The organism is Falsiroseomonas selenitidurans, assembly GCF_012103215.1.
GTDB classification, from domain to species: Bacteria; Pseudomonadota; Alphaproteobacteria; order Acetobacterales; family Acetobacteraceae; genus Falsiroseomonas; species Falsiroseomonas selenitidurans.
Window position 1 is genome coordinate 1 of sequence record NZ_JAAVNE010000007.1, and the last position, 110,397, is coordinate 110,397.

At 72.4% G+C, this 110,397-nt stretch carries 104 protein-coding genes (1 of these 104 only partly in view); 60 read left to right on the forward strand and 44 right to left on the reverse strand.

Annotation, left to right across the window (positions count from 1 at the left end; all coding sequences use genetic code 11):
- The 3 genes from HEQ75_RS06140 to HEQ75_RS06150 all read right to left on the reverse strand — a co-directional run.
- A partial coding sequence (locus HEQ75_RS06140; protein WP_168028259.1) for a transposase occupies positions 1–770 on the reverse strand: 770 nt, incomplete at its 3' end.
- A 153-nt stretch (positions 771–923) separates the two neighbouring features.
- Complete coding sequence (locus tag HEQ75_RS06145) at positions 924–1,646, reverse strand: DUF1194 domain-containing protein (protein WP_168028261.1); 723 nt, start codon at positions 1,644–1,646, stop codon at positions 924–926.
- Between the two features lie 113 nt (positions 1,647–1,759).
- On the reverse strand, positions 1,760–2,914 hold the full coding sequence (locus HEQ75_RS06150; protein WP_168028263.1) for a DegT/DnrJ/EryC1/StrS family aminotransferase: 1,155 nt from the start codon (positions 2,912–2,914) through the stop codon (positions 1,760–1,762).
- Positions 2,915–3,133: 219 nt separating this feature from the next.
- Here HEQ75_RS06150 and HEQ75_RS06155 point away from each other — a divergent pair, with 219 nt between their 5' ends.
- A complete protein-coding gene (locus HEQ75_RS06155; protein ID WP_168028265.1) occupies positions 3,134–5,197 on the forward strand; it encodes a methyl-accepting chemotaxis protein in 2,064 nt (687 codons plus the stop codon).
- Between the two features lie 272 nt (positions 5,198–5,469).
- On the opposite strand, the gene HEQ75_RS06160 is transcribed toward HEQ75_RS06155, so the two are convergent.
- The 5 genes from HEQ75_RS06160 to HEQ75_RS06180 all read right to left on the reverse strand — a co-directional run bounded on the left by HEQ75_RS06160 (position 5,470) and on the right by HEQ75_RS06180 (position 10,614).
- Positions 5,470–6,456: a hemolysin family protein gene (locus HEQ75_RS06160; protein ID WP_168028268.1), complete on the reverse strand. Its 987-nt coding sequence runs from the start codon at positions 6,454–6,456 to the stop codon at positions 5,470–5,472.
- Complete coding sequence (gene ybeY, locus HEQ75_RS06165) at positions 6,453–6,929, reverse strand: rRNA maturation RNase YbeY (protein WP_168028279.1); 477 nt, start codon at positions 6,927–6,929, stop codon at positions 6,453–6,455. Before ybeY ends, HEQ75_RS06160 begins: the two co-directional genes overlap by 4 nt.
- A gap of 176 nt (positions 6,930–7,105) precedes the next feature.
- Complete coding sequence (locus tag HEQ75_RS06170) at positions 7,106–8,092, reverse strand: PhoH family protein (protein WP_168028557.1); 987 nt, start codon at positions 8,090–8,092, stop codon at positions 7,106–7,108.
- A gap of 50 nt (positions 8,093–8,142) precedes the next feature.
- On the reverse strand, positions 8,143–9,561 hold the full coding sequence (gene miaB / locus HEQ75_RS06175; protein ID WP_168028281.1) for a tRNA (N6-isopentenyl adenosine(37)-C2)-methylthiotransferase MiaB: 1,419 nt from the start codon (positions 9,559–9,561) through the stop codon (positions 8,143–8,145).
- Positions 9,562–9,714: 153 nt separating this feature from the next.
- Positions 9,715–10,614 carry a lysophospholipid acyltransferase family protein gene (locus HEQ75_RS06180; protein ID WP_235961338.1) on the reverse strand — a complete coding sequence of 300 codons (900 nt, stop codon included), beginning with the start codon at positions 10,612–10,614 and terminating at the stop codon, positions 9,715–9,717.
- A 289-nt stretch (positions 10,615–10,903) separates the two neighbouring features.
- Here HEQ75_RS06180 and HEQ75_RS06185 point away from each other — a divergent pair, with 289 nt between their 5' ends.
- Positions 10,904–11,953, forward strand: coding sequence for an NAD/NADP octopine/nopaline dehydrogenase family protein (locus HEQ75_RS06185; RefSeq protein ID WP_168028285.1), 1,050 nt, complete (start codon positions 10,904–10,906; stop codon positions 11,951–11,953).
- Positions 11,950–13,446, forward strand: coding sequence for a sulfotransferase family protein (locus HEQ75_RS06190; RefSeq protein ID WP_168028287.1), 1,497 nt, complete (start codon positions 11,950–11,952; stop codon positions 13,444–13,446). Before HEQ75_RS06185 ends, HEQ75_RS06190 begins: the two co-directional genes overlap by 4 nt.
- A gap of 675 nt (positions 13,447–14,121) precedes the next feature.
- Here the strand turns inward: HEQ75_RS06190 and HEQ75_RS06200 are convergent.
- The 6 genes from HEQ75_RS06200 to hrcA form a co-directional block, all read right to left on the reverse strand.
- Entirely contained in the window at positions 14,122–14,520 is a 399-nt protein-coding gene (locus HEQ75_RS06200; RefSeq protein WP_168028289.1) for a helix-turn-helix domain-containing protein, read from the reverse strand.
- Positions 14,517–15,089, reverse strand: coding sequence for a Smr/MutS family protein (locus tag HEQ75_RS06205; RefSeq protein ID WP_168028291.1), 573 nt, complete (start codon positions 15,087–15,089; stop codon positions 14,517–14,519). The genes HEQ75_RS06200 and HEQ75_RS06205 overlap by 4 nt, the downstream gene beginning before the upstream one ends.
- 9 nt (positions 15,090–15,098) lie before the next feature.
- Positions 15,099–15,866, reverse strand: coding sequence for a LutC/YkgG family protein (locus HEQ75_RS06210; protein ID WP_168028303.1), 768 nt, complete (start codon positions 15,864–15,866; stop codon positions 15,099–15,101).
- Positions 15,863–16,090 (reverse strand): hypothetical protein, encoded by a 228-nt coding sequence (locus HEQ75_RS06215; RefSeq protein ID WP_168028305.1) that lies wholly within the window; start codon positions 16,088–16,090, stop codon positions 15,863–15,865. Before HEQ75_RS06215 ends, HEQ75_RS06210 begins: the two co-directional genes overlap by 4 nt.
- Positions 16,087–17,529: a lactate utilization protein B gene (locus tag HEQ75_RS06220; RefSeq protein ID WP_168028307.1), complete on the reverse strand. Its 1,443-nt coding sequence runs from the start codon at positions 17,527–17,529 to the stop codon at positions 16,087–16,089. The genes HEQ75_RS06215 and HEQ75_RS06220 overlap by 4 nt, the downstream gene beginning before the upstream one ends.
- 66 nt (positions 17,530–17,595) lie before the next feature.
- Positions 17,596–18,690, reverse strand: coding sequence for a heat-inducible transcriptional repressor HrcA (gene hrcA, locus HEQ75_RS06225; protein ID WP_407925886.1), 1,095 nt, complete (start codon positions 18,688–18,690; stop codon positions 17,596–17,598).
- Positions 18,691–18,952: 262 nt separating this feature from the next.
- On the opposite strand from hrcA, the gene HEQ75_RS06230 reads away from it, so the two are divergent.
- The 3 genes from HEQ75_RS06230 to HEQ75_RS06240 all read left to right on the forward strand — a co-directional run bounded on the left by HEQ75_RS06230 (position 18,953) and on the right by HEQ75_RS06240 (position 20,160).
- The gene (locus HEQ75_RS06230; protein ID WP_168028309.1) at positions 18,953–19,159 is read left to right on the forward strand and encodes a hypothetical protein; all 207 of its coding nucleotides are present in this window, start codon (positions 18,953–18,955) and stop codon (positions 19,157–19,159) included.
- A gap of 42 nt (positions 19,160–19,201) precedes the next feature.
- Complete coding sequence (locus HEQ75_RS06235) at positions 19,202–19,840, forward strand: lytic transglycosylase domain-containing protein (RefSeq protein WP_168028311.1); 639 nt, start codon at positions 19,202–19,204, stop codon at positions 19,838–19,840.
- A 68-nt stretch (positions 19,841–19,908) separates the two neighbouring features.
- Positions 19,909–20,160 (forward strand): GlsB/YeaQ/YmgE family stress response membrane protein, encoded by a 252-nt coding sequence (locus HEQ75_RS06240; protein ID WP_168028313.1) that lies wholly within the window; start codon positions 19,909–19,911, stop codon positions 20,158–20,160.
- 7 nt (positions 20,161–20,167) lie between these two features.
- Here the strand turns inward: HEQ75_RS06240 and HEQ75_RS06245 are convergent, their stop codons facing one another.
- Both HEQ75_RS06245 and gshB read right to left on the reverse strand, forming a co-directional pair.
- Complete coding sequence (locus tag HEQ75_RS06245) at positions 20,168–20,755, reverse strand: D-Ala-D-Ala carboxypeptidase family metallohydrolase (protein WP_168028315.1); 588 nt, start codon at positions 20,753–20,755, stop codon at positions 20,168–20,170.
- An 89-nt stretch (positions 20,756–20,844) separates the two neighbouring features.
- Positions 20,845–21,798: a glutathione synthase gene (gshB, locus tag HEQ75_RS06250; protein WP_168028317.1), complete on the reverse strand. Its 954-nt coding sequence runs from the start codon at positions 21,796–21,798 to the stop codon at positions 20,845–20,847.
- A 105-nt stretch (positions 21,799–21,903) separates the two neighbouring features.
- Between gshB and HEQ75_RS06255 the strand changes: the two genes are divergently transcribed.
- From HEQ75_RS06255 to HEQ75_RS06270, 4 genes are read left to right on the forward strand one after another with little or no spacing between them, the layout of a single operon-like run.
- On the forward strand, positions 21,904–22,743 hold the full coding sequence (locus tag HEQ75_RS06255) for a shikimate dehydrogenase (protein WP_209318376.1): 840 nt from the start codon (positions 21,904–21,906) through the stop codon (positions 22,741–22,743).
- The gene (coaE, locus tag HEQ75_RS06260; protein ID WP_168028319.1) at positions 22,740–23,321 is read left to right on the forward strand and encodes a dephospho-CoA kinase; all 582 of its coding nucleotides are present in this window, start codon (positions 22,740–22,742) and stop codon (positions 23,319–23,321) included. The genes HEQ75_RS06255 and coaE overlap by 4 nt, the downstream gene beginning before the upstream one ends.
- Before the next feature lie 3 nt (positions 23,322–23,324).
- Positions 23,325–24,023 carry a DNA polymerase III subunit epsilon gene (dnaQ, locus tag HEQ75_RS06265; RefSeq protein ID WP_168028321.1) on the forward strand — a complete coding sequence of 233 codons (699 nt, stop codon included), beginning with the start codon at positions 23,325–23,327 and terminating at the stop codon, positions 24,021–24,023.
- Positions 24,024–24,033: 10 nt separating this feature from the next.
- Complete coding sequence (locus tag HEQ75_RS06270; RefSeq protein ID WP_168028323.1) at positions 24,034–24,822, forward strand: (Fe-S)-binding protein; 789 nt, start codon at positions 24,034–24,036, stop codon at positions 24,820–24,822.
- A 7-nt stretch (positions 24,823–24,829) separates the two neighbouring features.
- Here HEQ75_RS06270 and HEQ75_RS06275 read toward each other — a convergent pair whose 3' ends face one another.
- Genes HEQ75_RS06275 through mutS form a run of 3 tightly spaced genes read right to left on the reverse strand, consistent with a single transcriptional unit; the run spans position 24,830 to position 31,083 of the window.
- Positions 24,830–25,525, reverse strand: a complete 696-nt coding sequence (locus HEQ75_RS06275) for a DUF4410 domain-containing protein (protein WP_168028325.1) — start codon at positions 25,523–25,525, stop codon at positions 24,830–24,832.
- A 60-nt stretch (positions 25,526–25,585) separates the two neighbouring features.
- Entirely contained in the window at positions 25,586–28,372 is a 2,787-nt protein-coding gene (locus tag HEQ75_RS06280) for a [protein-PII] uridylyltransferase (protein WP_168028337.1), read from the reverse strand.
- A 5-nt stretch (positions 28,373–28,377) separates the two neighbouring features.
- On the reverse strand, positions 28,378–31,083 hold the full coding sequence (gene mutS / locus HEQ75_RS06285; RefSeq protein WP_168028563.1) for a DNA mismatch repair protein MutS: 2,706 nt from the start codon (positions 31,081–31,083) through the stop codon (positions 28,378–28,380).
- Positions 31,084–31,299: 216 nt separating this feature from the next.
- On the opposite strand from mutS, the gene HEQ75_RS06290 reads away from it, so the two are divergent.
- On the forward strand, positions 31,300–33,621 hold the full coding sequence (locus tag HEQ75_RS06290) for an NADP-dependent malic enzyme (protein ID WP_209318377.1): 2,322 nt from the start codon (positions 31,300–31,302) through the stop codon (positions 33,619–33,621).
- 2 nt (positions 33,622–33,623) lie between these two features.
- Positions 33,624–34,094 (forward strand): DUF488 domain-containing protein, encoded by a 471-nt coding sequence (locus HEQ75_RS06295; RefSeq protein WP_168028339.1) that lies wholly within the window; start codon positions 33,624–33,626, stop codon positions 34,092–34,094.
- Here the strand turns inward: HEQ75_RS06295 and HEQ75_RS06300 are convergent.
- Positions 34,064–34,210, reverse strand: a complete 147-nt coding sequence (locus tag HEQ75_RS06300) for a hypothetical protein (RefSeq protein WP_168028341.1) — start codon at positions 34,208–34,210, stop codon at positions 34,064–34,066. The two genes, HEQ75_RS06295 and HEQ75_RS06300, sit on opposite strands and share 31 nt — an antisense overlap.
- A gap of 167 nt (positions 34,211–34,377) precedes the next feature.
- Between HEQ75_RS06300 and HEQ75_RS06305 the strand changes: the two genes are divergently transcribed.
- Positions 34,378–35,205, forward strand: coding sequence for an FkbM family methyltransferase (locus HEQ75_RS06305; RefSeq protein ID WP_168028343.1), 828 nt, complete (start codon positions 34,378–34,380; stop codon positions 35,203–35,205).
- 61 nt (positions 35,206–35,266) lie between these two features.
- Here the strand turns inward: HEQ75_RS06305 and HEQ75_RS06310 are convergent, their stop codons facing one another.
- Complete coding sequence (locus HEQ75_RS06310) at positions 35,267–36,235, reverse strand: Bug family tripartite tricarboxylate transporter substrate binding protein (protein ID WP_235961340.1); 969 nt, start codon at positions 36,233–36,235, stop codon at positions 35,267–35,269.
- A 218-nt stretch (positions 36,236–36,453) separates the two neighbouring features.
- Between HEQ75_RS06310 and HEQ75_RS06315 the strand changes: the two genes are divergently transcribed.
- The 8 genes from HEQ75_RS06315 (at position 36,454) to HEQ75_RS06350 (ending at position 46,934) form a co-directional block, all read left to right on the forward strand.
- Positions 36,454–37,260 (forward strand): gamma-glutamyl-gamma-aminobutyrate hydrolase family protein, encoded by an 807-nt coding sequence (locus HEQ75_RS06315; protein WP_168028345.1) that lies wholly within the window; start codon positions 36,454–36,456, stop codon positions 37,258–37,260.
- Between the two features lie 196 nt (positions 37,261–37,456).
- Positions 37,457–38,512: an arginase family protein gene (locus HEQ75_RS06320; protein ID WP_168028347.1), complete on the forward strand. Its 1,056-nt coding sequence runs from the start codon at positions 37,457–37,459 to the stop codon at positions 38,510–38,512.
- Positions 38,513–38,625: 113 nt separating this feature from the next.
- Positions 38,626–39,753 carry a DNA polymerase III subunit beta gene (gene dnaN, locus HEQ75_RS06325; protein ID WP_168028349.1) on the forward strand — a complete coding sequence of 376 codons (1,128 nt, stop codon included), beginning with the start codon at positions 38,626–38,628 and terminating at the stop codon, positions 39,751–39,753.
- Positions 39,754–39,796: 43 nt separating this feature from the next.
- Positions 39,797–40,348 (forward strand): demethoxyubiquinone hydroxylase family protein, encoded by a 552-nt coding sequence (locus HEQ75_RS06330; protein WP_168028351.1) that lies wholly within the window; start codon positions 39,797–39,799, stop codon positions 40,346–40,348.
- A gap of 51 nt (positions 40,349–40,399) precedes the next feature.
- On the forward strand, positions 40,400–42,010 hold the full coding sequence (locus tag HEQ75_RS06335; protein ID WP_168028353.1) for an FAD-dependent oxidoreductase: 1,611 nt from the start codon (positions 40,400–40,402) through the stop codon (positions 42,008–42,010).
- A gap of 112 nt (positions 42,011–42,122) precedes the next feature.
- Positions 42,123–44,216, forward strand: a complete 2,094-nt coding sequence (locus HEQ75_RS06340; protein WP_168028355.1) for a hydantoinase/oxoprolinase family protein — start codon at positions 42,123–42,125, stop codon at positions 44,214–44,216.
- Positions 44,209–45,957, forward strand: coding sequence for a hydantoinase B/oxoprolinase family protein (locus HEQ75_RS06345; protein WP_168028357.1), 1,749 nt, complete (start codon positions 44,209–44,211; stop codon positions 45,955–45,957). The genes HEQ75_RS06340 and HEQ75_RS06345 overlap by 8 nt, the downstream gene beginning before the upstream one ends.
- Positions 45,954–46,934: a Bug family tripartite tricarboxylate transporter substrate binding protein gene (locus HEQ75_RS06350; RefSeq protein WP_168028359.1), complete on the forward strand. Its 981-nt coding sequence runs from the start codon at positions 45,954–45,956 to the stop codon at positions 46,932–46,934. The genes HEQ75_RS06345 and HEQ75_RS06350 overlap by 4 nt, the downstream gene beginning before the upstream one ends.
- Here the strand turns inward: HEQ75_RS06350 and HEQ75_RS06355 are convergent.
- On the reverse strand, positions 46,921–47,568 hold the full coding sequence (locus HEQ75_RS06355; RefSeq protein ID WP_209318378.1) for a fumarate hydratase C-terminal domain-containing protein: 648 nt from the start codon (positions 47,566–47,568) through the stop codon (positions 46,921–46,923). The two genes, HEQ75_RS06350 and HEQ75_RS06355, sit on opposite strands and share 14 nt — an antisense overlap.
- On the reverse strand, positions 47,565–48,434 hold the full coding sequence (locus HEQ75_RS06360; protein WP_168028361.1) for a fumarate hydratase: 870 nt from the start codon (positions 48,432–48,434) through the stop codon (positions 47,565–47,567). Before HEQ75_RS06360 ends, HEQ75_RS06355 begins: the two co-directional genes overlap by 4 nt.
- 76 nt (positions 48,435–48,510) lie before the next feature.
- Here HEQ75_RS06360 and HEQ75_RS06365 point away from each other — a divergent pair, with 76 nt between their 5' ends.
- The 9 genes from HEQ75_RS06365 (at position 48,511) to HEQ75_RS06405 (ending at position 56,676) form a co-directional block, all read left to right on the forward strand.
- Positions 48,511–49,449 (forward strand): NAD(P)-dependent oxidoreductase, encoded by a 939-nt coding sequence (locus HEQ75_RS06365; protein ID WP_168028363.1) that lies wholly within the window; start codon positions 48,511–48,513, stop codon positions 49,447–49,449.
- Between the two features lie 78 nt (positions 49,450–49,527).
- A complete protein-coding gene (locus HEQ75_RS06370; RefSeq protein WP_168028571.1) occupies positions 49,528–50,127 on the forward strand; it encodes a glutathione S-transferase family protein in 600 nt (199 codons plus the stop codon).
- A 1-nt stretch (position 50,128) separates the two neighbouring features.
- Complete coding sequence (locus HEQ75_RS06375) at positions 50,129–51,349, forward strand: CaiB/BaiF CoA transferase family protein (protein ID WP_168028365.1); 1,221 nt, start codon at positions 50,129–50,131, stop codon at positions 51,347–51,349.
- Positions 51,346–51,939, forward strand: a complete 594-nt coding sequence (locus HEQ75_RS06380; RefSeq protein ID WP_168028367.1) for a carboxymuconolactone decarboxylase family protein — start codon at positions 51,346–51,348, stop codon at positions 51,937–51,939. Before HEQ75_RS06375 ends, HEQ75_RS06380 begins: the two co-directional genes overlap by 4 nt.
- Before the next feature lie 74 nt (positions 51,940–52,013).
- A complete protein-coding gene (locus HEQ75_RS06385) occupies positions 52,014–52,994 on the forward strand; it encodes a Bug family tripartite tricarboxylate transporter substrate binding protein (RefSeq protein ID WP_168028369.1) in 981 nt (326 codons plus the stop codon).
- A gap of 4 nt (positions 52,995–52,998) precedes the next feature.
- Entirely contained in the window at positions 52,999–53,964 is a 966-nt protein-coding gene (locus tag HEQ75_RS06390; protein WP_168028371.1) for a Bug family tripartite tricarboxylate transporter substrate binding protein, read from the forward strand.
- Entirely contained in the window at positions 53,961–54,926 is a 966-nt protein-coding gene (locus HEQ75_RS06395; RefSeq protein ID WP_168028374.1) for a Bug family tripartite tricarboxylate transporter substrate binding protein, read from the forward strand. Before HEQ75_RS06390 ends, HEQ75_RS06395 begins: the two co-directional genes overlap by 4 nt.
- Positions 54,923–55,693 carry an enoyl-CoA hydratase/isomerase family protein gene (locus HEQ75_RS06400; RefSeq protein ID WP_168028376.1) on the forward strand — a complete coding sequence of 257 codons (771 nt, stop codon included), beginning with the start codon at positions 54,923–54,925 and terminating at the stop codon, positions 55,691–55,693. The genes HEQ75_RS06395 and HEQ75_RS06400 overlap by 4 nt, the downstream gene beginning before the upstream one ends.
- A gap of 14 nt (positions 55,694–55,707) precedes the next feature.
- Positions 55,708–56,676, forward strand: a complete 969-nt coding sequence (locus tag HEQ75_RS06405) for a Bug family tripartite tricarboxylate transporter substrate binding protein (protein WP_168028378.1) — start codon at positions 55,708–55,710, stop codon at positions 56,674–56,676.
- A 268-nt stretch (positions 56,677–56,944) separates the two neighbouring features.
- Here the strand turns inward: HEQ75_RS06405 and HEQ75_RS06410 are convergent, their stop codons facing one another.
- Positions 56,945–57,403, reverse strand: coding sequence for a PaaI family thioesterase (locus HEQ75_RS06410; RefSeq protein WP_168028380.1), 459 nt, complete (start codon positions 57,401–57,403; stop codon positions 56,945–56,947).
- Positions 57,391–58,128 carry a class I SAM-dependent methyltransferase gene (locus HEQ75_RS06415; RefSeq protein ID WP_168028382.1) on the reverse strand — a complete coding sequence of 246 codons (738 nt, stop codon included), beginning with the start codon at positions 58,126–58,128 and terminating at the stop codon, positions 57,391–57,393. Before HEQ75_RS06415 ends, HEQ75_RS06410 begins: the two co-directional genes overlap by 13 nt.
- Positions 58,129–58,254: 126 nt before the next feature.
- On the opposite strand from HEQ75_RS06415, the gene mutM reads away from it, so the two are divergent.
- Positions 58,255–59,172 carry a bifunctional DNA-formamidopyrimidine glycosylase/DNA-(apurinic or apyrimidinic site) lyase gene (gene mutM, locus HEQ75_RS06420; RefSeq protein WP_168028573.1) on the forward strand — a complete coding sequence of 306 codons (918 nt, stop codon included), beginning with the start codon at positions 58,255–58,257 and terminating at the stop codon, positions 59,170–59,172.
- A gap of 7 nt (positions 59,173–59,179) precedes the next feature.
- On the opposite strand, the gene dnaA is transcribed toward mutM, so the two are convergent.
- From dnaA to HEQ75_RS06450, 6 genes are all read right to left on the reverse strand, one after another.
- A complete protein-coding gene (dnaA, locus tag HEQ75_RS06425) occupies positions 59,180–60,727 on the reverse strand; it encodes a chromosomal replication initiator protein DnaA (protein ID WP_168028575.1) in 1,548 nt (515 codons plus the stop codon).
- A 368-nt stretch (positions 60,728–61,095) separates the two neighbouring features.
- Positions 61,096–61,374: a 30S ribosomal protein S20 gene (gene rpsT / locus HEQ75_RS06430; protein WP_168028384.1), complete on the reverse strand. Its 279-nt coding sequence runs from the start codon at positions 61,372–61,374 to the stop codon at positions 61,096–61,098.
- Positions 61,375–61,501: 127 nt separating this feature from the next.
- Positions 61,502–62,278 carry an enoyl-CoA hydratase gene (locus HEQ75_RS06435; protein ID WP_168028386.1) on the reverse strand — a complete coding sequence of 259 codons (777 nt, stop codon included), beginning with the start codon at positions 62,276–62,278 and terminating at the stop codon, positions 61,502–61,504.
- Positions 62,279–62,329: 51 nt separating this feature from the next.
- On the reverse strand, positions 62,330–63,823 hold the full coding sequence (locus HEQ75_RS06440) for a tripartite tricarboxylate transporter permease (protein ID WP_168028388.1): 1,494 nt from the start codon (positions 63,821–63,823) through the stop codon (positions 62,330–62,332).
- 145 nt (positions 63,824–63,968) lie between these two features.
- Positions 63,969–64,463: a tripartite tricarboxylate transporter TctB family protein gene (locus tag HEQ75_RS06445; protein WP_168028390.1), complete on the reverse strand. Its 495-nt coding sequence runs from the start codon at positions 64,461–64,463 to the stop codon at positions 63,969–63,971.
- 66 nt (positions 64,464–64,529) lie between these two features.
- The gene (locus HEQ75_RS06450) at positions 64,530–65,534 is read right to left on the reverse strand and encodes a Bug family tripartite tricarboxylate transporter substrate binding protein (RefSeq protein ID WP_235961342.1); all 1,005 of its coding nucleotides are present in this window, start codon (positions 65,532–65,534) and stop codon (positions 64,530–64,532) included.
- Positions 65,535–65,716: 182 nt separating this feature from the next.
- Here HEQ75_RS06450 and HEQ75_RS06455 point away from each other — a divergent pair, with 182 nt between their 5' ends.
- The gene (locus tag HEQ75_RS06455) at positions 65,717–67,423 is read left to right on the forward strand and encodes an FAD-dependent oxidoreductase (protein ID WP_168028394.1); all 1,707 of its coding nucleotides are present in this window, start codon (positions 65,717–65,719) and stop codon (positions 67,421–67,423) included.
- Here the strand turns inward: HEQ75_RS06455 and HEQ75_RS06460 are convergent.
- A complete protein-coding gene (locus HEQ75_RS06460) occupies positions 67,414–68,208 on the reverse strand; it encodes a shikimate dehydrogenase family protein (RefSeq protein WP_168028396.1) in 795 nt (264 codons plus the stop codon). The two genes, HEQ75_RS06455 and HEQ75_RS06460, sit on opposite strands and share 10 nt — an antisense overlap.
- 44 nt (positions 68,209–68,252) lie before the next feature.
- On the opposite strand from HEQ75_RS06460, the gene HEQ75_RS06465 reads away from it, so the two are divergent.
- From HEQ75_RS06465 to HEQ75_RS27810, 4 genes are read left to right on the forward strand one after another with little or no spacing between them, the layout of a single operon-like run.
- Complete coding sequence (locus HEQ75_RS06465; protein ID WP_168028398.1) at positions 68,253–69,038, forward strand: IclR family transcriptional regulator; 786 nt, start codon at positions 68,253–68,255, stop codon at positions 69,036–69,038.
- Positions 69,035–70,708, forward strand: coding sequence for an FAD-dependent oxidoreductase (locus HEQ75_RS06470; protein WP_168028400.1), 1,674 nt, complete (start codon positions 69,035–69,037; stop codon positions 70,706–70,708). Before HEQ75_RS06465 ends, HEQ75_RS06470 begins: the two co-directional genes overlap by 4 nt.
- Entirely contained in the window at positions 70,705–71,517 is an 813-nt protein-coding gene (locus tag HEQ75_RS06475) for a sugar phosphate isomerase/epimerase family protein (RefSeq protein WP_168028402.1), read from the forward strand. Before HEQ75_RS06470 ends, HEQ75_RS06475 begins: the two co-directional genes overlap by 4 nt.
- The gene (locus HEQ75_RS27810) at positions 71,495–71,830 is read left to right on the forward strand and encodes a SemiSWEET transporter (RefSeq protein ID WP_168028577.1); all 336 of its coding nucleotides are present in this window, start codon (positions 71,495–71,497) and stop codon (positions 71,828–71,830) included. Before HEQ75_RS06475 ends, HEQ75_RS27810 begins: the two co-directional genes overlap by 23 nt.
- Here HEQ75_RS27810 and HEQ75_RS06485 read toward each other — a convergent pair.
- The 8 genes from HEQ75_RS06485 to HEQ75_RS06520 form a co-directional block, all read right to left on the reverse strand.
- On the reverse strand, positions 71,811–72,671 hold the full coding sequence (locus HEQ75_RS06485; protein ID WP_168028404.1) for a sugar phosphate isomerase/epimerase family protein: 861 nt from the start codon (positions 72,669–72,671) through the stop codon (positions 71,811–71,813). The genes HEQ75_RS27810 and HEQ75_RS06485 overlap by 20 nt on opposite strands.
- Before the next feature lie 27 nt (positions 72,672–72,698).
- Positions 72,699–73,517, reverse strand: a complete 819-nt coding sequence (locus HEQ75_RS06490; RefSeq protein ID WP_168028406.1) for an exodeoxyribonuclease III — start codon at positions 73,515–73,517, stop codon at positions 72,699–72,701.
- A 102-nt stretch (positions 73,518–73,619) separates the two neighbouring features.
- Entirely contained in the window at positions 73,620–74,303 is a 684-nt protein-coding gene (locus HEQ75_RS06495; RefSeq protein ID WP_168028408.1) for a fumarylacetoacetate hydrolase family protein, read from the reverse strand.
- Between the two features lie 83 nt (positions 74,304–74,386).
- The gene (locus tag HEQ75_RS06500; RefSeq protein WP_168028410.1) at positions 74,387–75,256 is read right to left on the reverse strand and encodes an aldose 1-epimerase family protein; all 870 of its coding nucleotides are present in this window, start codon (positions 75,254–75,256) and stop codon (positions 74,387–74,389) included.
- A 13-nt stretch (positions 75,257–75,269) separates the two neighbouring features.
- A complete protein-coding gene (locus HEQ75_RS06505; protein WP_168028412.1) occupies positions 75,270–76,196 on the reverse strand; it encodes a 2-dehydropantoate 2-reductase in 927 nt (308 codons plus the stop codon).
- Between the two features lie 136 nt (positions 76,197–76,332).
- Complete coding sequence (locus HEQ75_RS06510; protein WP_168028414.1) at positions 76,333–77,163, reverse strand: DUF4394 domain-containing protein; 831 nt, start codon at positions 77,161–77,163, stop codon at positions 76,333–76,335.
- A 97-nt stretch (positions 77,164–77,260) separates the two neighbouring features.
- Positions 77,261–77,962: an anti-sigma factor gene (locus HEQ75_RS06515; RefSeq protein WP_168028416.1), complete on the reverse strand. Its 702-nt coding sequence runs from the start codon at positions 77,960–77,962 to the stop codon at positions 77,261–77,263.
- Positions 77,959–78,498, reverse strand: coding sequence for a sigma-70 family RNA polymerase sigma factor (locus HEQ75_RS06520; RefSeq protein ID WP_168028418.1), 540 nt, complete (start codon positions 78,496–78,498; stop codon positions 77,959–77,961). The genes HEQ75_RS06515 and HEQ75_RS06520 overlap by 4 nt, the downstream gene beginning before the upstream one ends.
- 448 nt (positions 78,499–78,946) lie before the next feature.
- Between HEQ75_RS06520 and HEQ75_RS06525 the strand changes: the two genes are divergently transcribed.
- From HEQ75_RS06525 to HEQ75_RS06580, 12 genes are read left to right on the forward strand one after another with little or no spacing between them, the layout of a single operon-like run.
- Entirely contained in the window at positions 78,947–80,389 is a 1,443-nt protein-coding gene (locus HEQ75_RS06525) for an FAD/NAD(P)-binding protein (protein WP_168028420.1), read from the forward strand.
- Positions 80,386–80,862, forward strand: coding sequence for an ureidoglycolate lyase (locus HEQ75_RS06530; protein ID WP_168028422.1), 477 nt, complete (start codon positions 80,386–80,388; stop codon positions 80,860–80,862). The genes HEQ75_RS06525 and HEQ75_RS06530 overlap by 4 nt, the downstream gene beginning before the upstream one ends.
- Positions 80,862–81,731, forward strand: a complete 870-nt coding sequence (locus tag HEQ75_RS06535; protein ID WP_168028424.1) for a polysaccharide deacetylase family protein — start codon at positions 80,862–80,864, stop codon at positions 81,729–81,731. Before HEQ75_RS06530 ends, HEQ75_RS06535 begins: the two co-directional genes overlap by 1 nt.
- A gap of 2 nt (positions 81,732–81,733) precedes the next feature.
- Complete coding sequence (locus tag HEQ75_RS06540) at positions 81,734–82,387, forward strand: amino acid ABC transporter permease (protein ID WP_168028426.1); 654 nt, start codon at positions 81,734–81,736, stop codon at positions 82,385–82,387.
- The gene (locus HEQ75_RS06545; RefSeq protein ID WP_168028435.1) at positions 82,384–83,643 is read left to right on the forward strand and encodes an amidohydrolase family protein; all 1,260 of its coding nucleotides are present in this window, start codon (positions 82,384–82,386) and stop codon (positions 83,641–83,643) included. Before HEQ75_RS06540 ends, HEQ75_RS06545 begins: the two co-directional genes overlap by 4 nt.
- Positions 83,640–84,422, forward strand: coding sequence for an amino acid ABC transporter ATP-binding protein (locus tag HEQ75_RS06550; RefSeq protein ID WP_168028437.1), 783 nt, complete (start codon positions 83,640–83,642; stop codon positions 84,420–84,422). The genes HEQ75_RS06545 and HEQ75_RS06550 overlap by 4 nt, the downstream gene beginning before the upstream one ends.
- Positions 84,423–84,435: 13 nt before the next feature.
- Positions 84,436–85,206, forward strand: coding sequence for an ABC transporter substrate-binding protein (locus HEQ75_RS06555; protein ID WP_168028439.1), 771 nt, complete (start codon positions 84,436–84,438; stop codon positions 85,204–85,206).
- Between the two features lie 2 nt (positions 85,207–85,208).
- On the forward strand, positions 85,209–86,648 hold the full coding sequence (locus HEQ75_RS06560) for an FAD-dependent oxidoreductase (RefSeq protein ID WP_168028441.1): 1,440 nt from the start codon (positions 85,209–85,211) through the stop codon (positions 86,646–86,648).
- On the forward strand, positions 86,648–88,108 hold the full coding sequence (locus HEQ75_RS06565) for a 4-hydroxyphenylacetate 3-hydroxylase family protein (RefSeq protein WP_168028443.1): 1,461 nt from the start codon (positions 86,648–86,650) through the stop codon (positions 88,106–88,108). The genes HEQ75_RS06560 and HEQ75_RS06565 overlap by 1 nt, the downstream gene beginning before the upstream one ends.
- A complete protein-coding gene (locus tag HEQ75_RS06570; protein WP_168028445.1) occupies positions 88,105–89,274 on the forward strand; it encodes an amidase in 1,170 nt (389 codons plus the stop codon). The genes HEQ75_RS06565 and HEQ75_RS06570 overlap by 4 nt, the downstream gene beginning before the upstream one ends.
- Positions 89,271–90,254 carry a substrate-binding domain-containing protein gene (locus HEQ75_RS06575; protein WP_168028447.1) on the forward strand — a complete coding sequence of 328 codons (984 nt, stop codon included), beginning with the start codon at positions 89,271–89,273 and terminating at the stop codon, positions 90,252–90,254. The genes HEQ75_RS06570 and HEQ75_RS06575 overlap by 4 nt, the downstream gene beginning before the upstream one ends.
- 3 nt (positions 90,255–90,257) lie before the next feature.
- The gene (locus HEQ75_RS06580) at positions 90,258–91,286 is read left to right on the forward strand and encodes a hypothetical protein (RefSeq protein ID WP_168028449.1); all 1,029 of its coding nucleotides are present in this window, start codon (positions 90,258–90,260) and stop codon (positions 91,284–91,286) included.
- A gap of 1 nt (position 91,287) precedes the next feature.
- On the opposite strand, the gene HEQ75_RS06585 is transcribed toward HEQ75_RS06580, so the two are convergent.
- Positions 91,288–91,875, reverse strand: coding sequence for an HdeD family acid-resistance protein (locus HEQ75_RS06585; protein WP_168028451.1), 588 nt, complete (start codon positions 91,873–91,875; stop codon positions 91,288–91,290).
- Positions 91,876–92,022: 147 nt separating this feature from the next.
- On the reverse strand, positions 92,023–92,487 hold the full coding sequence (locus HEQ75_RS06590; RefSeq protein WP_168028453.1) for an Lrp/AsnC ligand binding domain-containing protein: 465 nt from the start codon (positions 92,485–92,487) through the stop codon (positions 92,023–92,025).
- An 83-nt stretch (positions 92,488–92,570) separates the two neighbouring features.
- Here HEQ75_RS06590 and HEQ75_RS06595 point away from each other — a divergent pair, with 83 nt between their 5' ends.
- From HEQ75_RS06595 to HEQ75_RS06620, 6 genes are all read left to right on the forward strand, one after another.
- Positions 92,571–95,516: an L-glutamate gamma-semialdehyde dehydrogenase gene (locus HEQ75_RS06595; protein ID WP_209318379.1), complete on the forward strand. Its 2,946-nt coding sequence runs from the start codon at positions 92,571–92,573 to the stop codon at positions 95,514–95,516.
- Between the two features lie 69 nt (positions 95,517–95,585).
- Positions 95,586–96,836, forward strand: a complete 1,251-nt coding sequence (locus HEQ75_RS06600) for a sarcosine oxidase subunit beta family protein (RefSeq protein WP_168028458.1) — start codon at positions 95,586–95,588, stop codon at positions 96,834–96,836.
- Complete coding sequence (locus HEQ75_RS06605; protein WP_168028460.1) at positions 96,836–97,087, forward strand: sarcosine oxidase subunit delta; 252 nt, start codon at positions 96,836–96,838, stop codon at positions 97,085–97,087. Before HEQ75_RS06600 ends, HEQ75_RS06605 begins: the two co-directional genes overlap by 1 nt.
- A complete protein-coding gene (locus tag HEQ75_RS06610; protein ID WP_168028462.1) occupies positions 97,084–100,005 on the forward strand; it encodes a sarcosine oxidase subunit alpha family protein in 2,922 nt (973 codons plus the stop codon). The genes HEQ75_RS06605 and HEQ75_RS06610 overlap by 4 nt, the downstream gene beginning before the upstream one ends.
- The gene (locus tag HEQ75_RS06615; RefSeq protein WP_168028464.1) at positions 99,998–100,543 is read left to right on the forward strand and encodes an aminomethyltransferase family protein; all 546 of its coding nucleotides are present in this window, start codon (positions 99,998–100,000) and stop codon (positions 100,541–100,543) included. Before HEQ75_RS06610 ends, HEQ75_RS06615 begins: the two co-directional genes overlap by 8 nt.
- Positions 100,533–101,213 (forward strand): 4'-phosphopantetheinyl transferase family protein, encoded by a 681-nt coding sequence (locus tag HEQ75_RS06620; RefSeq protein WP_168028466.1) that lies wholly within the window; start codon positions 100,533–100,535, stop codon positions 101,211–101,213. The genes HEQ75_RS06615 and HEQ75_RS06620 overlap by 11 nt, the downstream gene beginning before the upstream one ends.
- Here the strand turns inward: HEQ75_RS06620 and HEQ75_RS06625 are convergent.
- Both HEQ75_RS06625 and HEQ75_RS06630 read right to left on the reverse strand, forming a co-directional pair.
- The gene (locus tag HEQ75_RS06625) at positions 101,208–102,731 is read right to left on the reverse strand and encodes a phospholipase D family protein (protein WP_168028468.1); all 1,524 of its coding nucleotides are present in this window, start codon (positions 102,729–102,731) and stop codon (positions 101,208–101,210) included. The two genes, HEQ75_RS06620 and HEQ75_RS06625, sit on opposite strands and share 6 nt — an antisense overlap.
- 135 nt (positions 102,732–102,866) lie before the next feature.
- Complete coding sequence (locus HEQ75_RS06630) at positions 102,867–103,796, reverse strand: endonuclease/exonuclease/phosphatase family protein (RefSeq protein WP_235961344.1); 930 nt, start codon at positions 103,794–103,796, stop codon at positions 102,867–102,869.
- A 246-nt stretch (positions 103,797–104,042) separates the two neighbouring features.
- Here HEQ75_RS06630 and HEQ75_RS06635 point away from each other — a divergent pair, with 246 nt between their 5' ends.
- The 6 genes in view from HEQ75_RS06635 to HEQ75_RS06660 are tightly spaced (at most 5 nt apart) and all read left to right on the forward strand, a layout consistent with a single transcriptional unit that may run on beyond the window.
- On the forward strand, positions 104,043–104,984 hold the full coding sequence (locus tag HEQ75_RS06635) for an MDR/zinc-dependent alcohol dehydrogenase-like family protein (protein ID WP_168028470.1): 942 nt from the start codon (positions 104,043–104,045) through the stop codon (positions 104,982–104,984).
- The gene (locus tag HEQ75_RS06640) at positions 104,981–105,985 is read left to right on the forward strand and encodes a Gfo/Idh/MocA family protein (protein WP_168028472.1); all 1,005 of its coding nucleotides are present in this window, start codon (positions 104,981–104,983) and stop codon (positions 105,983–105,985) included. Before HEQ75_RS06635 ends, HEQ75_RS06640 begins: the two co-directional genes overlap by 4 nt.
- Positions 105,986–105,990: 5 nt before the next feature.
- Entirely contained in the window at positions 105,991–107,097 is a 1,107-nt protein-coding gene (locus HEQ75_RS06645) for an NAD-dependent epimerase/dehydratase family protein (RefSeq protein ID WP_168028474.1), read from the forward strand.
- On the forward strand, positions 107,094–109,094 hold the full coding sequence (locus tag HEQ75_RS06650) for an NAD-dependent epimerase/dehydratase family protein (protein WP_168028476.1): 2,001 nt from the start codon (positions 107,094–107,096) through the stop codon (positions 109,092–109,094). Before HEQ75_RS06645 ends, HEQ75_RS06650 begins: the two co-directional genes overlap by 4 nt.
- On the forward strand, positions 109,091–110,176 hold the full coding sequence (locus tag HEQ75_RS06655; RefSeq protein ID WP_209318380.1) for a glycosyltransferase: 1,086 nt from the start codon (positions 109,091–109,093) through the stop codon (positions 110,174–110,176). The genes HEQ75_RS06650 and HEQ75_RS06655 overlap by 4 nt, the downstream gene beginning before the upstream one ends.
- Before the next feature lie 2 nt (positions 110,177–110,178).
- Positions 110,179–110,397, forward strand: the 5' end (the start) of a protein-coding gene (locus HEQ75_RS06660) for a CgeB family protein (RefSeq protein ID WP_168028478.1). It continues 885 nt past the right edge of the window; the window shows 219 of its 1,104 coding nt (coding positions 1–219); its start codon is at positions 110,179–110,181; the stop codon falls past the right edge of the window.

Sequence of the window (110,397 nt, forward strand, 5' to 3'; positions counted from 1 at the left end):
CGGGTCGGCGGCGGGTCGTCCTCGGGTGGCTTGGGTGGGCGGCCGCGCCGGCGGCCGGCCTTCGCCTCGTAGGCGGCGCGCCTGGCCTCGTAGTCCGGCCGGGCGGCTTCGGCCTCGGCGCGGGCCTGCTCCTCGAGCCGGGCGCAGGCGGCATCCAGCTTGGCCTTCAGCGCCTCGCGCCTGGCGATCTCGGCGGGCAGCGCCTGCGGGTCGGGCACGGCTTCGGCGTCCGCCGCCTCGGCGCGGGCGGTCAGTTCCGCGATGTCGGCAGCAAGCCTGGCGCGCAACTCCTTCGCCCGGTCGTCGTAGCGCACCGAGCGGATCTTGGAGGCGTTGGCGTCGAGCTTGGTTCCGTCGATCGCCACCGTCCCGAGACGCAGCAGGCCGCTCTCGCGCGCCAGCAGCAGCACCTGCAGGAAGGCCGCCTCGAAGGCGGCGCGGTTGGCGCGGCGGAAGGCGGCGATGGTGTCGTGGTCGGGATGCAGGTTCGCCGCCACGTAGCGCACGCCGATGTCGCGATGGGTCGCCCGCTCGATCCGCCGCGACGAGAAGATGCCATTGGCGTAGCAGTAGATCAGCAGCGCCAGCAGCAGCCGCGGGTGGTACTGCGCCTTGCCGCCAGGAACCGGCCGCATCGCGAAGGCGCCGAGCGGCACTCGATCCACCGCCGCCACCACGAAATGCGCCACGTCATCCGCCGGAAGCCAATCCTTCGCATCCGGCGGCAGCAGAAACGCCTGGTCGCGGCTGAACGGAATGAACTGCGTCATGACCAGCAGATTCGCCGATTTCAGGCCGCACGGGAATCCGACAGGCTGTTAGAGCGTTTTCAAGCCTTGCGGCTTCGCAAGGCGCCTTAAAAAAGTGCGTCGGAACATTGATCTAGGGCCGCTTCACCGTCCTCGCTTTTGGTGACATGGCTCCTAGCCGAAGACAGGCCCGGGCAGCCCGGCGATCTCGCGGATCAGCTTGCGGCGCACCGCCAGGCCGAAGGCCTCGAAATCCTCGGCCGCCACCAGGAAGGCGCCGGGCCCGCCGATCACGCTCTCCCGGTAGTAGATATCCAGCGGGATGGGCGGGCGGCGGCCAAAGGTGGGGCGGTCGTTCAGGATCGGCAGGCCGTTGATCGTGATGCCCGCCGCCACGGCGCGGTCCCGCGCTTCCTCCGCCGGCCCGCCGCTGTTGTTCACGCCGTCGCCGGAGACGTCGATCACCTGGCGCGTCGCCTCGAAGGGGCAGGTCTCCAGCAGCCGGCGGCTGAAATCCAGCGCGCCGGAGATGGAGGTCCAGGACAGGGAAGCGCGTGGCGCCTCGTCCAGCGCCGTGGCCCAGATGTCCGCCTGCTCCTGGCTGCCGATGCGGGTCCAGGGCAGCACCAGCCGCTGATACTCGGACCCGGCCCATTCGACATAGGCGATGGCGACCCCGCCCAGCATGCCGCCGCGGATCGCCTCCACCAGCCGCGGGTCGGTCATCGCGCTGCGATAGCCTTCCCGTTGCAGCCGGGCCTCGTCCGGATCGACGGAGCGGCTGACATCGACGGCCAGCACCAGCGCCACATCCACCGGTTCATCGGCCCGCGCCGGATCCGGCGGCCGAAAGCCGGCCGCGGCACCCGCGGCGGCGAGAAGGGTTCTGCGACGCATCGGCCGGCTCCCGCTTCCATGACGCGGTCATGCAACCGCAACGCGCGGCGCCGGTTCAAGCATCAAGAAAGATTTGAGCGCCGCCGCCTGCTGGGCCGGAGCGGCGCCACGGGTCAAACGGCAGCGGCCACGGCGGCCACCACGCGGGCCACCTCCGCCTCGCTCAGATAGGGGTGCATCGGCAGGGACAGGATCCGCTGGCACAGATCCTCCGCCACCGGCAGTTCGGGCGCGCCGGCGGCGATGCCGCCCGCATGGGCCGCGGCATAGGCGGGCTGCCGGTGCAGCGACTTCGGATAGTAGATGGCGGTGGGCACGCCGGCGGCCTTGCAGGCTTCCTGCACCCGGGCGCGGGCGGGGGCATCGGCCAGCAGGATGGAATAGAGGCCCCAGGCATGGCCGGCGACCGCCGGCGGCACCTGCACCTTGCCGGCCAGGCCGGCATTGTAGGCCAGTGCCGTGCGGGTGCGGGCGGCCAGCTCCCCCTCCAGCAGCGGCAGCTTGGCCAGCAGGATGGTGGCCTGGATGGTGTCCAGCCGGCCGTTCATGCCGGTGCGCTCCACCTCGTAGCGGGTGCGACCTTCGCCATGCGTGCGCAGGCTGCGCCACAGCTCCGCGCGGTCGGCATCCTCGGTCAGCAGGGCGCCGCCATCGCCATAGCAGCCCAGAGTCTTGGTCGGGTAGAAGCTCAACGCCGTGGCATGGCCGAAGCGGCCCAGCCGCTTGCCGCCCAGCGCCGCGCCGAAGGCCTGGGCCGCGTCGTCCAGCGCGAACATCCCCTTCTCGGCGCACAGCACCTCGATCGCCGGCCACTCCGCCGGCAGGCCGAACAGGTCCACGCCCACCACCGCCGCCGGCCGCAGCCGGCCCTCGGCTTCCACCAGCGCGATCCGGCGCTTGAGGTCAGCCAGGTCGATGTTGAAGGTGACGGGATCGACATCGACGAAGATCGGCGTCGCGCCCAGCACCAGCGGCACCTCCGCCGTCGCGGTGTAGGTGAAGGCGGGCAGGAACACCGCGTCACCCCGGCCGATGCCCTCCCCCATCATCGCGATCTGCAGGGCATCGGTGCCGGAGGAGACGCCGACGGCATGGGCGCAGCCGGCGAAGCCGGCCAGCTTCTGCTCCAGCTCCGCCACCTCCGGCCCGTTGATGAAGCGGCCACCATCCAGCACGGCGGCCAGGCGCTGGTCCAACTCGGCGCGGATCAGCGCCTGCTGCGCCTTCATGTCGAACAGGGCGATCGGGGGGAGGCTGGTCATCGTCATCCGTCGTTCGTTGCCGGGCGCATGCTTAGACCCGCGCGCCCGCGCCGGCCAAATCACCCGGCATTTCACCGCTTTGCGCGGCCGGTCGGCGGCCCCGCCGGCGCGCCGCGCCCGGGTTTGTCCCAGCTGGCGGCTTCGCGCGTGCGTGCCGCTTAAAAAAGCGGCAATACCTTGCATGCGAGAAGCGCCTGAAATTTTCAGGCAAAGTGAAGCAGCCCCATGCGCATCCGCACCGTCTTCCTGCTCGGCTTCGGCGTCATCGGCCTGCCCGGGCTCCTGATGTCCGGCTGGATCGCGGCCACCGCCCTGCAGGATGCCAGGCGTGCCGACCAGGCCGTGCTGGCCACCCGCGCCATGGCGGAGGTGTTGCGGGGCCAGGCCGCCTATGCGGTGCAGTCCGGCCGTTTGACCGGCGCCTTCGGCGCAGCGCAGCCGAATCTGGAGGAGATGCGTACGGGCCATGAGGCGGCGGCCCGGGTGCTGGGCGCGGGCGAGGCGGCGGTGCGCGCCATGGGCCTCGACCCCACCCCGCTGCGCGAGACGGCGGAGACCAGTGCCACGCTGCTGCGCCGGATGACGGAGGCGGCGGCGAGGCCGCCGGCCGAGCGTGACATGGCCCTGATCCGCGACGTCGCCGCCGCCCGGTCGCGCATCGGCAACCAGCTGACGGCGCTGAGCCTGAAGGTCGGCCAGGACCTGGCGGTTCTGTCGCCCGGCCTGGCGCTGCGCGCCGATATCGCCGTGCACAGCGCCTCGCTCCGCGACATGGCGGGGCGTCGATCGCTGTTCCTCACCGGCTGGATCGGCGGGCAGGCGGTGGCGGCGGCGCCGCTGACGAATGCCCAGGTGCTGACCGGCCGCATGGAGGAAGCCTTCGCCAATATTGCCCGGCTGGTCGAGGCCGATCGCGCGCCGCGGCTGATGACGGCGCTCGCCGAACAGCGCCAGAGCTTCCTCGAAGGCTCCGAGAAGACCTGGCGCAGCCTGTTCGATCTGGCCGGCCGCAAGCTGGCCGGCGCGACCGAGGCGTGGCCGGTGGACCTCGCCACCTATCGCCGCTTCTCGGTTGACTCCCTTGCCGCGCTGCTTTCCATGCGCGACGCCGCGCTGGAGGAGGCGCTGGTCGTCGGCGCGGCCGAAAGCGCCGAGAACTGGCGGGCGGTGGGCTTCAGCCTCGCCGCGGTGCTGATGACGCTGGGGCTGGTCGCCGCCGCGCTGGTGGTCCTGCTGCGGCGGGTGGTGGCGCCGCTCGGGCAATTGACCGGGGTGGTCGGCCGTATCGGCCAGGGCGAGTTGACGCTGGCGGTGCCGGGCCGCGGCCGTTCCGACGAGCTGGGCCAGATGGCCGGTGCGGTGGAACAGCTGCGCCAGGCATCGCTGGAGCGCCTGCGGCTGGAGGCGGCACAGGCAGCGGAACAGCAGGCAAGGCTGGCCCGCGCCGCGCATGTCGAGACGCTGCTGCACGGCTTCGAGGCGGAGACGGCGGGCGTGCTGCGCGCCGTGGCCTCGGCCGCGACGGAGCTGGACGCGACCGCCGCCGGCATGGCGGAAACCGCGGAGGCCGGGGCGACGCGCGCCACCGCAGTGGCCGAAGCCGCTGCCGAGGCCAGCACCAATGTCGGCAGCGTGGCCGCGGCGACCGAGGAACTCTCCGCCTCGATCTCCGAGGTGGTGCGCCAGATCGAGGCCAGTGCGCGCGCCGCCCGGGAGGCGACGGAGGCTGCGGAGGCCACCGATGCCACCGTGCGCGGCCTGTCGGAGGCGGCGTCGCGCATCGGCGACGTGGTGCGGCTGATCGGCGACATCGCCGGCCAGACCAACCTCCTGGCGCTGAACGCGACGATCGAGGCGGCGCGCGCCGGCGAAGCCGGCAAGGGCTTCGCGGTGGTGGCAAGCGAGGTGAAGGCGCTGGCGGCGCAGACGGCCAAGGCGACGGAGGAGATCGGCGCGCAGATCGGCTCCATGCAGAGCGAGACGACGCGCACCGTGGATGTGGTGCGCGCCATCGCCCGGACCATCGAGACGCTGAACGCGACCACCGCCCAGGTGGCGGAGACGGCGGCGCAGCAGGCGCAGGCGACGCAGGAGATCGGCGAGGCGGTGGCCAAGGCGGCCAACGGCACGCAGCAGGCTTCCCACCACGCCAGCGGCGTCAGCGAGGATGCGGCGCGGACCGGGGCGGCGGCCGGCGATGTGCGCGGCGCCTCCGCGGAACTGGCCCGCCAGGCGGAGGGCCTGCGCGGCCAGGTGGACGCCTTCCTCGGCGCCATCCGCGCCGCCTGAAGGCGCCCGGCGTCTGAGGGCGCGGGATACGCAACCTGCGGCCGGCTTCAGGCCGGCCGAGGCCGCGAAGGCGGCCCGCCGCCTGTGCGGCGAAGCCAAGCCGGCGGAGCCGGCGCCCGGCGTCTGAGGGCGCGGGATACGCAACCTGCGGCCGGCTTCAGGCCGGCCGAGGCCGCGAAGGCGGCCCGCCGCCTGTGCGGCGAAGCCAAGCCGACGCCCGGCGTCTGAGGGACCGAACATACATCAACGGCCGCCGAAGGCAGCCGTTGAACCTACTCGGCGGCCTGCCGCGCCGGCTCCCCGGCAGCGCCGGGGCGGCGCACGCGCAGCCTGCGGATGCGGCGGGGATCGGCCTCCAGCACCCGGAACTCCAGGCCGGAGGGGTGGGAGATCAGCTCGCCGCGGGCCGGCACGCGCCCGGCCAGGGTGAAGATCAGCCCGCCCACCGTGTCGATATCCGCCTCGCGCTCATCATCGGTCAGCACCTGGCCGAACTTCGCCTCGAAGGCCTCCACCGTGGTGCGCGCATCCAGCTCCACCGTGCCGTCCGGGCGGTCCTGGATGGTGACGGCGACGGGCTCGTCATGCTCGTCGGAGATGTCGCCGACGATGGTCTCCACCAGATCCTCGATGGTCACCAGCCCGTCGATGCCGCCATATTCATCCACCACCAGCGCCATGTGGATCCGCGCTGCGCGCATCTGCAGCAGCAGGTCCAGCACCGGCACGGTGGGCACCACGAAAAGCGGGCGACGCAGGATGGCCTTCAGCGAGAAGGTCGCCGGGTCCCGCCCCACCGCGGCGAAGACGTCCTTGATGTGGACCATGCCGACCACGTCATCCAGATTCTCCCGGTAGACGGGGAACCGGCTGTGACCCTCGCGCTGGATCAGCCGGATCGCCTGGTCCAGCGTCAGGTTCTCCGGCATCGCCAGGATATCGGCGCGCGGCACCATCACGTCATAGGCCGCCTTGTCGCGCAGCCGCAGCACATTGCCCAGCAGCGCGCGCTCGTTCAGGTCCAGCCCGCCATTGGGGCCGTCCGTCGTGCGCGGGGTGCCTTCCTCCGGCCGGCCTTCCAGCAGTTCCTCAACCTGGTCGCGCACCGTATCCGCGGTGCGCCGGCGCATCAGCCCCTGGATGCGCCAGAGCAGGCTGTTGCGGCGTTCCACGGCATTGCCGCCGGTGTGGCCGCCATTGCCGTTCCCATTGCCGCTTCCCGGGGCGTTGCCGTTGCCGGCCGCGTCATTGCCGCTCATGTCGCTGGCCGTCCCCGGCCCTCCTTCCAGGGGTTGGGGCGGCCGAGCCGGCGCATCACGCGCGCTTCCGCCTGTTCCATGCGCCGCGCCTCGCCGGCCAGCAGGTGGTCGTGGCCTGCCAGGTGCAGCGTGCCATGCGCCAGCAGATGCGCGAGATGATCCGAGGCGCGCCGCCCGGCTTCCCGCGCTTCCCGCCGCACCACGCCCAGCGCCAGGGCGATGTCACCCAGATGCCCGGGCATGCCGGCGGGAAAGGACAGCACATTGGTGGGCTTGGCCTTGTCGCGGTGCCCGGTGTTCAGCCGCTTGATCGCGGCATCATCGGTCAGCAGCACGGTGACGGCGCCATCGGCGCCGCAATCCCGCATCGCCGCGGCCACGGCGCGGCGCGCCAGCGCTTCCGCCCGCGGCACGGCGGCGCGCCACTTCTGCGTGGCCAGGACGATGGTGATGTCCATCCCCTGGTCCGGCATCCCGGCCCCGGCATCCCTGCCCGGTCCGGGACGTCTACTTAACGGTTCCATCGCTCTCCAACTGCCTCCGGCGCCGTCGCACCACCTGGGGTGGCGTGGCGCCGTCCTTCAACCCTCGGCCGGGAAGCCCCGGCCTTCAACCCCGGCCTTCAACCCCGGCCGGGAAGCCCTGACCTTCAACGCTGGGCGCGGGACTGGTCCAGCCGCCCATAGGCCGCCACGATACGGGCGACCAGGGGATGCCTTACCACATCCGCTTCCGCAAATCGCGCGACCGTTATGCCATCCACGCCTTCCAGAATCGAAAGCGCTTCCGCCAGGCCGGATTTCTGGCCCGGCGGCAGATCCACCTGGGTGGGGTCGCCGGTGATGACCATGCGGCTGCCCTCACCCATGCGGGTCAGGAACATCTTCATCTGCGCCGCGGTGGTGTTCTGCGCCTCGTCCAGGATGGCGTAGCAATGCGCCAGGGTGCGGCCGCGCATGAAGGCCAGCGGCGCCACCTCGATCTCGCCGGCCGTCATGCGGCGGGTGAGTTGTTCGGCCGGCATCATGTCGTGCAGGGCGTCGTACAGCGGGCGGAGATAGGGATCGACCTTCTCCTTCAGGTCGCCGGGCAGGTAGCCCAGCTTCTCTCCCGCCTCCACCGCGGGGCGCGACAGCACGATGCGGTCGACGCGCCCCGCCTGCAGCAGGGCAACGCCCTGTGCCACGGCCAGGTAGGTCTTGCCGGTGCCGGCCGGGCCGACGCCGAACACCATTTCGTTGCGCGCCAGCGCGTCGATATAGGCGGCCTGGGCCGGGGTGCGGGGCGTGATGGCGCCCTTGCGGGTGCGGATGGCCGGCAGATCCTGCAGCGGCAGGCGCGGGTCGGCTTCCTGCACGCCCTCCGCCATGCGCATCGCCGCTTCCACCTCGGCGCTGCCCACCGGCTCCCCCTTCTGCAATCGTCGCCACAGCGCCATCAACGCCGCTTCCGCCACATCGGTCCGTTCCGGCGCGCCGGTGATGGTCAACCGGTTGCCCCGGCTGCCAAGGCGGACGCCCAATCGGACCTCCATCCGGGCCAGGTTGCGGTCATGCTCGCCGTAGAGCAGCGGCAGCAGGGCGTTGTCGTCGAATTGCATGCTGACGACACGCTGCGTCGGCTGGTCCCGCAGCATCGGCTGCGGACGGGCGGGCGGGCGGAGGCTGATCGCGGCGGGGGGTGTGTTCAAGCGGCGGCCTTCTCCTGACGGGGCGTTTGCGCGGGCGGGCCGAGCGCCTCATTCCCCTCGAGGCGGACGGAAAGCGAGTTGGGCAAGGCGGCGGTCACCACCGCCGTCACCATCTGGCCCGTGAGGCCGGTGAGTCCAAGGTCGGGCGAGACCAGCCCATGAACCGGCTGCAGCCAGGGCGAACGGCCGGCGAACTGGCCCGCATGCCGCCCGGCGCCGGTGATCAGCACGGCGCAGCTGCGGCCCACGCAGGCGCGGTTGAAGGCGTCCTGCTGGTCCCGCAGCAGCGCCTGGATCTCCTGCAACCGGCGGTCCTTCACCGTCTCCTCCACCTGTGCCACCGCGGTGGCGGCGGGCGTGCCGGGCCGGGGGGAGTATTTGAAGGAATAGGCCAGGGCGAAGCGGACATCCTCGATCAGCTTCAGCGTCGCCTGGTGGTCGGCCTCACTCTCCCCTGGATGGCCAGCGATGAAATCCGACGACAGGGCGATGTCCGGCCGCACGGCGTAGAGCTTCTCCGCGATCCGCCGGTAGTCGTCCGCCCTGTGGCCGCGGTTCATCGCCGCCAGGATCCGGTCGGACCCCGATTGCACCGGCAGGTGCAGGAAGGGCATCAGCTGCGGGATGGCGCCATGGGCGGCGATCAGCGCCTCGTCCATGTCCCGCGGGTGGCTGGTGGTGTAGCGCAGCCGGGCCAGGCCCGGGATTTCCGCCAGTTCCAGCAGCAGGCGCGCCAGCGTCCAGGGCCGGCCTTCCGGCCCCTCGCCATGCCAGGCATTCACGTTCTGGCCCAGCAGCGCGATCTCGCGGGCGCCCTGGGCCACCAGGTGCCGCGCCTCCTTCACCACGGCCGCGGCACTGCGGGAAAACTCGCTGCCGCGGGTGTAGGGGACGACGCAGAAGGAACAGAATTTGTCGCAGCCTTCCTGGATCGTCAGGAAGGCGGTCACGCCCTGCGGCGTGGTGGAATCCGGCAGGAAATCGAATTTCTGCTCCACCGGGAAATCGGTCTCGATCACCGCGCCGCTGGCCCGGCTGATGCGCGCCACCATCTCCGGCAGCCGGTGGTAGCTCTGCGGGCCCAGCACCAGGTCCACATAGGGCGCGCGGGCGGTGATCTCCGCCCCTTCGGCCTGGGCGACGCAGCCGGCGACGGCCAGCACCAGCCGGCCGCCCGCCTGTTCCTTCGCCAGCTTCAGCACGCGCAGCCGGCCGAGTTCGGAAAACAGCTTCTCGCTGGCCTTTTCCCGGATGTGGCAGGTGTTCAGCACGATCATGTCGGCGTCTTCCGGCCCCTCCGCCGGGCCGTAGCCGAGCGGCGCCAGGACATCCGCCATGCGGCCGCTGTCATAGACATTCATCTGGCAGCCCCAGCTGCGGATGAACAGGCGCTTGCGGGGGGTGGAGGCAGTCATTCCGGGCCATGCTCCGCCGCCCCGCCCGGAAAGGGGCGGGGGAAAGCGGGGGATTTGCGCAGGCCGCGCGCCCGGGTCAAGCGAAGCGCGGCGGCCCGGCGGGCCGGGCATGTCTCACCACGCGGACAGGCTGCGGGATGGCGCCGCGCCGGGTCAAGCAGGAAGCAGTGCCGGAGGCGCGGGGGGAGCCGGAATGCGCGCCTGCAGGGGCCGCGCCGGGCGGTTCTGCCGCATGGTGGCGCAGGCATCGGCCACCACATCGGCGCAGGCCGCGGTCAACATCTTGCGGTCGGGGAAGGCGGCGGGGTCAAGCGGCGGATGCAGCACGATGGTGGCCCGGCTGTTGGAGCGCCGGGCGATGCGCCAGAAATGCGTCAGGATGTCCGTGTCGCCATACCAGGCGAAGAGGGGCCGGTCGCGGCGGCAGGCCGGCAGGCCACCCAGCCGGTCGAACACGATGGAGACCGGCTGCACCACGCGCGCCGCATCCGCGACCGACATGAAGGCGCTGCGGAAGGGCAGGACCCGGCCGCCATCGCTGGTGGTGCCTTCCGGGAACAGGATCAGGCTGTCGCCTTCCGCCAGCCGGGCGCGGATCGCATCCGCCTCCCCCTTCGTGCCGCTGCGGCGGCGGCTGACGAAGACGGTACGGCCGAGCCGGGCCACGGTACGGATCAGCGGCCAGCCTTCGATGTCGGACTTGCCGACGAAGCCGGCTTCCAGCGTCGCGCCCAGCGCCAGGATATCGAGCCAGGAGGAATGGTTGGAGACGAACAGCACCGGCATCTGCCGCGCCTGTTCCCCCACAACCTGGATGCGCAGGCCCATCAGGCGGCACAGGGTCCGGTGATAGACCTTGGCGAAGCCGATATGCGCCCGCCCCGGCAGGGCCAGAAGCAGCGCCTGAACCGGAATCGCGATCAGCGTCCACAGCACCAGCATGACCATGCGGCGCACGGCGCGGAAGCGCCCGCCCATCGGTCGCAGCCCCAGCACATCGCCCCACAGACCGTTGGGGTCAGAGGCCGAGAATTGAATCGGTTTGCGCCGCAACAGCTTGCGGGGGCGCAACGCGTCCGGTGCGTTCATTCGTGCGGAGGCCTGCATGGACGCCCATTAATACTCGGATTCAAGGCAGAGCAATGAATCCCTGAAGACGATCTTGTGAACTCCGCCGATCGGCGCCGATTCGGCCCGCGCGTGGCACCCGCGTTGTGCGCGGCGGACGGCCACGGCAGGGTGCGGGGGAGGCGTTTCGCCTGTAAGGTTGGCCGATGACCCATGCTCCCTGCCCCATCCGCCCTCAGCGAACGCCCCCCCTGGCCATGTGGGCCTGACAGGAATGCGGCTGGCGGTCCTCGGGGCGGGTTCTGTCGGGCCGGGCGCCGCGGCGCTCGCGGTCAGCCGCGGGCATGAGGTGGCGCTGTGGTCACCGCGTGGCGGCGGCACGCATGGCATCGGCAGCTTCCTGTCGGTGCAAGGGGTGCTGGCGGGCACGGCGCGGGTGACCGTGGCGGTGGATGTGGCCCGTGCCCTGGCAGGGGCGGAGGCCGTGCTGGTCTGCGTGCCGCCGCATGCGCTGGGGCCGGTGCTGCGCCGCATCGCGCCGATGCTGGCCGAGGGCGTGCCGGTGCTGCTGGCGCCCAGCCAGTCGCTGGCGCCGCTGCTGCTGGACCGGCTGCTGGCCCGGCAGGGCCGCCACGCCCCGGTCGGCGCCCTGGCCGCCCCGCCGGTGGTGGCGGAACGCCTGGCCGGCGATGTCGTGCGCATCCTGGCGCTGCCGGAGCTGGTGGAAGTGGCCGCCGTGCCCGCCGCGCAGGGCCAGCACCTGGCGGCGCTGTGCGCCGGGCTGTTCGGCATGCCCTTCCAGCCGCTGGCCGATGTGCTGGGCGCGGCGCTGGCGGCGCATGAGCCGGTGCTGCACGCCGCCCTGGTGCTGGGCAACGTCACCCGGATCGAAGCCGGGGAGGAGTGGGACCAGCATGCCCGCATGACGCCGGCGATCTGCCGCCTGGCGGAGCGGCTGGATGCGGAGCGGCTGGAACTCGCCGCCGCCTATGGCCATGCCGTGCCCAGCCTGGCCGCCGGGCTGCACCGGCAGGGCGGCGTGCCGCAGGGACCGCTGCCGGTGATGGCCCGTGCCCTGGCCGCTTCCCGGCCCGCCCCCGGCCTGCGCGGGCTGGACGCGGCGCATCTGGCCGTCAGCGTCACCTACGGCCTGGCGCTGTGGCTGCGCCTGGCGGTGCCGCGCCAGGTGCCGATGCCGCTGACCGCCGCCGCCGTGGCGGTGCTGGAGGCGATGTGGGGCAGCAGCCTGAGCGGTGACGACCTGCTGGAGGGGCTCGACTTCGCCGCGCTGCCGCGGCTGCTGCAGGAAGGGCACGACCGATGACGGATCCCACACCGATGCTGTTTGGCCGCCCGCAAATGGCGTTTGGGCCGAGGCGGGCGGTCGTGGTGAAGCGGCTGACCGGCCATACCTTCATCTCGCGCAGCCATCGCATCCTGGCCACAACAGTGCCGAAGGCCGCCTGCACCACGGTCAAGACGGCCCTGAGCGCGCTGACTGAGCGCGACCGACTCGACGAGCCTCCCCATGGGCGGGCGATACGGCAGGAAATGCGGATTCACTTGCCCGGCGCCGTCGGGCTTCCTTCGCTTCCCAGCCTGCCGGCCGCCGAAGCCGCGGCGCTGCTCGACGACCCGGGCTTCTTCTGTTTCACCTTCGTGCGCAACCCCTTCGCGCGGCTGCATTCGGCCTGGGCCGACAAGATCCGCCTGGGTCATGAGCCACTCTTCCAGCCGCACATCGCCCGGATGCGGGCGCGCAGCGGCGGCATGCCGAGCGCGGAGGCCCCGACGGGCGTGGGCTTCGCCTGCTTCCTCCGCTGCGTGGCGGAGGAGGATCCGGCGGAGCGTGATGTCCACTGGGCAAGTCAGGTGGACATCGCCTTCCCACAGGTCATCCCCTACAGTTTCATCGGCCGGGTCGAGGATTTCGCCACCGGCATGGCCGTGGTGGCGGCGGAAGTCGGCCGGCGCGGCGGGCCGGCCGAGGCCTTCCAGCCGACCCGGCTGAACGTGACCGAGGCCGGGCATTGGCGCCTGGCCTATGATGCCGAGCTCGCCGCGCTGGTGCGCCGGGCCTTCGCCGCCGATTTCGAAGCCTTCGGCTACGACCCCGAGGATTGGCGGCCGCGCGCCGATACGCCGCACCCCGACCCGGTGCGGATGCTGGCAGCGCGGGAGCGCATGATCGTCGCACTCGGCGCGGCCTACGCGGAGGAGGAGGAACGGCGGCTCGACGCCGAACGGCGCCTCGGCCGTGCAGCCGACCCGCGATCCGTGCTGCGGCCAGCGCCGACCCTGGCGGAGGCGGCGCCGCGCCAGTCGGATTTCGCCGGCCCGGTACCGCAGCCGGTGGCGGAAGCGGTGTTCGACCTGGCCCGCGCCGACAGGCCGGGCATTGCGGTGGCGGCGCGCTGCGCCCTGCCCGGGTTGCTGCTGGCACTGGCCGCCGGCGCGCTCTCCCGCCCCCGGGCACGGCCCTGCCTGGCGGTGGAGTTGGAAGGCCGCTGGGTGGCGGCGGGCCTGCACCGGCAGGCGCTTCTGGCCATCGCGCTGGGCGGCGCGGCGCAGGCGCTGCGCGTCATCGACATGCCGGTGGCCGACTTCGCCACCGTGAACCGCCTGCCCGTGGGCGTGCTGCTGCTGGACGGAAGCCAGGGCGCGGCACGGCTGGAGGCCAGCCTGGCGGCGTTCGCGCCCAGGCTGGCCAAGCCGGCCTATCTGGCGGTCTGGAGACCGCCGGCGGATTTCGCGCCGGACGGCTTCGTGCCGGAGCCCGCGCCCGAGCCCCTCCTGGTGCTGCGCCGCGCCGGCTGAGGGTTTGTGGATCAATGCCCGAGAGCGCCAGGGTGGCAGGAAGGATCGCAACGACATCGTCGAGCCCTGGGGCACAACCTCGGTTCTTTCACGCGCCCTGAGAGCCCTTGTGTGGACGGCCCCTCCCATGCAGGGGCGATGTAGCGTTCTGGCGCCGCGGTCGAGTGCGGTCACGTGTCCGGCCTGTTGATGCGGCGCATGACCGCTGGCCCTGATGCAATTCGCGGCTTGGCGCCCAAGCAGTTTGTCGCGTTCAGTTTGTCGCGTTCAAAGACGCGGGACTCTCAACGGGTTCTGCCAGGCCTCGGGTTCGACCGATGTGCCATCACGCCACCTTCGCCCTCACATGCCCGCCGGCCGCGGCGACCCCCGGCGGGAAGCTCTTGCGGTGCTCAGGCTGCGGCGGTCTGCGCAGGGCTGCGTTGCGGGTCGTAGCGGCCGCCACGCGCCAGCAGCGCCCAGGCGATCCGCGCCGCCTTGTTGGCCTGCGCGACGGCGGCGACCATGCCCGGGCGTCGCCCGATCAGGCTCGCCAGCCATCCCTCGCCGGCCTTGGTGCGGATGCTGGCTGCATCGGCAAGACCGGCAGCGCAGCAGGGGCGGAAAGGCACCGCCGGACCGACCCGCTGGTGTTCTCAAACCGACTCTGGGCACGTGCCTCCCTTGGCGCGCCCGCTACCGCCCCGCCGCGCGGCGCAGCCGGGGCTTCTCCCCGGCCGGCACCTCCCGGTCCAGCAGCCCATGCATGGCGGCGACGGTCTGTGGGCTCAGCCGGTGGATCGCCTCAGCCAGGCGGTTGGCCAGCGCGGTGGCCTCCGGCGTCAGGCCGCCAGTGTCCAGCGTCACCTTGGGCTGCGACAGCCGGGCGAGGTCCGAAAGCGCCTCCGCCTCGTCCCAGATCAGGCCGAAGAACTCATTCACCTGATGCACCAACCCGGCGGAGGGCCGGCCGCGATGGCCATGTTCCAGGGCGGAGAGATAGGCGGAGGAGACCTGGAGATGTGCGGCCAGGTCCTTCAGCGTCACCCGCCGCTGCCGCCGCAGCATGCGCAGCCGGGCGCCGAAGGGGGTCATCGCCGGGTTTCGGGCCGGTTCTGCGGCCGGCCCTGCGCGTTGCTGCGGCGGCGGCGCAGCAGCAGGTTCACCGCGCCGGAATTGGTCGGGTGCGGATGCGCCGCGCCCAGCACCAGGGGGCGCAGCTCCGGGTCGTTCAGCCAATGCGGCAATTCGCGCTTCAGAATGCCGCCTTCCGGCTGCGGCCCCTTGCCGGTGACGATGGTGACGGTGCGCACCCCTTCCGCATGGGCGCGGTGCAGGAAGGCACGGAACACCAGATGCGCCTCCTGCACCCGGCGCCCATGCAGGTCCAGCGTGCGCTCCGCCCGCATGTCGCCGCGCCGCAGCGCTGCCCAGCGTTTGCGGTCCAGCCCGCCCGGCACCTCCCCCACCCGGATCTCCGGCGGCGGGGCGGGGCGGGGCGGCGGCGGGGCGACGGCGAGTTGCGGCGGCGCTGCCGCGGCGGTGGGCGGCGGCACCGCCTCGGCCGGGGCCGCCGGCGGCTGGTGGCCGAACAGCGGCCGGATTTCCGCGGTGAAGGCGCGCCATAGCGCGAGGTCGGCCGAATTCAGCCGCTTTTCGCGCATGGCGGGGGTTCAGTCGCCCGGCGCGGCGGGGCTGCCGGGCTGCGCGGCGGCATCCGCCCGCGCTTCACCGGGGCTCTCCGCCCGCGGCGCCGGTTCATCCTCCACCAGTAGGATGTGCAGCCGGCGCGGGCCATGCGCGCCGAGTTCCAGCGTCTGCTCGATATCGGCGGAGCGCGAGGGGCCGGTGACCAGCATGATGTTGCGCGGCATGAAGCCGCCGGTCAGCCCGTCCTGCCGTTCCGCGCGCAGCCGATCCCAGGCTTCCTCATAGGCGCCGACGATGGCGGAGGCGCGCAGCACCGCGATTTCCGTATCCGGCAGCAGGTTCAGCGTGGTCGGCCGCACGGCGTCGGAGGGCAGCATCAGCGTCCCGGTCTCCGCGATGCCGGCCCAGGCGTGCTGGAGGGAGACGGCATCGCCATCCTCCGCCCGCCGCGCCACCGTCTCCAGCATCGGGCGGCTGGCCCAGTCGATGCCCTGCAATTCCGGATGCGGCGCCATCACCAGGCGGGAGGGCAGGTTCTGCGCCGCCAGGTAATCCGCCACCGCGGCGGGGATGGCGGCCAGGTCCGGCACGCGCTCCACCGTGGCGAATTCCTTCTCCGCATTGCGGATGAACAGCGCGATCTGCGCTGGCCGCGGCAGGCGGGAGCGGGCGGGGATCAGGTGGCGCGGATGGGTGGCGATGCGGCCGGCCAGCATGGCCTGCTGGTCCGCCGGCAGGGGCCCGCGCTTCAGGCCGCGGCGGATCGCGCCCAGGATGGCGTCGCGGCTCATCGGCCTTCCTCCTGCATCGCGTCGCGCACCGCCTGTTCCAGCTTGGCCAGCGCGCCCTCGATCCGGTCGAGGTCCTGGTTCAGCCGCGCCGCGGGCGTCTCCGCGTCGATCCGCGCATAGATCTGCTCCAGCGTCCCGGTGGGGCGCGGCGCGGTCCGCACCGCGGCGCCGGAATCGGGGAAGTGGTAGCCGTGAATGCGCTCGGCCTCGTCCCCCCCGCTCATCGGCCGGCCCGCTGCTGCTGGCGCTGCCGGGCGCGGTAGCGGTCCATGAAGGTGCCGCCCGGCTCCGGCGCCGGCAGGTTGCGCCCGGCGGTCCAGCCGCCGGCGAAGGGCAGCCAGGCGAAGGCGCCGCGCCGGGCCCCCAGCCGCGCCAACGCCCCCATGCCAAGCCGCGTCGCCAGGCGATAGGCGCCCGGGCGCCGCGCGAACCAGGCCCAGAAGCCGAGGCCGCTGCGCATCGTGGCCGGGGTCAGATGGCGTTCGAACTCCCGCTCCCGCCAATGGCGCATCAGCTTGGGCAGCGGGATCTTCACCGGGCAGACGCTTTCGCATTTGCCGCAGAAGGTGCTGGCATTGGGCAGGTGGCCGGCCTTCTCCACGCCGATCAGCGTCGGCGTCAGCACGGAGCCCATCGGGCCGGGATAGACCCAGCCATAGGCGTGCCCGCCGGTCACGCCATAGACCGGGCAGTGGTTCATGCAGGCGGCGCAGCGGATGCAGCGCAGCATTTCCTGGAAATCGGTGCCGATCATGTTGGACCGGCCATTGTCGATCAGGACCACATGGTAGTCCTCCGGCCCATCCAGGTCGCCGTCGCGGCGGATGCCGGTGGAGAAGGTGGTATAGACCGAGAAATCCTGCCCGGTGGCGGAACGGGCCAGCAGCCGCAGCAGGCTGGTCGCGTCTTCCAGCGTCGGCACCACCTTTTCGATCGACGCCAGCACGATGTGGGTCTTCGGCAGGGTCTGCGTCAGGTCGCCATTGCCCTCATTCGTCACGATGACGGAGGAGCCGGTCTCGGCGATCAGGAAATTCGCGCCGGTGATGCCGACATCGGCGGCCAGGAAGCGCGACCGCAGTTTCGTGCGTGCCTCCGCCATGATGTCACTGCGCTCATGGAACACGCGGTCCCGGGGCAGTTCCGTGTGCATCTCCCGGAAGGTGCTCTCCCAGTCCTCGCGGTTGAGGTGGAAGGCCGGGCCGATGATGTGGCTCGGCGGCTCCTTGCGAATCTGCAGGATGTATTCGCCGAGATCGGTCTCCACCGGCTCGATGCCATGGGCTTCCAGGTGCTCGTTGATCCCGAGTTCCTCGGAGATCATCGACTTGCCCTTGGTGACCGTGCGCGCGCCCTTCTCCCGGCAGATCTTCAGCACGGTGGCGCGGGCGTCATCCGCGGTGGAGCACCAATGCACGGTGCCGCCGGCGCGCTCCACCTGCGCCGCATAGGCTTCCAGGTAGAAGTCGAGATGCGCCAGGGTGTGGTTCTTGATGTCCCGCCCGATGTCCCGCAGCCGCTCGAACTCCGGCAGCGCGGCGACGGCGGCGGCGCGCTTGGCGTGGGACGTGCCCTTGCTGCGGTCGAGCGCCTTCTGCAGCCCGGTATCCGCCAGGGCGCGGGCGGCATTGGCCTTGAAGGCGGGGGAGGTGATGTGGACCAAGGGCGCGCTCTCCTGCTTCCCGCTGATATAGCGCGGAAAGCCCCGCCGTGCAGCCTCGCCCGGAGACTACCCGAGAAGCCGCCCGATCACCCGCGCCGTGTAATCCACCACCGGGATGATCCGGCCGTAGTTGATCCGCGTCGGCCCGATCACGCCGATGGCGCCGACGATCTGCTCCGCCCCGTTGCGGAAGGGCGAGACCACCATCGAAAGCCCCGCGCTGTCGAACAGGCCGCTCTCGGCACCGATGAAGATCTGCACGCCCTCGCCGCGCTGCGCCAGATCCAGCAGGCGCAGCATGGTCTCCTGCGCCTCCAGCCGCTCGAACAGCGCCTGGATCTCCTGCACCCGCTGCACATGGTCCAGATTCTGCAGCAGCTTGGCCTGGCCGCGCAGGATCAGCGACCCGCCGGCGCCGCCCGCCCAGGTGCCCAGGCCGGCCTCGATCACCTGATGGGTCAGCGCGTCCAGCGCCGTGCGGTTGGCGGCGATCTCCTCCGCCACCGTGCCGCGGGTTTCCTCCAGCGTGCGGCCGGACAGGCGGGCGTTCAGGTAGTTGCTGGCCTGCTGCAGGGCGGAGGGCGGCAGGCCCAGCGGCACCTCGATGACGCGGTTTTCCACCTGGCCATCCGCCGTCACCAGCACCACCAGGGCGCGGCCGGTGCCGAGCGCGACGAATTCGATGTGCCGCACCGGTGCTTCGCGCTTCGGCGCCACCACCAGCCCGGCGGCGCCGGCGAGGCCAGAGAGCATCTGGCTGGCCTCGCCCAGCGTCTCCTGCAGGGAACGCCCACCGGCGGCGCAGCGGGCGGCGATGGCGTCCCGCTCCTCCTCCGCCAAGGCGCCGAATTGCAGCAGGCCATCGACGAACAGCCGCAGCCCGCGTTCCGTCGGCAGGCGCCCGGCGGAGGTGTGCGGGGCGAATAGCAGCCCGGCATCCTCCAGATCCGCCATCACGTTGCGGATGGTCGCCGGCGAGAGCGCGTGCGGCAGCCGGCGCGACAGGGTGCGGGACCCCACTGGCTCCCCGGTCTGGACGTAAAGCTCCACCAGCTCGCGCAGGATGGACGCGCTGCGATCGTCCAGTCCCGGTGGCAGCGGGATGGCGGTGGCGGAATGGCTCATCGCGGGCGCCATGGTCGGGCGCAGCGGCCTGGTGATCGGACCCATCGGGCGTGTCCCAAACCGTGAAATTTCAGAGATGACGCTAGGGGCCTGCAACGGGGCGGGTCAACCGGCATGGTCCACAAGGTCATGCCTCGGGTCCCAATCTGCAAGGTTTCGACACGATGATGCCATCCGGCGGTTACGACGGCCTGCTTCCCTGCGGGCATCGTGACGGGAGTCGGGGCATGGCGACCAGCCTGTGGGCGGTGTTGCGGGATGGATGGCTGCGGCGGGGCGGTGGCGCGTGACGGCGGTGTTGACCGCGGCCTCGTTGCTGCTGGCCGGCGGGGCGGGGCTGCTTGCCTCCCTGCTGGTGGCGCCCCTGCGCAATGCCGGGCGGATGCTGGCGCTGGTCGCGGCCTCCGCCGCCGCGGTGGGGCTGGGGCTGCTCCTGCTGATCGGGCCGCCTGAGCCCGGCTTCTTCCTGACCGGCCTGCTGCCGGAGGATCTCGGCCGGCTGTGACCGCGGTTGACGGGCGGGCCTTGGCGGGCCACCTCCGCCGGCATGCTGGTCCGCATCGCTGCCGTGCTGCTGTCCCTGGCCGGGCCCGCCTTGGCTGAAGCCGACCCGCGAGCGGACGATCCCTGGACCGCCTGCACCCGCGCCATCGCGGCGGCGGAGGCGCAGGCCGGCATCCCGGACGGCGTGCTGCGGGCGATCGCGCAGGTGGAAAGCGGGCGGGCCCGCCCCGGCGGCGGCGTCGCCCCCTGGCCCTTCGCGCTGAATGCCGGCGGCGAGAGCCTGTTCCCGGAAACCGCGGCGGCGGCCGTGGCGCAGGTGGAGGCGCTGCGGGCGGCGGGGCGGCGTTCCATCGATGTAGGCTGCATGCAGGTGAATCTGGTGCACCATCCGGACGCCTTCCCGACGCTGGAGGCCGCCTTCCACCCGCCGAGCAATGTCGCCTATGCCGTGCGCTTCCTGCGGGAGTTGCGGGGGCGCAGCCAGGGCTGGGCGGAAGCCATCGCCGGCTACCATTCGCTGGAGCCGGGCCGCGGCCTGGCCTATCACGCCCGGGTGCGGGTGGCGCAGGGCGCGGCGCTGCCGGCGCGGACCGTGGCCGGGCTGTGTGCACCGGGCCTGCGGGCGCGGCTGGTGATCCCGCCCGGCGCCGGCGCCAGGCCGCGCCTGGTCTGCCGGAGGTAGGGGATCGGACGGCACGGAACCGGGCCGGTTTCCGGCGGTTGCAGCCACATCACGCAAGAGGTCGCGACATGGGGTTCATCTGGACGATCATCATCGGCTTCTTTGCCGGGGCCCTGGCCAAGTTCCTGATGCCGGGGCGTGACCCGGGCGGCTTCATCATCACCATCCTGCTCGGCATCCTGGGTGCCGTGGTCGCCACCTGGCTGGGCCAGGCGATCGGCTGGTACAGGGCCGGGGAGGGTGCGGGCTTCATCGGCGCGGTGGTCGGCGCCGTCATCGTGCTGGCGGTGTTCCGGGCGGTGGCGGGGCGCCGCGCCTGACCCGGGCCTACTCCGACATCTTGCTGGTCAGGCCGCGGGTGTCGACATGGGTGAAGTTCTCGCTGGGATAGGCGTGGATGTAGCCCTTCAGCGCGAACCAGGTGCCGAAGGGCCAGACCTTCCAGCTCCGCGGCAATTCCCCGAAGGCGATGGTGCCGGCGGAGACCTTCACCGCCTTGCGCTCGAACATCACCGGGGCGAAGAACATCCGCCCCGAATTGCTCCATTCCTGCAGGATGCCGGCCACTTCCGTGCAGGCCATGCCGGCGACTTTGAAGTCGATGGCGGTGAAGGCCATGTGCTGGCTGGTCTTGGCGCGGCCGGTATAGCCGGTGGCCTTGTCGGTGGAGGCCTGGTTGTAGGCCTCGCTGCGATAGACGCTCTGCACGCTGACGGACTTCCCCAGATGCTCGCGCAGGGCTTCCAGCACGATGATGGTGGGGATGATGTTGTCCCAGATCGCCTCGGGCGGCCTGCTGTTCTGCGTGCCGAACTTGTTCTTGGACGAGGTCCGCGTCAGCAGTTCGGAAGCGTTGAAATACTTCAGCCCGAGCTGGCCGATGCGGGCGGCGAAGTCGGTCTTGTAGTCTGCCATGGCGGGTTCCTCCCGCGCCGATCATGGCGCGGGCAGGTACCGCCGCGGCTTCGCGGCCCGTCACATGGTTCCGGCGTGTTGCGCGGCGATCAGGCCGCGCCGACCTTGGCTTCGATCGCATCCCACAAAGCGCGTTCCAGGTGCACGCCGTCGAAGCGGGCGACTTCCTGCAGCCCGGTGGGGGAGGTGACGTTGATCTCGGTCAGGTAGCCGCCGATCACGTCGATGCCGACGAAGATCAGGCCGCGGGCCTTCAGCTCCGGTCCGATGGCGGCGCAGATCTCGCGCTCCCGGTCCGTCATGGTGGTCTGGGTGGCCTTGCCGCCGACATGCATGTTGGACCGCGCCTCGCCGGCCGCCGGCACGCGGTTGATGGCGCCCATCGGCACGCCATCCACCAGGATGATACGCTTGTCGCCCTCGCGCACCGCGGGGACGTATTTCTGGATCACCAGCGGCTCCCGCGACCGCTCGGTGAACATCTCCACCAGGGCGTTCATGTTGGGATCGTCGGGGCGCAGGTGGAAGACGCCGGCGCCGCCATTGCCGAACAGCGGCTTGATGATGATGTCGCCGTGGCTTTCCCGGAATTTCCGGATCTGGCCGATATCGGCCGTCACCAGCGTCAGCGGCATCAGCTCAGGGAAGTGGGTGACGTAGAGCTTCTCCGGCGCGTTGCGCACGCTGGCCGGGTCGTTCACCACCAGGGTCTTCGGGTGGATATGCTCCAGGATGTGGGTGGCCGTGATGTAGGCCATGTCGAAGGGCGGGTCCTGGCGCATCAGCACCACATCCACCTGGCCGAGGTCCAGCTCCTCCGTCGCGCCCAGGGTGAAGTGGTCGCCCTTCACCCGGCGCACCTCCACCGGCTGCGCCTGGGCCAGCACCCTGCCGCCCAGCAGCGCCAGGTCGCGCACATGGTAGTGCCACAGGCTGTGGCCACGGGCCTGGGCTTCCAGCATCAGGGCGAAGGTGCTGTCGCCATCGATGTTGATCGAGGCGATCGGGTCCATCTGGACCGCGACACGAAGGGCGCGCGCCATGGTGATTGTCTCCGTTCCGGCCCCTCCTGTCGCATTGCCCGGGGTGGCGGGAAAGAGGGGGGGTGCCATTGACCGGGCCGGGCGGTGGAGGCACTGGATCGGGTGATGAACATCCTGTCCGGAAAAGCGCGCAAGGCCGGTGTGCTGGGCTGGCCAGTGGCGCATTCGCGTTCCCCCCGGCTGCACGGCTTCTGGCTGGCGCGGCATGGCATCGATGGCGCCTACCTGCCGCTGCCGGTGCGGCCCGAGCATTTCGCCGAGGCGGTGCGCGCGCTGGCCCGGCTGGGCTTCGCCGGGGCCAATGTCACCATCCCGCACAAGGAAGCCGCCTATGCGCTGTGCGATGCGGTGGATGCGGTGGGGCGGCGCGCCGGGTCGGTCAACACCCTGTTCTTCGGGGAGGATGGCCGGATCGAGGGCACCAGCACGGATGGCTACGGCTTCCTGGAATCGATCCGGGAGCAGGCGCCGGGCTGGCAGGCGACCGACGGCCCGGCGCTGATCCTCGGCGCCGGCGGGGCGGTGCGGTCGGTCGCCGCGGCGCTGCTCGATGCCGGCTGCCCGCGCTTGATCCTCGCCAACCGCACCCCGGCACGGGCGGAGGCGCTGGCGCGCGACCTGGGCGGGCCGGTTGAGGTGACGGACTCGCCGCGGCTCGATGGCCTGGCGCTGCTGGTCAACGGCACCTCCCTCGGCATGGAGGGGGAGCCACCGCTCGAGATCGACCTGGCGCCGCTGCCACCCACCGCCGTGGTTGCGGACATGGTCTATGTGCCGCTGGAAACGCCCCTGCTGGCGCAGGCCCGGGCGCGCGGGCTGCGCGCGGTGGATGGGCTCGGCATGCTGCTGCACCAGGCGCGGCCGGGCTTCGAGCAATGGTTCGGCGTGGCGCCGGTGGTGGATGCCGAGCTTCGGGCCTTCGTCGCGGCCGACCTCCTGCGATGAAGGTCATCGGCCTGACCGGCAGCATCGGGATGGGGAAGTCCACCGCCGCCAACACCTTCCGCCGCCTGCGCATCCCGGTATTCGACGCGGATGCGGCGGTGCATGCGCTGCAGGGCCGCGGTGGCGCGGCGGTGGCGCCGGTGGAGGCCGCCTTCCCCGGCACCACCACCCAGGGCCGCGTGAATCGGGAGGCGCTGCGCGCCCGCGTGCTCGGCGACCCCGCGGCGCTGAAGCGCCTGGAAGCCATCATGCACCCGCTGGTCCGCCGCGCGGAACGGCGCTTCCTGGCCGCCGGCCGCCGGCGGGGCGACAGGCTGGCGGTGCTCGACATCCCCCTGCTGCTGGAAACCGGCGGGGAGAGGCGGGTGGATCTGGTGCTGGTGGTCTCCGCCCCCGCCGCCGTGCAGCGCGCCCGCGTGCTGCGCCGGCCGGGGATGACGCCGGACCGCCTGGCCGCCATCCTGGCGCGGCAGATGCCGGATGCGCAGAAGCGGCGGAAGGCGGATGCGGTGGTGCAGACCGGCCTTTCCCGCCACCATGCCCAGCGGCAGATCCGCGCCCTGGTCGGAAGGCTGTAGCCCATGCGCCAGATCGTGCTGGATACCGAGACCACCGGCCTCGACCCCGCCTCCGGCGACCGGGTGATCGAGGTGGCGGCGATCGAGATCTTCAACTTCATGCCGACCGGCGCGACCTACCACCAGCTGGTCGACCCGGAGCGCGACATCCCGGAGGAAGCCACGCGGGTGCACGGGATGACGGCGGAGATGCTGCGCGGCAAGCCGCTGTTCCGCGACATCGCCGACCCGATGCTGGCCTTCCTGGGCGAGTCCGAGATCATCGCCCACAATGCGCCCTTCGATTTCGGCTTCCTGGATGCCGAGCTGGTGCGCGCCGGCCGGCCGCGGCTGGACCGGTCGCGGATGGTGGACAGCCTGGCGCTCGCCAAGCGGCGCTACCCCGGCCTGCCCAACAGCCTGGATGCGCTGTGCCGTCGGCTGGGCGTGGATAACTCCATGCGCACCAGCCACAACGCGCTGCTCGACGTGAAGCTGCTGGCCGAGGTGTTCCTCGAGCTGATGGGCGGCAAGCAGCCGGGCTTCGAGCTGGCGGCGACGAGCAGCCGCCCGGCGCTGCCTGGCGCGATCGTGGTGGCGCCGGTGGCGCGCACGCCGCGTCCCATCACCCCCAGCCCGGCGGAGCGGGAGGCGCATGCGGCCTTCGTGGCCAAGCGCCTGAAGGACCCGCTGTGGCTTACGCTGGGCGCGGCGCTGGACTAGGCTCCCGGCCATGTCGGCATCCCGTCCCCGCGTTGCGCTGTTCGTCACCTGCCTGGTGGACCTGTTCCGCCCCTCGGTCGGCTTCGCCGCCATGAAGCTGCTGGAACAGGCAGGCTGCGAGGTGGTGGTGCCGGAAGTGCAGACCTGCTGCGGCCAGCCCGCCTACAACAGCGGCGACCGCGCCACCGCCACCGATCTGGCACGCGGCGTGGTGGATGCCTTCCTGCCCTATGACTACACCGTGGTGCCTTCCGGCTCCTGCGGCGGGATGCTCAGCCATCATTATCCCGGGCTGTTCGCGGACGACCCGCATTACCGCGGCCGTGCCGAAGCGCTGGCCGCCAAGACCTTCGAGCTGATGGCCTTCCTGGTGGATGTGCGCGGCCTGGCGCAGGTGCCGGCCGGCTTCGACGGCATCGTCACCTATCACGACAGCTGCTCGGGCCTGCGCGAGCTGGGCGTGAAGGCGCAGCCGCGCAAGCTGCTGGCCAGCATCCCCGGCCTGGCACTGCGGGAGATGGGGGACAGCGAGCTGTGCTGCGGCTTCGGCGGCACCTTCTGCGTGAAGTATCCGGACATCTCCACCCGGATGGTCGGCGACAAGACCAAAGACATCGCCGCCACCGGCGCCGACACCCTGCTGGCCGGCGACCTCGGCTGCCTGCTGAACATGGCGGGCAAGCTGTCCCGGGAAGGCTCGCCGGTGCAGGTCCGCCACGTGGCCGAGGTGCTGGCCGGGATGACGGATGAGGTGGCGCCGATCGGGATGACGCCAAGCGGGATGGCGAAGGGCGGGTAGCCCCGCCTCAACGCCAGCCCTGCGCCGTGGCATAGGCGGCGATGCGTTCCGCCGCGCCTTCGGCCAATTTGCCGATCTCCTGCGGGCCGCGCGCCTCGCCCACCGCGCCGCGGATGGCGGTGCCGGCCACCACCAGCCCGGCGCCACGGCCGGCGCCCAGCACGCCGCCGGGCATCCTGCCGCTGTCGGCATCCAGGGTGAAGCGGTCCACCACCCGGCTGCCGGCGGCATCCTGCCAGGTCAGCTCCGCCGCGCCGGCGACGCGGCTGGCGCCGAGGCCGAAGCCGACCACGGCGCGGCGGGCGCGGTTGCCCTCCTCCAGCGCGGTGAACTGGCCGCCCACCACCAGGCGCGGCAGGGCGGTGGCGGCGCCGGGCTCGGCGATGGCAAATCCCTTCTCCCGCAGCGCGGCAACCAGCGCGGTGCGGAAGGCGGCCACGGCTTCCGCCGCGGCGGCCTGGCGGGCGGCGGTGTCGTCGCCACCCATGGCGCGGCGGGCGCGCAGCAGCGGCGCCGAATCCAGCGTCACCCGGGCGGGGTCGAGGGTGAAGGGTGCCACGGCGATCTGCGCCGGGCGGGGCAGGGGCGCGGCCTGCGCGGTGCCGGCCGGCGCGGCGGCCATCGGCTCCACCCGCGCCTGGGAACAGGCGCCGAGCAGAAGCCCGGCCAGGGCGAGGGTCGGCAGGATCGGCAGTCGGGTCATGCGGGCAGCCCTTGGTGAAGGCCCGCATTGGCGCAGGCAGGTGTTGAGGAAGTGTAGCGACTACACCACGCGCACCGCCCCATCGCTTGGCAGGTCCGGCGCGCCGAGCGCCACCAGCAGGGCGCTGCGCAGCGCCGCCAGCTTGCGCTCGTTCTCCACCTTCAGGCCGAACACGTCCTTCACGTAGAAGACGTCCACCGCCCGCACGCCATAGGTGGTGATGTGGGCGCTGGCGATCTGCAGCCCCTGGCCGCTGATCGCCGCCGTCACCGCATGCAGCAGCCCCGGCCGGTCGCGGCCGTTCACCTCGATGACGGTGTGGGTGTTGGAGGCATGGTTGTCCAGCACCACCCGCGGCGGGATGGTCACGGCGCGCAGCCGGGCCGGTTCGCGCCGCACCTTAGCGATCTCCGCCTCCAGCCGCAGCCGGCCCGACAGCGCCTGCTCGATCAGCACGGAAAGCCGCGCCAGGCGGTGCGGTGCGTCGAAGGCGCCGCCGGCGGCGTCCTGCACCCAGAAGGTGTCCAGCGCCATGCCGTTGGTCATGGTGTGGATGCGCGCATCGACGATGGAGGCGCCGGCCACGGCCAGCGCGCCGGCGATGCGGCTGAACAGGCCCGGGTGGTCGGAGCAATAGACCGTCACCTCGGTGACGGAACGCGCCTCGATCACCCGGCTGCGCACGGTCAGCGGCGCCTGGTCGGCCTCCGCCTCCCGGATCATCTCGGCGTGGCGGGCATGGGTCTCGGGGTCGAAGGACAGCCAGTAGCCGGGGTAGCCCAGGCCCAGGAAATGGTCCGTGTCCGCCTTCGCCTGGTGCGTCAGCAGGGCGGCGGCGGAGGCCCGGGCGCGGGCCACGCGGGTGTCGCGTTCCGGCACCGAAAGCCCGCCGGCCAGCACTTCCGCCACGCGCCAGTACAATTCGCGCAGCAGCGTCGCCTTCCAGCCATTCCACACCTTCGGCCCCACCGCGCGCATGTCGGCCACCGTGAGGACCAGCAGCAGGCGCAGCCGTTCGGGGGATTGGACGGTCTCGGCAATGTCCAGAATGGTCTTGGGGTCGTCGATGTCGCGCTTGAAGGCGGTCTGGCTGATCAGCAGGTGGTTCAGCACGAGCCAGGAGACGGTCTCCGTCTCCTCCGGCGACAGGCCCAGCCGCGGGCAGATCTCCTGCGCCACCTGGGCGCCGAGTTCCGAATGGTCGCCGCCGCGGCCCTTGGCGATATCGTGCAGCAGGACCGAGACATACAGCGCGCGGCGCGACTGGATCTGGCCGATGAGCTCCGACGCCACCGGCGCGATCTCGTTCAACTCCGCCCGCTCCAGGGATCCCAGCACGCCGATCGCCTCGATCGTGTGCTCCTCCACCGTGAAGACATGGTAGGTGTCGAACTGCATCAGGCCGACGATGCGCGCCCAGTCCGGCATGAAGCGGGACAGGAAGCCCACCTCGTTCAGCACGCGCATGGTGCGGGCCGGGTCGCGGCCGGTCAGCAGGTCCAGGAACAGCGCATTGGCGGGCGGGTTGTCGCGCAGCTGCACGGCGTAGCGCGCATTGCGGATCAGCGCCCGGTGGGCGAGGGGGTGGATCTCCAGGTTGCGGTCGCGCGCGGCGCGCACCAGGCGCAACATGATGGCCGGGTCGGCGGCGATGTTGCGGTCTGGCGCGAACAGCACTTTTCCGTCGGCCAGCGCCATCCCGGCCTGCGACAGCGCCGCGTCGCCGGCGGGCAGCACGGCGGGCGGGCCCAAGGCCGCGCGTTCCAGCGCGGGTTCCAGCAGCCGCGTCAGGCGCACCACGTCCCGCGCCGTCAGGAACAGGTGCTTCATGAAGCGCTCGACGCCGTCCTGCACGCCATGCCGGGTGTATCCCATGCGGGCGCCGACCACGGGCTGCAGGTCGAAGGTCAGGCGCTCCTCGGCCCGGCCGGTGACGTAGTGCAGGTGGAAGCGGACGGTCCACAGGAAGTTCCAGGCGCGGCGGATGGCGCGCGCTTCCTGCGGGGTCAGCAGCCCGCCGCCGGGAGAATCCGCCCCGACCAGTTCTGGCATCCGCTGCACGCCGAAGGCGTGGCGGGCCAGCCAGTACAGCGTCTGAAGGTCGCGCAGCCCGCCGCGGCCTTCCTTCACATGGGGTTCCACCAGGAAGGGGCTTTCGCCGTAGCGGGCGTGCCGCGCCTGGCGTTCCGCGCGCTTCGCGGCCAGGAAGGGGGCCAGGCCGCTGGCCTTGCGGGCGGCCAGGAAGGCGGTGGTGAAGCGTTCGAAAACCGGGCGTTCGCCGGCCAGGAAGCGGGCGTCGATCAGCGCCGTCTGGATGGTGACGTCGCCGCGCGCATCCTCCACGCATTCGCCCAGCGTGCGGGTGGCGTGGCCCACCTTCAGGCCGAGGTCCCACAGCAGGTAGAGCAGGAATTCGACGGAGCGCCTGCCCTGCGGCCCCAGCGGCTGGTCGGACAGGAACAGCAGGTCGATGTCGGAATAGGGGGCGAGGACGCCGCGGCCGTAGCCGCCGGTGGCGATCAGCGCGAAGGGCGGTTCCGCCGGCGCGTCGGGGTTGGCGCAGCTGGCCAGGGTGTAGCTGTGGATGGCGGCGACAATGCCGTCGGTGAGCGCGGCGAGCCATCGGGCGGCGCCGAGGCCGGAGAGGTCATGCGCCTCGAAGGCCCGCTGCACGCGGCCCTGGACGCGGCCGAGCTGCCGGCGCAGCAGGCCGAGCGCGGTGTCGCGCGGGACGGGCCGCCCCCCTTCCACCAGCCCCGCGATGAGGTCCGGCAGGACCTCGGGCGGTTCGGCTGGCAGGGCGAGAGCGGCCGCCGGGGTTGGCGGTTGGCCGAGGCTGGCGGTCATTCCTGTCACACTACCGTGTCGCCCTGCGGCGCAACAGGGTTCTCTTGCTGCGCTGCGGAAACTTCCGGCGAGGAATCGTGCGGCAATGTCGCCAGGGCCTTCAGCCGATACAGCGCCTCCTGCGCCTCACGCGGGGAGAGCGAATCCGGGTCCAGCGCCTCCAGCTCCGCCTGCAGGGGGGAGGGCGGGGTGGCGGGGGGGCGGGGGGCGAACAGCGGCAGCTCCTCGGCCAGCGCGTCGCGCCCGCCGGCGCGGGCACGGGCTTCCAGCGCCGCCAGCACCTCCGCCGCGCGTTTCAGCACCGGGCGCGGCACGCCGGCCAGCCGCGCCACATGCACGCCCCAGGAGCGTTCGGAGGCGCCGGGGCCGACCAGATGCTGGAACACCACCTCCCCACGCCATTCCCGCACCTGCATCCGCGCCAGCTGCAATTCCGGCAGGCGCCCCGCCAGGGCGGTCAGCTCATGGAAATGGCTGGCGAAGATCGCGCGGCAGCGGATGCGGTCGTGCAGCGCCTCCAGCACCGACCAGGCGATGGCGAGACCGTCCCAGGTGGCGGTGCCGCGGCCGACCTCGTCCAGCACCACCAGGCTGTTCGCCGTCGCCTGGTTCAGGATCGCCGCCGTCTCCGCCATCTCCACCATGAAGGTCGAGCGTCCGCCGGCGATGTCGTCGCCGCCACCGACGCGGGAGAACAGCCGGTCCACCAGCCCCATCCGGGCGCGCGCCGCCGGCACGAACAGGCCCGACTGGGCGAGCACCACCATCAGCGCATTCTGCCGCAGCCAGGTGGATTTGCCGGCCATGTTCGGCCCGGTCAGCAGGCAGAGCCGGCGGCCCGGCGACAGGTCGCAATCATTCGGCACGAAGGCCGCGCCGCGCGCGCGGCGCTGCATCGCCTCCACCACCGGGTGGCGGCCGGCGGCGATGTGGAATTCCGGGCGCTCCGCGATCTCCGGCCGGCACCAGCCGCCCTCTGCCGCCAGCGTCGCCGCGGCGGCGTGCAGGTCGAGCTCCGCCAGGGCGCGCGCCGCGGCGGCAATGGCGCCGCCCTGTTCCAGCGCCAGGCGCTTGAGATGGGCGATGCAGGCGCGCTCCCGCACCGCAGCGCGTTCCCCGGCCTCCGCCACCTTGCGGTCCAGCTCCGCCAGGGCGGGGCAGGTGAAGCGCATGGCGTTCGCCATGGTCTGGCGCAGGATGGGGCCATGCGGCTGGCCGGCGGCGACGGGCGGCGCCTGCACCAGCTTCTGCCCGGCGGCGGCGGGCATTTCCGCCAGGAAGCCGAATTGCTGGTGATGGCGGATCTTCAGGCTGGCGACGCCCCAGGCCTGGGCAAGGTCCAGCTGCAGCGCCGCGATCGCCTCCCGCGCCCCGTCGCGCAGGCGGCGCAGGGCATCCAGCTCGCCGTCGTAGCCGGCGGCGATGACGCCGCCATCCTCCAGCCGCGCCGGCACTTTTTCGGTGTTCAGGGCGCGGGCGTATTCCTCGGGCAAGCCAGGGTCCAGCCGCAGCGCCGCGCCGGCGGCGGCGATGGCGGGCGGCGGCGGCAGGGGGGCGTCCGCGATCGCCGCGGCGGCGGCCTCGGCCCGCGCGAAGCCGCTGGCCAGCGCGGCCAGGTCGCGCGGGAAGAAGCGGTCCACCGCCAGGCGGGCCAGGGCGCGGGCCATGTCCGGCGCGCCCTTCAGCGTGGCGCGCAGCGCGCCGCGCGTGGCTTCCGCGCCCAGCAGGAAATCCACCGCGTCATGCCGCGCGGCGACCGCCGCCGCATCGGCCAGCGGCGCCGAAAGCCGGCCGGCCAGTTCCCGCGCCCCGGCGGCGGTCAGCGTGCGGTCGACCGCAGCGAACAGCGTCGCCTCCGTCCCGCCGCGCTGGTCGCGCAGGATCTCCAGGCTGCGGCGCGTCGCGGCATCCAGCGCCAGCGTGCCGGCCGCCCCCGCCTGCGGCCGCGGCGGGTCCAGCCGCGGCAGGGCGCCGGCCTGGGTTTCCCGGACATAGGCGACGGCGAGCGCGGCCGCCGCCAGCTCCGCCGCCGCGAAGCGACCGAAGCCGTCGAGCGTCGCCACCTCGAAGGCATCGCGCAGCAGGCGGCCAGGGTCGCGCGGCGGGGCGCGTTCGGCGATGCGGCCGGGCAGGCGCTGCGCCAGCGCTGGCAGGGCGGCGAGGTCGGGCGGCGCCACCGCCTCCACCGGCTCGATCCGCGCCAGCAGCCCGGCGAGGTCGTCCCGGGCCAGGGCCATGGTCTCGAAGCCGCCGGTCGAGACATCCACCCAGGCGGCGCCGAGACCGCCTTCCGCCTCGGCCAGCGCCAGCAGCCAGGCGGGGCGGGCAGCGTCCAGCAGGCCATCCTCCGTCACCGTGGCGGGGGTGACGACGCGCAACACCTCGCGCCGGATGGTCGGCGCCTTGCGCTTCTTGGCCTGCTCCGGCGTTTCCATCTGGTCGCAGACGGCGACGCGGTAGCCCTGGCGGATCAGCCGGGCGAGGTAGGCTTCCCAGGCATGCACCGGCACGCCGCACATCGGCACCGGCTGGCCGCGATGCTCGCCACGGAAGGACAGCGCGATATCCAGCGCCACCGAGGCGGTTTCGGCATCGCCGAAGAACATCTCGAAGAAATCGCCCATGCGGAAGAACACCAGCGCATCCGGATGCGCGGCCTTCGCGGTGAACCACTGCGCGAGCGCGGGGGTCGCGCCTTCGGCGCGCGGAATTTCTGCCCGAGCGGCGCGCGGCGTGGCGCTGCCTTCGATGGGATGAATGCGGGGCGGATCGCTCACCGTCCATCGATAGACCGCCGCGCCGCGCCTGCGAAGGGCCTGCCGCTTAACCCGCCAAAGCCCGGCAACGCAGCTGCGAAGCGGCTGTCTTCCCAGGCTCGCCGGAGGCTGCGATGAAGAGGGGAAGCGAGTTGGGGAAGACACGACACCATGGATGACGCGCGCAAGGAACCGGGCAAGGAACCGGGCGAGGCGCTGGCTGATACCCGCACCGCCCGCATCACGGAGCAGGAAGCGCTGGCGATGCACGCCGAGGGAAGGCCGGGCAAGCTGGAGATCCGGCTGACCAAGCCGCTGACCACGGCGCGCGACCTGTCGCTGGCCTACAGCCCCGGCGTGGCGTTTCCCTGCCTGCACATCCACAAGGACCCCTCGCTGGCCTACGACTACACCAGCAAGGGCAATTTCGTCGCTGTCATCAGCAACGGCACGGCGGTGCTGGGGCTGGGCAATCTCGGCGCGCTGGCCTCGAAGCCGGTGATGGAGGGCAAGGTCGCGCTGTTCAAGCGCTTCGCCGATGTCGACGGCATCGATTTGTGCCTGGACACGGAGGATGTGGACGCCTTCGTCAATTGCGTCCGCTACCTCGGCCCGTCCTTCGGCGGCATCAACCTGGAGGACATCAAGGCGCCCGAATGCTTCGTCATCGAGCAGCGGCTGCGCGAGCTGATGGACATCCCGGTGTTCCACGATGACCAGCACGGGACGGCGATCGTCGCCGCCGCCGGCCTGATCAACGCCTGCCACCTGACCGGCCGCGACCTGAAGTCGGTCAAGCTGGTGATCAACGGTGCCGGCGCCGCGGCGGTGGCCTGCGCCGAGCTGGTGAAGGCCATGGGCATCCATCCGCAGCACGTCATCCTGGCCGACACCAAGGGCGTGATCTATCGCGGCCGGACGGAGGGGATGAACCAGTGGAAGTCGGCGCATGCCGCCGACACGCCGTGCCGCACCCTGGCGCAGGCCATGGAAGGCGCGGATTGCTTCATGGGCCTGTCCGTGAAGGGCGCCGTGACGCCGGAGATGGTGCGCTCCATGGCCGCGCACCCGATCATCTTCGCCATGGCCAACCCGGACCCGGAGATCACGCCGGACGAGGCGCGCGCGGTGCGGCCGGATTGCATCATCGCCACGGGGCGCAGCGACTATCCGAACCAGGTCAACAACGTCCTCGGCTTCCCCTTCATCTTCCGCGGCGCGCTGGATGTCCGCGCCTCCACCATCAACGACCCGATGAAGGTCGCCGCCGCGAACGCCCTGGCGTTGCTGGCGCGCGAACATGTGCCGGAGGAGGTTTCCGGCGCCGGGGCCGGGCGCGGCCTGCGCTTCGGGCCGGACTACATCATCCCCAACGCCTTCGACCCGCGCCTGATCAGCCGCATCCCGCCCGCCGTCGCCAAGGCGGCGATGGACAGCGGCGTGGCGCGCAAGCCGATCATCGACCTGCACCGCTATGCGCGCGACCTGGCCGGGCGGCTGGATTCCACCGCCCAGGCCATGGAGGCGATCGCCGAGCGCGTGCAGTCCAACCCGCGCCGCGTGGTCTTCGCGGAAGGGGAGGAGGAGCGTGTGATCCGCGCCGCCATCGCCTTCCGCAACGCCGGCTACGGCACGCCGGTGCTGGTGGGGCGGGAGGACCGGGTGAATGCCACGGTCGCCGGCCTCGGCATCGCCATGCCGGATGGCATCGAGATCCACAATGCGCGGCTGTCGGACCGCAACCGCGCCTATGCGGATTGGCTCTATGCCCGCAAGCAGCGGGAGGGCTTCCTGCTGCGCGACTGCCAGCGACTGGTGAATCTGGACCGCAACGTGTTCGCCGCCTGCATGGTGGCCGCCGGCGATGCGGATGCCATGGTCACCGGCGCCACGCGCAGCTATGCGCAGACGCTGGAAGGCGTGCTGACGGCGATCGACCCGGCGCCGGATACGGTGCTGTTCGGGCTGACGCTGATGCTGGCGCGGCGGTCCGGCACCGTCCTCGTGGCGGATACCGCGATCCATGAACGGCCGGACGCGGCGACGCTGGCCGAGATCGCCACGCGCGCCGCCGCCGCGGCGCGCCGCCTGGGGCATGAGCCGCGCGTCGCCTTCCTGGCCTTCTCCACCTTCGGCGACCCGAAGGGCAGCATCCCGGGCAATGTGCGGGATGCGGTGAAGCTGCTGGACCAGCGGCAGGTGGATTTCGAATATGACGGCGAAATGGCCGCCGACGTGGCGCTGGACCCGGGGCTGCGCGCGGCGCTGTACCCGTTCTGCCGCCTGACCGGCCCGGCCAATGTGCTGGTGATGCCCGGCCTGCACGCCGCGCATATCCTGACCAAGGCGGCGCCGCGGCTGACCAGCGCGCAGACCATCGGCCCGCTGCTGATGGGCCTGTCCGCCCCGGTGCAGATCGTGGGCATGGAGGCGGGGGTGAACCAGATCCTCGACATCGCCTGCCTGGCCGCCCACGCCGCGCTGCCGAAATAGCCATGGCGGCGCGGCTGTTCACCATCGGGTACGAGGCGGCGACGCCCGCCAGCCTGCTCGGCGCGCTGCGCCAGGCGGGCATCGCCACGCTGGTCGATGTCCGCGCCCTGGCGAACAGCCGCAAGCCGGGCTTCGCCAAGCGGGCGCTGGGCGCGGCGCTGGAGGAGGCCGGCATCGGCTACCTGCACGTGCCGGCGCTGGGCACGCCGGCGGAAGGCCGCGTCGCGGCGCGGGCCGGCCGGCCGGCGGAAATGCGCCGCATCTTCGCCGCCCGCCTGGCGGGGGTGGAGGCGCAGGCTGCGCTGGCGGCACTGCGCGACCGGGCGGCGGCGGAGCCGGTCTGCCTGCTGTGCCTGGAGGCAGACCCGGCGCAGTGCCACCGGACCCTGGTGGCGGAGGCGGTGGGCCTGCCCTTTGCCCATCTCCACCCCGCGGAGCAGCCTCAGCCCCTGGGCGGCTTGCCGCCGAGGTAGCGGCGTTCCGGCCGGTAGGTCAGCCAGCGGCGCAGGTTGCGCAGGAAGTCGCGCACCGGGGTGCGGGCGCGGAAGGCGAGCGGGGCGAGGCTTTCTGCAGTCAGGGTTGCGGACATGACGGGGGGCTCCCGGGTTCGGGTTCGCCCTCCTGGCGTCCAGCGGCATCGTGCCATGTGACAGTTTCGCAGCCTCGCCTTAACCGCTTGTTGCGGAGGCGGGGTTTGGTCCGGCGGGGCGCGGGGCTATGCTCGCGGCCTGATCCGACCGGAAGGTGGCCTGACGCGTGCTGCGACGCCTGTTCTCCCCCCGCCGCGCCGGCCCGGCCAGGCCCGCCCGCACCACCTATTGCTTCCTCGGCAACCGCGCGGTGGCACTGACCCACTCCAACCTGAAGATCTTCCTGGATGTGCGCGACGTGGGCATGACGCCGCACATCGCGCTGTCCGGGGAGTGGGAGCGGCATGTGGAACGGCTGCTGCGCCGGCTGCTGCGGCCGGGCGCGCAGGTGGTCGAGGTTGGCGCCAGCATGGGCTACCATACCCTGGCCATGGCCCAGGCGGTGGGGCCGCGGGGCCATGTGCATGCCTTCGAGGCGAATCCCCGGGTGCTGGCGCTGCTGCGCGACAGCCTCTCCGTCAACGGCTTCAACGACCGCGTCACGGTGCACGCCGCCGCCGCGCTGGACGAGCCCGGGCGGGTGGGCTTCGCGGTGCATCCCCAGCATATCGGCAGCGGCCATGTGGCGCTCGCCGAGACCGTCGCCGGCTACCCCGAACGCTTCGAGGCGCGCGGCGTGCGCATCGACGACGCGCTGGCGGAACTGCCGGCCGTGGACCTGATGCGGCTGGATTGCGAGGGCAGCGAGCCGCTGGCGTTGCGCGGGGCGGAGGCGCTGATCCGCCGCTCCCCCGGCCTGGTCATGGTGACGGAATGGGATGCCCACATGATGGGCGCGCGCGGCGAGATCGCCGGCTTCGAAGCCTGGCTGCGCGACCAGGGCCTGGTGCATGCGCAGGAAGTGACACCGGACGGGCTGCGCCCGCTGGCCCCAGGCAGCCTGGCCGGCATCGCCCATGCCGACCTGCTGCTGTCCCGCCGGCCGATCGACTGACCATCACCGGCGGCACGAAGGCGGCCCCCTCGTGTGCCGGCGAGGCGCGGCGGCCTGCCCGTCACCCGTCCAGGCGGATGCCCAGCTCCCGGATCAGCGGCCGCCACAGCGCATTCTCCCGCTGCACGAAGGCGGCGAATTCGGCTGGCGTCCAGGGCTGGTACTCGATGCCGAGGTCGGCCAGCCGCCGGGCGATATCGGTGGAGGTCATGGCGCGCACCATCTCCTGCGCCAGGCGGGCGATGACGGGGGCGGGGGTGCCGGTGGGCACGCTCATCCCCTGCCAGCCATAGGCCACGGTGTCGGCGAAGCCGAGCTCCACCAGGGTGGGCACCTGCGGGAACAGCGCGCTGCGCGCCTCGCTCATCACGCACAGGGCGCGCACGCGTCCATCGCGGATGAAGGGGGTGCCGGTGGCGGTGTCGATCACCACCACGTCCACATTCCCGGCCAGCAGGTCCTGCATCGCCGCCGGGCCGCCGCGATAGGGCACGTGTTCCGCCGCCAGGCCCGTGCGCCGCTTCACCAGCTCCATCGCCAGGTGGTGCGGGGAGGCGACGGCCGGCGTGCCATAGGTCGGCGCCCGGGTCTTCGACGCCGCGACCAGCGCGGTGAAATCGGTGGCCGGGTCGTTCGGCCGCACCACGATGTAGAGCGGGAAGCGGCCGATGAAGCCGACGCCGGTGAAGTCGCGGTCCGGGTTGTAGGGCAGGCGCGAGTAGAGCGCCGGATTGTAGACCAGGATGCCGTTGTCGACATGCATCCAGGTATAGCCATCGGCCGGGCTGCGCGCGACCAGGTCGCTGGCCAGCACGGCGCCGCCGCCGGGGCGGTTTTCCACCAGCACGTTCTGGCCGAGCCGCGGCGTCATTTGCGCCGCGATCAGCCGGGCGAAGGCGTCGGAGGCGCCACCCGGCGGATAGCCCACCACCCAGCGCATCGGCCGTTCCGGCCAACTGCCCTGCGCCCGGGCCTGGCCGGCCAGCCCGGCCATGCCCAACCCAGCCAAAACCTCGCGACGACCGAACATGCAACCTGCCTCCGCCTGTCGGGGGCCATCATGCGGGCTGGCGTGCCGCGCGCAACAGGCGCCTTGCGGCGCCGGCGGGCGGATGCGGCGGTTGCGCCGAAAAAACGGGCGCCGGAAGCCCGTTCCGGCGGCAGGCCGGGTCTGCCATGCGCAGGCTGCGCATCGCATCCCCCCAACTTTGTCTTGATCCTGCCATGTCCAGGGATGACATTCGCGGAATGCGCGCAATGGTCGGTATTTCCTGCTGTGTCAAAGCCTTCGGCATCTTCGGCACGCCGAACCACGCGGCGTCCGACAGTTATGTTCGGGTGTCGCTCGGCCCGGTCGGCGCCGTGCCGGTGCTGCTGCCCGCGGCCGGGGAGGCCCTGGTGCCGGACATCCTGCCGCGGCTGGACGGCCTGCTGCTGACCGGCAGCCGGTCCAACGTGCATCCGGATTTCTACGACGGCCCGGCCCATGCGGAAGGCACGCCGGAAGACGTGCAGCGGGATTCGACCACGCTGCCGCTGATCCGCGCGGCGGTGGCGGAAGGCCTGCCGGTGCTGGCGATCTGCCGCGGCTTCCAGGAGCTGAATGTGGCGCTGGGTGGGTCGCTGGACCAGCGGATCCAGGATCTGCCGGGGCGCATCGATCATTCCACGCCCTCCGACCAGAAGCTGCCCGGGGTGCGGACCGGCAAGGCGCATGCGGTGCGGATCGCCCCCGATGGCCAGCTTGCGCGGCTCTGGGCCGCCGCCGGCCTGCGCGTGGCGCCGGAGGCGGTGCCGGTGAATTCGCTGCACAACCAGGGCATCTGCCGCCTGGCGCCGCGCCTGGTGGCGGAGGCCTGGGCGCCGGATGGCACGGTGGAGGCGGTGCGGCTGGCGGAGGCGCCGGGCTTCTGCTGCGGCGTGCAATGGCACCCGGAATATGACTGGGAACAGGATGCGCGCAGCCGCGCCATCTTCGAGGCCTTCGGCACCGCGGTCGCCGCCTGGGCGGCCGGCCGACGGCCCGAACAGGCGGCGCGGCGCGCGGCGGCGTGAAGCGCCTGCCGGCCGCCGGGCCGGAGAAGGTTTTGCACCGGGCGCAGCGGACGCGCTACAATGGCCCGGCCGGCCGACTATCGCCGGCGGCGGCCCGGTTCCCCTGCCGGCTCGCCCGACCATTCCGATCGGAAGTGAACAGCATGGCGCCCGGTCACCCCCCTGACCGGGCGCTTTGCGTTGGAAGGCAGTGGCGATGGATGCGGCCAGGCTGGCGGCGCTGAAGGCACGCTTCGCGCCGGAGGGCGGGGAGGCGGAGACGGCGCCGGAGACGCAGGACCCGCTGTTCCGCCGCATCATCGAAAGCCAGTTCACCGGCGACCGCCGCGCCTGGCCCTTCGCCGGGCTGGCCAGCTTCTGCGGCGCCCGCTTCCAGGCCGACCCGCTGGCCGATCCGCCCGATATCGGGCTGGTGGGGGTGCCGATGGACCTCGGCGTGACCAACCGCGCCGGCGCCCGGCTGGGGCCGCGCGCCATCCGTGGGGTGGAGCGCATCGGGCCCTATGAGCCTGCCCTGCACATGGCGCCGCTGACCGAGGCGCGCGTGGCCGATATCGGCGACGTGCCCATGGCCTCGCGCTTTTCGCTCGAGGGCTGCCATGCGGATATCGAGGCGCATTTCAGGGCGCTGCACCAGGCCGGCATCCGCACCGTGGCGGCCGGCGGCGACCATTCCATCAGCCTGCCCATCCTGAAGGCGCTCGGCGCGGGGCGACCCCTGGGGATGGTGCATATCGATGCCCATGCCGACACGGGCGGGCCGTATGAGGGCACCCGTTTCCACCATGGCGGCCCCTTTCGCCAGGCCGTGCTGGACGGCGTGCTGGACCCGGACCGCACCATCCAGATCGGCATCCGCGGCGGCGCCGGCTATCTCTGGGAATTCTCGGCCGTCAGCGGCATGACCCTGATCGAGATGCACAAGGTCACGGAGATGGGCCTCCCCGCCGTGGTGGAACGGGCCCGCAAAGTGGCGACCGGGCCGATCTATGTCTCCTTCGACGTGGATGCGGTGGACCCCGGCTTCGCGCCGGGCACCGGCACGCCGGAAGTGGGCGGCCTGGCCCCGCGGGAGGTGCTGGCGCTGCTGCGTGGCCTGGCCGGGCTGGATGTGGTGGCCGGCGACGTGGTGGAGGTGGCGCCGCAATACGATTCCGGCACCGCGACCGCGCAGATCGGCGCCCAGGCGATGTTCCAGATCCTGTGCCTGCTGCTGCGCGCGCCCTCGTTCCGCCGAGGCGGCGAAGGCTGAAATCGGCGGGAGTCCGGGCCTTCAACTCGGGATTCCCGCCTGTTAGAATGCCAACCCGCGCGGTGCGGGTAGGGGTCGGCCTGTCGCCGCCAGATGTCGGGAATCCAGGTGCCATGAAATTCACGGTCGACAGGGCGGTGCTGCTCAAGGCGCTGGCGCATGTGCAGAGCGTCGTCGAACGGCGGAACACCATCCCGATCCTGGCGAATGTGCTGCTGGAAGCCCGCGAGGGTGGCCTGCGCCTGACCGCGACGGACATGGAGATCGCGGTGGTGGAGGATGTGCCGGGGGTGACGGTGGGCCGCACCGGCCGCACCACCGCCCCGGCGGCGACGCTGTTCGAGCTGGTCCGCAAGCTGCCCGACAGCGCCAAGCTGGAGCTGGACCACCCGGGCGGCGACGCGCAGATGACGCTGCGCGCCGGCCGCTTCGATGCCAAGCTGGCGGTGCTGCCGGTGGAGGACTTCCCCTCCATGACCGAGGGCAAGCTGCCGCACCGCTTCATGCTGAACGCCGCCCTGCTGCGCGGCCTGATCGACAGCACGCGCTTCGCCATCAGCACGGAGGAGACGCGCTACTACCTGAACGGCATCTACCTGCACGCCACGGAAGCCCAGGGCGGCAAGGTGCTGCGCGCGGTGGCGACGGACGGCCACCGCCTGGCCCGGGTGGAGGAGGCGCTGCCGGATGGCGCCGAGGGCATGCCCGGCGTCATCATCCCCCGCAAGACGGTGAACGAGCTGCGCAAGCTGGCGGAGGAGGTGCAGGACGAGATCGCGGTGGCGCTGTCCGACACCAAGATCCGCTTCACCCTCGGCGCCGTGCAGCTGACCTCCAAGCTGATCGACGGCACCTTCCCGGAATATGAGCGGGTGATCCCGCGCGGCAACGACAAGATCCTCCGGGTGCAGAAGAAGCATTTCGCCGAGGCTGTCGGCCGCGTGGCGGGCATCAGCAGCGAACGGTCGCGGCCGGTGAAGCTGTCCATCGACCGCAACCACCTGCTGCTGTCGGCCGCCAGCGCGGAGCTGGGCCAGGCGCAGGAGGAGCTGGATGGCGACGTGGTGCAGTACGAATCCACCCCGCTCGAGATCGGCTTCCAGGCGCGCTACCTGAACGACATCACCGACCAGATCGCCGAGACGGTGGAGTTCCGCTTCTCCGACGGCTCCGCCCCCACCATCGTCACCGACAGCGCGAAGCCCGAGGCGCTGTATGTGCTGATGCCGATGCGGGTCTGATCCGGCTTGTGGTCGGCACCGCCCGGGCCATCTCCGGGCGGCCATGAACCACATCCCCCCCGCCGCCGCCCGGCCCCTCCACCTGCCCGACTGGCTGGTCGGCGAGCTCCGCTCCGACCATGCCGGGGAAACCGGCGCGGTGATGATCTATCGCGGCATCCTCGCCTTCGCCCGGGACCCCGCCATCCGGGATTTCGCCGCCCGCCATGGCGCCACCGAACAGGGGCATCTGGACCTGCTGGAGGGGCTGCTGCCGCCGGCCCAGCGCAGCCGGCTGCTGCCGATCTGGCGCGTGGCCGGCTGGCTGACCGGGGCGCTGCCGGCCCTGGCGGGCAACCGCGCGGTCTATGCCACCATCGACGCCGTCGAAACCTTCGTGGACCATCACTACCAGGCGCAGATCGACCGCCTGGACGCGGAGCGCAGCCATCCGGAAATCCGCGCCCTGCTGGCGCATTGCCAGGCGGAGGAAGTGCACCACCGGGACGAGGCGCGGGAGGCGGCCGATGGACCGGCCGGCGCCCTGCTGCGCGGCTGGGCCTGGCTGGTCGGCACCGGCTCCGCCGCCGCGGTGCAGGCGGCACGGCGGATTTAGCCGCGGCCCGATTCCGTGCTTGAACCGGCCCGGCATGTCGGGGGTTCGGGCGTGGAAGACGAGGTGGACGCGCTGGTGCTGGGCAGCGGCGCGGCCGGGCTGACCGCGGCGTTGACCGCCGCCGTGGCCGGGCTGCGCGTGCTGGTGCTGGAAAAGACCGACCGGATCGGCGGCACCAGCGCCATGTCCGGCGCCGGCACCTGGATCCCCGCCAACCACCACGCGGAAGCCGCCGGCATCGCCGACAGTCCGGCGGAGGCGCTGGCCTATATCCGCGCCGCGGCGCCGGAGGGCTGGGCCGAAACCGAGGATGCGCTGTGGCAGCGCCTGGTCACCGCCTCCCCCGCCATGCTGCGCTTCGTGGAGGCGCATTCGCCGCTGCGCTTCCGTCTTACACCGGAAGGCGACCCGCTGCGCCACCTGCCGGGGGCGAAGCCGCGCGGGCGCATGCTCTCGCCCCTGCCGCTCAGCCGCTTCCGGGCCGGGCGCTTCGCGTTTCGCATCCGGCGCTCCACCATCCCGGAGATCTTCACCTATCACGAGGCGGTGGAGACGGACCTGTACCACCACCCCTGGCGTACCGCGCTGCGGCTGTGGCCGAGGCTGGCCTGGCGGCTGCTGACGAACAGCCGTGGCAAGGGCACGGCGCTGATCACCGGGCTGGTGCGCGGCTGCCTGGATGCGGGCGTGCGGATCGAGCATTCGGCGCAGGCGGTCGAGCTGGTGCAGGATGAATCCGGTGCGGTGACGGGCGCGGTGGTGGAGCAGGGCGGCCGGCGCCGCACCCTTCGCGCGCGGCGCGGCGTGGTGATCGCGACCGGTGGCTTCGAGTGGGATGCGGTGCGGCTGGAGCGGCACTTCCCGGGGCCGGTGGACTATCTCGGCAGCCCGCCCGGCAACACCGGCGACGGTCATCGCCTGGCGGAAGCGGCCGGCGCCGCCTTGGCGCATATGGACCAGGCGACGCTGACGCCGGCCGTGCCGGTGCGGCATGAGGGCCGGCTGATGGCCCGCCCGGTGCCCTTCCACACCGAGCCCAACGCCATCCTGGTGAACCGCTACGGCGTCCGCTTCGTGAACGAACTCACCTTCAACATCGGCGAGGCGATGGATGCGCGCGACGCCGCCGGCCAGCCGCGCCACCTGCCCTGCTGGGTGATCGCCGATGCGCGGCTGCTGGAGCGCCTGCCGCCGGCCCGCTGGGCGGCGCAGGACGATCCGGCCTGGCTGCGGCAGGCCGACAGCCTGGCCGCCCTGGCGGCGCGGATCGGACTGGACCCGGCGGCGCTGGAGGCCAGCGTGGCCCGCTACAACGCGGCCTGCGCGGCGCAGAAGGATGCCGAATTCGGGCGCCCCTCCGCCGCCGATGCCGCCGCCAGCGGCGACCGGCGGCGGCGCGGCGGGCTGGAGGCGATCACCCGCGCGCCTTTCCTCGCCATGCCCTTCAACCGCGCCATCCTGGGCACCAAGGGCGGGCCGCGCACCAATGACCAGGCGGAGGTGCTGCGGCCGGATGGCAGCGTCATCGCCGGGCTGTTTGCGGCCGGCGCCTCCTCGGCCAATCCGCTCGGCACCCGCGGCGTCGGCACCGGCACCACCATCGGGCCCTACATGGCCTGGGGCCATGTGGCGGGGCTGCGGCTGGCGCAGCGGAATGGCTGACCCGGCATCGCCCCGATGCCAAGTGTAGATCGTATGCGTTTCGTGGCGAATCCTGCTTCCCGTGCGCGCCATCGGGTGCAAGGCTGGCCGCCTGGCATCGGGGGCGCAACGGATGGGCGCGGCACGCAGGCTGCGGATCGGGGTCGATGTCGGCGGCACCTTCACCGACCTGGCCCTGGTCGATGAGGCGACGGGGCGCATCGTCTTCCACAAGGTGCCCTCCACCCCCGCGGATCCGTCCCAGGCGATCGAGACCGGCATCCTCGGCCTGCTGCAGCGGGCCGGCGGCGCGGCGGCGGAGGTCGCCTTCCTCGGCCACGGCACCACGGTCGCGACCAATATGGTGATCGAGCGCCGCGGCGCCCGCACCGGCCTGCTGACCACCCAGGGCTTCCGGGACGTGCTGGAGATCGGCCGGCAGACCCGGCCGCATCTGTACGACTACGCGGTGACGCGCCCGGCCCCGCTGGTGCCGCGCCGCCGGCGGCTGGAGGTGGCGGAGCGGGTGACGGCGGATGGCGCCGTGCTGCGCCCGCTGGACGAGGCGGCGGTGGCGGCGGCGACCGAGGCGCTGCTGGCAGAAGGCGTCGAATCCATCGCCATCGGCTTCCTGCACGCCTGGCGCGACCGCCGCCACGAAGCCGCGGCGCGGCGGGTGGTGGAGCGCGTCGCACCCGGCCTGTACCTGTCCTGCTCGCATGAGGTGCTGCCGGAATTCCGCGAATTCGACCGCTTCAGCACCACGGTGCTGAACGCCTATGTCGGGCCGCGCATGGCCCGCTACCTGGACCGGTTGCAGGGCCGCGTGCGCGGCGCCGGCATCACGGCGCCGCCCTACACCGTGCATTCCAATGGCGGGCTGATGTCGGTGGCCACCGCCGGCGCGGCGCCGGTGCGCACCTGCCTCTCCGGCCCCGCCGCCGGGGTGATCGGCGCGGCGGTGGTGGCCGGGCAGGCGGGCTTCCCGGATGTGGTGACCTTCGATGTCGGCGGCACCTCCACCGATGTCGCGGTGATCGCCGGCGGCGCGGCCACCAGCACCTCCGCCCGCGATGTCGCCGGGCACCCGGTGAAGGTGCCGGCGATCGGCATCGACGTGATCGGCGCGGGCGGTGGCAGCGTCGCCTTCATCGATGCCGGCGGCGGGCTGAAGGTGGGGCCGCGCAGCGTCGGTGCGGAACCCGGGCCGGTGGCCTATGGCCGCGGCGGCACGGAGCCGACGCTGACGGACGCCAACATCGTGCTCGGCCGGCTGGACCCGGTGGCCCTGCTGCGCGGCGCCATGCCCGTGGATGCGGCGGCGGCACGGGCGGCCGTGCAGGCGCGCATCGCGACGCCGCTGGGGCTGAGCCTGGAACAGGCGGCGCTCGGCATCATCCGCGTGGCGGTGGCGAATATGGGCCGCGCCATCCGCGGCGTGACCACGGAACGCGGCTATGCGCCGGAAGCCTTCGCGCTGTTCGCCTATGGCGGCGCCGGCCCGCTGCACGCGACGGAGGTGGCGGCCGAATGCGGCATCCCGGTGGTGGTGGTGCCGCGGGAGCCGGGGACGATGTGTGCGCGCGGCATCCTGCTGGCCGATGTGGCGCTGGATTTCGTGCGCAGCGAGATCGCGCCGCTGGATGAAGCCGCCTGGGCCCACGCCGCAACCCGCTTCGCGGAGATGCAGGCGGAGGCCGAGGCCTGGCTGGAGTCGGAGGCCGTGCCGCCGGACCGGCGCGACGCCGACCGCGCCGTGGATTTGCGCTACCAGGGCCAGAATTTCGAGGTGCGGGTGAAGCTGCCGGACGCCGCCGCCACCCTGGACGCGGTGCTGGACTCCTTCGCGCAGGAACACGCCCGCACCTATGGCTACGCCATTCCCGGCCGGACGGTGGAGCTGGTGAACTGCCGGCTGACCGCGCTGGGCCGGATGCCGCGCGGCGCGCCGGAACCGCCGCCCGCGGGCGGCGCGGTGGAGGCCGCGCGGATCGGCCTGCGGGATTGCTACTTCGATGCCGAGATCGGCTGGCGGTCCACGCCGGTCTATGACCGCGACCTGCTGCCGGCCTGCGCGCGCCTGGCCGGCCCCGCGATCATCGAGGAGATGAGCGCCACCACCGTCGCCTTCCCCGGCCAGACGGTGGAGCTGGACGACGACGGCAACATCGTGCTGCGACAGCCCGCCCGCACGGCGCGGCGGCAGGAGTTGACGGCCCATGCCTGACATCGCGCCCGCCAGCCCCGCAGCCGCCGCCGACCCGGTGGCGATGGAGGTCTTCGCCAACCGCCTGCTCTCCATCACCGAGGAGATGGGGCACATCCTGATCCGCGCCTCCTTCTCCACCAACATCAAGGAGCGCAAGGATTGTTCCGTCGGCATGTTCGATGCCGGCGGGCGCTGCATCGCCCAGGCGGCGCACATGCCGCTGCACCTGGGCTCCCTGCTCGGCGCCGTGCGCAGCGTGCTGGAACACACGCCGGCCAGCGCGATGCGGCCGGGCGACGCCTTCATCTGCAACGATGTCTTCCTGGCGCGCGGCACGCACCAGCCGGACATCACCATCGTCACCCCGGTGTTCTGCGACGGCCGCGTGGCCTTCTTCGCCGTCAACACCGGGCATCATTCGGATGTCGGCGGCCCCTACCCCGGTTCCATGTCGCAGACCGCGCGCAGCATCTTCGAGGAAGGGCTGCGCATCCCGGTGATGCGCATCTGCCGCGAAGGCGTGCTGGACGAGGACCTGCTGGCGATGATCGCGCATAATTCGCGCGAGCCGGTGGAGCGCACCCTGGACCTGCGGGCGCAGGTGGCGGTGAACATCCGGGGCGGGGAGCTGATGCTGCGGCTGGTTGCCGCCGACGGGCTGGCGCCGGTGGAACGCGCCATCGCCGACCTGCTGGCCTACACCACGCGCCGGCTGCGTGCGCGCATCGCCGCCCTGCCGGATGGCGACTATGCCGGCGAGCGCTGGATGGACAGCGACGGCCTGCCCGGCGGCGATCCCATCCGGCTATGTGCCACGGTGCGCAAGCGCGGCGAGGACCTGCTGCTGGACTTCGCCGGTTCCGCCCCCCAGGCGCGGGGGGCGATGAACGTCGCCGGCGTGGCGCTGGAAGCCACCTGCTACTACGCGGTGAAGGCGCTGCTGGACCCGGACCTGCCGGCCAATTCCGGCCTGTTCGAGGCGGTGCGCATCTCGGCGCCGGAAGGCAGCATCCTGAACCCGCGCTTCCCGGCGGCGACGGCGGTGCGCGCCATCACCTGCAACCGCGCCGCCGGCGCCATCTTCGACGCGATGAGCCAGGTGGTGACGCCGGAGCGCAACATGGCCGGCAGCCATGACAGCGTGCCGCTGCTGCTGGTCTCCGGCCAGCGCCGCGCCGCGGGGTCCACCGGCACCTATGTGTATCTGGAGACGCTGGCCGGCGGCATCGGCGCCCGGCGCGGCGCGGATGGCGCCGATGCGACCCAGGTGCACACCGTCAACAGCAGCAACCTGCCGGCCGAGGCGCTGGAGATCGAGTATCCGCTGCTGGTGGAGGATTACGCGCTGGTGCCGGATTCCGGCGGCGCCGGGCGCTGGCGCGGCGGGCTTTCCCTGGCGCGGCAGATCAGCTCCCGCGTCGATGGCTCGCTGATCACGGCGCGCGGCGAGGGCTATGTGACGGCCGCCCCCGGCTTCGAGGGCGGGCATGCCGGCGGGCTGGCGCGGCTGCGCCACAACCCCGGCACGCCGGCCGAAAAGCCGCTGCCCACCGCCACCACCGCCCTGCCCATGGCGGCGGGCGACGCGGTGCGGATCGAGACGCCTGGCGGTGGCGGCTTCGGTGACCCGGCGCTGCGCGCGCCGGAGGCCATCGCCGCCGACATCCTGGACGGCAAGGTGACGCGTGGCGCCGCGGACCGCGACTACGGCATCTCCGCGGTCGCCGCCGCGCTCGCAAATTGGAAGGATCCGGCATGACGTTCCGCCTGACGCGCCGCGCCCTGCTGGCCGCCGCTGCCCCCTTGCCTGCCGCCTTGGCCTCCCCCGCCCTGGCGCAGGCGCCCTGGCCGCAGCGGCCGATCCGGCTGGTGGTGCCCTTCCCCGCCGGCGGCGGCACCGACGTGGTGGCGCGCATCTATGCGGCGAAGATGAGCGAACTGCTCGGCCAGCCCATGGTGGTGGAGAACCGCGCCGGGGCCGGCGGCAATCTCGGCATCGAGCATGTGGTACGCAGCGCGCCGGATGGCCATGCGCTGGTGCTGTCCTCCAACGGGCCGGTGGCGGTGAACCGCTTCCTGTTCCGCAACCTGCCTTTCGACCCTTCCCACGACCTGGCGCCGGTCAGCATGACCTTCCGCATCGAGCAGGTGCTGGTGGTGCGCAACAGCCTTGGCGTGGACAGCGTGGCGGCGTTCATCGCGCTGGCCCGGCAGCGGGAGCTGAACTGGGGATCGGGCGGCACCGGCTCCTCGCTGCATCTGGCGGGCGAGTTGTTCAAGCTGCGCGCGGGGGTGAACCTGGTGCATGTGCCCTACCGCGGCGGCGCGCCGGCGATGAACGACCTGGTGGCCGGCAACATCGATGCGATGTTCGACAGCCTGCCCTCCTGCGTGCCGCAGATCCGCGGCGGGCGGGTGCGGGCGCTGGCGATCTGCGCCGCCCGGCGCCATGCCCTGCTGCCTGAGGTGCCGACGATGCAGGAGGCCGGGGTGGCGAACTACGTCGCCGGCACCTGGGGCGGCATCTTCGCCCCGCGCGGCACGCCGGCGCCGGTGATCGCGCGGCTGGCGGAGGCCACGGCCGAGGCGCTGGCCCATCCGCCGACGCGCGAGGCCCTGGCGCGCGCCGGTGGCGATGCGCAATCCTCCACGCCCCAGGAACTGGCGGCGATGCTGCAGGCGGAGATCGCGCAATGGGGCGTGGTGGTGCGGGAAGCCGGGATCACCCCGGCCTGACGGCCGCCGCCCGGTCCCGATCCAGCTGCGCCAGGATCTCCGGCATCCGGTCCTGCGCCTGTTCGGACAGGGTCTCGAACAGGCTGTTGCCCTGCGCGTCGATGCCGACCGTGACGGGGCCCAGCCCCTCCACGGCCAGCCGCACCAGCCGGTAATGCGCCACCAGGTCGTTCCAGGCCACCGCGCGCACGGCGGTGATGGCGCCCGAATGCAGCGGCGCGCCGCCGCCGAGGAAGGAGAAGTAGACGCAGCCGACCTCGGCCATCGCTTCCCGGCAGGCCGCGTCCAGCCCGCCCTTGCCGCCCACCGCGGTCAGCCCGAAATGGCGGATCAGCCGCGGCATGATCGGGTTGAAGCGGGTGCTGGTGGTGGGGTTCATGTACAGCACCTCCAGCCCGCCATCGGCGGTGTCCTGGCTGTAGCTGCCGAGATGCAGCAGGGACCCGTTGCGCAGCTCGATCGGCGGATCGCGCCCCGCCTCCGCGCAGGCCAGGATGCGGTGATGCGTCGGCAGGCCGGCGGTGATGGTGATCTCGCCATCCAGCAGCACCATGTCTCCGGCGCGGAGCGAGCGCGCATCCTCCCGTGACAGGGGCATGGTGACGCGGCGGTAGCCGGAGAACAGGGCGCTCATTCCATCCGCTCCACGGAGCCGTCCGCATGGAGGCGCGCGCGGGTGCGGCGGTTGATCCAGCAGTTGAAGCAGACGGCGACCGGCGTGTAGCCATGGCCGCTGCTGTAATCCACATGCACGGCCAGCGCCGTGGTGTCGCCGCCGGTGCCCATGGGGCCGAAGCCGGTGGCGTTCACCGCGCGCAGCAGGCGTTCCTCCATCGCCGCCAGCACCGGCTCCGGGTTCAGGCTGCCGATCGGGCGGTAGGTGGCCTTGCTGGCGATCTTCGCGGCGACGTCGAAGCTGCCGCCGATGCCGACCCCGATGATCACCGGCGGGCAGTGCTGCGACCCCGCCTGCATCACCGCCTTCATCACATAGGCCTCGATCTCCGCCAGGCTGGGGAAGCTGAAGGTCTCCGCCTGCGCCCAGCGGCCAGAGCCGAGCGCCTTGGGCTGGCAGGCGATCTCGATCCAGTCGACGCCGGATTCCACCTCCCACGTCACCAGCGGCATGTCCTTGCCGAAATAGCCGCGCTCATTGGTCAGCGGGTTGGTCACATGCTTCAGCAGCGGCGGCTTGATGCGGTCCACGAGTTCAGCGAAGCCGTCGCGGATCGCGGCCTTGATGTCCCCCTCCCACCGCGCCTCGGCGCCGAGCGTCACGCGGAACACCGGCACGCCGGCGTCGGAGCAGACGAAGCGGTCCTCCTTCTCCGCCCGCATCGCGGAACCCAGCATGATCTCCAGCACCCGCTGGGCGCCTTCATGCGTTTCCGTGGCACGGGCGCGGCGCAGCGCGTCCTTGGTGTCGTCCGGCACGCGGCGCAGCGACCAGTCATAGAGCTGGGCGGACAGCGTCTTCACGGCGTCCTGGGTGATCGGCATCCTGCTTGGGCTTCCCTTCCCCAAAAAGGTCATTACCCTGGCCTTTCCGGCATCATAGCGCGACAGGACCCGATCCATGCAAGCCAGCCCTGGCGAATCCCTGCTGGTGATGACCGCGGTGCCGGCGGACCTCCGCCGGGCGCTGGAGGCCGATGGGCACAGCCTGGTGGATCTGGCCGGCCTGCCACCCGGCCCGGTGGAGGGCTTCCGCATCGGCGTGACCAGCGCCATGGCCGGCTGCGATGCGGCGCTGTTCGCCCGGGTCCCCGGCATGAAGCTGCTGGCCAGCACCGGCACCGGGCTGGACCGCATCGACCTCGACGCCGCACGCGCGCAGGGCTGCGCGGTGCTGAACACGCCAGATGTCCTGACCGAGGACACGGCGGATTTCGCCATCGCCCTGCTGTATGGCATCGCCCGGCGCGTGGTCTATGCGGATGCCTTTGTGCGCTCCGGCGCCTGGGCCAAGGGCCGCGCGGACTCCGGCACGCGGCTGTTCGGCAAGACCTGCGGCATCTTCGGCCTGGGCCGCATCGGCGCGGCGGTGGCGCGGCGGGCGCAGGGCATCGGGATGAAGGTGATCTGGTCCGGCCCGCGCCCGAAGCCGGAGGCACCCTGGGCCTATGTGCCCAGCATCGGTGACCTGGCCGACCAGTCCGACGTGCTGGTGATGTGCTGCCCCGGCGGCGCCGAGACCGCCGGCATCGTCGACGCGGCGCTGCTGGCCCGGCTGGGGCCGGCCGGCTTCCTGGTGAATGTCGCGCGCGGCTCGGTGGTGGAGGAGGCGGCGCTGGTGGCGGCGCTGCAGGCTGGCACCATCCGCGGCGCGGCGACGGATGTGTTCCAGTCCGAACCGGTGCCGGACCCGGCAATGCTGGCCGCGCCCAACCTGGTGGTGGCGCCGCACTATGCCTCCCTGACGCATGAGACGCGGGTGGATATCGTCGGCATGATCGTCGGCGGCATCGCCGCCTTCCGCGCCGGGCGGCCGCATCACGACGCGACGCGCGGATAGGCCCTGGACGCCCGCCCCCCGGGCGGCCTAAGGTCATAGAACTGACCTAAGCCGGTCCCGGGGGGAACAATCGTGTCCATGTTGCTGCACTGGTCGCCGCGCTCGCCCTTCGTGCGCAAGGTGATGGTCTTCGCGCATGAAACCGGCCTGGCGGAGCGGATCACCACCACCCGCACCCCGGTGGCGATGCTGAAGCCGCATCTGGACCTCATGGCGGAAAACCCGCTGAGCAAGATCCCGACGCTGCGCCTGGAAGACGGCAGCGTGCTGTATGACAGCTACGTCATCTGCGAATACCTGGACACGCTGCAGGACGGCCCGCGCCTGATCCCGGCCGAAGGCCCGGCGCGGTTCACGGAATTGCGGCGCCACGCGCTGGCGACCGGCTTCCTCGACCTGCTGATCCTGTGGCGGAACGAGCGTGACCGCGCCCAGCCGCTGCCGGCGCTGATGGACGCCTTCGCGGTGAAGACCCAGGCGGCGCTGGCGGCGGTGGAGGCGGAGATCGACGCGGTGCCGCGGGGGCTGGCGCAATTCACCCTGGCCGTGCTCGGCAGCTACCTGGATTTCCGCTTCGCCGACCTGGACTGGCGCGCCGGCTGCCCGCGCTTCGCCGCCTTCCACGCGGAATTCGAGAAGCGCCCCTCCATGCAGGCGACCCTGGTGACGGAAGGCTGAGATGGCGCAGCCCGCCCGCAGCGGCCCGCTGGCCCATCTCCGCGTGCTGGACCTCGGCCGCATCATGGCCGCGCCCTGGGCGACGCAGATCCTGGCCGATCTCGGCGCCGACGTGATCAAGATCGAGCGCCCGGGCGCAGGCGACGACACCCGCGCCTGGGGGCCGCCCTTCCTGAAGGATGCGGCGGGCAACCCGACGAAGGAGGCCGGCTACTTCCTGGCGGTGAACCGTGGCAAGCGTTCCGTCACCATCGACATCACGCGGCCCGAGGGCCAGGCGGTGGTGCGCCGGATCGCGCAGACCGCCGATATCGTGGTGGAGAACTTCAAGGCCGGCGCGCTGGCCCGCTACGGCCTGGATGCGGCCAGCCTGCGGGCCGAAAAGCCCAGCCTGATCTGCTGTTCCGTCACCGGCTTCGGCCAGGACGGCCCGCGCCGCGACCAGGCGGCCTATGACTTCATGATCCAGGCCATGGGCGGGCTGATGAGCGTGACCGGCGCGCCGGAGACGCCGCCGCAGAAGGTCGGCGTGCCGATCGTCGACCTGATGACCGGCATGTATGCCACCGTCGCCATCCTGGCCGCCGTGGCGCGCCGGGCGGAGACGGGGCAGGGCGAGACCATCGACCTGGCGATGCTGGACGTGCAGGCAGCCTTCCTGGCGAACCAGGCGATGAACCACTTTGTGGGTGGCCGCGTGCCCGCGCGCGCCGGCAACCGGCATCCGAACATCCAGCCGCAGGATGTGTTCCCGGTGGCGGATGGATTCGTGGTGCTGGCCGTCGGCAATGACGGGCAGTTCGCGAAGCTCTGCCAGGCGATCGGGCGCATGGAGTGGGCGACGGACGCGCGTTTCATCCGCAACGCCGACCGCGTGAAGAACGAGGCGCTGCTGACGCCGCTGCTGACCGAACGTTTTTCCGAGTTCACGCGCAACGAGTTGACCGCGCTGCTGGACGCGGCCGGCGTGCCCTGCGGGCCGATCAACACCGTGCCGGATGTCTTTGCCGATCCGCAGGTGGTGCACCGCCGGATGCTGCGCGACCTGCCGCATCCGCATGGCAGCGTGAAGCAGGTGGTCAGCCCGATCCGCCTGCAGGATTGCCCGCTGGAATTCGACCGCCCGCCGCCGCTGCTCGGCCAGCACACGGCGGAGGTGCTGGCGGAACTGGGACTGGACGATGCCGCCCGCGCGGCCCTTGCCGAAGGTGGCGTGACATGACCGAGCCCCGCATCCCCCTGCCCGGCCGCGAGGAGCTGGACGAGGCGCAGCGCCAGGTCTGGGACAAGGTGGTCTCCGGCCCGCGCGGCCAGGTGATCGGCCCGCTGCGGGCGGCGATCCACAATGCGGAACTGGCCGGGCGCTGGTCCGCCCTGGGCGAGTCCCTGCGCTTTTCCACCAGCCTGCCCAAGCGGCTTTCGGAACTGGCGATCTGCGTCACCGGCCGGCGCTGGAGCGCGCAGGTGGAGTGGTTCGTCCATGCCCGCACCGCCGCCGAGAACGGCATCGCCGCCGAGGTGCTGGAGGCGATGCGCGAAGGCCGGCCGCCGGTCTTCGACCAGGCGGATGAGCGGCTGGTCTATGAATTCGCCCGCACCCTGCAACAGGAAGGCCAGGTGCCGGATGCCATCTACGGCGCCGCCGTCGCCGCCTTCGGCGTGAAGGGCGTGGTCGAGCTGACGGCGCTGGTCGGCTACTACACCATGGTCTCCATGACGCTGAACGCGCATGGCATCCCGCTGCCGGAGGGCGAGGTGCCGCCGCTGGTGCCGCCCGCCCAGGGGCTTTTCACCCTGCCTGCCCCCGCCTGAGCCTTGCCTTGCGGCCGCGGACGCAGAAGCCGCGCGCCGGATACCCGACAACGACACGAATGGAGGACACGACCATGACCATCACCCGCCGCAGCGCCATCCTGGGGGGCCTCGGCCTCGCTGCCGCGCTGCCCCGCATCGCCGCCGCGCAGGCCGCCTTCCCGGACCAGCCGGTGCGGATGATCGTGCCCTTCGCCGCCGGCGGCCCGGCCGACCTGATCGCGCGGCTGACGGCCAAGGTGATGTCGGAACGGCTCGGCAAGCCGATCGTCGTGGAATCCCGCGCCGGCGCCGGGGGCGCCATCGGCGTGGACACGGCGGCGAAGGCGCGGCCGGATGGGCACACCATCGTCATGGCCAGCTCCGGCGCCATCGTCATCCTGCCGCACCTGCAGCCGAGCATGCCCTATGACGTGGCACGCGACCTGGCACCGCTGACCCAGGTGCTGGCGGTGCCGCAGATCATCTCCATCGCCCCCGGCCTCGGCCCGAAGAACCTGGCGGAGCTGGTGGCGATGGCCAAGGCGCGGCCCGGCGCGCTGTCCTTCGGCTCCGCTGGCGTCGGCTCCTCGCTGCACATGGCGGGCGAGCTGCTGAAGATCCGCGCCGGCATCGACATCGTCCACATCCCCTATCGCGGCGCCGCCCCGGCGGTGACGGACCTGCTGGCCGGGCGCATCCAGATCCTGGCGGCCGACGTACCCGCCCTGCTCGGCCATGTGCGCGCCGGCACCCTGCCCGCGCTGGCGGTGACGGCGGCGGAACGCCTGCCGATCCTGCCGGACCTGCCCACCGCCATCGAGGCCGGCGTGCCGAACATGGTCAGCGAAACCTGGTACGGGCTGCTGGGCGCCGCCGGCATTCCGGCCGATCGCCAGGCGATCCTGGTCAGCGCCGCCCAGGCCGCGCTGCGCGACCCGGAGACGCGGCAGGCGCTGATCAACCAGGGCGGCCGCGTGGTGGGCAGCAACCCGGCCGACTTCGCCGCCTTCATCCGCCAGACCTCCGCCACCTGGGGCGAGGTGGTGCGCGCCAACAACATCAAGCTGGATTGAGGCCATGAACCGCAGAACCCTGCTGGCCGCCACCGGCGGTCTGGTGGCCCTGGCCGGCCCGGCCCGGGCGCAATGGAAGCCGGAACGGCCGATGCGCCTGGTGGTGCCCTTCGCGCCCGGTGGCGCGGCGGACACGGTGGGCCGGCTGCTGGCGGAACCGCTGGGCGCCGCGCTGGGCCAGCCGGTAACGGTGGAAAACCGCCCGGGCGGCGGCACCACCATCGGTGCCGTCAACGTGGCGCGCGCCGCCCCGGACGGGCTGACGCTGCTCTATGCCACGCCGAATGTGCAGATCCTGAACCCGCATCTGATGCGCAACCTGGCCTATGACCCGCAGGCGGATTTCACGCCGGTGATCGCGGTGCTGCGGGCGCCGAAGCTGCTGGTGGTGCGGCCGGACTTCCCGGCGCGGGACGTGGCGGGGCTGATCGCGCATGGCAAGGCGAAGCCGGAGGGGCTGACCTATGCCAGCGCCGGCGTCGCTTCCTCCGGCCATCTGGCGGCGGCGATGTTCGGCCAGATGGCGGGGCTTGAGATGCTGCACATCCCCTTCCGCGGCACCGCCCCGGCGACGCAGGACGTGATGGCGGGCCGCGTGGACTTCATGATGGACAACATCGCCACCCTGCTGCCGTTGGTGCGCGATGGCCGGATGCGGGCGCTGGGCGTCAGCACGGCCGAACCCGCGGTGGCGGCGCCAGAACTGCCACCCATCGGCCGCACCCTGCCCGGCTTCCACGATGCCAGCTTCAACTACATCCTGGCCCCGGGCCGCACCCCGCCCGAGATCATCGGCCGGCTGAACGCCGTGCTGAACACCATCCTGGACTCGCCGCCGCTGACCAGCCGCTTCGCCATCCTCGGGATCGAGAAGCTGGGCGGCACGCCGGACGCCCTGGCCGCCATGGTGCGGGAGGAACATGCGCGCTGGGGCCCGGTGATCGAACGCGGAGGCATCCGCATCCAATGAGCCTCACCCGACGCGCCCTGCTGGGCGCCAGCCTCGCCTTGCCGGCCCTGGCCGCCCGGGCGCAGGGCTTCCCGGACCGGCCGCTGCGGCTGATCGTGCCCTATGCCGCCGGCGGGTCCGCCGATGCCTCCGCCCGCATGCTGGCGGAGGCGATGGCCGCGCCGCTCGGCCAGCCGGTGGTGGTGGAGAACCGCCCGGGTGGCGGCGCCACCATCGGTGCCCAGGCCGTGGCCCGCGCCGCGCCGGATGGGCTGACGCTGCTCTACGGCACGCCGGCGCCGCAGATCATCAACCCGCATTTGATGCGCAGCGTACCCTACGACCCGGTGCGGGATTTCGCCCCGGTCTCCGGCTACAAGCGGGCGCCGAACCTGCTGGCGATACACCCTTCGGTGCCGGCGCGCAGCCTGGCGGAGCTGATCGCGCTGGCCAAGGCGCGGCCCGGCACGCTGACCTTCGCCTCCTCCGGCGTCGGCTCCTCCTCCCACCTGGCGGGGGAGATGCTGAAGTTCATGGCGCAGATCGACATCACCCATGTGCCCTATCGCGGCACCAGCGCGGCGCTGACCGACCTGCTGGGTGGCACGGTGAGCATGGCGCTGGATACGCTGTCGATCCTGCTGCCGCAGGCGCAGGGCGGGAAGCTGCGGGCACTCGGCGTCACCACGCCGCAGCGTTCCGCCAAGGCGCCCGCCCTGCCGGCGATCGCGGAAACGCTGCCCGGCTTCGATGCCGCGCCGTTCAACTACATCGCCGCCACCGGCGGTACGCCGGCGCCCATCGTGGCGAAGCTGAACCAGGTGATCGTCGCCATCCTGCGCCGGCCGGATTTCGTGGCGCGGATGGAAGCCCTGGGCGAGGAGGCGACGCCTTCCACACCCGAGGAACTGGTGGCGACGCTGCGCGCCGAAAGCGCGCGCTGGAAGCAGGTGATCGAGGCGGCGGGGATCCGGGTGGAATGAGCTATTCGACCTTGCGGCTGGAGGTGGCGGATTTCGTCGCCACCGTCACCCTGGACCGCCCCCCGGTGAATGCGCAGAACGGCGCCTTCCGCGAGGAGATCGTCCGCGTCTTCGACGAGCTGCACGACCGTGACGACGTGCGGGCGGTGGTGCTGACCGGCGCGGGAAAGACCTTCTCGGCCGGGGCGGACCTGAAGGACCGGCCGGACCGCAGCGCGCCCGGCGCCTTTCCGCGCCACAGCCGGCTGGTGCGCGCGGGCTTCGACTGCGTGATGGAATGCGAGAAGCCGGTGATCGCCGCCGTCAACGGTGCCGCCATCGGCGCCGGCTGCGTGCTGGCGCTGTGCTGCGACATCATCGTGGTGGCGGAAGACGCCTTCCTGTCCATGACGGAGGTCGATGTGGGGCTCGCCGGCGGCGTGAAGCATGTGCGCCGGCACCTGGGCGAATCCGATGCGCGGCTGATGATCTACACGGCGCGACGGATGACCGGGACGGAACTGTACCGGATGAACGCCGCATCGGCCTGCGTGCCGCGCGAGCAGGTGGTGGCCGTGGCGCAGGGGATCGCGGCGGAGATCGCGGGCAAGGTGCCGCTGGCGGTGCGCGCCGCCAAGCGCAGCTTCCAGCTGACCGAGGAACTGCCGCTGCACGAGGGCTATCGCTACGAGCAGACGCAGACCGCGGCGCTGGCCGCGAGCGAGGACACGCAGGAGGCGCTGCGCGCCTTCGCGGAGAAGCGGAAGCCGGTGTTCAAGGGACGCTGAGGGAGGACAAGCGGATGCGGAACAGCCGAAGGGCGCTGCTGGGTGTGGCGCTGGCCGTGCCGGGGCTGGCGCGGGCGCAGGAAGCCTGGCCGCAGCGGCCCATGACCCTGGTGGTGCCCTTCGCCCCCGGCGGCCCGGTGGACAATGTGGCCCGCCCGGTGGCGGAAGGGCTGCGCCGTGCCCTCGGCCAGCCGGTGGTGGTGGAAAACCGTGCCGGCGCCGGCGGGCTGGTCGGCACCCGCATGGTCGCCGCAGCGCGGCCGGATGGCTACACCATGGTGGTCGGCAGCCCCGGGCCGCTGGTGATCGCCCCCGCCGCGGGCGCCACCGATGCGCCGGACCCGCTGCGCGCCCTGGCCCCCGTGGCGCTGATCGCCGACAGCCCGCAGATGCTGGCGGTGACCGATGGGCTGGCAGCCAGCGACCTGGCGGGCTTCGTGGCGCTGGCGAAGGCCAGGCCCGGCGCGCTGAACCTGGGCTCCGCCGGCATCGGCACCACGCCGCACCTGGCGCTGGAATTGCTGGGGCAGCTGGCCGGCATCCGGCTGGAACACGTGCCCTATCGCGGCACCGGGGCGGCGCTGCCGGACCTGATCGGCGGCAAGATCGACGCGCTGTTCGGCGACATCTCCGCCCTGCTGCCGCTGGTGACCTCCGGCCGGGTGCGGGCGCTGGCGATCACCGCCGATGCGCGGTCGCCGCTGGCACCTGCCATCCCGACCACGGCGGAGCTGGGCTATCCGGCGCTGGTGGTGCGCAACTTCCAGGCCCTGCTGGCCCCGGCCGGTACGCCGGCGCCGATCCTGACGCGGATGGCCGCGGCGCTTGCCGAGGCGCTGCGCGACCCCCAGGTGGCCGCCGCCCTTGCCCGCATCGGCGCCCTGCCGGCCGCCAGCGGCCCGGACCATCTGGCCGCCTATCTGCGGGCCGAGCGCGAGACCTGGGAGCCGGTGATCCGGCGCATCGGGCTGCGGCTGGCGTAGCCGCCGTCTGAGACCCGGCGCAGGAAGTCCCGACCTGCGGCCCGAAGGGCCGAGCGGCCGCAGGGGCGCCGCGGCAAGTGCCGCGAAGCCAAGCCGCGCGGATGCGCGGTGCCCGGCGCCTGAGGGGCACGAAAGTGAAACCTTCGTGCAGCTGGTATGATACCCGGCGCAGGAAGGCCTCACCTTCATGCCCCGCACCGCCGGCTGGACGGTGGTGCGCCACGCATGAGGGGCATTCGCCGCGGGCCGGCATTTCCTGCGCCGGGTTTCAGCGCTTCTCCGGCGCCGCCGCCATCATGGTCGCGGTCATCGCCGCGACCAGCGTCTCCGCCCCCGCCGCGTCGCGGACGACGACATCGGCGCGGCAGAAGCTCAGGGTGCGGCCGGGCTTCACCACCTCGCCGCGCGCCACCGCCACCAGGCCGGCGGCGGGGCGGAGGAAGCTGACCTTGAATTCCACGCTCAGCACTTCCCCGCCCTTGGGCAGCAGGCTCATCGCTGCGAAGCCGCAGGCATTGTCGGCCAGCGTGGTCAGCACGCCGGCGTGGAACAGGCCGTGATGCTGGGTCAGTCCCGGGTGGAAATCGGCCTCGATGACGCAGCGGCCGGGCTCGATGGCCACCAGGCGGCCGCCGATCGTCGCCATCAGCCCCTGGGCATGGAAGGCGGCGGCGGTGCGGGCCGCGAAACCCGGGTCCGCCGGCTGCGAAGGGGCTACAGCCGCCATCCGCTGTGGATGGCGACGATGCCGCCCGAGAGGTTGCGATGCGCCACGCGTTCCAGCCCGGCGTTGCGCATCATGTCCTCCAGCGTCTCCTGGTCCGGGAAGCGGCGGATGGATTCGGCCAGGTATTCGTAGCTGTCGCGGTCCTGCGCCACGCGGGCGCCGATCTCCGGCAGCACCTTGAAGGACCAGATGTCATAGACCTTGGCGAGCGGCTCCACCGCCACCTTGGAGAATTCCAGGCAGTGGAAGCGGCCGCCCGGCCGCAGCACGCGCCGCGCCTCCCGCAGCACGGCGTCCTTGTCGGTGCAGTTGCGCAGGCCGAAGGCGATGGAGATCTTCTCCACCGAGCGGTCGGGCAGCGGGATGTGCTCGGCATCCACCACGGCGAAGTCGATGCCGCTGGTGATGCCGCGGTCCAGCGCGCGCTTCTGGGCGACCTCCAGCATGGCGGGGTTCACGTCGGTGAGGATCACGCGCTTGGCGCCGCGGGCGAGTGCGCCGAAGGCGATGTCCCCGGTGCCGCCGGCCAGGTCCAGCAGCGTCTCCCGCGGCGAGGCGGCGATCGCGTTGACGAAGATGCGCTTCCAGATGCGGTGGATGCCCAGCGACATCAGGTCGTTCATCAGGTCGTAGCGGGGGGCGACGCTCTCGAACACCTCCCGCACCAGGGAGGCCTTCTGGTTGCGCGGCACCTCGCGGAAGCCGAAATCGGTCGTGTCGCTCATCGCCCCATCCTGCCCGTTCGGCGGGTGCCTTGCCAGTAGCCGGGGCCCGCACGACAACAGATGGTGCCGCCCCCTGCCCAGGCCAGCGCCCCGCTGCGCCACCAGACGCGGCAGCCCGAGGAAACAATGCCGGAATTGCCGGAGGTGGAGACGGTGATGCGAGGGCTTCGGGCGGTGCTCGAAGGCCGGCGGATCGTGCGGGCGGAGACGATGCGGGAGGGGCTGCGCTGGCCGTTTCCGGAGGGGTTGGCGGGGCGGCTGACGGGGGCTGTGGTCACCGGCTTCCGGCGGCGGGGCAAGTACATGCTGGCCCGGCTGGACACGGGCGAGAGCCTGCTGATCCATCTGGGCATGTCGGGCCGGATGGTGGCGCGGCCGATGGCCGGACCGGTGGTGCCTTTCCTGGGGCCGCAGGGCGTGTTCTCGGATGCGCGCGGCCACAACCAGCCGCCGGAGGCGCATGAGCATCTGGTGATGGAGACGGCGGACGGCACGCGCATCGGCTTCGTCGATCCGCGCCGCTTCGGCAGCGTGGACCTGGTGCCGACGGCGGCGGAGGACGCGCACAAGCTGCTCGCCGGGATGGGACCGGAACCGCTGGAGGTGGATTTCAGCCCCACCAGCCTGTCCACCGCCCTGGCCGGCAAGCGCACCCCGATCAAGGCGGCGCTGCTGGACCAGCGCGTGGTGGCGGGGCTGGGCAACATCTATGTGGCGGAGGCGCTGTTCCGCGCCCGCATCTCGCCGCGCCGCCTGGCGCAGACCATCCCCGGCGCACGGGCCGGGCGGCTGGTGCCGGCGGTGAAGGCGGTGCTGGCGGAGGCGATCGGCGCCGGCGGGTCCAGCCTGCGCGACTATGTGCGGGCGGATGGCGAGCTGGGGCGGTTCCAGGACCGGTTTTCGGTCTATGACCGGGAGGGCCAGCCCTGCCCGCTCTGCCCTGGCCCTGGCCCTGGCCCTGGCCCGGGCAGCGGCTGCACCGGTGTGGCGCGCATCGTGCAGTCCGGCCGGAGTACCTTCTACTGCGCGCGGACGCAGCGCTGAGGGACCCTCAGGTCTCCAGCATCCGGCGCAGCAGTTCGACATCCTCGGCAAAGGCGCTGTCGGACTGCATCAGCTCCGCCACGCGGCTGACGGCGTGCATGACAGTGGTGTGGTCGCGCCCGCCGAAGCGGCGGCCGATTTCGGGCAGCGACCGGCTGGTGAGCTGCTTGGCCAGGTACATCGCCACCTGCCGCGGCCGTGCCACCGCCCGCGCCCGGCGGGGGGAGGACATGTCCGTGAGGCGGATGTTGTAGTGTTCCGCCACGCGCTTCTGGATTTCCTCGATCGTCACCCGGCGGTCATGCGCGCGCAGGATGTCGTGCAGCACTTCCTGCGCCCCATCCATGGTGATGGGGCGGCCGAACAGGTTGGCATGGGCGATCAGCCGGTTCAGCGCGCCCTCCAGCTCCCGCACATTGGAAGTGATCTTGTGGGCGAGGAACTCCATCACCTTCACCGGCACCGGCACGCCCTGGGTCTGCGCCTTGGCCTGCAGGATGGAGATGCGCAGCTCATAGGTGGTGGCGTGCAGGTCGGCCACCATGCCGCAGCCCAGACGGGTGCGCAGGCGGTCTTCGATGCCGGAAAGATCCGAAGGCGATTTGTCGGCGGAGACGATGATCTGCTTGCCGGCATCCACCAGCGCATTGAAGGTGTGGAAGAATTCTTCCTGCGTGTTGTCCTTGCCGATCAGGAATTGCAGGTCGTCGATCAGCAGCACATCGACGCTGCGCAGCGATTCCTTGAACTCCATCGTGCTCTGGCTGCGCAATGCGGCGATGAAGCGGTACATGAACTTCTCGGCCGACATGTAGGCGACGGTCATCGGTGGGCGGCCGGCGGCGACCCCCAGCTCGCGGATCGCCCAGGCGCAGGCATGCATCAGATGCGTCTTGCCCAGCCCGACCCCACCATAGAGGAAAAGCGGGTTGAAGCCCGGGCTGGCCGGGCGTTCCGCCACGCGGCGCGCGCAGGCATGGGCGAATTCGTTGGGCTTGCCCACCACGAAGCTGTCGAAGGTGAAGCGCGGGTCGAGCGGCGCGGACCAGTCATTCGGCTTTTCGGCCGCCTTCTCCGGCGACCGCTCGGCGGCCCTGTCCGGGTACCGCTCCATGCCGCGGTCGGCCGGCCGCGGCTCCACCGGGCGGGCGAGGCTGCCCGCCAGCCCATCCTGAGGCTCCGCCGCCAGTCCACGGGCGGTCAGGCGTGCCTGGCGCGCCTCGCCGCTCGGCTCGACGCCGGCTTCGTCCCGTGCATCCTCGTTGCGGGCTTCCGGCTTCACGCGGAAATCCAGGCGCCGGAGGGTGGGCAGCTCGGCCTGCCACAGGGCGCGCAGCCGGTCGCCGTAATGGCCCCGCACCCAGTCGCGCAGGAAGCGCGTGGGCAGCAGGATGGTCGCTTCCTCCCCCTGCACGGAGGCGAGCGTCATCTGCCGCAGCCAGGTCCGGTACTCGACCTCGCCCACCTCCTCCTTGAGTCGGCCGCGGATGCGTGCCCAGACCTCCGCCAGCTGAGGGGCGGAGGACGGAGACGACGGGCCGACCGCATTCTCCATATGCTGCACCTGCCAACCTCGTGGGCCCTTGCGGGCGATGTGCATGTGACTGATCGGCTGCGGAGGACCCGGCCGCAAAGGAAAACGGTGCATTTCCGGGGGACAGGAATGCATCGCTGACGAAGTTACCGCGCCCCGCTGGAGCGGCGCAAATGATTACTGGCGGATTCTGGAATTGCCGCCCCAGATGCGGAAGTAGAGACCAGACCAGCCGCGCTACATTTCGCGGACACAACAAAACCCGCGACCTGCCTGTTCAGCAGGTTGCGAAGGATTTGTGTCGAAACGGTGGAAGCTGTCGGTCCAGGCCTCGAAGCCACTTTCCCCGATGTGCCTGCCGCGCCGCGGCGTGGCAGGGGGGCAGCGCCTCAGGCCTGGGCGGTCGCGCCGAGCGCCTTGATGCGGGCGGAGAGCCGGGAGAGCTTCCGCGCCACGGTGTTGTCGTGGAACACGCCCTTGTCGGCGGCGCGCTGCATTTCCGGCTGCGCGGCGCGCAGCGCTTCTTGCGCCACGGTCTTGTCGCCGCCGGCAATCGCCAGCTCGACCTTGCGCAGGAAGCTCCGGACTCGCGAGCGGCGGGCGCGATTGCGCTCGGTACGCTTTTCGGTCTGGCGGATGCGCTTGCGCGCGGAAGCCGTGTTCGCCATGGCGTTCTGTATCTGACCAGTCAAAAGTTACGGGAGCCGACACCCGAGGGCGACCGGCGAAGGCGCGGTTACTACCCCTGCGACCTCCGCCGAGTCAATGACGCGGTGGGGGCAGGGCCTGCCTGCCTCAGCCATGGCGGAAATCGGGCTTCCGCTTCTCGGCAAAGGCCGCCATGCCTTCCTTCTGGTCCGCGGTGGCGAACAGGGAATGGAACAGCCGGCGTTCCAGCCGCACACCTTCGTGCAGCGTCGTCTCGAAGGCCGCGTTCACCGCCTCCTTCGCCATGGCGACGGAGGGGCCGGACAGGCTGGCGATCTTCTCGCCGATCTTCAGCGCCTCCGGCAGCAGGTCCGCCAGCGGCACCACGCGCGCCACCAGGTTGGCGCGCTCCGCCTCCGTCGCATCCATCATGCGCGCCGTCAGGATCATCTCCATGGCCTTGGACTTGCCGATGGCGCGCGTCAGGCGCTGGCTGCCGCCGGCGCCGGGGATGATGCCCAGGTTGATCTCCGGCTGGCCGAATTTCGCGTTGTCGGCCGCCAGGATCATGTCGCACATCATCGCCAGTTCGCAGCCGCCGCCCAGCGCAAAGCCGGCCACCGCCGCGATCACCGGCTTCTGGATGCGCAGCACATCCTCCCACCGCTTGCCGATGAAGTCGTCGAAATACACCGCCGGGTAGGTGCGGTCCTTCATCTCCTTGATGTCGGCGCCGGCGGCGAAGGCCTTCTCCGAGCCGGTCACGACGATGGCGCCGATCGCCGGGTCGGCATCGAAGCCGCGCAGCGCCTCGCCCAGTTCGCCCATCAGCTGGTCGCACAGCGCGTTCAGCGCCTTCGGCCGGTTGAGCGTGATGACGCCGACCCGGCCCTGAATCTCGACCAGGATCATCTCATAGGCCATGCGCCGTCTCCCCCTTGCCGGTGCAAGCGGTAGCGCAAGCGGGGCGGACGCTCAACGGCGGCGGCGCAGCCAGTCGGGGCGGGGCACCTGGCTCAGCAGCAGGAAGGCCATGAAGGCCAGCAGCACCAGGGTCAGCGGGCTGGACAGCGCCTCCTCCAGGAAGAATCCCAGGTCGTCGCCCACCGAGATGATGGCCCGGCGCCAGGAGACATCCATGAGTGGCCCGAGGATCATGCCCAGGATCACCGGCCCCACCTGGAAGCCGTACATCTTCAGCAGGTAGCCGAAGATGCCGAAGCCCAGCATGAAATACACGTCCACCACGCTGTTCTGGATGGAATAGGTGCCGACCACGGACAGCACCAGGATCAGCGGGATCAGCACCGCGGGCGGGCATTCCACCAGCTTCGCGAAGGCGCGGATGCCGGTCAGCCCGAAGACCAGCAGGAAGATGTTGGCGAGCGTCAGGTTGCCGACGGTGAACCAGAACAGGTGCGGCGTCTCGATCATCAGCATCGGGCCGGGCTTCAGCCCGTGGATGAACAGCGCGCCGATGATGACGGCGGTCACCGCATCGCCCGGGATGCCCAGCGTCAGCATCGGCACATAGGCGCCGCCGACGGCGGCGTTGTTGGCTGATTCCGGCGCGATCAGCCCCTCATAGGCGCCCTCCCCGAAGGGGCGGGAGGGGTTCTTCACCGTGCGCTTGGCCTGGTCGTAGGCCATCAGCGCGGCGATGTCCCCGCCGGTGCCCGGCAGCGCGCCGATCACCACGCCGATGAGGGAGCTGCGCAGCGACAGCGGCAGGTATTTTCGCACCAGGTGCCAGGGCGGGATGATGCGGGAGACATCCTGCTTCACCGGCTTCACCCCCAGCCGGTGCAGCTGCACCAGGGCTTCCGACACGCCGAAGAAGCCGATCATGGCGGCGATGTAGGGGATGCCGGCCATCAGCTGCACGGTGCCGAAGGTGAAGCGGTTCTCGGCCGTCATCGGGTCCAGCCCGACCATGCCGAGTGCCACGCCCAGCGCACCGGCGAACAGCCCCTTGGCGAGGGATTCGCCGGACATGGTGCCCACCAGCAGCAGCCCCATCACCGCCAGCAGCAGATAGTCCCGCGGCGCGAACAGCAGCGCGAAGTCGGAGATGACGGGCGCCGCCACGGCCAGCGCCAGGATGCCGACGAAGCCGCCGATCACCGACATCACGGTCGACAGGCCGATGGCCACCCCGGCCTCCCCCCGCCTGGCCAGCGGATAGCCATCCAGCGCGGTGGCGATCGCCGCCGGGGCGCCCGGGATGTTCAGCAGGATGGCGGAGCGCGAGCCGCCATAGACGCCACCGGTGAAGACGCCCGCGATCAGCGCCAGGGCGTCGTTCACCTCCCAGGCGAAGGTGAAGGAGATCAGGATGGAGGCCGCCATGGTGACGGACAGGCCCGGGATGGCACCGATGTAGATGCCCGCCAGCGTGCCGGCCGCCGTCAGCAGCAGCAGCGAGGGATCGAGCCAGGAGAGCAGGAAATAGCCGAGCTGCTCGGTCATGTCAGCCGCACGAAGGTTTCACCTTCGTGCCCCTCAGGCGCCGGGCGCCGCGCATCCGCGCGGCTTGGCTTCGCCGCACCTGCCGCGGCGGCCATGCGGCCGCTCGGCCCTTCGGGCCGCAGGTCGGAAATTCGTGCGTCGGGTCTCACTGCAGCAGCCCCGGCGGCAGGATGCCGCGCAGCAGCCAGCCCTGCGGCAGCACCACGGTGAAGACCATGCGGAACACCACATGCACGGCGATGACGGAGGCGAGCGAAACCGCCAGCGCGAAGCCCAGCCCGCCCCGGCGCAGATACAGGATGATGCCGGCCAGGAAGACCAGCGTGGCCAGGTGGAAGCCCACCGGCTCCAGCGCCGCCATGTAGGCGGCGATCATCAGCACGGACAGCGCCACGTCGCGCGGCGCGATGCGCCTGGCGAAGCCGCCCGGCGCCGGCGCTAGGCGGCGCGTGCCCAGAATGATGACCAGGGCGGACAGCGCCATGACGGCGCCGGCCGCCACCGGCACCACGCCCGGGGCGCTCAGCGCCTCGAAGCCCTGCAGGCGGTGGCCCTCGGCCATCACCCCCAGGCTGAGCAGCAGCAGCACGAAGCCGAACGGCGTCTCGCCCGGCTCCCGCTGCCGGCGGATCTCATGCATGGCGTGGTTCCGGGGGAAGGGGGCGCGGCCCGGGCGGGGCCGCGCCGTCATGTCAAGAGGAGGGCTTCAGGACGGGCGGGGGATGTTCAGCGTCGCCGGATCGGTCCGGGCGGCGCCGGCCTCCTGCAGGATCCAGGCGGTGACGGACTGCCAGCGCGCCAGGAAGCGCTCCGCCTCCGCGCCCGAGGTGTTCATCACCACATTGCCGTTGCCGGTCATCAGCTGGGTGAATTGCGGGTTGGCGGCACCGGTGCGGAAGGCCGCCACCAGCTTCTCCCGCGCCGCGTCCGGAATGTCCTTCTTGGCCCAGACGCCATAGAAGGAGCCCCATGGCATCAGGCGCGCCAGTTCGGGGTAGTCCGCCGTCGCGGGCGGCACGTTGGGCAGGCTCGGCAGCGGCGCCTCATTGAACACGGCCAGCGCCTTCACCCGGCCGGCGCGCACATGCTCCGCCACGGCGCCGGAGCCCACCGTCATCCAATCCGCATGGCCGCCCTGGATCGCCGTCAGCCCCGGGCCCTCGCCGTCGAAGGGGACGGAGATGTGGCGGAACGGGCCCATGGAGCCGATCATGGTCGAGACGACATGCGCCTGGCCGCCCGGACCGGTGCTGGCCATGCGGATGCGCCCCGGGTTGCGGCGCACATCCTCCACCAGCTCCTTCAGCGTGTTCCAGGGCTTGTCCTTGTTGGCGACGATCACCGGCACGCTGCGCGCCAGCAGGCAGATCGGCGTGAAATCGGTGTAGTCGAGGCGGGAGATGTTCAGCACCTTGTACAGCAGCGGATTCTCCGCGCCGTACAGCAGCGTGTAGCCATCCGAGGGCTGGCCATGCACGTAGGTCAGGCCGATCGCCCCGGTGCCGCCGGTGCGGTTCTGCAGCACGATCTTCTGGCCCAGCGCAGCTTCGACATGCGGGGTCACGGCGCGGCCGGTGACATCCGTGGCGCCGCCGGCGCCCCATTGGATCACGCCCAGCAGGTCGCGTGACGGAAAGGCCTGGGCCTGGGCGGCGGTGGCGCCCAGCAGCGGCGCGGCTGCCAGGCCGCCCAGCAGAGTGCGGCGATGCATCATCCTTGGTGTCTCCCCTTGGTCGATTTCTTGGACGCGGTTTCTTGCTTCCCGGGCATGCAGGCTGGCACGGCTGGGGGATGGTTTCCAGACGGTCAGGCCACGGCGGCGTGACACGGTAGTGGAATTGCATTCCGGAATGGAACCCCTTTACCATCCGCCCCGTTAGGGATGGACACGCCATGCACCGCAACCTCGCCAGCCTGGAGCCGGGCGCGGCCTATGACCTCGTCGTGCTGGGCGCCGGCGGCGCGGGCATGGCGGCGGCGCTGTTCGCGGCGCTGGACGGGCTTCGCGTGCTGCTGGTGGAGCGCACCGAATTCCTCGGCGGCACCACCGCCTTCTCCGCCGCCACCACCTGGATCCCCAACACGCAGCATGCCGGGGAAGGCGACAGCCCGGCGCAGGCGGCCCGCTTCCTGGACGCCACCGTGGGCAACCACGCCCCCGCCGCGCTGCGCCGCGCTTTCCTCGAGGCCGGGCCGCAGGCGATCGCGCGGCTGGAGGCGGAGACCGAGGTGCATTTCCGCGCCCGCCCCCTGCACCCGGACTACCTGCAGGAGGCGGAGGGGGCTGTGCTGCGCGGCCGCGCGCTGGAACCGCTGCCCTTCGATGGCCGGCGCCTGGGCGCGCTGTTTCCGCTGCTGCGCCCACCGATCCCGGAATTCACCATCCTCGGCGGGATGATGGTGGACCGCGACGATATCGGGCACCTGCTCGGCCTGCGCCGGTCCTGGCGTTCCGCCCGCCATGCGCTGGGGCTGCTGGCGCGCCACGCCGCGGACCGGCTGCGGCATCCGCGCGGCACGCGGCTGGTGATGGGCAACGCGCTGGTCGGGCGGCTGCTGGCCTCGCTGGCGCAGCGCGGCGTGGACATCCTGACCGAGGCGAAGACCGAGGAAATCCTGCGCACGGCGGGGCGCGTCAGCGGGCTGGTGATCGCCCAGGGCGCGCTGCGGCGGCAGGTGGCGGCGCGGCGCGGCGTGGTGCTGGCCACGGGCGGCTTCGGCCGGCACCCGGCGCGGCGCGCCGCCATGCTGCACGCCCCGACGCCCGAGTACAGCCCCGCCGCCCCCGGCCATACCGGGGAGATGCACGATCTGGCGCTGGCCATCGGCGCCCGCTACGGGCAGGGCGGGCTGGACAATGCCTTCTGGGCGCCGGTCTCGGTCCGCCGCCGCGCCGATGGCAGCACCGCCGTCTTCCCGCATTTCGTGCTGGACCGCGGCAAGCCCGGCACCGTGGCGGTGAATGCCGCCGGCCGGCGCTTCGTCAACGAGGCGACCAGCTACCACCTGTTCGCCCGCGCCATGTTCGCCAGCCACGAGACGGTGCCGACCATCCCCTGCTTCCTGATCGCCGATGCGGTGGCGTTGCGCCGATACGGGCTGGGCATGGTGCGCCCCGGCGGCCGTGGCCTGGCGCCCTTCCTGGCCGATGGCTACCTGGTGCAGGGCGCGACGCTGGCGGAACTCGCCGGCAGGCTCGGCGTGGCGGCGGCGGGGCTGGCGGAAACGGTGGCGGCGATGAACCGCTACGCGGCCAGCGGCGAGGATCCGGAATTCGGCCGCGGCAGCACCGCCTACCACCGCGCCAATGGCGACCCGGCGCAGGCGCCCAACCCCAATCTCGGCCCGATCGCAACGGCGCCCTTCTTCGCCGTGCGGCTGCTGCCGGGCGACATCGGCGCGGCGACCGGGCTGGTGACGGATGCGCAGGCCCAGGTGCTGGACGAGGCGAACCGGCCGATCGGCGGGCTCTATGCCGTGGGCAACGACATGCACTCGATCATGGGCGGCACCTATCCCGGGCCGGGCATCACCATCGGCCCCGGGATCACCTTCGGCTACCTGGCCGCGCGCCATGCGGCGCAGGTGGCTCAGGCGTGAAGCAGGAAATCCACCATCATCGCGCGGCCGGCCACGAACATGCCGATGCCGGTCTGCGTGCCGCAGCCCCGGGCGCGGGCAGCCTCCAGCAGGGGTGTCACCTCCGGGCTGGTGATGACCTCGCCCACGAACATCGCCGAGGTCAGCCTCTCGGCCTGCACCGGCAGCGAATCCCCGGGCTTCATGCCGGCGGGGGTGGCGTTGGCGATGATGTCATGGCCGGTGGGGTCGTCGGTGCCGGCGGACAGCCTGGCCGCGCCGCGCCCGGCGAGGCGCGCCAGCAGCCGGTCGCGGCGCGCCGTGTCGGCATCATGGATCGCGAGGTCGGAAACCCCGGCTTCCAGCAGCGCCAGGGCGATGGCGGTGCCGGCGCCGCCGGCGCCGACCAGCAGCGCGCGCCGGCCTTCCGTGACGCAGCCGGCCTGGCGGATGCCGGCGACGAAGGCCACCCCATCGGTCATGTCGCCATGCCAGGTTCCATCGGCGTTGCGGCGCATGATGTTCACCGATTGCAGGAAGCCGGCACGGTCCGTGGTGCTGGCGCAATGGGTGAAGGCGCTGAACTTGTGCGGCACCGTCACCACGATGCCGTCGAGGTTGCCGGCCAGCGACACGCCGCGGATGAAGTCGCCTACGGCCGCCACGGAAACCTGCGCCGGCACCAGCACCGCATTGCGCCCGCGCGCCGCAAATTCCCGCGAAATGCCGCCGGGCGACTGCACCTGGGCGATCGGGTCGCCGATGATCACGAACAGCCGCGTGGCGCCGCTGAGGGCTTCGAGCATCCTTGGGTCCTCCTGTCCCGGCAGCTAGCCACGGCCGGCGCCGCATGACCACCGTGCTGGACCGGTCCCTGCGCCTGCTGGAGATGCTGGCCCGGGCGCCGGAAGGGTTGCCGCTGGCCGCGCTGGCGGACCGGCTGGAGATGCCGCGCAGCGCCGCGCACCGGTTGCTGGGGGAGCTGGTCCGCCAGGGCTATGTCCGCCAGGGCCGCGATGGCGGGCCCTATGCGCTGACGCTGAAGCTGGTCGGCCTCGGCCTGACCTTCCTGGCGGAATCCGGCATCCCGGACATCGCCCAGCCGGTGCTGGACCGGCTGGCGGCGGCGAGCGGGGAGCTGGTGCGGCTCGGCGTCATCCGCGACGGGCGGCTGGTCTGGGTGGCCAAGGCGCAGGGCGCGCGGGCCGGGCTGCGCTACGACCCGGACAATGGGGCGGAGGCGCACCTGGCCTCCACCGCCAATGGCCAGGCCTGGCTGGCCACCCTGCCGGAGGAGGCGGCGCTGGCGCTGGTGGCGGCGCAGGGATTCGGGGAGGCCGCACGGCTCGGCCCGCAGGCGCCGCGCAGCGTCCAGGCCCTGCTGGCGCGGCTGGCGGTGGCGCGGGCGCAGGGCTTTGCCACCGTCAGCGAAAGCAGCGCGCCGGGCACGGCCGCGGTCGCGGCGGTGATCCGCGCGGCGCCGGCGGCCACGGCCATCGGCGTGCTGAGCATCGCCGGGCCGTCCTCGCGCCTCGATGCGGCACGGCTGCAGGCGCTGGCGCCGGCGCTGCTGGTGGCGGCGGCGGAACTCGGCCAGGCGGGGCAGGCCTCGCCGCTGCTGCGGGGCGTGCCATGACGGATTGCGACGTGCTGGTGATCGGCTCCGGCGCCGGGGGCCTGGCCACCGCGGTGACGGCCGCCTTCCACGGGCTGCGCGTGGTGGTGGCGGAAAAGGCGCCGGTGTTCGGTGGCACCACCGCCTGGTCCGGCGGCTGGATGTGGGTGCCGCGCAACCCGCTGGCCGTCGAGGCCGGCATCGTCGAGGATGTGGTAGAGCCACGCCGCTACCTGCGGCATGAGCTGGGCAACCAGTTCGACGCGGCGAAGGTGGACGCCTTCCTGGACGCGGCGCCGCGCATGGTGGATTTCTTCCGGGCGGAGACGGCGGTGCGGTTCATCGCCGGCAACGCCATCCCGGATTTCCATGGCGACAGCCCGGGGGCGGCGCTGGGCGGGCGCTCCGTCTGCGCCGCGCCCTTCGACGGCCGCGCGCTGGGGGCGCTGGTGCACCGGCTGCGGCCGCCGCTGGCGGAGCTCAGCCCCTTCGGCATGGGCATCGCCTCCGGCACCGATCTCGCGCGCTTCATGAGCGTCACGCGCTCCGCCCGCTCGGCGCTGCATGCGGCGCGGCGGCTGGCACGGCACGGGTGGGAGCGGTGGCGGCATGGGCGCGGGCTGCACCTGGTGAACGGCAATGCGCTGGCCGCCCGGCTGCTGAAATCCGCCGACGACCTCGGCGTGACGCTGTGGGAGTCGAGCCCGGCGCTGCGCCTGGTGGTGGAAGGCGGGACGGTGCGCGGCGCCGTGCTGCGGCGAGCGGGGCAGGACGTGCAGGTCACGGCGCGGCGCGGCGTGGTGCTGGCCTGCGGCGGCTTTCCGCATGACGCGGCGCGCATCGCGGGAATGTTCACCCATGCGCCGGATGGCGCGCATTTTTCCGCCGCCCCGCCCGGCAATCGCGGCGACGGGCTGCGCCTGGGGGAGGCAGCGGGCGGCGCCGTGGCGCAGGATCTCGCCGATCCGGGTGCCTGGGCGCCGGTCTCGCTGGTGCCGCGGGCGGATGGAACGGTCGCGCACTTTCCGCACCTGGTCGAACGCGGCAAGCCCGGCGTCATCGCGGTGACCGCGGCGGGACAGCGCTTCACCAACGAGGCGCGGGCCTATCACGACGTGATGCGCGGCCTGTTCGCCGCGGTGCGGCCGCCGGCGGCGGTCTGCTGCTGGCTGATCTGCGACCACCGCTTCCTGCGCCGCTACGGGCTGGGTGCCGTGCGCCCGGCGCCGCTGCCCTACGGCGCGCATCGGCGCAGCGGCTATCTGCGGAGCGGCGCGACCCTGGCGGCGCTGGCGGCCGATTGCGGCATCGAGGCCGCGGCGCTGGAAGCCACCGTCGCGCGCTACAACGGCCCGGCGCGGCAGGGGCAGGACCCGGCATTCGGCCGTGGCGCCACGCCCTATGAGCGGATGCAGGGCGATGGCGGGCGCTGCAACGCGCCGATCGAGCATGCGCCCTTCCACGCCGTGAAGATCGTGCCCGGCAGCCTGGGCACCTTCGCCGGGCTGCGCACCGATGCGGCGGCGCGGGTGCTGGACGCCGCCGGGGCGCCCATCCCCGGCCTGTTCGCGGCCGGCAACGACATGGCGAGCATGATGGGCGGGCATTATCCCTCCGGCGGCATCACCCTCGGCCCCGCCATGACCTTCGGCTGGATCGCCGGCCGCACCCTTGCCGGAGTCGAACCATGAAGCGCCCGCTCGGGATCGCCCAGCTCACCTTGCTGGAGACGCCGCCGCCGGAGATGATCGAAATCGCCGCGGCGGCCGGGGCGGATTGCGTCGGCGTCCGGCTGATCCCGGTGCTGCCGGACACGCCCTTCTATCCGCTGATGACCGACGCGGCGCTGATGCGGGAGACGCTGCGGCGGATGGACGACACCGGCGTGCGCGTCTTCGACATCGAGATCGTGCGGCTGGAGGCGGAGACCGATGTGGCCCGTTTCACGCCCTTCTTCGAAGCCGGCGCGCGGCTGGGCGCCAAGGCGATCCTGGTGGCGGCCTATGACCGGGAGCCGGCGCGGCTGGCCGAGACCTATGCCCGCTTCTGCGACGCCGCCGCGCCCTATGGCCTGACCGCCGACCTGGAATTCATGCCCTGGACCGCGGTGCCGGATGTGCGCGCGGCGGTGGCGCTGCTGGCGCAGGTGGAGCGCCCGAATGCCGGCATCCTGGTGGACCCGATCCATGTCGACCGCAGCTTCAGCACGCTGGCGGACCTCGCCACGATTCGGCCGGAGTGGCTGCATTACTGGCAACTCTGCGACGCGCCCGCCGCGCAGCCGGCCGACCTTGAGGCGATGCTGCACCAGGCGCGGGCGGAACGGCTGCGGCCGGGGCAGGGCGGCATCGACCTCGGCGCCCTGGTCAGCGCCATGCCGGCGCATCTGCCGGTGAGCCTGGAAGTGCCGGAGGTGGCGCTGGCGCGGCGCGTGGCGGCGCGGGAGCGGGGCGTTTCGATGGTGCGGGAAGCGCGGGATTTCCTGGCACGCCAGGGCTGACCCTGGGCGGAAGCACGCCGGGCGGCCGGGCGTTGGCGGCGTCCCGGAGGCAGGCTCGACGGCGCTTCTCGACGACACCGGCTACCTCGCCGCGCTCTGCACCACGGGCGCCCATGTGCCGCAGGTGATCCGCGTCTGGCGGACACGCTCCACCAGGGACATCGCCCTCCGGACGCTCGCCGTGCTGGTCACGGGGCTGAGCCTGCGGCTCGTCTACGGGATCTGGCGCGGGGAGGTTCCGCTCATCGCCGGCAACGGCGCCACGCTGATGCTGGCCAGCAGCATTCTCTGCTTCAAGCTCCGCCACGGCTGAGCGTCTCACGCAGCCAGGCCAGGCTGCGCGCGATCTGCGGTTCCTCCTCCTCCCCATGGGCGGGGTCGAGGTAGTCGATCTCCAGCGCCAGCAGGCCCGTGTAGCCCACGTCGCGCAGCTGGCCGAGCACGGCCTCGATATCCACCAGCCCCGCATCCAGCGGCACGCTGGGCCAGAAGGCGAAGGTCTTCGGGTCGCCGCGGCGCGTGGTGACGTTCTTCACATGCGTGGCGCGGGTGAAGGGGGCGAGCTTGGCGGCAACGGCCACCGGCTCCTCGAACATCCGCAGGTTGTTCGCGGTGTCGAGGCAGACGCCGAGGCCCGGGCTGTCCACCGCCTGCATGATCTCCACCATCTCATCCGCCAGGAGGTCGATGTGGTTCTCCACCGCCAGCACCACGCCCTGCCGCGCAGCGGCCTCCGCCAAGGGGCGCAGCATGGGCACCAGCCGCGCCTTGTGCTCCACCCATGCCGCCGGGCGGGTGCGGCGGCTTCCGGCGCAGATGCGCATCACCGTGGCGCCGACGCGCCGGGCGATGCCGATATGGCGCAACAGGTCTTCCGCGGCGGCGTCATCGGTGCCGGAGCGCAGCCCATCTGGATGGCCCCAGGCCCAGACCGGCTCCAGGCCGAGCGCCGCCACCCGGTCCGCCAGCCGGTCCAGCGTCCTGTCGTCGTCCGGGATGTAGCAGGCTTCCAGCGAGACGCCGGCCACGCCATGGCCATGGGCGATGTCGAGGAAGCCGAAGACATCGATGCGGCGGCCGGGGTCGCGCTGCAGCCCTTCATACCAATCGCCGAAAAAGCGGTGGTAGCAGTAGCTGTCGATGCCGATGCGCATGGCGCGGCCTCCTCTCCCGCGGGCCCTTCAGCCGGCGATCTCCACCAGCACCGGCACATGATCCGACGCCTTGGCCCAGCCGCGCGCATCCTTCAGCACGGTGTGGCTGACCAGCCCGCCGGCCAGGTCCGGCGAGACCCAGACATGGTCCAGCCGCCGCCCGCGGTCGGAGGCGCGCCAATCCGCGGCGCGATAGGACCACCACGTGTACAGCTTCTGGTCCGCCGGCACGAAGTGGCGCAGCGCATCGTGCCAGGCGCCGGCCTGCATCATCGCGGTCAGCGCCTGCGTCTCGACCGGCGTGTGGGACACCACGTCGAGCAACTGCTTGTGCGACCAGACATCATGTTCCAGCGGTGCGATGTTCAGATCGCCCACCAGCACCGCACGACGGAAGCCGCCGGCGGCGTGGCGCGCGGCGGACCAGGCGGTGGCTTCCGCGACGAAATCGAGCTTGTGGGCGAATTTCTCGTTCTTCACGCGGTCTGGGATGTCGCCACCCGCGGGGATGTAGAAATCATGCAGCTCCACCGGCCCGCCGGGCGCGTCCAGCTCCACCGCGATGTGCCGGCAGTCGCCCTTGGCGCACCAGTCCGGGTCCACGCCGTCCCGCTGCGTGAAGGGGATGCGGGAGAGGATGGCGACGCCGTTGTAGCCCTTCATCCCGCGCACCGCGCGATGCTCGAAGCCCAGCGCGGCCACGCCCTCATGCGGGAACAGCGCGTCCGGGCATTTCGTCTCCTGCAGGCAGATCACGTCGGGTGCCAGCGCGGCGACGAGATCGGCCAGCAGCGGCAGCCGAAGCCGGACGGAGTTGATGTTCCAGGTGGCGATGCGGAGGGTCATGCGGCCTGCGGAATGGCGGTGGATGGTGGTGCGACCCCCACCTGGTGGTGCGACCCCCACTCCGACCCTCCCCCGCAAACGCGGGGGAGGGAGAAGTAGAGGCTAAACGATCTTGACGGTGACCGTGCCGACGCCCTCAACCATGCCTTCCAGCAGGTCGCCCTTGACCACGGCGGCGACGCCTTCCGGCGTCCCGGTCATGATCAGGTCGCCGGGTTCCAGCCGCACCAGGCCGGAGAGGTTGGAAATGACCTCCGGCACGGACCAGATCAGCTTGGAAAGGTCGGAGGTCTGCGTGACCTTGCCGTTCACCTTCAGCTCGATCTTGCCCTTGGACGGGTCGAAGTCGCCGGCCGGCACCAGCAGGCCCATCGGCGCGGAATGGTCGAAACCCTTGCCCATGTCCCAGGGGCGGCCGGTCTTCTTCGCCTCGTTCTGCAGGTCGCGGCGCGTCATATCCAGGCCGCAGCAATAGCCCCAGACATGCTTCAGCGCATCCGCCTGGCTGATGTCCACGCCGCCGGTGCCGATGGCGACCACCAGCTCCATCTCATGGTGCAGCGACTTGCTGGCGGGCGGGTAGGGCATGTCCGCGTCGTTGATGACGACGGCATCCGCCGGCTTGGTGAAGTAGAAGGGCGGCTCGCGCGTCGGGTCGCTGCCCATCTCGATGGCGTGCTCGGCGTAGTTGCGGCCGACGCAGAAGATCCGGCGGACCGGGAAGGACCCGCCGCCCTGCACGGGGATGAAGGCCTGGGCAGGCGGGGGGATGACGAAATCGGCCATGGAGGGTCCTTGCGATCGCGCGATGCGCCGGGACCATAGCCCCGCGCCGCCGGCACGCAAGGGGCGGGCGGCCCCCAGCCCGTTCAGCCCAGCGTCACCCGCCACATGAAGCTGCGGCGGTCCCCGGCCCCCAGCATCTGCATGCCCGGCTTGGCCCAGATATCGCCCCAGAACCAGGCCGGGTCGGCATGGCCGGCCCAGGGCTCGATGCAGAGGAAATCCGCCCCCGGCTTCATCCAGAGGCCGAGTTCGGAGAATCCCTGCCAGGCCAGCTCCAGCCCCGGCGCGCCGGGGGCGCTGTAGCGCAGCCGGCGGCTGGCCGGGTTCGGCAGGATCAGGGCGGAGGGGCGGAACAGATCCTCCCGCAGCCCGACATTGCGGCCGTGATTCGGCATGGGCTGCGGCGTGGCGTCGATCAGCCCGTTGGCGTCCAGCCGCCAGACCGGGCCGGATTCCGTCTGCTCGAATTCGAGGCGGTGCGCCGGCTTGCTGCCGGCCCCGGGCAGCGGCCAGCGGAAGGCCGGGTGCGCGCCAACCGAGAAGGGCAGGGTGCCCTCGCCCGGGTTCTGCACCGTCGTGGTGCAGGTCAGGGACGTGCCATGCAGCGCATAGGCGACCTCGAGCCGGAAGGCGAAGGGGTAGGCGGCGCGGGTGGCGGGACTGTCGGCCAGCAGGAAGCGGCAATGCTCCGCTCCCTGCTCCACCAGCTCGAACCGGCTGTCGCGGGCGAAGCCATGCTGGCCCAGGGCGAAGACCTCGTGCCCCACGCGCAGCGTGTCGTCGCGCAGCCGCCCGACGATGGGGAACAGCACCGGGGCGTGGCGCGGCCATTCCGGCCCGGCCTGCCAGAGGTATTCGCGCCCCGCGGCATCCTTCAGGCTGGTGAGTTCCGCACCGTCGGGCTTCACCTCGACGCTGATCTGCTCCGCAGCCAGGCGCAGGCGGCCGGTCATGCCGGGAATCCTTTCATGGCAGCCGGCCGGCGTCACGCCGCTGGTCGAAGGCGCGGGCGTGCAGATGCGCCAGGTCATGCAGCCCGGGATCCACCCCCGCCCGGCGCGCGGCATCCGCCAGGAAGCCCAGGATGTGGTCGGCCTCGGTCCGCCCGCCGGCCTCCAGGTCCCGCAGCATCGAGGCGGTGTAGGGGCTGGCCGGATCGGTGAACAGCGTGCGGTAGCCGGACAGGAAAGCATCCGTCATCGCATGGCCCCGGGCGGCGGCGATGGCGGCGTTGCGCTCCAGCAGGGTCAGCAGGAAGGCGCCGCCGCCGGCGCGGACGATCTCGCCGACGCTGGCGCGCATCAGCACGGTGCCGGCGGCGACGGTGCCGAGATGCACCAGCTTCTCCCACATCCGCCGCTCGATATCCGGCACGGCTTCCGCCACCAGGCCGGGCGCCTGGCCGAGCGCGGCCGCCAGGGCGCCGGCGCGGCCGTCCAGCCGGCCATCCTGGTCGCCGAAGGTCAGCCAGTGCCAGTCGCCCAGATGCTGCACCACGCCGTCCGGCGTCAGCGTCGCGGCGCATTTCGCCAGCCCACCCCAGACGCGCTGCGGCCCGAAGGCGGCGTTCAGCGTGGCGATGTGCGCCATGCCGTTCAGGATGGGCAGCACGCAGGCGCCGGCTTCCACCGCCGGACGGATCGCCTCGATGGCGCTGTCCAAATCATAGGCCTTGCAGGACAGCAGCACGACATCGAAGCCCGGCCCGGCCCGGCCGGTGGTGGCCACCGGGCGGTCGATGTCGCCGAAGGTGCTGCGCACCCGGAGCCCGTCCCGCGCCAGCGCCGCCGCCCGCCCGGGCCGCACCAGGAAGGTGACGTCGAGCCCGCGTTCCAGGGCGCGCCCGCCGAAATAGCCGCCGAGCGCCCCCGCCCCCAGCACCAGCATCCGCATCGCCCGCCTCCCCGCGTCGGGCGCCAGCAATCCCCGCAAGCCCGCGCGCTGTCCAGCCTGCATTCGCCGGAATAGGTGCCGCCGCCCTGCGGGGAAGCAGGGCGGCGGCGGTGCGCGCGATGGAGCAGGGGGGGGATCAGCGCATCGCGGCGATGTCGATCATCTCGCCCTGCGGCAGGCCGGCGACGGTGCCGAGCGCGGTCAGCTTGCCATCGGCCAGGTTGATGCCGTGCAGCGTGTTGCCGGCCAGCACGAAGCCGCTGTTGCCGCCCTGGCCGTCCGCCAGGATGTCGAAGCCCACCTGGACCGGCAGGCCCATGCCGAACATGCCCTTCACCTGCTGAACGCCATCATTCGGCGGCGCCTGCAGGTTGTAGGCGCCGAGCAGCGTGTCGATGGTGTAGAGCGCCGTGCTGGGCGCGCCCGGCTGGCCGGCGGCCGGGGCGTTGGCGGGGGGCGCCACGCTGTTGGTGTAGGCCGCGGCGGTGATGCGCGGCGTGGTGCCGGCCTGCGGCGAGCCCGCCATGTACTTCTGCTGGCCGTCCTGCACGACCTGGCCGGTTTCCACGTTCACCCGGAAGTTCACGCCGCTCATGCCCATCAGGCGCAGGCGGTTGGCCACCGGGTTGAAGTCCACGATGGCGCGGCCGCCGCTCTCGAACGGCTTGTCGAGGCGCGAGACCTGCGTGGCGCGGCCGGTCATCGGGTCCACCGTCACGATCTGCCCGCGCTCCGTCACACCGTAGAGCAGGCCGTTCTGCGGCCGCTGGTCGATGCCCAGCAGGCGCCCATCGGCGCCGGTGACGCGCACGGCCGGGCTGGCGCGGCGGGTTTCGCTGTCGATGCGCACCAGCCTGTTGTCGGCGGTCAGGCCGACCAGGCTGGCCGCCTGTGCGCCGGCGGCGCCGGCGGCGCCGGCCAGCAGCGCCGTGGCGGCGAGGGTCGCGGTGCGAAGGGTTCGGGACATGGTTCGTCTCTCCGTTTGCCGTGGCAGGCCTCATCGGCCTTCCTGCTGGCGTTACGGAGCGCGATGGCGGCCGGATGCAGCGGCGGCCGGATTAATTTCAGCTGCCGACCGCCGGCGCCAGGCGGCCGATGAACAGGATCGGCCCGGTCGGCCGGCCGATCGGCGACCCGCCCGGCGGCTCCAGCGTGATCTCGATCAGCATCCCCGGGCTGGGACGGATGGTGCTGGGGGAGACGGCGATGCGGCCTTCCGCCGGGATCAGGCCGAGCGAGGTCGGCGCCGTCGCGCCCTGCGGCAGCGCCCACAATTCCAGCACGCGGCCTTCCGGCGCCGGGCGCGGGTTCAGCGAGGCGAGGCGGATGCCGCCGCCATCGGCCTCCACCAGCCAGGCCGGCTGGTCGCGTTCGGTCAGCAGCACGGTCATCAGCCGCGGCTCGGGCTCCGGCCGCAGCAGGATGAAGGCGGCAAGGCCGGCGGCGAGTGCCGTGGCGCCGAGCGCCCCGGCCCGCCACGGGTCGAACAGCGTGGCCAGCCAGGATTTTCGCGTGGGCGCCGGCGGCGGCGCGGGGTCCAGCGCCGCCTCGATGCGCTGCCACAGGCCGGGCGGCGGGGCTTCCGGGGGCGCCAGGGCGGCGAGCGGCGCCAGCCGCGCCTCCCACGCCGCGACGGCCTCGGCCAGCGCCGGGTCGTTCGGCAGGGCGGCGGCGACCGCCGCGGCCTCCCGCGCTTCGAGCGTGCCGAGCACGTATTCGGCGGCCAGCGCGTCCCGCTCGTCCGGGGTCAGGGGAAGGCCGCTCATGCCAGGCATTCCCGCAGGCGCAGCAGGCCGCGGCGGATCCAGGCCTTCACGGTGCCCAGCGGCAGTTCCAGCCGGGCGGCGATCTGCGCATGGCTCAGCCCGTGCACGAAGGCCAGCACGATGCCGCGCCGGTTGCGCTCCTCCAGCGTCGCCAGGCATTGCCGGAGGCGGCGCCCCTCCGCCTCGGCGGCGACACGCTCCAGCGCCTCCGCCTCCACCGGCTGGTCGCCCAGGCTGGGGTCGTCGCTCGGGATCTCCCGCCCCCGGGCGCGGGCCATGTCGAGCGCGGCATAGCGGACGATGGCGCCGAGCCAGGCTTCCGGCGTGCCGCGGGCAGGGTCGAATTGCTGCGCCCGCCGGGCGATGCGCAGGAAGGCGTCCTGCAGCGCATCCGCCGCCGCGTCGCGGTCGCGCAGGATGGCGTTGGCGACGCCGAACAGGCGGACGGACTGGCGCTCATACACCGCGCGCAGCGCCACCCGGTCGCCCTGCGCGACGGCGGACAGCAGGGCGGTGAGGTCGGTCTCGGCGTCCATCGGTCGGCAGAATGACCATGCCGCGCGGCCCTGGGCAACCCACCGCGGGAAGCCGGCGCCAGCGCGTTGATCACGGGCCCGTTAGCCGGGACGGCCGGTGCCGGGCGCCGGCCTGCCCATGCGGCGGGCAGTTCCGGCCGGGACTGCCACAGGGGGCGCCACGGCGCCGCTTCGGCCGCGCCGCCCACGGCCCCGGGCGCGGGCCCGCCGCGGTGGCACGGCACCTGCATGGCGGCGGCACCATGACCCGCTGGCCCCCCTGCCGCGATGCCTCCGCCGGACGCCCCAGGCGCCCCGGGCGGCCGCCGCGCGCGCACGGCCTGGCCCGCGCCCGTGGCCGGTGGCGACCAGCGGGCTGACCCGAGGCCGTCGCGTCCCGACCGGGGACGCGCGGCGCCTTCCGCGCATCCGCACCCCTGCCTTACCCGCCGCATCGGTGGAGCCTGAATTGAGCGAACCCGACCCCCTGGCCGCACTGGAGAGCGATCTGGCGCGCCAGATCGACCTGCTGGCCTACCCCGCCGCCCCCTGGGTGGCACCGCTGCCGGCACCGGATGGCGCGCCGGCGCTGGATTGCGCCATCATCGGCGGCGGCATGTACGGCCTGGCGGTTGCCGCCGCGCTGCGACGCGAACAGGTGCGCCACACCACCATCTTCGATGCAGCGCCGGCCGGCCGCGAAGGCCCCTGGGTGACCTTCGCGCGCATGGCCATGCTGCGCACGCCGAAGGACCTGACCGGCCCGGATGGCGGCCTGCCCGCCGCCAGCTTCCGCGCGTGGTGGGAGGCAACCCACGGCCCCGCCGCCTGGGACGCGCTGTACCGCGTGCCGCGCACCGCCTGGATGGCGTATCTGAACTGGCTGCGCCGGGTGCTGGACCTGCCGGTGCAGAATGGCTGGCGGCTGGTGGCGATGCAGCCGGTGGCGGACGGCACGCTGCTGCAACTGGAATTCGCGACACCGGAGGGTCCGGTGCTGCGCCACGCCCGCAGCGTGGTGATGGCCACCGGATCCGGCGGCAGCGGCGGCCATGCCATCCCGCCGGAGATCGCGGCGGCGCTGCCCGAAGGCCGCGTGCTGCACGCGAATGATGCGATCGACCTCGCCGGCCTGCGCGGCCAGCGCATCGGCGTGCTGGGCGCCGGCGCCACCGCCTTCGATGTCGCCATCGCCGCGCTGCAGGCGGGCGCCGCCACCGCCACCGTCTGCGTCCGCCGGCCGACACTGCCACGCGACAACCCGCGCCGCTGGATGGAGAATGCCGGCTTCCTGGCGCATTACGTGGACCTGCCGGATGGGCTAAAATGGGCCTATGCCATGCGCCTGCGCCGCATCGGCCAGCCACCGCCGCAGCCCACCTTCGATGCCGCCCTGGCCCTGCCCGGCTTCCGCCTGGCCACCGGCATGCCCGCCGAGACCGTGCGCTGGACGGGGCAGGAGATCCTGGTGGAGGGCCAGGGCCGCCGCCAGGTCTTCGACCGGCTGGTGATCGCCACCGGCTTCCTGTCCGATCTCGCGCTCTGCCCGGAATACGCCGCGCTGGCGCCGCGCGTGGCGCTGTGGCGGGACCGTTACGTGCCGCCGGCGGAAGCCGCCGATGCCCGGCTCGGCCGGCAGCCCTATCTCGACCGCTTCGGCGGCTTCCAGGAAAGCCAGCCCGGCACCGCGCCCTGGGTCGGCCGCGTCTTCAGCATCACCGGTGCCGCCTCGCTCAGCCTCGGCCCCGTCGCGGCCTCCGTCAGCGGCATGAAATACGCCCTGCCGCGGCTGGTGGAGGGGGTGAAGCGCCGCCTGTTCCTGGACCAGCAGGAGGCGGACTGGGCGCATTTCGTCGCCGGCGAGCACGCCGAGCTGGCCCCCTTCGACCTGCCGGAGAGCGTCGCCGCATGAACACCATCCCCGTGACACCCTTGGCCGCGACGCCGGAGAGCATCGCCCCCTACGGCACGCTGGTGCAGCCGGGCGAGGACGGCACGCCCTTCGGCCCGCAGGACGCGGTGCTGGACCTGACGCAGGGCACGCCGCGCTTCTACATCATGCGCCTGCCGCACCGGCCGCTGCTGATCCGCGGCATCACCCGGCACCGCCGCGTGACGCAATGCCTGGCCTCGGCCGATGGCGCGGACTGGTTCATCGGCCTGGCGCCGGCCGATGCGCCGCTGACGGCGGAAGGCATCACCTGCTTCCGCATCCCCGGCGGCATGGCGCTGGCGCTGCATGCCGGCACCTGGCACGCCGGCCCCTTCTTCGCCGCGCCGGTGCAGGATTTCTTCAACCTGGAGCTGTCCGACACCAACGAGACGGACCACGACACGGTGCGGCTGGACACCGCCTTCGGCGCCGTGCTGGCCATCGCCGCCTGATGCGCAGCCATGGCCGCTACGGCTTTTCCGCCATCGCCCACCGCCCGGCCTGGGACTGGCCGAACGGCACGCGCCTGGCCGTGCATGTCTGCGTGAACCTGGAGGCCTTCCCCTTCGCGGAGGGGCTGGGCATTCCGCTGGTCAACCCGCTGCCCGAGCCCGACGTGCAGAATTTCGGCTTCCGCGACTGGGGCAACCGCGTCGGCGTCTGGAACCTGCTGGAGGCGCTGGACGAACACGCCATCCCCGCCGCGGCGCTGCTGAACACCGCCATCTACGACCAGTGCCCGGCGGTGGCGCAGGCTTTCCGCGCCCGCGGCGACGAATGCGTCGGTCATGGCCGCACCAATGCCGAGCGCCAGTCCGACATGGACGAAGCGACGGAGCGCGCCATGATCCTGGCCTGCCGCGACCGCATCGCGCAGGAGGAGGGTGCGCCGCCGCGCGGCTGGATGGGGCCCTGGGTGTCGGAGACGCATGCCACGCCCGACCTGCTGGCGGAGGCAGGCTTCGACTACACACTGGACTGGACGCATGACGACCAGCCGACGCTGCTGGCGACACGCGGCGGCGGCACGCTGGTCAGCGTGCCCTATTCGCGCCCGACCAACGACATTCCCGCGCTGCACGCGGCGAAATTCACGCCCGCCGACTGGGCGGAGATGCTGATCGACCAGTTCGAGGAGCAGCTTCGCCTGTCGGCGCGCTGGCCGCTGGTGTTCAACCTTTCCCTGCACCCCTTCCTGGTGGGCCATCCCTTCCGCCTGCGGCATCTGCGCCGCGTGCTGGCGCATCTGGCGGCTTCGCGCGATGCCGTCTGGCTGTGCCGCCCGGGCGAGATCGCCCGGCATGCCAGGCACGTGCTGTAGCCATGGATTTCGAGTGGGACCTGTTCGTCGACTCCCTGCCCACGCTGGCGCGTGGCGCGCTGACCACGGCGGAACTCGCGGCGTCTTCCATCGGCATCGGGCTGGTGATCGGCCTGGCGGGCGGGCTGGCGCGGGTTTCCGGCATCGCCGCGCTGAACGCCGCCGCCATCCTGTATGTCACGCTGCTGCGCGGCGTGCCGCTGCTGGTGACGCTGCTGTTCTTCTACTACGGCCTGCCCTCGCTCGGCCTGCTGCTGGAGGCGAAGGTGGTGGCGATCCTGGCGCTGGCGCTGACCAACGGCGCCTATGTGACGGAGATCGTCCGCGCCGGCATCAACGCCATCGACCGCGGGCAGATGCGCGCGGCGCGCTCGCTCGGCATGGGATGGGGGCTGGCGATGCGGCGCATCGTTCTGCCGCAGGCCCTGCGCCGCGTGCTGCCGCCGATCGGCAACGAGGCGATCACGCTGCTGAAGAACACCGCGCTGGTCTCCGTCATTGCCATCCCGGACCTGCTGCGGGCGGGGACGGACATCATGACCTGGCAGGCCAACACCTTCAGCCCCTTCGCCGGCGTGGCGCTGATGTACCTGGCGATGACGCTGCCGCTGGTGTGGCTGGTGGCGCGGCTGGAATCGCGCTGGAGGGTGGCATGAAGCCGGTGCTGTTCCGCGGCGCCACGCTGCTGCCCGGTGCGGGCATCTGGACGCCGCGCCCGGCGATGGACCTGCTGCTGGATGAAGGCCGCATCGCCGCCATCGGCCGTGGCCTGGACCTGCCGGAGGGCGCGGAGGCGATCGAGGCCGGGCACCTGCTGCTGCTGCCCGCCTTCATCAACGCCCACACCCACTCGCCCGAGGCGCTGGCCCGCGGCCGCGCCCCGATGGCGCGCCTCGATCCCTGGCTGGCCGTGCAATATGCGGAAGGCGAGGACGCGCTGCCGGCCGCGCGCATCCGCCAGGCCATCCTGGTTTCGGCGGCGGAGGCCATCCGCGGCGGCGCGGTGCAGGTGACGGACCATTTCCGGCAGATCCCGCCGAACCTGGACGCCGTGGCGGTGGCCGCCGCCGCCTGGGCGGAGGGCGGCATCCGCGCCCGCGTGGCGATGATGCTGCGCGACCTGCCCTCCCCCACCGCCAGCTTCTCGCCGCCCAGCACGGCGCAGGCGCTGGCGCTGGCCGAAGCGCTGCTGAAGGCGCCGCCGCCGGGGGCCGAGATCGGGCTCGGCCCTTCGGCGCCGCAGCGCTGCACGGACCAGTTGTTGATGGGCGTGGGCGCGCTGCTGCGCCGGCATGGCGGCTTCCTGCACCTGCATCTGTGCGAGACGGCGAAGGACGCGGCGGATTGCCGCGCCCGCTTCGGCACCGACCCGGTGGCGCATCTGGAACTGCTCGGGCTGACCGGCCCGCAGGCCGAATTCGCCCATTGCGTGCATCTGGCGGATGCGGAGCTGGACCGGCTGGCGGCGACCGGCACGCTGATGGTGCACAACCCGCTGGCCAATCTGCGGCTCGGGTCCGGCATCGCCCCGGTGGCCCGTGCCCTGGCGCGCGGCGTCCGGCTGGGCATCGGCTCCGACGGCCCCGGCAGCAACGACACGCAGGACATGCTGGAGGCCGCGAAGCTCGCGCTTCTGCTGCCGCGCGCCGGCCGCCCGGATGCCGAATGGCCGACGCCGGGCCAGGTGCTGGGCATGGCCACGGGCGGCGCCAGCCTGGCCGCCGGGGCGCGCGCCGACCTCATCGCCTTCGATCTGCGCGGCGCCGCCTTCCTGGATGCGAAGCCGGAGGAGATCGCGCCGCGCCTGCTGATGGCGGCCCGCCCGCGCGACCTGCGCCATGTGCTGGCCGATGGCCGCTTCCTGATGCGCGACGGCGCCCTGACGCCGCCCGCCCTGGCGGCGCTGCCATGAGCGCGATCCGCATCGGGAACCTGCACAAATCCTACGGCGCCACGCCGGTGCTGCGCGGCGTGGATCTGGAGGTGGCGGCCGGCGAGGTGGTCTGCGTCATCGGCCCCTCCGGCAGCGGCAAATCCACCCTGCTGGCCTGCCTGAACGGGCTGGAGCCCTTCGAATCCGGGGAGGTGGTGGTGGACGGCCAGCACATCGGCTGGGGGCCGGAACGCGGCGGCGCGCGGCAGCGCGTGCCGGAACGCGCGATGACGCTGGCGCGGCGCCGCATCGGCATCGTCTTCCAGGCCTTCAACCTGTTCCCGCACATGACGGCGTTGGGCAATGTGATGGAAGCGCCGGTGCAGGTGCTGCGCCGGCCGCGCGCCGCGGTGGAGGCGGAGGCCCGCGCGCTGCTGGCCCGCGTCGGCCTGGCGCACAAGGCGGATGCCTATCCGGCCGACCTTTCCGGCGGCCAGCAGCAGCGCGTCGCCATCGCCCGCGCCCTGGCCATGCAGCCGGCGGTGATGCTGTTCGATGAGGTGACCTCCGCCCTCGATCCCGAATTGGTGGGAGAGGTGCTGGCCGTCATGCGCAAGCTGGCGGAGGAGGGCATGACCATGCTCGTCGTCACGCATGAGATGGGCTTCGCGCGCGACGTCGCCGACCGCGTGGTGTTCATGGATGCGGGGCTGGTGGTGGAGCAGGGGCCGCCGGCGGCGGTGCTCGGCAACCCACGCGAGCCGCGCACCCGCAGCTTCCTTGGCCGCGTCCTGCGGCCCGAAACGCAACCCGCCTGAAAAGGATGAAGCCATGATCCTCACCCGCCGCGCTGCGCTGGCCACCGCCCTGGCCGCGCCTTCCCTCGCCTTGGCGCAAGGCGACGACTCCCTGGCCAAGGTGCGCGCCGCCGGCGTGCTGAAGGTCGGCAATGGCGGCGCCTTCCCGCCCTTCGAGTTCATGCAGGCCGGCACGCTCACCGGCTTCGACATCGAGCTGGGCGAGGAACTCGGCCGGCGGATGGGGCTGCGCATCGAGTGGCAGGTGATCGCCTTCGCCGGGCTGATCGCGGCGCTGACATCGGGCCGCGTGGACACGCTGATCACGGCGATGACCTGGACGGCGGATCGGGCGGAACGCATCGCCTTCTCCACCCCCTACTACAAGACCGGCATCGCCGCCGGCTACCGCCCGGGCCTGGCCATCGACCGGCCGGAGGATCTGGCGGGGCGCATCGTCGGCGTGCAGGTCGGCACCTCCGGCGAACGCTATGTGCGCGACAACCACGCGGCGGCGGTGAAGGAGATCAAGGTCTACAACGAATTCCCGCTGGCGCTGCAGGATCTGGTGGTGGGGCGCGTGGAATGCGTGGTGAACACGCAGCCGGTGCTGCGCTGGAACATCGCCCGCAACAGCCGCGTGCGGCTGGGTGTCTCGCCGATCTGGGATGCGCGCGATGTCGGCATCAACACGCGCAAGGCGGATGCGGGGCTGATGGCGGAGATCAACCGGCACCTGGCGGCGATGCAGGCGGATGGCTTCCTCGCCTCGCTCGACGCCAAGTGGTTCGCGCAGGCCGGCTGAGCATGGACGCGCTGCCGCCCCCCGATGCGCTGACCGGGCTCGAACGCCGCGTGGCGTGGGAGCTGGAAACGCTCGCCTATCCGGCACGACCCTGGGTGCGGAAGCTGGCGCACCCCGATGGGCCGGTGCTGGACGTGCTGGTGGTGGGCGGTGGCCAATGCGGCCTGGCCACCGCCTTCGCGCTGCAACGCGCGCGCATCGACAACATCGCGGTGCTGGAGGCGGCCGCGCCGGGGCAGGCCGGGGTGTGGACGAATTTCGCCCGCATGCACACGCTGCGCACGCCGAAGCATGTGACGGGGCCGGAGCTCGGCGTGCCGTCGCTTTCCGTGCGCGCCTGGTACGAGGCGCGCTTCGGCGCGGCGGCCTGGTCGGCGCTGCACAAGATCGGGCGGGAGGACTGGCACGATTACCTCGCCTGGCTGCAGCGCGTGCTGGCGCTGCCGGTGCGGCATGGCTGGCGCGTGACAGGCATCGCGCCGGAGGGTGAGGGGCTGCTGGCGGTGCAGGCGGAAGCCGCGGATGGCGCGCGGCAGCGCCTGCTGGCGCGGCAGGTGGTGCTGGCGACGGGGCTGGACGGCAATGGCGGCTGGCAGGTGCCGGCAATGATCGCCGCGGCGTTGCCCGCCAGCCACTACGCCCACACCGCGCAGGCCATCGACTTCGCCCGCCTCGCCGGCAAGCGCGTGGCGGTGCTCGGCGCCGGCGCTTCTGCCTTCGACAATGCGGCCATGGCGCTGGAAGCCGGTGCTGCGCGCGTCGACCTGCTGGCGCGCCGCCCGGTGCTGCCGGCGGTGAACCCCAATCGGTGGATGGAATTCTTCGGGTTCCTGCATCATTTCACGGATCTGCCGGACCCGCAGAAATGGCGCTTCATGCAGACGCTCTTCGCGCTGAACCAGCCGCCGCCGCAGGAGACCTTTTCGCGCTGCGCCGCGCAGGATCGCTTCTTCCTGCATCTCGGCGCGCCGCTCGATGGCGTGGCGATGCAGGGCGACATGGTCGCGCTGCACACGCCGCGCGCGGTGCTGGCGGCGGATTTCCTGATCGTCGGCACCGGTCTGGTGGTGGACCTCGCGCTGCGGCCGGAACTGGCTGCGGTCGCGCCGCATGTGGCGCTGTGGCGCGACCGCTTCGCGCCGGCGGCGCAGGATGCCGGGCTCGGCGCCTACCCCTATCTGACTGACAGCTTCGCCTTCACGGAACGCCGGCCCGGCGCAGCGCCATGGCTGGCGCGGCTGCGCAGCTCCTCCTTCGCCGCCATGCCCAGCACGGCCTCCTCCGCCGGCATCTCCACCCTGCGGCCGACGGTGGAGCGCATCGTGCGCGGCATCGCCCGCGACCTGTTCCGCGACCAGGCCGAGGCCGACCACGCGGCGCTGCTGGCCTATGGGGAGAAGGAACTGGTGGACACCACCCTGGCTTCGGATCGGACAGGCTGATGGTCAAGGACGGCGCCGCGCATCTGCGCAGCCTGCGGGATGACCGCTGCATCTTCATCGACGGACGCCGCGTGCAGGATGTGACGACGGACCCCGCCTTCGCCGGCGCCGTCGCCTCCGCCGCCGCGCTGTACGACCACCAGGCGCGCCATGCGGAGGCGATGACCTTCGAGACGGAGACCGGTGCGCGCGTGAACCGTGCCTGGTCGCTGCCGCGCAGCCATGCGGAGCTGGTGGCGCGGCGCCGCGCCATGGAAGCCTGGGCGGAGCAGAGCTGCGGCATGATCGGCCGGTCCCCGGACCATGTCGCCTCCACCTTCGTGGGTTTCATGATGGGGCTGCACGCCTATGCCCCGCCGCGTGCCGCGGCGCTGGCGGACTACTTCGCGCATGCGCGGGACAAGGACCTGTTCCTGTCCTACGTCATCGTCAACCCGCAGGCCGACAAGGCGAAATCCGCCGGCGAGCAGCCCGGCGGCGGGCTGGTGGCCAGCGTGGTGGATGAGGACAGCCACGGCATCACCATCAGCGGCGCGAAGATGCTGGCGACCAGCGGCATCATGGCCAACGACCTGATGGTGTCCGGCTTCGCCGCGCTGGGGCCGGGCGACGAGGCCTTCGCCTTCACCGCCGTCACGCCGATCGCCACCGCCGGGCTGAAGCTGCATTCGCGCCGCAGCTACGAGGCCGCCGCCACCTCCACCTTCGACTACCCGCTCTCCTCCCGTTTCGATGAGAACGATGCCGTGGTGGTCTTCGAGGATGTGAAGATCCCCTGGGACCGCGTCTTCGTCCACCGTGACCTGCGCATGGCCCAGGCGCAGTGGCACGAGACGCGGGCGCATGTGATGCAGAACTACCAATGCATCGTCCGCCTGATGGTGAAGCTGCGCTTCCTGCTCGGCCTGGCGCACAAGGTGGCGGAGGTGAACGGCATCCTGGGGTTTCCGCAGACGCGGGAGACACTCGGGCTGCTGGCGGCGAAGGCGCAGAACATCGAGGCGCTGGTCGTCGCCATGGAGGCGGCGGGCGAGAATTTCCACGGCTATTTCGTGCCGAACCGCCCGATGCTGGTCACCGCCCAGGTCATCGCCCAGACCACCTACCCCGACTTCATCGAGGCGATCCGCGGCCTGGCCGGCGGCGGCGTCATCATGGTGCCGTCCTCGGCGGCGGATTTCGATGGCGCCGAGATCGAGGGGCTGATCCGCGCCGCCCAGCGTTCCCCGGTGACGGACAGCGAGGGACGGGTGAAGCTGATGAAGCTGGTGTGGGATGCCATCGGCTCCGAATTCGGATCGCGCCACCTGCAATACGAGATGTTCTATTCCGGCGCGCCCTTCGTGGTGCGCGGCAACAGCTACCGCTTCCACGACTGGGCGCGGGAGATCGGCTTCGTGGAGGGATTCATGGACAGCTACGCCCTGGACCGCACAGCGCGAAAGGCGGCCGCCGAATGACCCCCGAGACGATCCGGGCCAGCGCCTTCGTGGCGCATGGCGACATCCGCATCGAGGGGGCCGCCAGCGGCCCGCTCGCCGGCCTCACCTTCGCGGTGAAGGACCTGTTCGACGTGGCGGGCACGCGCAGCGGCTGGGGCAACCCCGACCGGCTGCGCGATGCGCCCCTGTCACTCAGCACCGCCAGCGCCCTGCTGCCGGCCCTGGACGCGGGCGCGACGCTGATCGGCAAGACCCATACGGATGAGATCGCCAGCGGCCTGTTCGGCGAGAACCCGCATTACGGCGCGCCGATCAACCCGCGCGCGCCGGACCGGGTGCCGGGCGGCTCCTCCTCCGGCTCCGCCGCGGCCGTGGCCGCCGGGCTGTGCGACTTCGCCTTCGGCACGGATACCGGCGGATCGGTGCGCGTGCCGTCCAGCTTCTGCGGGCTGTATGGCATCCGCACCACGCATGGCCGCGTCTCCGTCGCCGGCGTGATGCCGATGGCGCCCAGCATCGACACGGTCGGCTGGTTCGCCCGCGATGCCGCGCTGCTGCGCCGGGTGGGGGCGGTGTTCTTCGGCGAGGCGGACACCCCGGCGCCGCGGCTGCTGCTGGCCGAGGATGCCTTCGCCATCCCCGTGCCGGCCCTGGGGGCGGCGCTGTTCGGCGCGGCGCAGCGGCTTGGCGCCGCCACCCCCGTGACGCTGTACGAGGAAGGCGCCGCGCATTGGCTGGACACCTTCCGTCCGCTGCAACTCGGCGAATTGTGGACCACCCACGGCACCTGGGCGCGGGAGCCGGGCCGGGTGCTCAGCCCCGCCGTGGCGGACCGGCTGGAGCTGGCCGCGACGGTGACGCCGGACGCCATCGCCACCGCCTGGCGGGAGCGGGAGCGGCTGACGGCGCGGCTGCACGCGCTGCTGGGCCGGGACGGCGTGCTGGTGATCCCGACTGCGCACGACCTGCCGCCGCTGCGCGATGCGCCTGTCGCCGCGCAGATGGCCTTCCGCGACCGCACCTTGGCGCTGACCTGCGTCGCCAGCCTGTGCCGCCTGCCGCAGGTGAACATCCCGGCCGGCACGCTGGAGGGGGTGCCGATCGGGCTCTCGCTGGTGGGCGCGCCCTACCAGGACGCCGCCCTGCTCGCCGCCGCCGAGATGCTGGCGGAGCGCCTGGCATGACCGAGGCCCAGCGCCTGACCATCGGGGTCTCCGACTGCGACCGCGCCCGGGCCCTGGCCGAGGGACGGGTGGCGATCGACGGCGTGGCGGCGGAGGTGACGGTGATGCCGCTGCAGCCGCTGTTCAACCTGCAGATGACGCACCACACCTTCGATTGCTGCGAATTCCCCATCGCCACCTGGCTGCGGCATTTCGACCGGCCGCAGCAGGAATACGTGGGAATCCCGGTCTTTCCCTCCCGTCATTTCCGCTTCTCCTGCGTCTTCGTGAACAAGGCGAAAGGGCTGACGAAGCCGGCCGATCTCGCCGGCCGCCGCGTCGGCACCATGGTGTGGGACATGGCCGCCGCGGTCTGGCTGCGCGGCATCTTCGACGAGCATTACGCCCTGCCCTGGGACGCGCCCATCTACGTCAATGCAGGGCTGAACGAGGCCCGCGCCGGGGAGGATCATCCGCAGCAATACCCGCCGGCCGCGCGCATCGAGCATGTGACGGACCGCAGCCTGTCGGCGATGCTCGAATCCGGGGAGATCGACGCACTCTACACCGCCCGCGCGCCGGACAGCTTCTTCAGTGCGCCGGACAAGGTGGGGCGGCTGTTTGCCGACCCGATGGCGGCGGAGCTCGACTACTTCGCACGCACGGGAATCTTCCCGCCGATGCACCTGATCGCGGTGAAGCGCCGCTTCGTGGAGGCGAATCCCGGGCTGCCGCGGGCGCTGCTGGCGGCTTTCGCGGAGTCGCAGCGCCTGGCGCGGCTGCGGCTGCATGACAGCGCCACCCTGGCGGTCGGCCTGCCCTTCCTGGCCCAGCAATTGGAGGAGACGGAGCGTCTGCTGGGCCCCGCCTTCTGGTCCACCGGCTTTGCCGCGAACCGGGACATGTTCGCCACGCTGATCCGCTACATGCGGGCGGAGGGCCTGCTGCGGCGCGACCTGGCGCCGGAGGATCTGTTCCCCGCCAGCCTGCTGGAGAGCTGAGGCATGGTCACCACCGACGACCGGGCGCAGCGCCTGCTGGAATCGGCCGCGAAGTTCCGCGCGCCCTTCCAGCTGGACCCGACGCTGGCGCTGTATTCGCCGCAGGACAATGTGGACAGCCTGGCGCATCCGCGCATCGCCGCCTGGATGAACTTCATCGGCCGCGACTATGTGCCGAAGCTGCCCGCGGCGCGGGAGCCTGTGCTGCTGCTGCTGCCCTGCACACGGACAAAGCCCTACATCCTGTCCACCGAGCATCGCCGCATCAACGCGGCGCTGCTGGAAGCCGGCTTTGTGCCCGCCGCGCCGGCCGAGCCGGTGCTGCTGGCCTTCCGCGCGGAAGGGGAGCCGGAGGCGCTGTTCAGCCTGGCGCCGCTGGTGCATCCGGATGGCGTGGTGGTGCATCGCGCGGTGATCAGCGAGCCGCTGGGCCTGGTGCCCTATGAGCACATGCTGGCATGGCCCGGCGGCACCTCCCCGGCCGTGCTGTATGACGATCCCGGCCTGTTCGAGGATCGCGGCAATGCGGTCTCCCCCTGGCGGGCGGATTGCACGGCGGAGCGGGTTTCCGCCACGCGGTGGAAATGGGGGCCGGCGGAAAAGCGCGCCTATGTGGCCATGCACAACGCCATGGCGGAGGCGGTGGCGACCGCGCTGGCGCGCTTCGGCGGTGTGTATGCGCGCCGCATTTCCTGGGTCGCGCCGGGGCTGACGCATCGCAGCTTCGTGCTGGCGAAGGCGGAGCGCGCGGCGCATGGCATCGTCGCCACGCGCCAGGTGGGGGCGGAGCGCCTGGCGCTGACCGGGGCCAACGACCTGCTGCCGCCGGCGCTCGCCCTGACGGCGCTGCCGACGCGGCCGCAATGCGCCGCGGCGCTGGCCCGTCTGGCGCAGCGGCTGGGCCGGAGCCCGGCGGAGGCGGCGGGCCATTTCGGCCGCGGCGGCGGCGATGCCACGCCGCTGGCCCTGCCGGAACTGCTGGAGGACCTGCTGGCGGCGGTGCTGCCCGGGCCGCGGGCCAGGGCGGCCTAGGCTAGCCCCTCTGCGGCGTGGCGTCCGGCCCATGCGGGTCCTGCGCCACCCGGCGCAGGCGCCAGCCCAGCGCGATGAACATGCCGCCGGCCAGGATGGCCTGCGCCGCCACCAGCCAGATCAGCGCCAGCAGGCCAAGGCCGGGCGAGGCGATCATCCACCCGCCCACCAGCACCGCCAGCGCGCCCAGCAGCCCCATCAGGATGCTGCCGCTTCGGAAGGCCAGCACCAGGCGGATCACGCCCACCACCATCGACCAGGCCCCCAGCATCACCACCAGCAGCAGGGCGGAGACCGCCGGCAGCAGCAGGATCGCCACCGCCGCAGCGAGGGAGGCGACGCCATCCACCCAGAGCCAGGTCCTTGAATGACCCGCCCCGCCGCGCACCGCCTGGGTGATGGAGGACACGCCATCGATCGCCAGGAAGGCCGCCAGGAAGCCCAGGATCAGCGCAAGCCCGATTCCCGGCAGCAGCAGCGCCACCAGCCCGAACAGGATGCCCGCCAGGCCGCGCAGCAGCATCAGCCACCAGCCCCGCGCCAGCAGCCGCATCTCCGCGAAGCGCCCCATCGCCCTTGCATCCGACATGCCCTCACCCCCTTCGCTGCTGCGGTCGTAACGCGGTGTCCTACCCAATCCCCTCGCTCGGCGGCTGCGCCCTGTGGCGCGCAGCCAGGCCGGCGGATGCCGGCGTTGGCGATTGAGGTGATCGGCCATGATCGCCGGGGCTGGGTGTCACACGGGCAGTGGCGCCTCCGCGATCACTTCCTCGATGACCGCATAGGTGTGGCTGGCCTTCACCCCCGGCAGGCTGAGCAGCACCTCCCCCAGGAAGCGGCGATAGGCCGCCATGTCGGCGACACGCGCCTTCACCAGGTAGTCGAAGCCGCCGGCCACCATGTGGCATTCCAGCACCGCCGGCACCCGCTTCACCGCCGTGGCGAAGCGGTCGAAGGCGTCCGGCGTGGTGTGGTCAAGGCTGATCTCGACGAAGACCAGCAGGCCGAGCCCGATCCGCGCTGCATCCAGCCGCGCCCCCCAACCGGTGATGATTCCCATCGATTGCAGCCGCCGCAGCCGTTCCGAGGCGGCGGAGGGGGAAAGCCCCACCTGCGCCGCCATCTCCGCCACCGTGGCGCGGCCCTCGCGTTGCAGCAGCGCCAGCAGGCGGCGGTCGATGCGGTCGATATCGTGGTCCATGCCTGGATCTGCCGTTGATCCAACGGTCATACACGGAAAGATTCCGCTCCATCCACGGCGCATCCGGCTTCATGCTGCGGGCCATGTTCCAAGCCCCCTACGCCCCGCCCGAGGAAGCCGCGCGCGCCGCGCTGCTGGCCGCCGCCCCCGCCCCGCGCCCGGAGGCGCAACCCCTGGCCCGCGCGCTGGCGGAGGCGGCGCGCGAAGGCGGTGGGCCGCTGGCGGTGGAGGAGATCCTGCGCGGCTGGCCGCTGTCCACGCGGGAAGGCCTGGCGCTGATGGCGCTGGCCGAGGCGCTGCTGCGGGTGCCGGACGATGCGACGGCGGATGCATTGATCGCGGAGAAGCTGGCGGAGGGCGATTGGCGCCAGCATGCGGAGGGTTTCGCCGGCGCCGCCTCCGGCTGGGCGCTGGCCATGGGGGCGCGGCTGGTCGGGCCGGGGGAGACGCCGGGCGGCGTGCTGGCGCCGATGGCCAGGCGTCTCGGCGTGCCGGCGGTGCGCCAGGCGGCGCGCCAGGCGGTGCGGCTGATGGGCGGGCAGTTCGTGCTGGGCGAGACGATCGAGGAGGCGCTCGGCCGGTCCGCGAAGGGTGCGCGCCATTCCTACGACATGCTGGGGGAGGGCGCGCGCACCGCGGCAGACGCGAAAAAGTACCTGGGTGCCTACCACGCGGCCTGTGCGGCCATCGGCCGCGCGGCGCGGGGTTCGCTGCCGGATCGGCCGGGGCTGTCCGTGAAGCTCTCGGCCATCCACCCGCGGTACGAGGCGGTGTCGCGCGACCGCGTGATGGCGGAGATGGTGCCGGACCTCATCGCGCTGGCCCAGGCGGCGCGCGCCCACGACCTGAACCTGACGCTGGATGCCGAGGAGGCGGACCGGCTTGAACTGTCGCTCGAGATCTTCGACCGGCTGCTGACGGAGCCGAGCCTGGCGGGCTGGGAAGGGCTGGGCCTTGCCGTGCAGGCCTATCAGAAGCGCGCCGGCGCGGTGGTGTCCTGGCTGGCGGATCGGGCCGCGGCGACCGGGCGGCGGCTGATGGTGCGGCTGGTGAAGGGTGCCTATTGGGATGCCGAGATCAAGCGGGCGCAGGAGCGCGGCCTGGCGGATTTCCCGGTCTGGACGCGCAAGGCGGCAACCGACCTGGCCTGGCTGACCCATGCGGCCGCGCTGCTCGATGTGGCCAGGCAGGGCCGCATCTTTCCCCAATTCGCCACCCACAACGCGGCGAGCATCGCGGAGGCCCTGGCGCTGGCGGCGGCGAAGGGCGTGAACCCGGGGAAATTCGAGTTCCAGCGCCTGCACGGCATGGGCGGGGCGCTGTATGCGAGGCTGGCGGAGAGGCGGCCGGATGTGGCGCTGCGCCTCTACGCGCCGGTCGGCGTGCATGAGGACCTGCTGGCCTATCTGGTGCGGCGCCTGCTGGAAAATGGCGCCAATGGCGGCTTTGTCGCCGCGGTGGCGGATGAGGCTGTGCCGCTGGAGCGGCTGCTGCGGCATCCGTCGGTGGCCTTGTCCGAAGGGCCGCCACGGCATCCGCGGGTGAAGCGCCCCGGCGATCTCTTCGGCGCGCGGCCGAACAGTCGCGGCGTGGAATTCGGGGAGCGCGCGGCCCTCGCCGCGCTGGTCGCCGCGCGCGATGCGGCGCCGGCGCTGCCGGATGTGCCGGCGGTCGATCCGAACGCCGCCATGGCGCGCGCGGAAGCGGCCTTCCCGGGCTGGAACGCGACGCCCGTGGCCCGGCGCGCCGCAATCCTGCGCCGTGCCGCCGATGCGCTGGAGGCGGGCTCGGGCCGATTCATGGCGGCAATCCAGGAGGAGGGCTTCCGCACGCTGGACGACGCGCTGTCCGAACTGCGGGAGGCGGTCGATTTCTGTCGCTTCTACGCGGATGAGGCGGTGCGCCTCGGCACCCCCGCTTCGCTGCCCGGCCCGGTCGGGGAGAGCAATGTGCTGAGCCTGTCCGGGCGCGGCGTGTTCCTGGCGATCTCGCCGTGGAACTTCCCGCTGGCCATCTTCCTGGGCCAGGTGGCGGCGGCGCTGGTGGCGGGGAATGCCGTGGTGGCGAAGCCGGCGCCGCAGACGCCGCGCATCGCGGGCCTCGCCGCCGCCGTGCTGCATGAGGCGGGGCTGCCACAGGATGCGCTGGTGCTGGTGCCGGGCGGGCCGGACGTCGGCGCGGCGCTTGTCGCGCATCCGGCGGTGGCGGGCATCGCCTTCACCGGCAGCACGGCGACGGCGCGTGCCATCAACCGCGCGCTGGCGGCGAAGGACGGGCCGATCGTCCCGCTGATCGCCGAGACCGGCGGGCTGAACGCCATGGTGGTGGATGCGACGGCGCTGCCGGAACAGGTGACGGACGACGTGTTGACCAGCGCCTTCCGCTCCGCCGGCCAGCGCTGCTCGGCGCTGCGGCTGCTGTGTGTGCAGGCGGAAGCGGCGGACCGGATGCTGGCGATGATCGCCGGCGCGGCGCGCGAACTGCGCCTCGGCGACCCGCGCGACCCCGCCACGCATGTCGGGCCGCTGATCGATGCCGAGGCGAAGGCGCGCATTGAGGCCTGGCTTGCGACGCTGCCGGATGGCGCGCGGGAGGTGTTTCGCCATCCTGCGGCCGAACCCGCGGCATTCCTGGCGCCGCGCATCGTCGCATTGCGGCGGGTGGAGGATCTGAATCGCGAAATATTCGGCCCCGTGCTGCATGTGGTGCGCTGGCGCGGGGCGGAGGAGGCGGCGCTGCTGCGGGCGCTGGCCGGCACGGGCTACGGCCTGACGCTCGGCGTGCAGAGCCGGCGGGCGGGATTTGCCGCGCGCGTCGCGGCGGCGGTGCCGGCGGGCAATGTCTATGTGAACCGCAACATGGTCGGCGCCGTGGTTGGCAGCCAGCCCTTCGGCGGCCAGGGGCTTTCCGGCACCGGGCCCAAGGCTGGCGGGCCGCATTACCTGCCGCGCTTCATGGTCGAGAGGGTGATCACGGTGAACACCGCGGCGGCGGGTGGCGATGCGGCGCTGCTGGCGGAAGGCGAATAGGTCGCTGACAGGCAAGCATATGTCGCATGGGGGCTAGTATTGCCGCCGCCGCCTGTCACCCTGGTGGCCATGCGCTATTCCGCCCTGGCCCTGCTGCGCCATGCCCTGACCGACAACCGGTCCTGGACTCCCGCCTGGCGCGAACCCACGCCGAAGTCTGCCTATGACACGATCATCGTCGGTGGCGGCGGGCATGGGCTGGCCACGGCGCATTACCTGGCGAAGGAGCATGGCCTGACCGATGTGGCGGTGGTGGAGAAGGGCTGGCTGGGTTCCGGCAATGTCGGGCGCAACACCACCATCATCCGCTCCAACTACCTGCTGCCCGGCAACACGCCCTTCTACGAGCATTCGATGAAGCTGTGGGAAGGGCTGGAGCAGGACATCAACTACAACGCCATGGTCAGCCAGCGCGGCGTGCTGAACCTGTTCCATTCGGACAGCCAGCGGGATGCCTATGCCCGCCGCGGCAACGCCATGCGGCTGGCCGGCGTGGATGCGGAATTGCTGGACGCGGCGCAGGTGCGCGCCATGGTGCCGGGGCTGGCCATGGAGGGCCGGCGCTTCCCCGTGAAGGGCGGGCTGCTGCAGCGGCGCGGCGGCACGGTGCGGCACGATGCCGTGGCCTGGGGCTATGCCCGCGCCGCGGATCAGCGCGGCGTGGACCTGCTGCAGAACACGGAGGTCACCGGCATCCGCATCGAGGCGGGACGTGTCCTCGGCGTGGAGACCACGCGCGGCTTCATCGGCGCCCAGCGCGTCGGCCTGGCGGTGGCGGGCAACACCTCCCGCGTCGCGGCCATGGCGGGGCTGCGCCTGCCGATCGAAAGCCATGTGCTGCAGGCCTTCGTGTCGGAGGCCGTGAAGCCGATGATCCACACCGTCGTCACCTATGGCGCGGGCCACCTCTATGTCAGCCAGTCCGACAAGGGCGGGCTGGTGTTCGGTGGCGATATCGACGGCTACAATTCCTATGCCCAGCGCGGCAATTTGCCGGTGGTGCACGACGTGATGGAATGCGCGGTGCAGCTGTTCCCGGCCATGTCGCGGCTGCGCACTCTGCGGCAATGGGGGGGCATCATGGACATGTCGATGGACGGATCGCCGATCATCGACCGCACGCCGATCGACGGCCTCTTTCTCAATTGCGGCTGGTGCTATGGCGGCTTCAAGGCCACGCCGGCCTCCGGCTGGTGTTTTGCCCACACCATCGCCACCGGGCAGCCGCATGCGCTGAACGCCGCCTTCCGGCTGGACCGTTTCGCGACGGGCGCCGTGATCGACGAGAAGGGCGCGGGCGCCCAGGCGAATCTGCACTGATGCGCATCCTCTGCCCCTATTGCGGCGACCGCGACGCGGCCGAATTCACCACCATCGGCAGCGCCCCGCCGCCGCGCCCCGCACCGGATGCACCGATGGCGGAATGGCACGCCTTCCTGCACCTGCGCGACAACCCCGCCGGGCTGCATGCGGAATTGTGGCAGCACAGCCAGGGCTGCCGGCAATGGCTGCGGGTGATGCGCGACACGCGCAGCCACGCCGTGGCCGGTGCCGAGGCCTGCCGGTCATGACGCGGCTGGCCAGCGGCGGGCGCATCGACCGCGCGCAGACCCTGCGCTTCAGCTTCGACGGCACGCCCTACACCGGCCAGGCCGGCGATACCCTGGCCTCCGCCCTGCTCGCCAATGGCGTGCGGCTGGTCGGGCGGTCCTTCAAGTACCACCGCCCGCGCGGCATCTGGGGCCTGGGGGCGGAGGAGCCGAACGCGCTGGTGGAACTGCGCGAAGGGGCGCGCCGGGAGCCCAACACGCGGGCCACCACGGCGGAACTGTTCGAGGGCCTGGCCGCGCGCAGCCAGAACCGCTGGCCGAGCCTGCGCTTCGACGTGCAGGCCGTGAACGGGCTGTTCGGCCCGATCCTCTCGGCCGGCTTCTACTACAAGACCTTCATGTGGCCGGCTTCCTTCTGGGAGAAGGTGTACGAGCCGCTGATCCGCCGTGCCGCCGGCCTCGGCCGCGCGCCGGAGGAAGTCGACCCCGATGCGTATGAGCGCATGCACGCCCATTGCGACGTGCTGGTGATCGGCGCCGGCCCGGCGGGGCTGGCCGCGGCGCTCGCCGCCGCGCGCAGCGGCGCGCGGGTGATCCTGGCGGATGAGGATGCGGAGCCCGGTGGCCGCCTGCTGGCGGACCGGCAGGAGATCGGCGGCCTGCCGGCGGCGGATTGGGCGGCGCAGGTGCTGGCGGAACTCGCCGGCTTCCGCGACGTGACGCTGCTGCCGCGCACCACGGTCTTCGGCGCCTTCGACCACGGCACCTATGGCGCCGTGCAGCGCGTGGCGGACCATCTGGCCACGCCGCCGGAGGGGACGCCGCGGCAGCGCGGCTGGACCATCGTGGCGCGGCGCGCCGTGCTGGCGGCCGGCGCGGTGGAACGGCCCATCGCCTTTGCGGGCAATGACCGCCCCGGCGTGATGTCGGCCGCCGCGGTGCGCGGCTACCTCAACCGCTATGCGGTGCTGCCTGGCCGGCGCGCCGTGGTCTTCACCGCCGGCGACGATGGCTGGCGCAGCGCCGCGGACCTGCTGGCGGCCGGCGCGGAGGTGACGGTGGTGGAGGCGCGGGATGCCGTCGCCCCCGCCATCGCCGAGGCCGCGCGCGGTGCCCGACAGATCCTGGGCGCCCGGGTCGCGGGCACCGCCGGCGGGCTGGGCCTGGCCGGCGTCACGCTCACCGACGGGCAGCGCCTCCCGGCGGACCTGCTGGCCGTCGCGGGCGGCTGGAATCCGCTGCTGAACCTCTCCGGGCACCATGGCGCGCGGCCGCGCTGGGATGACGCGCTGCTGGCCTTCGTGCCGGATGCCGCGCCGCCCGGCATGGCGGTGGCCGGCGCCGCCGCGGGGCGGATGACGCTGGCCGCCTGCCTGGCCGATGGCGCCGCGGCCGGGCTACGCGCGGCGGAGGAGGCCGGCCATCCCGGCCAGCCTCTGGCGCTGCCGCGCGCCGATGACGAACCCGCCGGGCTGCGCGCGCTGTTCCATGTGCCCGGCCGCGGCAAGGCCTTCGTCGATTTCCAGCACGACGTCACCGCCGACGACATCGCGCTGGCGGCGCGGGAGGGATTCCGCAGCGTCGAGCATGCCAAGCGCTACACCACGCTCGGCATGGCCACCGACCAGGGCCGCACCTCCAATGTCACCGGTCTGGCGATCCTGGCGGCGGCGACGGGGCGCAGCATCGCGGAGACCGGCACCACCCTGTTCCGCCCGCCCTACACGCCGGTGGCGATCGGCGCCCTGGCCGGCCACCAGACCGGGCGCGACTTCCGCCCCACGCGGCGGACGCCGCTGCACGGCTGGGCCGCCGGGCAGGGCGCCAGCTTCGTCGAATCCGGCGCCTGGCTGCGCGCCGAATGGTATGCCCGCCCCGGTGAGCGCGGCTGGCGCGACAGCGTGGACCGGGAGGCGCAGGCGGTGCGCCGCGATGTCGGCTTCTGCGACGTCTCGACGCTCGGCAAGATCGAGGTGGTGGGTCCGGATGCGGCGGCGCTGCTCGACCTGGTCTATGCCAACGACATCGCCAGCCTGAAGCCCGGCCGCATCCGCTACGGCGTGATGCTGCGGGAGGATGGCTTCGTCTTCGACGACGGCACCTGCGCGCGCTTCGCCCCCGACCGCTTCCTGCTGACCACGACGACCGCGAATGCGGCGCGGGTGCTGCAGCATCTGGAGTATGCCCACCAGGTGCTGCGGCCTTCGCTCACGGTCGCGCTGCTGTCGGTCACCGATGCCTGGGCGCAGGTCTCGCTGGCCGGGCCGCGTGCCCGCACCGTGCTGGGCGGGCTGCTGCCGGGCGTGGCGCTGGGCAACGAGGCCTTCCCGCACATGTCCTGCGCCGAGGTGGTGCTGGAGGGCGGCATGCCCGCGCGGCTGTACCGCCTCTCCTTCTCCGGCGAACTGGCCTATGAGATCGGCGTGCCACCGGATGCGGCGGCGGCGCTGGCCGACCGGCTGCTGGCCGCCGGCGCCACGCCCTATGGGACGGAGGCGCTGGGCGTGCTGCGGATCGAGAAGGGGCATGTCGGCGGCGGCGAACTGAACGGCCAGACCACCGCGGGCGATCTCGGCCTGGGGCGGATGCTGTCGCGGCGCAAGGATTTCATCGGCCGCGCCCTGGCGCAGCGCCCGGCACTGGTCGATCCGGCGCGGCTGGTGCTGGTCGGGCTGCTGGCGGGGGCGGTGCTGCGCGGCGGGTCGCATCTGCTGGCGCCGGGGGCGCCGGCCACCACGGCGCATGATCTGGGCCATGTCACCTCCGCCTGCTGGTCGCCGCATCTGGGGCGGATGATCGGCCTGGCGCTGCTGGCCGAGGGGCGGTCGCGCATCGGCACGCGGATCCGCGTGCACGACCCGCTGCGCGGCGGCGATACGGAGGCGGAGGTGGTGGAGCCGGTGTTCATCGACCGCGAAGGGCTGCGCAGCCGTGGCTGAGCAGGTCCTGGAAGGGCTGCGCGCCCCGCCGGCGCCGGCGGCACCGCGGGTCACGCTGCGCGAGCTGACCGGCTGCACGCTGACGGCGCTGCACGGGCCACAGGGCCTGCTGGCCGGCCTGCCGCAGCGCCCCGGCTGGGCGGCGCTGCCAGGCGGCACGGCGATCTGGACGGCGCCCGGCCAATGGCTGTGGATGGGCGTGCCGCCGCCCGTGCCGCCGGCACACGCCACGCCGCTCAACGGCGCCCGCTGCCTGCTGGAACTGGACGGCCCGCTGGCGACGGAACTGCTGGCCACGCTGCTGCCGATCGACCTGCATCGGCGCGCCTTCCCGCATGGCGCCGCGGCCGCGACGCAGGGGGCGCATGTGCCGCTGCTGGTCTGGCGCGCGGCCAACGCCTTCCGCCTGGCCTGCTACCGCAGCTATGGCCTGGCGCTGGCCGGCGCGCTGGTGGCGGCGGGGCGCGGCCGGGCGCTGGCCTATGCCGGCGCCACCCCCTGGGCGCCAGAGCCCGCTGCACCGGCCGATGCGGCCTGAAGCGCGTGGGCGCGGCCTGGTCCGGCTGCGCTGGTGGCGGCCGGATGCGGTGGATGCCGCCACCCTTGTCGCCTGGCACGCCACGCTGGACGCGGCCGAGCAGGCGGCCGCCGCGCGCTTCCGCTTCGCCGCCGACCGCCACGCCTATATCGCCGCGCATGCGCTGGCCCGGCAGATGCTGAGCGCCGCCGGCGGCCTGCCACCCGAGGCCTGGCGCTTCACCCGCACCGCCGCCGGCAAGCCGGAGCTGGAGGCGGCGCACGGGATGCCCTGGCTGCGCTTCAACCTCTCCCACACCCGCACGCTGGTCGCCTGCGCCACCACGGCGCGGGACGATCTCGGGCTGGATGTGGAGGATGTGGCGCGCGCCCCCGCCAGCCCCGCCCTCGCGCAGCGCTATTTCGCGGCGGAGGAGGCGGCGCTGCTGGCGGCGCTGCCGCAGGACCGGCGGCACGAGGCCTTCCTGCGGATCTGGACGCTGAAGGAGGCCTTCGTGAAGGCGACGGGCGCGGGCATCGCCCTGGGGCTGGATCGCTTCGCCGTGGCGCTGGACCCGCCGCGCCTGTGCCGCCTGCCGGCGGAGGCCGGGGCGCTGGGCGATTGGCGCTTCCTGCAATGGCAGCCGACGCGCTCGCACATCCTGGCGATGGCGCTGCGCCGCGCCCTATAGCTGCGATTCGATCGGCAGCCAGCGCAGCACCGTCGCCATGGCGCGGCGGCGCAGCGAGGCATCAGGCTCCTCCCGCAGCGTGACCGCGCCGCGATCGCCACCCTGCCCCGTCCAGGTCAGCCGCCCCGCTTCCAGCCCCAGCCTCCAGCTGCGCGCCGGGTGGGCCAGGCGGGCATGTTCCTCCCGCAATTCCTGCGCCAGGGTCGGGTGGTGGACGAAGGCGCCCATTTCCGTGTTCAGCGCGGCGGAGCGCGGATCGAGGTTGAAGGAGCCGACGAAGATCGGCCCGTCATCCACCACGAAGGCCTTGGTGTGCAGGCTGGCACCGCGGGAGCCGAAGACGCTGGTATCCTCGTCCTCGCCCGAAGGCTTCAGCTCGAACAGCGAAACCCCGGCCCGCAACAGGGGCTCGCGGTACTTGGCGTAGCCGCCATGCACCGCCACCACATCCGTCGCGGCGAGGGAATTGGTGACGACGGACACCTTCACCCCGCGCGCCACCATCTCCAGCAGCAGCGCCAGCCCGGCCTGGCCGGGCACGAAATAGGGCGAGATCAGCAGCGCTTCCCGCTGCGCGCGGCGGAGCGCATCGGCGATCTCCGGCGCGATGCCGCCGGCGGCGCGGGCCAGGCGGCGGGCGGCGAGGCCCTTCTTCGCCTTCTGCGGCGGGTCCGCCACCACCTCCACCATCCCCGGCTGCACGGCAACCATGCCCCGCAGCAGGTGGGAGACAGCGCTGCGCAGCTGCCCCAGATGCGCCAGGTAGCGCTGCGCCTCCGGCGCCGCCTGGGCCTCCGCCAGCGTGCCGCGCAGCCGCGCCAGGCCGCGGTGCCGGCCCTCGGTCTGGCAGACCTCGGCGGCGGGGCGCGCCAGGCTGCTGGCCCAGTAGCGCTCGAACACCTTGCGGTGGCCCTCTGCCGCGGCGCCGGCCAGCACCAGGTCCATGTCGCGGAAATTGAACTCCTCCGCCTCGGCGCCGAAGTACGCGTCGCCCAGATTGCGGCCGCCGGCGATCGCCACGCCGGCATCGGCGATCCAGGCCTTGTTGTGCATGCGGCGGTTCAGGTGCCAGCCGCCGAACAGCATCTCCAGCAGGAAGCCGGCGCGGCCGAACATCCGCCAGCGCGTGCCGTTGAACAGCCGCACCTCGATCCCCGGATGTGAATCCAGGGCCGACAGCACGCGTTCCCGCCCCAGGGCATAGGCGTCGTCCAGCAGCAGGCGCACGCGCACGCCGCGATCGGCGGCGTCCAGCACCTCCCCGGCCAGCAGCCGGCCGGTCACGTCGCCGTGCCACATGTAGTATTGCAGATCCAGCCTGTGCTGGGCGGCGCGGGCGGTGGCCACGCGCACGGCGAAGGCGTCCAGCCCCTCCCGCAGCAGGGCGGCGCCGGCGGGCGCGCCCAGCCGGTCCAGCACCTGGTGCAGCGCCTGGCCCAGGCCCAGCCTGGCCTCCGGATCCGGCGCATGGCCGGTGGGGCGCAGCACGGGCGCGGCCTGCATCGCCTGGTCTGGCATGCTTCTCCTCTCTCCCACCCGGCAGGTGGCGATCTGCCCTTGGTCAGGCAAGTCGGGCCCGAAGCAAGCGAACGGCGCGGCGCCGCGCCGGTTCGGCCGGCCGACGCGGTCGTGACCGTTACGGAACAGCCCCGTTCAGGCGGCGGCTTCGACCGCCGGCGGGCCGGCCTCCGTCGCTTCCGCCTGCCGGCCGAGCCGGACGAAGGCGGTCAGCGGCAGGTGGTCCGAGGCCACGCGCGCCAGCCCGCTTTCATGCGCCCGCACCCCATGCACCAGCCCGCGCGGCCAGCCCAGGATGCGGTCCAGCGCCAGAACCGGCATCCGCGCCGGGAAGCTCGGCGTGCCCGGCCCGGCGCGGCCGAACAGCGGCTCGAACGCCCGCAGCGATGATCGCGCGCCGGGGCGCCATTCGTTCAGGTCGCCCAGCAGCAGGGTGGGCACCGGATGCCGGTCCTCCGCCAGGGCGCGCAGGATGGCGATGGCCTGGGCGGTGCGGCTGGAGCGCAGCAGGCCGAGATGCGCCGCCACCACGCGCAGCCGGCCGGCCGGCAGGTCCAGCTCCGCCACCAGGGCGCCGCGCGGCTCCGCCCCCGGCAGCGCCAGGCGGCGGATGCGGGCGGGGGTGCCGGGACGCACCAGCAGCGCATTGCCGTGCCAGCCATGGCCGTCCGGCAGGTCCGAGACCGGCAGCGGCACCAGCCCCGTGTCGCGTTCCAGCGCCGCCACGTCCAGCAGCCCGGTGCGGCGGCCGAAGCGGCGATCCGCTTCCTGCACCGCCACCAGGTCCGCCCCCAGCTCCCCGATCACCGCGGCGATGCGCGCCGGATCGAAGCGCCGGTCCGTGCCGACGCATTTGTGCACATTGTAGGAGGCGACGCGCAGGTCGTCGCTGGCCCGGCGGACGGCTTCCGCCACACCCGGGGCCGGCGGCGTGGGCCGACGCAGTTCCACCAGCAGGTCCTGCACCGCCGCGCCCGTGCGGCGCAGATGCTCCTTCACCCGGAAGCGGTCCTTGATGTCCGCCGGGGCATTCGGGGAACGCGGCGGTTTCGCGGAATGTCTCATGCTCGAGGGTGGCCGGATTCCGTGTGGCGGGGCGCTCCGGCGACCCGGCTGTGGGACGGTGACGTCCCGATTTAGGCGCCCCGGCAGCGGCTTCCAAGGCTTTTTGTCACGCGGCGCGACAGCGGCGCTGCCCGATGCGAGCGGCTGCAACTTTGCCGGGCGCGGCCCGTTGGCTGGGCTCCGGAGACCAGAAGAACAGGAAGATCCCCCTTGCCATCCGCCGAGGCTCCGCCCCTGCGCGCCGCCATGCTGGCCGCCCCGGGCCGCATCGAGATCACCCGCATCGCCCGCCGCGCGCCCGGCCCCGGCGAGGTGCGGGTGCGGCTGGAAGGCTGCGGCGTCTGCGCCTCCAACCTCACCCCCTGGGCCGGTCCGGACTGGATGCACTTCCCCACCGAACCCGGCGCCATGGGCCATGAGGGGTGGGGCGTGGTGGAGGCGCTCGGCGACGGCGTGCAGGGGCTGGCGGAGGGCGACCGTGTCGCCACGCTGTTCCAGCACAGCTATGCGGAGGCCGATACCGGCCCGGCCGAGCAGGTGGTGCGTCTGCCCGCGGTGCTGGATGGCCAGCCCTTCCCGGGCGAGCCGCTGGGCTGTGCCATGAACATCTTCCGCCGCAGCGACATCGCGCCGGGGCAGGATGTGGCGATCATCGGCATCGGCTTCCTGGGCGCGCTGCTGACCCGGCTGGCCAGCCAGGCCGGCGCCCGCGTCATCGCCATCGGCCGCCGCCCCTATGCGCTGGACCTCGCGCGCCGGATGGGCGCGGCGGAGACCATCCCCATGGCGGACCACCAGGCCATCATCGACCGGGTGCGGGACCTGACCGGCGGCGCCTTCTGCCCCCGCGTGATCGAGGCGGCGGGCGCGCAATGGCCCCTGGACCTGGCGGCGGAGTTGTGTGGCGTGCGCGGCCGGCTGGTGATCGCGGGCTACCACCAGGACGGGCCGCGCCAGGTGAACATGCAGCTGTGGAACTGGCGGGGGCTCGACGTGGTGAACGCGCATGAGCGTGACCCGGCGGAATATCTCCGCGGGATGCGGGAGGCCGTGGCGGCGGTGGTGGCGGGGCGGCTGGACCCGCTGCCGCTGTACACCCATCGCTTCCCGCTGGAGCAGCTGGGCGCGGCGCTGGATGCGACGCGGGACCGGCCGGACGGCTTCCTCAAGGCGCTGGTGCTGCCATGAGGCCGCGGCTGGGCTTCCTCGGCACGGGCTGGATCGGCCGGCACCGGATGCAGGCGATCGCCGAGGCCGGCGTCGCGGAGATCGTCGCCCTCGCCGATCCGGATGAGGCCTGCGCGGCGGCGGCGTTGGCCGTGGCGCCGCAAGCCCACCGCGTGGCGGATCTGGAGGCATTGCTGGCGCTTGGGCTGGACGGCCTGGTGATCGCGACGCCGAGCGCCCTGCACGCGGCGCAATCCATCCGGGCGTTGCAGGCCGGCCTCGCCGTGTTCTGCCAGAAGCCGCTGGGCCGCAGCGCGGCGGAGGTGCGCGCGGTGGTGCAGGCGGCGCGGGCGGCGGACCGGCTGCTGGCGGTCGATCTCTCCTACCGCGCGACTGAGGCCATGCAGCGCATCCGCGCGCTGGTGCAGGGCGGCGTGCTGGGCCGCGTGCAGGCGATCGACCTGACCTTCCACAATGCCTATGGGCCGGACAAGCCGTGGTTCCGCGACCGTGCGCAATCCGGCGGCGGCTGCGTGATGGATCTCGGCGTGCACCTGGTGGACCTGGCGCTGTGGACGCTGGACTTCCCGGAGGTGGCGGAGGTCTCGGCCGATCTCTTCGCGGGCGGGGAGAAGCTGGCGCCCGGCGCGGCGGCGGTGGAGGATCTGGCGCTGGCGACGCTGCGCCTGGCCAACGGCACGGTGGTGCGGCTGGCCTGTTCCTGGTGGCTGCATGCCGGCCAGGATGCGGTGATCGAGGCCGCCTTCCACGGCCGCGACGGCGCCGCGATGCTGCGCAACATCGCCGGCTCCTTCTACGATTTCGAGGCCACGCATTGCCGCGGCACGGCGCGGGACGTGCTGTGCGCGCCGCCCGATGCCTGGGGCGGGCGTGCCGCCGTGGCCTGGGCGGGGCAGCTGGCGGCGGCGAACCGCTTCGATCCTGCCGCGTTGCACTTCATTGACGTCGCCGCGGTGCTCGACCGCATCCATGGCGGCGTCCCAGCGGCCATCCGGGGGTGACGCCAGTGTCCAGCATTCTCGTCACCGGCGGTGCCGGCTTCATCGGGCGCGAGGTCTGCCATGAACTGGTGTCGCGCGGCCATCGCGTGCGCGTGCTGGATTCGCTGATCGACCAGGTGCACGGGGCGGATCAGCCCGTCGACCTGCGCGGGGTGGAGCTGCGGCGCGGCGATGTGCGCGACCGCGCGGCGGTGGAAGCGGCGCTGCAGGGCGTGGACGCCGTGGTGCACCTGGCGGCGGAAGTCGGCGTCGGGCAGAGCATGTACGAGATCGCGCGCTATGTCGGCAGCAACGACCTTGGCACCGCCGTGCTGCTGGAGGCGATGATCGACCGCCCGGTGCAACGCATCGTCGTCGCTTCCTCCATGAGCGTCTATGGCGAGGGCCGCTACGAGACGGCGGATGGCCGGCGCGTGGCGGATGCGCGGCGCAGCGCGCGGCAGGTGGCCGAGGGCCGCTGGGAACTGACGACACCGGAGGGCGAGGCGCTGCACCCCGTGCCGACCGATGAGGCGAAGCCGGTGGATCTCGCTTCCATCTACGCGCTGACCAAATACGTGCAGGAACAGGCGGTGCTGGTGTTCGGCCGCGCCTATCGGCGCGACGCGGTGGCGCTGCGGCTGTTCAACGTGTTCGGCCCGGGGCAGGCACTGGGCAACCCCTATACCGGCGTGCTGGCCAACTTCGCCTCCCGCATCGCCAGCGGCCAGGCGCCGACGATCTTCGAGGATGGCGCGCAGCAGCGCGACTTCGTGCATGTGCGCGACGTGGCGCGGGCCTTCCGCCTGGCGGTGGAAACGCCCGGCCTGCGCGACGTCACGCTCAACATCGGCAGCGGCCGCGCCTATGCCATCGACGAGGTGGCGCGGATGGTGGCGCGGGCGATGGACCGGCAGGACCTGGCGCCGGAGATCATGCACAAGGCCCGCGCCGGGGACATCCGCAACTGCTTCGCCGATATCGGCCGCGCCCGCGCGCTGCTGGGCTTCGCGCCGGCGCAGGTGCTGGAGGAGTCGCTCGGCGAACTGGCCGCCTGGGTCGCCTCCCAGAAGGTGGTGGACCGCAACGCGGAGATGCGACGGCAGCTTGAGGCCCGGGGCCTCGTGGCATGAGCGAGCGTGGCGCCTTCGGATTCACGGAGTGGTTCCGCCCCGGCGAGCAGGCGCGCACGGAACGCGCCCTGGCGGCGATGGCGGCCACCGGCGCGACGCATCTGCGCACGCATCTCTCCTGGGCCGAATACCACACGCCGGGCGGCCCGGATTGGTATGATTGGCTGCTGCCACGCGCCGCCGCGCGGTTCGAACTGCTGCCCTGCATTCACTACACGCCGCCCTCCCTCTCGCGCAGCGGCAGCGCCGCCAGCCCGCCGCGGCGGCTGCTGGACTATGCCGATTTCGTCGACCACGCGCTGACCCGCTACGGCCGGCACTTCCGTGCCGTGGAACTGTGGAACGAGCCGAACAACCTGCTCGACTGGGACTGGCGGGAAGACCCTGACTGGTCGCTGTTCTGCGAGATGGTGGGGGCCGCGGCGCATTGGGCGCGCCGCCGCGGCTTCACCACCGTGCTCGGCGGGCCCTGCCCCTTCGACGCGCATTGGCTGCGCCTGATGGGGGAGCGCGGCGTGCTGGCGGAGATCGACGCGCTGGGCCTGCACGGCTTCCCCGGCACCTGGGACAGCGAGCGCGGCAGCTGGAATGGCTGGCCGGCGCTGATCGGCGCGGCGCGCGGCATCCTGGACGCGCACAACCCGCAGGCCGCGATCTGGATCACCGAGGCCGGCTACGCCACCTGGCGCAACGACGAGGCGGCGCAGGCGCGCAGCTTCCTGGATGCGCTGGCCGCCCCGGCGGCGCGGCTCTACTGGTATGGCTGGCAGGACATTCCCGACAGCGTCGCGGTGCAGGAGGGCCTGCGCTTCGACCAGCGGCACTACCACATGGGCGTGGTCGACGCCGAGGGCCATCCGAAGCTGCTGGCGCGGCTGCTGGCGGAATCCGGCACCCAGGGTGTGGCGCGCACCCTCACCCTCGCCGCGCCGCTGCTGCAACAGCCGGCGCAGCCCATCGTCATCACCGGCGGCGCCGGCTTCATCGGCTGCAACCTGGCCGACAGCTACCTGCGCGAGGGGCGGGACGTGGTGGTGCTGGACAATCTCAGCCGCCCCGGCGTGGAACAGAACCTCGCCTGGCTGAAGGACCGGCATGGCGACCGGCTGTCCTGGCAGGCCGCGGATCTGCGTGACGAGCCGCTGATGCGCGAATTGCTGCGCGACGCCGGTGCGGTGTTCCACCTGGCGGCGCAGACCGCGGTGACCACCAGCCTTGACTCGCCGGTGGCGGATTTCGAGGTCAATGCCCGCGGCACGCTGAACCTGCTGGAAGCGGTGCGCCGGTCCGGCCGCGCCACGCCGGTGATCTTCGCCTCCACCAACAAGGTCTACGGCAACCTCGGCGACCTCGCGATGCTGCTGCAGGAGGATCGCTGCGTGCCGGCCGACACTGTCGTGGCGATGCGCGGCATCGGGGAGCAGCGGCCACTGGATTTCTGCACGCCCTATGGCTGCTCCAAGGGCGTGGCGGACCAGTATGTGCTGGACTACGCGCAATCCTACGGCCTGCCGACGGCGGTGCTGCGCATGTCCTGCATCTATGGCCCGCGCCAGTTCGGCACAGAGGACCAGGGCTGGGTCGCGCATTTCGTGATCCGCGCGCTGCGCGGCGAGCCCATCACCCTCTACGGCGATGGCCGCCAGGTGCGCGACATCCTGCATGTGCAGGATGCCGTCGCCGCCTACCGCGCGCTGCTGTCGCGCATCGATGCGCTGCGCGGCCAGGCCTTCAACCTGGGTGGCGGGCCGGCCAATGCCGTGTCGCTGCGCATGGTGCTGCGCGAGATCGCGCGGCTGGTGGGGCATGAGCCGGTGGTCAGCCATGGCGAGACGCGGCAGGGCGACCAGGCCTATTTCGTCGCGGATACCACGAAGCTGGAAGCGGCGCTGGGCTGGGCGCCGCGCATCGCCTGGCGGCCGGGGCTCGAGGATCTGCATGGCTGGCTCGCGCCGCGGCACCGCCCGGTGGCCGATCGGCTGCGGCTGATCGCATGACGCCGCGCCATGTGCTCATGACGGTGGATGCCGTCGGCGGCGTGTGGCGCTACGCGATGGATCTGTGCCGCGCGCTGAACGATGCGCGGGTGCGTGTGCTGCTGGTCGGCCTCGGGCCGCCGCCCGGCACCGCGCAGGGCGCGGAGGCGGCTTCGCTGCCGGGCACGCGGCTGCAGTGGCTGGACGCGCCGCTGGACTGGATGGCGCCGGACGCCGCCGCGCTGGTTGGCGTGCCGGATGAACTGGCGGCGCTGGCGGCGCGGGCGGGGGTGGATCTGCTGCACCTCAACCTGCCGTCCCAGGCGGCGGGGCTGCGGACGGAGCGGCCGGTGCTCATCGTCTCGCACTCCTGCCTGCCGAGCTGGTGGGCGGCGATGCGGGGCACGGCGCTGCCTGCCGAATGGGCGTGGCAGTGGCGCCTGAATGCCGCGGGTCTGGCGCGGGCCGAGGCCGTGGTGGCGCCCAGCGCGAGCCACGCCGCCGCACTGCGCGCCACCTATGCGCCGGAAGGCCGCATCCGCGTGGTGCCGAATGCCGCGGCGGTCACGCCCGGCGCGGGACCGCGCGAGCTCCTGGTGCTCGCCGCGGCGCGCTGGTGGGACGAGGCCAAGGGCGGCGCGCTGCTGGATGAAGCCGCCGCGCGCAGCCCCTGGCCGGTGCAGGCCGCGGGCGCGCTGCGCGGCGACAACGGCGCGGCCTTCACGTTTCACCACGCCACCGCACTTGGCCCGCTTCCCGCGGAGGATCTCCGCAACCGGATGCGCCGCGCCGCGGTCTTCGCCTCGCCTTCCCGCTACGAGCCCTTCGGCCTGGCGGCCCTGGAAGCGGCGCAGGCGGGCGCGGCGCTGGTGCTGGCGGAGATCCCGACCTATCGCGAGATCTGGGACGGGGCTGCGGAATTCGCGGCCGACGCGGGATGCCTCGCCGCCGCACTGCATCGCCTGGCCAGCGACCCCGCTTTGCTGCACCGTCGCGCCGCACAGGCGCGGGAGCGTGCGGCGCGCTTCACCCCCGATCGGCAACTTGCCGCGCTGCTGGCCGCTTATGCCGCGGCGGCCGCTGCGGCCTGCCCTGCGGAGTAGCCATGCGCTTCCTGTTCTACACGCATTCCCTCGTCTCCGACTGGAACCACGGCAACGCGCATTTCCTGCGCGGCGTGATGCGCGAACTGGTCTCGCTGGGCCACCAGGCGCTGGCGCTGGAACCCGCCGGCGGGTGGAGCCGGCGCAACCTGGAGGAGCAGGCCGGCCTGCAGGCGGCGGAGCGCTTCGCCGAGGATTTCCCGGAGCTGGAAAGCCGCATC

What these genes read in the sequence shown, in the direction of transcription:
- HEQ75_RS06145 (WP_168028261.1), bottom strand. Translation starts at nt 1,646, where the DNA reads ATGCGTCGCAGAACCCTTCTCGCCGCCGCGGGTGCCGCGGCCGGCTTT.
- HEQ75_RS06150 (WP_168028263.1), bottom strand. Translation starts at nt 2,914, where the DNA reads ATGACGATGACCAGCCTCCCCCCGATCGCCCTGTTCGACATGAAGGCG.
- HEQ75_RS06155 (WP_168028265.1), top strand. Translation starts at nt 3,134, where the DNA reads ATGCGCATCCGCACCGTCTTCCTGCTCGGCTTCGGCGTCATCGGCCTG.
- HEQ75_RS06160 (WP_168028268.1), bottom strand. Translation starts at nt 6,456, where the DNA reads ATGAGCGGCAATGACGCGGCCGGCAACGGCAACGCCCCGGGAAGCGGC.
- ybeY (WP_168028279.1), bottom strand. Translation starts at nt 6,929, where the DNA reads ATGCCGGACCAGGGGATGGACATCACCATCGTCCTGGCCACGCAGAAG.
- HEQ75_RS06170 (WP_168028557.1), bottom strand. Translation starts at nt 8,092, where the DNA reads ATGCTGCGGGACCAGCCGACGCAGCGTGTCGTCAGCATGCAATTCGAC.
- miaB (WP_168028281.1), bottom strand. Translation starts at nt 9,561, where the DNA reads ATGACTGCCTCCACCCCCCGCAAGCGCCTGTTCATCCGCAGCTGGGGC.
- HEQ75_RS06185 (WP_168028285.1), top strand. Translation starts at nt 10,904, where the DNA reads ATGCGGCTGGCGGTCCTCGGGGCGGGTTCTGTCGGGCCGGGCGCCGCG.
- HEQ75_RS06190 (WP_168028287.1), top strand. Translation starts at nt 11,950, where the DNA reads ATGACGGATCCCACACCGATGCTGTTTGGCCGCCCGCAAATGGCGTTT.
- HEQ75_RS06200 (WP_168028289.1), bottom strand. Translation starts at nt 14,520, where the DNA reads ATGACCCCCTTCGGCGCCCGGCTGCGCATGCTGCGGCGGCAGCGGCGG.
- HEQ75_RS06205 (WP_168028291.1), bottom strand. Translation starts at nt 15,089, where the DNA reads ATGCGCGAAAAGCGGCTGAATTCGGCCGACCTCGCGCTATGGCGCGCC.
- HEQ75_RS06210 (WP_168028303.1), bottom strand. Translation starts at nt 15,866, where the DNA reads ATGAGCCGCGACGCCATCCTGGGCGCGATCCGCCGCGGCCTGAAGCGC.
- HEQ75_RS06215 (WP_168028305.1), bottom strand. Translation starts at nt 16,090, where the DNA reads ATGAGCGGGGGGGACGAGGCCGAGCGCATTCACGGCTACCACTTCCCC.
- HEQ75_RS06235 (WP_168028311.1), top strand. Translation starts at nt 19,202, where the DNA reads ATGCTGGTCCGCATCGCTGCCGTGCTGCTGTCCCTGGCCGGGCCCGCC.
- HEQ75_RS06240 (WP_168028313.1), top strand. Translation starts at nt 19,909, where the DNA reads ATGGGGTTCATCTGGACGATCATCATCGGCTTCTTTGCCGGGGCCCTG.
- HEQ75_RS06245 (WP_168028315.1), bottom strand. Translation starts at nt 20,755, where the DNA reads ATGGCAGACTACAAGACCGACTTCGCCGCCCGCATCGGCCAGCTCGGG.
- gshB (WP_168028317.1), bottom strand. Translation starts at nt 21,798, where the DNA reads ATGGCGCGCGCCCTTCGTGTCGCGGTCCAGATGGACCCGATCGCCTCG.
- HEQ75_RS06255 (WP_209318376.1), top strand. Translation starts at nt 21,904, where the DNA reads ATGAACATCCTGTCCGGAAAAGCGCGCAAGGCCGGTGTGCTGGGCTGG.
- coaE (WP_168028319.1), top strand. Translation starts at nt 22,740, where the DNA reads ATGAAGGTCATCGGCCTGACCGGCAGCATCGGGATGGGGAAGTCCACC.
- dnaQ (WP_168028321.1), top strand. Translation starts at nt 23,325, where the DNA reads ATGCGCCAGATCGTGCTGGATACCGAGACCACCGGCCTCGACCCCGCC.
- HEQ75_RS06270 (WP_168028323.1), top strand. Translation starts at nt 24,034, where the DNA reads ATGTCGGCATCCCGTCCCCGCGTTGCGCTGTTCGTCACCTGCCTGGTG.
- HEQ75_RS06275 (WP_168028325.1), bottom strand. Translation starts at nt 25,525, where the DNA reads ATGACCCGACTGCCGATCCTGCCGACCCTCGCCCTGGCCGGGCTTCTG.
- HEQ75_RS06280 (WP_168028337.1), bottom strand. Translation starts at nt 28,372, where the DNA reads ATGACCGCCAGCCTCGGCCAACCGCCAACCCCGGCGGCCGCTCTCGCC.
- HEQ75_RS06290 (WP_209318377.1), top strand. Translation starts at nt 31,300, where the DNA reads ATGGATGACGCGCGCAAGGAACCGGGCAAGGAACCGGGCGAGGCGCTG.
- HEQ75_RS06295 (WP_168028339.1), top strand. Translation starts at nt 33,624, where the DNA reads ATGGCGGCGCGGCTGTTCACCATCGGGTACGAGGCGGCGACGCCCGCC.
- HEQ75_RS06300 (WP_168028341.1), bottom strand. Translation starts at nt 34,210, where the DNA reads ATGTCCGCAACCCTGACTGCAGAAAGCCTCGCCCCGCTCGCCTTCCGC.
- HEQ75_RS06310 (WP_235961340.1), bottom strand. Translation starts at nt 36,235, where the DNA reads ATGTTCGGTCGTCGCGAGGTTTTGGCTGGGTTGGGCATGGCCGGGCTG.
- HEQ75_RS06315 (WP_168028345.1), top strand. Translation starts at nt 36,454, where the DNA reads ATGCGCGCAATGGTCGGTATTTCCTGCTGTGTCAAAGCCTTCGGCATC.
- HEQ75_RS06320 (WP_168028347.1), top strand. Translation starts at nt 37,457, where the DNA reads ATGGATGCGGCCAGGCTGGCGGCGCTGAAGGCACGCTTCGCGCCGGAG.
- dnaN (WP_168028349.1), top strand. Translation starts at nt 38,626, where the DNA reads ATGAAATTCACGGTCGACAGGGCGGTGCTGCTCAAGGCGCTGGCGCAT.
- HEQ75_RS06330 (WP_168028351.1), top strand. Translation starts at nt 39,797, where the DNA reads ATGAACCACATCCCCCCCGCCGCCGCCCGGCCCCTCCACCTGCCCGAC.
- HEQ75_RS06340 (WP_168028355.1), top strand. Translation starts at nt 42,123, where the DNA reads ATGGGCGCGGCACGCAGGCTGCGGATCGGGGTCGATGTCGGCGGCACC.
- HEQ75_RS06345 (WP_168028357.1), top strand. Translation starts at nt 44,209, where the DNA reads ATGCCTGACATCGCGCCCGCCAGCCCCGCAGCCGCCGCCGACCCGGTG.
- HEQ75_RS06350 (WP_168028359.1), top strand. Translation starts at nt 45,954, where the DNA reads ATGACGTTCCGCCTGACGCGCCGCGCCCTGCTGGCCGCCGCTGCCCCC.
- HEQ75_RS06355 (WP_209318378.1), bottom strand. Translation starts at nt 47,568, where the DNA reads ATGAGCGCCCTGTTCTCCGGCTACCGCCGCGTCACCATGCCCCTGTCA.
- HEQ75_RS06360 (WP_168028361.1), bottom strand. Translation starts at nt 48,434, where the DNA reads ATGCCGATCACCCAGGACGCCGTGAAGACGCTGTCCGCCCAGCTCTAT.
- HEQ75_RS06365 (WP_168028363.1), top strand. Translation starts at nt 48,511, where the DNA reads ATGCAAGCCAGCCCTGGCGAATCCCTGCTGGTGATGACCGCGGTGCCG.
- HEQ75_RS06370 (WP_168028571.1), top strand. Translation starts at nt 49,528, where the DNA reads ATGTTGCTGCACTGGTCGCCGCGCTCGCCCTTCGTGCGCAAGGTGATG.
- HEQ75_RS06375 (WP_168028365.1), top strand. Translation starts at nt 50,129, where the DNA reads ATGGCGCAGCCCGCCCGCAGCGGCCCGCTGGCCCATCTCCGCGTGCTG.
- HEQ75_RS06380 (WP_168028367.1), top strand. Translation starts at nt 51,346, where the DNA reads ATGACCGAGCCCCGCATCCCCCTGCCCGGCCGCGAGGAGCTGGACGAG.
- HEQ75_RS06385 (WP_168028369.1), top strand. Translation starts at nt 52,014, where the DNA reads ATGACCATCACCCGCCGCAGCGCCATCCTGGGGGGCCTCGGCCTCGCT.
- HEQ75_RS06390 (WP_168028371.1), top strand. Translation starts at nt 52,999, where the DNA reads ATGAACCGCAGAACCCTGCTGGCCGCCACCGGCGGTCTGGTGGCCCTG.
- HEQ75_RS06395 (WP_168028374.1), top strand. Translation starts at nt 53,961, where the DNA reads ATGAGCCTCACCCGACGCGCCCTGCTGGGCGCCAGCCTCGCCTTGCCG.
- HEQ75_RS06400 (WP_168028376.1), top strand. Translation starts at nt 54,923, where the DNA reads ATGAGCTATTCGACCTTGCGGCTGGAGGTGGCGGATTTCGTCGCCACC.
- HEQ75_RS06405 (WP_168028378.1), top strand. Translation starts at nt 55,708, where the DNA reads ATGCGGAACAGCCGAAGGGCGCTGCTGGGTGTGGCGCTGGCCGTGCCG.
- HEQ75_RS06410 (WP_168028380.1), bottom strand. Translation starts at nt 57,403, where the DNA reads ATGGCGGCTGTAGCCCCTTCGCAGCCGGCGGACCCGGGTTTCGCGGCC.
- HEQ75_RS06415 (WP_168028382.1), bottom strand. Translation starts at nt 58,128, where the DNA reads ATGAGCGACACGACCGATTTCGGCTTCCGCGAGGTGCCGCGCAACCAG.
- mutM (WP_168028573.1), top strand. Translation starts at nt 58,255, where the DNA reads ATGCCGGAATTGCCGGAGGTGGAGACGGTGATGCGAGGGCTTCGGGCG.
- dnaA (WP_168028575.1), bottom strand. Translation starts at nt 60,727, where the DNA reads ATGGAGAATGCGGTCGGCCCGTCGTCTCCGTCCTCCGCCCCTCAGCTG.
- rpsT (WP_168028384.1), bottom strand. Translation starts at nt 61,374, where the DNA reads ATGGCGAACACGGCTTCCGCGCGCAAGCGCATCCGCCAGACCGAAAAG.
- HEQ75_RS06435 (WP_168028386.1), bottom strand. Translation starts at nt 62,278, where the DNA reads ATGGCCTATGAGATGATCCTGGTCGAGATTCAGGGCCGGGTCGGCGTC.
- HEQ75_RS06440 (WP_168028388.1), bottom strand. Translation starts at nt 63,823, where the DNA reads ATGACCGAGCAGCTCGGCTATTTCCTGCTCTCCTGGCTCGATCCCTCG.
- HEQ75_RS06445 (WP_168028390.1), bottom strand. Translation starts at nt 64,463, where the DNA reads ATGCATGAGATCCGCCGGCAGCGGGAGCCGGGCGAGACGCCGTTCGGC.
- HEQ75_RS06450 (WP_235961342.1), bottom strand. Translation starts at nt 65,534, where the DNA reads ATGCATCGCCGCACTCTGCTGGGCGGCCTGGCAGCCGCGCCGCTGCTG.
- HEQ75_RS06455 (WP_168028394.1), top strand. Translation starts at nt 65,717, where the DNA reads ATGCACCGCAACCTCGCCAGCCTGGAGCCGGGCGCGGCCTATGACCTC.
- HEQ75_RS06460 (WP_168028396.1), bottom strand. Translation starts at nt 68,208, where the DNA reads ATGCTCGAAGCCCTCAGCGGCGCCACGCGGCTGTTCGTGATCATCGGC.
- HEQ75_RS06465 (WP_168028398.1), top strand. Translation starts at nt 68,253, where the DNA reads ATGACCACCGTGCTGGACCGGTCCCTGCGCCTGCTGGAGATGCTGGCC.
- HEQ75_RS06470 (WP_168028400.1), top strand. Translation starts at nt 69,035, where the DNA reads ATGACGGATTGCGACGTGCTGGTGATCGGCTCCGGCGCCGGGGGCCTG.
- HEQ75_RS06475 (WP_168028402.1), top strand. Translation starts at nt 70,705, where the DNA reads ATGAAGCGCCCGCTCGGGATCGCCCAGCTCACCTTGCTGGAGACGCCG.
- HEQ75_RS06485 (WP_168028404.1), bottom strand. Translation starts at nt 72,671, where the DNA reads ATGCGCATCGGCATCGACAGCTACTGCTACCACCGCTTTTTCGGCGAT.
- HEQ75_RS06490 (WP_168028406.1), bottom strand. Translation starts at nt 73,517, where the DNA reads ATGACCCTCCGCATCGCCACCTGGAACATCAACTCCGTCCGGCTTCGG.
- HEQ75_RS06495 (WP_168028408.1), bottom strand. Translation starts at nt 74,303, where the DNA reads ATGGCCGATTTCGTCATCCCCCCGCCTGCCCAGGCCTTCATCCCCGTG.
- HEQ75_RS06500 (WP_168028410.1), bottom strand. Translation starts at nt 75,256, where the DNA reads ATGACCGGCCGCCTGCGCCTGGCTGCGGAGCAGATCAGCGTCGAGGTG.
- HEQ75_RS06505 (WP_168028412.1), bottom strand. Translation starts at nt 76,196, where the DNA reads ATGCGGATGCTGGTGCTGGGGGCGGGGGCGCTCGGCGGCTATTTCGGC.
- HEQ75_RS06510 (WP_168028414.1), bottom strand. Translation starts at nt 77,163, where the DNA reads ATGTCCCGAACCCTTCGCACCGCGACCCTCGCCGCCACGGCGCTGCTG.
- HEQ75_RS06515 (WP_168028416.1), bottom strand. Translation starts at nt 77,962, where the DNA reads ATGAGCGGCCTTCCCCTGACCCCGGACGAGCGGGACGCGCTGGCCGCC.
- HEQ75_RS06520 (WP_168028418.1), bottom strand. Translation starts at nt 78,498, where the DNA reads ATGGACGCCGAGACCGACCTCACCGCCCTGCTGTCCGCCGTCGCGCAG.
- HEQ75_RS06530 (WP_168028422.1), top strand. Translation starts at nt 80,386, where the DNA reads ATGAACACCATCCCCGTGACACCCTTGGCCGCGACGCCGGAGAGCATC.
- HEQ75_RS06535 (WP_168028424.1), top strand. Translation starts at nt 80,862, where the DNA reads ATGCGCAGCCATGGCCGCTACGGCTTTTCCGCCATCGCCCACCGCCCG.
- HEQ75_RS06540 (WP_168028426.1), top strand. Translation starts at nt 81,734, where the DNA reads ATGGATTTCGAGTGGGACCTGTTCGTCGACTCCCTGCCCACGCTGGCG.
- HEQ75_RS06545 (WP_168028435.1), top strand. Translation starts at nt 82,384, where the DNA reads ATGAAGCCGGTGCTGTTCCGCGGCGCCACGCTGCTGCCCGGTGCGGGC.
- HEQ75_RS06550 (WP_168028437.1), top strand. Translation starts at nt 83,640, where the DNA reads ATGAGCGCGATCCGCATCGGGAACCTGCACAAATCCTACGGCGCCACG.
- HEQ75_RS06555 (WP_168028439.1), top strand. Translation starts at nt 84,436, where the DNA reads ATGATCCTCACCCGCCGCGCTGCGCTGGCCACCGCCCTGGCCGCGCCT.
- HEQ75_RS06560 (WP_168028441.1), top strand. Translation starts at nt 85,209, where the DNA reads ATGGACGCGCTGCCGCCCCCCGATGCGCTGACCGGGCTCGAACGCCGC.
- HEQ75_RS06565 (WP_168028443.1), top strand. Translation starts at nt 86,648, where the DNA reads ATGGTCAAGGACGGCGCCGCGCATCTGCGCAGCCTGCGGGATGACCGC.
- HEQ75_RS06570 (WP_168028445.1), top strand. Translation starts at nt 88,105, where the DNA reads ATGACCCCCGAGACGATCCGGGCCAGCGCCTTCGTGGCGCATGGCGAC.
- HEQ75_RS06575 (WP_168028447.1), top strand. Translation starts at nt 89,271, where the DNA reads ATGACCGAGGCCCAGCGCCTGACCATCGGGGTCTCCGACTGCGACCGC.
- HEQ75_RS06580 (WP_168028449.1), top strand. Translation starts at nt 90,258, where the DNA reads ATGGTCACCACCGACGACCGGGCGCAGCGCCTGCTGGAATCGGCCGCG.
- HEQ75_RS06585 (WP_168028451.1), bottom strand. Translation starts at nt 91,875, where the DNA reads ATGTCGGATGCAAGGGCGATGGGGCGCTTCGCGGAGATGCGGCTGCTG.
- HEQ75_RS06590 (WP_168028453.1), bottom strand. Translation starts at nt 92,487, where the DNA reads ATGGACCACGATATCGACCGCATCGACCGCCGCCTGCTGGCGCTGCTG.
- HEQ75_RS06595 (WP_209318379.1), top strand. Translation starts at nt 92,571, where the DNA reads ATGTTCCAAGCCCCCTACGCCCCGCCCGAGGAAGCCGCGCGCGCCGCG.
- HEQ75_RS06600 (WP_168028458.1), top strand. Translation starts at nt 95,586, where the DNA reads ATGCGCTATTCCGCCCTGGCCCTGCTGCGCCATGCCCTGACCGACAAC.
- HEQ75_RS06605 (WP_168028460.1), top strand. Translation starts at nt 96,836, where the DNA reads ATGCGCATCCTCTGCCCCTATTGCGGCGACCGCGACGCGGCCGAATTC.
- HEQ75_RS06610 (WP_168028462.1), top strand. Translation starts at nt 97,084, where the DNA reads ATGACGCGGCTGGCCAGCGGCGGGCGCATCGACCGCGCGCAGACCCTG.
- HEQ75_RS06620 (WP_168028466.1), top strand. Translation starts at nt 100,533, where the DNA reads ATGCGGCCTGAAGCGCGTGGGCGCGGCCTGGTCCGGCTGCGCTGGTGG.
- HEQ75_RS06625 (WP_168028468.1), bottom strand. Translation starts at nt 102,731, where the DNA reads ATGCCAGACCAGGCGATGCAGGCCGCGCCCGTGCTGCGCCCCACCGGC.
- HEQ75_RS06630 (WP_235961344.1), bottom strand. Translation starts at nt 103,796, where the DNA reads ATGAGACATTCCGCGAAACCGCCGCGTTCCCCGAATGCCCCGGCGGAC.
- HEQ75_RS06635 (WP_168028470.1), top strand. Translation starts at nt 104,043, where the DNA reads ATGCTGGCCGCCCCGGGCCGCATCGAGATCACCCGCATCGCCCGCCGC.
- HEQ75_RS06640 (WP_168028472.1), top strand. Translation starts at nt 104,981, where the DNA reads ATGAGGCCGCGGCTGGGCTTCCTCGGCACGGGCTGGATCGGCCGGCAC.
- HEQ75_RS06650 (WP_168028476.1), top strand. Translation starts at nt 107,094, where the DNA reads ATGAGCGAGCGTGGCGCCTTCGGATTCACGGAGTGGTTCCGCCCCGGC.
- HEQ75_RS06655 (WP_209318380.1), top strand. Translation starts at nt 109,091, where the DNA reads ATGACGCCGCGCCATGTGCTCATGACGGTGGATGCCGTCGGCGGCGTG.